We start from the raw sequence: 115,343 nt of genomic DNA, 5'->3' as shown, positions 1-115,343 counted from the left end.
CGGCTTGCCAAGGGGAATGGGCATTCATCAATTATTTTCCAGATAAAACTCAAAACGTTCGCCGACATATTGGCTTTTAACATATTCAAAGGCCGTGCCGTCGTCCAGATAGGAAATCTGGGTCAGGCCCAGAATGGCCTGTCCTCGGGGGATTTCCAGATAATTGGCGATTTTTTCCTTGGCCAGGCGGGCATAAATCGTCTGCTGGGACTTGCCAATCTTGTAACCATGCTCCTGCAGAGTCTGGAAGAAATGGCTGGTAACTTCTTCTTTCTTAAAATTTTTGATGAACTTCTCAGGAATGGAGGCCACTTCATAAACAACTGGCAGGTCATCGGCATAGCGGACCCTCTCCATTCGGATAACATTTTCCGTCTTATGGATGCCCAGCTTTTCCACTTCTTGCTCACTGGGCAGGGTACGGCGGTAGGAAATCAGCTGGCTGGACGGTGTTTTGCCCTGCGACTTCATGATTTCGGTAAAACTGGTGGTACCGCGCATCTTTTCCTGAACGCGTGTGCTGGCCACATAGGTTCCGCTGCCGACTCGCCGTTCCAGTACGCCTTCTTCTACCAAAAGAGTGACGGCCTGACGCAGCGTCATCCGGCTGACCTCAAATCGTTCTGCCAGATCTCTTTCGCTGGGCAGGCGCTCGCCGATTTCCCAGATTCCTTCGTCAATTTCCTTCTTGAGCTGGTCATGGATTTTCATATATGCAGGTAACATCTGGATTCTTCTTTCTTGATTTCCTCATGTTTTTTTCGCTTCACTTTATTTTAGTACCAAATAGTTCAAAAGTCAAACTAAAGTACAAGAAAATCTGCATAAAATCACTATTTCTAGAGAAGAGGTTTTTTCTTATCGAATAAGCCCTCTTATTTTGGACTATTCAATCGCTTTTGGCAGTTTATTAGCTTTTATGACCTTGGAAAAATTCCCTTTTTGTGATAAAATGAGAGGAAAGATACTTCTTTTAAGAAAGGAAAAAGATGACCCCTACAACTGAATTGCAAGATGTCGAAAAAATCATCGTGCTGGACTACGGCAGTCAGTACAATCAGCTGATTTCGCGCCGTATCCGTGAAATCGGTGTTTTTTCTGAGCTCAAAAGCCACAAGATCAGCGCCGCTGAGATTCGTGCCATCCATCCTGTCGGCATTATCCTCTCTGGAGGCCCCAACTCTGTCTATGAGTCAGGTTCCTTTGATATTGATCCGGAAATTTTTGAGCTGGGGATTCCCATTCTGGGGATTTGCTACGGCATGCAGCTGCTGACTCACAAGCTGGGCGGCAAGGTGGTACCGGCAGGCCATGCCGGCAACCGTGAATACGGCCAGTCTACCCTCACTCATACTGCTGATTCTAAGCTTTTTGCCGCTACCCCTGATCAGCAGCTGGTCCTGATGAGCCACGGTGATGCGGTGACGGAGATTCCGGACGGTTTCCTGCGGACCGGTACTTCAGCTGACTGTCCTTTTGCGGCTATTGAAAATGCTGAAAAGAAGATTTACGGTATTCAGTTCCACCCGGAAGTGCGTCATTCTGAGTTCGGCTATGATATTCTGCGCAATTTTGCCCTGACTGTCTGCGGGGCCAAGGGCGATTGGTCCATGGATAATTTCATTGACATGGAAATCAAGAAAATCCGTCAGACGGTAGGAGACAAGAAAGTCCTGCTGGGACTTTCCGGCGGTGTTGATTCTTCCGTGGTCGGCGTGCTGCTGCAGAAAGCCATCGGCGACCAGCTCATCTGTATCTTTGTGGACCACGGACTGCTCCGCAAAGGCGAAGCGAATCAGGTCATGGAGATGCTGGGCGGCAAGTTCGGTCTCAATATTGTCAAAGCGGATGCTGCCAAGCGTTTCCTTGATAAATTAGCCGGCGTTTCGGATCCTGAGCAAAAGCGCAAAATCATCGGCAATGAATTTGTCTATGTCTTTGACGACGAAGCCAGCAAGCTTAAAGATGTGAAGTTTCTGGCTCAGGGCACGCTCTATACGGATGTCATCGAGTCTGGGACCGACACAGCGCAGACCATTAAGTCGCACCATAATGTGGGCGGCCTGCCAGAAGACATGCAGTTCCAGCTGATTGAGCCCCTCAATACGCTCTACAAGGACGAAGTTCGTGCCTTGGGGACAGAGCTTGGCATGCCGGATGAAATCGTCTGGCGACAGCCATTCCCAGGACCAGGTCTTGCTATCCGCGTCATGGGCGAAATCACAGAGGAAAAACTGGAAACGGTCCGCGAATCGGATGCCATTCTCCGCGAAGAAATCGCTAAGGCTGGGCTGGACCGCGACATCTGGCAGTATTTCACCGTCAATACGGGTGTTCGCTCTGTCGGTGTCATGGGGGACGGCCGGACCTACGACTATACCATTGCCATCCGTGCTATCACTTCTATTGACGGCATGACAGCTGACTTTGCCAAAATCCCTTGGGAAGTTCTGCAGAAAATCTCCGTCCGCATTGTCAATGAAGTCGATCACGTCAACCGCATCGTCTACGATATCACCAGCAAACCGCCTGCAACAGTAGAGTGGGAATAAGACGGATTATTCCTGTCAGCCAATACCAATCAAAACAGCAGATTTGAGTCGATTTCCAGTAAAGCCCTTGATTTCAGGGGCTTTACTGTTCTTTCTACTGCAGTTTCTCTCCCTCAAACATTAATATAAAAATATGAGAAAAATAAATGTAAGCGCTTTATCTTTTGCGCTTAAAATGTTATAATAAAAATTGAAAAGTTCTATCTTTATTTTTAAAGTGTGGTATGCTTTCTCAGATAAGTGAGAAAGCGAAAGGAGGAAGCTGTATGGAAAAAGATTCTAAACAGATCAGCTGGCTGATGATTGCCCTGATTGCTTTCAACATTACCTGGAGCTTGGGCAATGTAGTGAATAACTTTGCGCAGCAGGGGATTGTCGTCATTACGTCCTGGATTGTGCTGCTTATTATCTACTTTGTTCCCTATACTCTCATGGTTGGTCAGCTGGGCTCCACCTTCAAAGACAGCGAAGGCGGGGTCAGCGATTGGATAAAACACACTTCAACGAAGCAGCTGGCTTTCTTCGCCGCCTGGACTTACTGGGTGGTGCAGATTCCTTATTTGGCTCAAAAACCGCAGAGTATCCTTATCGCTCTGGGCTGGATTATTCAGGGAAATGGTGAATTTGTCGGCAGTCTGTCCATGCCGGTTTTGGTTGCCCTCTGTCTCTTTACCTTTGTGCTGCTGCTCTATATCTCCACCAAGGGACTGCAGGCATTGAAATTTTTGGGGACTCTGGCCGGCAGCACCATGCTGATCATGTCTGTGCTCTTTATCCTGCTGGCTGCGGGGGTGCCTTTTATCAAGTCGGATCTGCAGCTGGCGACAGCTAATATGGATCAGGTTTCTACCTACATTCCCAAATTTGACTTTTCCTACTTTACGACGATTGCCCTTTTAGTCTTTTCTGTCGGCGGAGCGGAAGCTATTTCGCCTTATGTCAATAAGGTCAAAAATCCTGCCAAGGGCTTTCCCAAAGGAATGATTGCCATGGCTATTATCATCGGAGCTTGCGCTATCTTTGGTTCCTTTGCCATGGCCATGATTTTTGACAGCAACCACATACCGGGTGATTTGATGCGCAATGGTGCTTATCAAGCTTTTGCCGTTCTGGGCCAGCACTGGGGCATAGGGAATTTCTTGGTGACCATTTACGGCCTGACCCAATTTATCGGGCAAGCCTCTACTCTGGCCATCTGTATTGATGCGCCTCTGCAAATCTTTTTGGGCAGTGCTGATGAGGATTTTATCCCCAGCTGGCTGCGCAAGCGGACCAAGTCCGGCATGCTTATCAACGGCTATCTGCTGACGGGGGTTCTGGTTGGCATTATCATCATTCTGCCGCTCTTTGGCCTTAAAGAAATTGACGGCCTGGTCGTTTGGATGACCAATCTCAACGCTATCGTATCACCTCTTTGCTTCCTCTGGGTATTTCTGGCCTATATGTTCCTCTACCGCCATTGGGACAGTTTTAAGAATGCGGAGTATAAGTTTGTCAAACGTCCGCTGCTTGGTTTTCTGGTGGGAGCTTGGGGCTTTGCCTTCACGGCCTTTGCCTGCATTTTAGGCATGGCGCCTCAGGTTGACTTTGCGACCCACCCGACCGAATGGTGGTTCAGTCTAGCCACCAATATTATTACGCCGATTGCACTTCTGGCTCTGGGTCTGCTCCTGCCTTGGGCAGCTCAGCGAGAAAAGAAAAAGCAAGCATAGACAAAAAGGACTTGCACTGGGTTTGATCCAATTTTAAGGATAAACCAAGCAGCGGGTCCTTTTTTCTTTATCATCCAGAAAAAGAGCCGTTTCAGCATTGACTCTGGGATGGGATTCTTATATAATGCCTAGTAATACTCTTCGAAAATCAAATTCAAACAAGGAGCGGACTATGAAGAAGGGACTGAATGCTTTTCATTTAAAACTGCTGGCGATTACAGCTATGTTTATCAATCATCTAGGCCATGTCCTGAATGCTGATGGGGAGAATTTGCCTCTTTATCTGCTGACAGAAGTGATTGGCCGGCTGGCCTTTCCAATCATGGCCTACCTGCTGGTCCAAGGCTTTCAGTATAGCAGAAACAAAGAGAGGTACGCCCTGCGGCTGACAGTGTTTTGGCTGCTGTCCATCCTGCCCTTTCATTACCTCTTTTATCCCGAGCGGCCGATTTTTCCTTTCAATAATATCCTCTGCACTCTGCTGCTTGGTCTGCTGCTGCTCATGCTCTTGGAGCGCGTGTCCAAGCCCCTGCTGCAGCATGTGCTGATTTTTCTATTTGCCTGCCTCAGCTGGGGATGGGATTGGGGCTTTGTCGGCATTTTGCTGATTGCCAGCTTTTATCAGTACCGTCAAAGGCAGGACGGCGTGACTGGTCCAATTGTCAGTCTGACGCTGACCTATGCTGCTCTCTTTCTTTGCTCTTTTCTGCTTTATCAGAAATCCCTTCTGCTCTATGATATGGCTGCCACATTTGGCCTTCTGCTGACCATACCGCTTTTAAAAGCCTATAATGGCCGGCGCGGCTACTGTCCGGCTTGGGTCAAATGGGGCTTCTATGCCTTTTATCCAGGCCATCTCTGCCTCCTACTGCTCCTTCGTTTCCTTATTTTAAAGAGCTGACTGCGTCAAATCTGCCTGATCGAATCCGAGTCACAAAAATTCTTCTAAGAGTTGGGAAACCGCTGAAAAAGCCCAATGATAAGCATTGGAATAAGCAAGAAAACGAATGAATGACAGTGAGAATTTTACAGGCTGCCATCATTCGTTTTCTATTCTTTTTAAATAATTCTCAGCTGCAGTCTTGCAGGTGATGCTGGTATTAGCCGCCCAACAGTCCCTTGAAGAAGTTGACAATGGCATTCCAGATATTACTGAAGAAATTGCCGCCTTCCTGAATCAAGCCGTTAGCATCAAAGTTGAGGTTGATATTGTTGAACGTATCTCCTGCTTTTGACACGATGCTGTCTTTCAAGTCGCTGAGCGTTTTGGTAAAGTCAGCATCTGTGATGATTCCGCTGTTTGAGAGGTTGACCGCAAAGTTGACAATCAGATTGATCTGGTCGCTGGTGACGGACTCTGTCAGTCCGTAGTTTTTCAGGGTTTCCTCTACAATTTTGCGGACATCTTCTTCGGTCAGATTGCTGCTGTTTTTCTTGGCATTGGCAACTGCTGACTTAATGTCGGCCAGTGCGACATTGAGCTTGTCTGCATCATAGCCTTCTTTGCCGGTATTTTCTGCATTGATATTGGAGAGGGCAGACAGTTCTTCCTGAGCCAAGTCCTTGCTTTCCTGAGGGACGGTGGCACCGTTATCCTCCAAAGAGTAGTAAATTCCAGCCAAGGCGCTCTCACCGGTCACAGGGATTGGTGCGGCTACGGTAATCTGCGCGTGCTGTACGCCCAGCGTAACAGCTGCATTGCGGTACATGTCTTCTGTCACCTTGGTGATATTCTGCGGTGTTACAATTTTGACCTCCAGTGCCTGATTGCTGCCCAATTTTTGGATTTTTACAGACGAATAGAGCTGCAGGCTGGAGTCATTGGCCACATTCATGATCTTGGAGTAGACATCCGGCGTCATGGTTTTGAGCGGCTTGGTGTCGCTCGCTGAATTGTAGCCCAGCAGCTGCAGCGTCTGTTCTTTCTGACTGTCATCCAAAGAATAGCCCAGTACATATTCAGGCTGAACATAGGTTTCGTCAATGACTTTCTGAACATTGCTGTCAGCTGATGCTGTCGAGATAGTAAAGAGAGCGGCCAAGAAGGCCCCTGCTGTCAGTAAAGTTTTTTTGAATTTCATATTCTTTCCTCTTTTCCTCCCGCTATAGATCTCCAAGCTCTATAACCTTTTCTATAGCCTGTTTTATCTGAATTTCTCTGCTTTCTGTTTCTTGAGCGCAATCTCCGCTCCATTGGTTTTCTTTCAGAGGACATCAGCTAGACTCTGCAAGGATGGGAGTTAGTCTTATCCTCGCTAATTGCTTAGGATAATAGATACATTTTACAATATTTCTCTCATAAGTTCAAAGAAAAAACAGCTGCCGGATTTCTTTCCAGCAGCTGTTTTACTTGCCCCAAAGGAAGTCAATCAGCAGCTCTTCTACTTCTGGATTTTCCCGCAGCTTGCTGTGCTGAGCCAGCTGGCCGGTCATCTTTTTTTCCTGATAGGATTTGGCATTGTCTGCCAGCAGGTACTTAAGACTGCGGGAGGAGACATTGAGGACCGATCCGTCTGATTCCTTTTTAAAATCGCCGTAAATATTGAGAACATCTACCTGATCCTGCGGATAGATTTCGCGCAGTCCCAGCAGTGTCTGGTAGGTCTGGCTCATGGCACTGGGCTGGCCCGTTTCTTCGTCTGCAATGGTTAGGTTTTCAGGCAGATCCATTCCTTCCAGGCCGTTGACATGATTGGCAATATTGACCTGTTTTTGCAGCTGAGGAAGCTGTTCGTCCTGGCTGTTTTCCAGCATATAAAAGAAAATGGACATGTTCCCCATAGAGTGGCCGACAAAGTTCATTTGCTTGAAGCCATAAGTTTCCTGCAGTTTACGGACAACAGCTGCTGCGTATTGGCCGTCCTGGGCATAGTCAGGATTGCGGTTGTCCTCATAGTTGACCCTGACGATAGGATTGACAGCTCCTTTGGGAATCTCTCCCTGTAAGCTTACTTGGCCGGTCCTGCTGACATTGGCAACGATAATAGTCTGAGTTACACCGGCTTTTCTGGCGGCTTCTGTCATATGCTTGGCTGCATTGGCACTGGATCCATAACCGTGGAAAAAGAGAGTCGGCGTCGTGGACTGGACATAGTTTTTCGTATCCAGCTCCGCCGATTCTCTATGAGTATAAAATGCTGTCAGGCCAACAATTGCTAATATGAGCAGGACGAGCAGCTTGAAACCCAGTTTCTTCTTCATTTTTCTTTCCTTTTTACGATAAATCTACAAAATTATATCATGGATCTATCCGTCTTACAAGTAACTGGATTGAGGCTTTTCTCTAGGAGAAAAAATGAAAATCACTTTTTACTCTTTCGATTTTTCCTGTCTTTTAGCCAGCCCAATCAGTCCCAAAGCAGCTGTTCCTGCAAGCAGGCCTGCAGCTAGGTAGGAAGTTTCTTCTGTACCGGTCTGCGGAAGTGCTCTTGGAGCCGCGCTCTTAGTCAGCGCTGGTGGTGCAGGCTGAGCCGGCTGGCTTGGACGGTCCGGAGCTTCTGCTGGTACAGAAAGCTCTGTCACGGTCGGGGTGTAAGCCGCGGAAATGGTATTCCCGTTGCGGTCTTTGCGAACGACTGTCACGCCTGTCGCTTGGCCGATAAAGTTCGGATTTGGCCTGAAGGTCACCGTGCCGTCAGCTGCGATGGTATAAGTCCCTTCGCCTGATACGACTTTTTCGGTGCTGCCATCTTCAAATGTCGGCGGCACGATTGGGTCCACGTCGCCTTCAAAGATTGGTTTTCCAGTCTGCGGCTGACCTCTGAAGCCTGTACTTCCAGTATCTTCTGTAGCCGTGCTTCCTAAAACAGTCGGAGTATAGGTCGCGGTCACGGCATTGCCATAAATATCCAACCGTTTGACGACAACTCCGCGGGCGGTTCCGACAAAGTCGGCTTCCGGCACGAAGGTCACTGCGCCCAGCATCGCGAACTTGTAAGTTCCCTCACCTGGCACAACCTTTTCGGTGCTGCCGTCGTCAAAAGCCGGAGCCACTGCCTGGTCAATCGCTCCCTCAAAGATTGGTGTGCCGGTTTGCACTTCTCCCTTGCGGCCGACTGATGAAGTGTCTTGGCTGCTGGATGGTGCCACCACTGTCGGCAGATAGCGAGCGGTGACTAGTGTGCCATTGCGATCACGGCGGACAACGGTCACGCCGGTGCCCTGACCGATAAAATCAGCTTCTGGCCTGAAGGTCACCGTGCCGTCAGCTGCGATGGTGTAAGTACCCTGACCCGGAATCGTTATTTCCTTGCTTCCGTCATCGAAGGCCGGCTCGACTGTTTCGTCGATTGGCACCAACGGATTGCCTGCTTGGAAGATAGGTTTGCCCGTCTGCGCAAGGCCTTTGATATTGGTAGATGCCGCATCTTCACCTATCGGAGCCACCTTCTCAACTGTCGGTGTGTAAGTCGCCGTCACGGGCGTACCGTTTTTATCTACACGTTTGACCGTCACTGGATCTGGCCTGCCGACGAACTGTTTGTCTGGCGTGAAAGTGACGGTGCCGTCGGCTGCCAGCTCAAAGATACCGACATTCGGCACTTCCTTGCGGATGCTGCCGTCCTCAAAGGTGGTGGGAATATCATTGTCCAACAGCACATTTGGATCGCCAGATGTGAAAATAGGTGTTCCTTTTTGCGGTTGACCCTGAAGACCTGTAGACTCAGCATTGGTACTGCTTGGCCTTACCTTGGTAAAGTCTGGACTGTAAGTGGCCGTCACTGCCGTACCGTTCTGATCCACACGTCTGACCGTCACTGGATCTGGACGACCGACGAACTGCTTGTCTGGCGTGAAAGTGACGGTGCCGTCGGCTGCGATGGTATAGGTCCCCTGACCCGCAATAGTTTTCTCCTTCGTGCCGTCGTCAAAGCTTGGCTCTACGCTGTCATCGATTGGCGCCAGCAGGTCACCGGCTGTGAAACTTGGCTTTCCTGTCTGCGGAATCCCCTGCGGACCGCTGCTGCTGGCATTAGTGCCTGTAGGAGTGACCGCTGTAACCCTTGCTTTATAAGCAGCTGCAGCCTTACTTCCATTTTCATCTGTCCGAACAAGGATTATTTCAGGTGTTGTGCCTGTGAATTGTTTTTCAGGAGTAAACGTAATATTGCCTTCAACATCGACTTCAAATTGACCGACGTTTGGAACCTTCTTAATTGAGCTATTATTATCAAAAAGCGGAGTGGAGCCGGCCGGGAAGCCCACTTTTTCTGTTTGGCCATTTACTTCAGCTGTGCCTTCTGTGAAGACCACTCTTCCGTGTTGGACTTGGCCTTGCTTCCCGATTGTCTCATCATTTGCAGCGCTGGGCCGAGCTTCTAAGACCTGCGGACTGTAGACCGCGTCAGCAGTAAGGCCGTTTTGATCTGTGACACGAACGGTCGCAGGTTTTGGTGTGCCAAAGAAATCCGGTTCTGGTTGGAAAGTCACCCTTCCATCCTGCTGCAGGCTATAGGTACCAACTTTCTTGCCTTCGTCGTTGGCAACTTCTAAAGTATGGGGATTGACAAGCCGGCCATTGACTAAGAATTTCAGTCCGTCATTGTTAAAGGGAACGCTTATTTTTTGGCCATTGATAGTTGCAGAACCTTCTGCGAAGACCAGACGGCCTGTCTGTGCTTTTCCCTGAATACCGACTGAGCTCGCATCTGCAGCGCTTGGAATCGCCGCTTTGACTTCTGCTTGATAGGTTGCTGCAACAACCGTGCCATTTGTATCGACTCGCTGAACAGTCTCCGCATCTGGACGGCCTGTATAAGCAGGTGATGGTGTAAAGGTTACCAAGCCTTGACTATTGACAGTATAAGTCCCAACCCCAGCAACTGTCTTGGTCTGCTCTCCATTATCAAAAGTAGGAAGAATCGCTGTGTCGATGGGAACCAGGACATGGCCAGCCGCAAAGGTTAGTTGACCAGTTTGGACCGCTCCCTGAATGCCCTCGCTTTCTGCGCCTTGAGCTGTTGGGATGACTGCTCTGACAGTGGCGCGATACTTAACAGTAACAGGTGTGCCATTGGCATCGATATGTGTTAAGGTTAACGCTGGTGTTTGCCCTGTAAACTGCTTATCTGGCGTAAACAGGACCTTGCCTTTGGCATCTGCTTTAAATCTTCCAACATGCTGAATTTCTTTGACAGCCAGGCCGTTGTCAAACAGCGGAGTGGAGCCGGCCGGGAATGGCACGAGGGGATGCCCAGGCGTGAAAGTAACTTGTCCTTCTTGGATCTGTCCTTGGATTCCTTCTGATTCAGCACCGCTTCCTGTCGGCCTGACTGGAGTAAAGTTCGGCCTGTAGGCAGCAGTGACAGGGCTTCCGTTCTTATCATAGCGTTTCACTGTCACTGCGTCTGCTGTGCCGGAAAATGACTTTTCGGGCGTGAAGGTCACGGTTCCATCTGCTGCGATGGTATAGGTGCCTTGATTGGGAATCATCTTCGTTTTTGAGCCATCTTCAAATACTGGCGCTGCAGTTTCGTCAATCGGCACCAGCGGGTCACCGCCCTCAAAGCTCGGCTTGCCTGTCTGCGGAATCCCCTGCGGGCCGCTGCTGCTGGCATCTTTTCCAATCGGTGTCACTTTTTCAACTAGTGGACTGTAGGTGGTCACTGCTGTTTGACCGTTTTTGTCTGCAATGCCCACTTGGACGGGCTTGGCTTGGCCGACAAAGGTCTTTAGCGGCGTAAATGTGATGGTCTGCTTGGCTCTATCAAGCTCATAGGTTCCCTGATCAGCAATCGTTAAGGAAGTGACCTTTTGCTGATTTTCGTCGTAAAGAAAGACGCTGCTCGGGTCCAGTTGGACGGATTTTTGAACGCCGTTAACGGCTGTGCTTCCTTTGGTAAAGTGAATTTCCGTCTCATCACTTCTTTCTTGGTCAAATTTAATGGCGGCTGTCTGCTGCTGTCCTTGGATTCCTTTCGTTTTTGCTTCTGCAGCTGCGGGGACAACGGGCAGCGGGCTATAGTAGACAATCCGCTCCCAAGAAAATTCTTTTTCTAAGGCTTCTTCATTTGGTTCATCCGCTGATACCTCATATTCAAACAGTGCCCCCTCTCCTGTCATCCCTTCTGACTCAATATCTTCACTTGCAAGATAGCCTGGAATTTCAGGCGAAGGATTGTCTGGCCAGGTCTGATCTTCCGACCATTCTGAGTATGTCAGGCCAGCTGCGGGATCGCCGGGATGTGCTTTGGCAAGAACTTGGTCCACTGTCTTGGTCCGAGTGAAAGCGCGTGTCTGATCTATCTGAGCAGGAAGCAGAGATAAATCAGGATTTTGGGCTTTGGGATCGTATTCGTACTTGATATGGCGGGTAGCACGAATAGTTTCGGTCTCTTTTGTCAGCTGATGCTTAAATTTGAAATAGAAATCTTTCGTACTTTTCGGAGCGCCAAATTGCTTTTCCGTAAAACCATCTTCGACCAATTCATAGCCTGCATCTGTCAAGGCCTTGATACGAACAGACGGATTATAAGCGATGTCGCCATTTGGCATACCGGTTACAGTATCCACATCTCCCAGCTGGACAGGTTTGGCAGGGTCATTGACATCAAGATAAGTAAATCGGGCGGTAGTCAGGGCATCTGATATTTGAATGGATACGTTATTTGATTCTGAATAAGCTGACTTCCCATTGGCCATGGCAGATGAGAGATAGGCCTTGGCATTTGGCGCTGCATGATTAGTGATCAGGGCCTCTTCGATTGTAAACTGAACCGTGCTTCCAGCAGTGATTTCCCCTTTTGAATACCAGCGGACAGCACGGATCGCAGACCAGTCTGTCACTTCAGCTGCTGTCAGCCATTCCGATTTCTGAATTTCTGCGGCCGTACCAGCTTGACGGCTGTACTGGACTTCCCAGCCTGCCGGCGGTGTCACTGCTTTGGTCAAATTCACCGTAAATTCGGAGCCGCGGTTTTTTGATTCGAGTTGCTTGTCGCCCTTCATCGGCAAGGAAGAGAGAACATAGACATCAGAAACCGCCTGTTTTGAAGCGTTTTTGTAGGTAACTCGGAAATCAATCTTATCATTGGCAAAGTGCTCTTGAGTATGATAGGCATAGTGCTGCTCACCTGTCTTTCTGACCTCAGAATAAACACCGCTTGCTTCAGATGCCTGAACAATAACCTTGAAATCATAAGACACAGAATTCTTTGCAGTGACAGCAATCCCCTCTATCTCGCCCAAATCATAGCCATTTTGAGCTTGGACATCAGGAAGCTCCTCATCCCAGAAAGCTATCGCTTTATAGGTATAGGTGCCATTGGGAATCGTCTTATTTTCCAGCTTTAAAAGAGTGGCTGGAATCGGCTTATCCGGCGATCCAGTCACTTGAGCGTAATAGAGCGTTTTTCCAGTGCCTTTGTAATTATAGTAAGCCTTAAACTTAGGGTCTCCGCTAAAATTCAGCTGCGGATCCGCCAGATAGGCCAAGTGCAGCACACCGGTCAGGTTTGATAAATTCTGAGTGCCCATCCGCTTGCCTGCAGCAACGGTCACATAGTCTTCCCTGAATCCAGAACCGCCAGTATGGTTGTTAAAAACATCTGTTCTAGCCCTGCCAATCATAGAAACCTGCTGGACGACCCGTGTCAATTCAGTCTTTGCGCTCTTCGATAGAGAGACAGAATTTTCTTTATTACTGAAGGCAGACTCTGTCTTAGATTCTAACTTGGTAATACTTTGGTTTTTATAAAGACTGGACCAATCATTGTAGCGTGTTTTTGTCTGGAAGCCAAAAATGGAGGTGTTAGCAGCGGCTGTCTTCTTCATCGAAATATTTAGGAATCTGTACTCCAGCTCTTTTACATTCTGCTCTTCCGTCAGGCTTAGACTGCGCGTCTTATCATTAAATGTCCCTAATAATTGGCCGCTAGCCTTGTTGTAAACTTCGACAGAGGCATTGGGATTGCTAAATATTGCGTCCCATTGGTGGTTTTCTATTGCATTGACTGTCCGATATGATTCACGCTCATCTTTTATCGTATGCGTCATAGTGAAGTCGTCCAGAGAATAATCTTTTTCGACTTCTGCTTCTGCTGTCAGATTGACATAAGAACGATACTCAGCTTCCCCATGCGAGCGAATTATCTCCGAATCTGTTTGAGCATAGTGTTTGAACTCATAAAACGATTGGGGGCTAGGCTCAGTCTTCAGAACTCTTAAGTCATAAGGGATGGCAGTCTGATTCTGATATTGGCTAGCATCCTCTTTTGTATAAGTGGCAGTAATCTCCAAAGTTTGTCTCTTCCCATGAATGTCTGTTACTTTGCTATCTTTCAGCCGAAAAGAAATGGGGAGATATTTGTTTTGGTTATTATTAATATCTTTCAGAGGATTCTTTTCTCTGGTGATGGTCAGATGGTAGCCGGCAGCGTCTGCAGTCCAGCCAAAGGATTTGGCTTCATCTGTCAGCTCGTAGCCTTCTTTCAAGGCGACATCATAGGTATAGGAAACAATGGGATCAATAATATTGCCTCCTACCTCGTTTATCCCCAAACCATTAATCATCCGACCATCGAATACACCATTGCCATAGTTAAAGTGGTCATTCTTAGCATTGTTTGTTTTTGGATCTTTTACGCCATTGTAGAGATAAAAAGATAAGGCAGATGCACCGTCATCAATCTTCCCGTCATTATCCAAATCATAGCCAATCACTTGGCCGGAAGACATGGCCGTACCACCGACAACGCCATTTTCCAGCACTTTCCAGGTATGCTCAAGTCTGCCCAGTTCTTTGACTTCCTGCCCATTTTTATCATACAGTGCAGCTATTGCCGTCACTTTATGATCCGGTCCGATAGCCTGAACAGCTCCACCCCAGTTTGTTGTGAGGGCATGCATCTGAAAGGTATAAACAAAGCTATAACTGGCACCGCCCTTGAGGTTAGCCGGTTCTATTTTCAGATTTAAATCATTGCCGACTGCTTCTTGACTGTATGTTACGCCGCCTACCGGAGATGGATTTACTTTAATAGCTTTACCATTCTGGAAATGAATCTTGATATGGCCGCCGGAATAGTCTGCCTCATGGCCGCTAATACTGAAAGTTAAGGTTTCGCGCACGCTGTCCACTGCATGGATATCTGTTGTTTTTGAATCTGCTTTTAGCTGCGCATTCACTGCAGAGCCGATGTCTCTCTTGCTGCGGCGCAAGCGTTGAGCTGCTGCTTCAGCCTTGGCCTCAGGCAGCGCAGGCGCCTCTTTTGCATCGGCGGAAGAATCCGCCGATGCAGTCTGACTGTTTTCTGCAGCCGGCTGCTTTTCACGGTTGACAGCATCTTCATCTATGGCTAATGCCGGCTGACTTCTATCAGCTGAAGCTTCTGAAGCGACTTCTTTTTCGGCAGTTGGCTGAGAGTTGAGGCCGGGCTGTAGTTCAGAAACAGCAGGTTCTTGCATTGCCGTGTCACTGACCGCCACAGCTGCAGAATCTGTGCTTCCGCTTTCTTCCTTTCCTGCAAGAAGAGTGCCAGCCTCTGCTGGATCGGCCGAGTGTGCAGGGGCTTCTGCTGGCACCGCTTCACCAGTCGGGCTACTTGAAATCGGCCCATTCTGATCCCAAACAGCTTCGTCCGCCTGAGCGACGGGACTGGCAGCCAGGATGAAACAGCCCAGCAAAACAGAACAAACCCCAACAGTCAGCTTCCGAATGGAAAAGCGACTGAGAGAGTGCTTAAATAAACTATTTTTCATGATAACTCCTATAATAACCGTTGAATTGATTATCTCCTTTTATTATATAATATATTAACAGAGTTTGCCAGTTTATTTGTAGATTTTCTTGTACAGTTTTCGGAAAGTGCCTAAAATTTCAGCTGCAGCTTGGCATGGCGCTAAATATCAAAAAAAGAAGAGGCTGGGACGAAAGTCCTTCAGCCTCTCTTTGTTTTGGTAAAAAACTCTTGACGCGGCAGCTGATTGCTCAAAAGCTCCAGTGGAGCTTTTGAGGTTATAGATAGAGCTTCCGAGAGGGAGCAACAAAGGCACTGCTTTGAGGTTGCGGATAGGACTTGCAAAGCAAGTCTCAACTTTGTTCGTCTTTTAGACTCCAAAAAGCTCCTGCATTGAAGCCTTTTTTTATACAGTATCTTCCCAAAGATCCATCCCTCTGCGGGTGAGGGCGGCGCAGCCATCATGGGCGTCTGTCCCACCGCCTTCTAAAACCAATTCAATAAGCGCATGATGTGCATATTCATGCGGACCTGACGGGAATAATAATAGTTTCCGCCATTGATGTAGAGTTCCGGACCGTGAAAAATGGAGATGAGATTGTAGTATCCATAGGTTTTTCCGGTGACATTGCCCAGACTGGGAGCGACCACTTCTTTGGAATATTTCTTGGCCAGCTCCAGTGTATTTTCGCCGCCGTTTTTGGCCACATAGTCAATGTAAGCCTGACCGAAGTTGTAGGCCTGAACAGCTGTCCAGACATCTACCTTCTTTTGGCTGGCCAGTTCCAGATTGTCCGACAGGGTTTGGATCCCCTGCCGGATACTTTCTTTGTTGTCATTAATAGAGTTGGTTTGGCCGGTTGCGCTCTCGCTGGACTGCATGAGATCGGTATCCTTACCTTTGGTTTCCGTGTAAATCATGGCCAGCACCAGCTCTTCATTGGCTGCTGTATCCTGCTCATCCAGCACTTCTCTGACCAAGCTCTGATATTGCATCACCTGCTTGACATCGTGGTGGACCTGATAGATTTTGTAGCCTACAAAGAGCACCAACAGCAGCGCAATCAGTCTTCTTAAAATTTTAAACATTATTTACTTTGAATATCCTCGATATTTTTGATCAAAATGGAATAGGTGCCATTGTCATTCTGGATAAATTCTACGGATTCGGCGTCCTGATAGATATTGTTAGGAACAATGAGTTCAATTCCATTTGACAGGGAGAGTTTCTGATTTTCAAACTTTTTCTTCTGGCGGCTGCTGTCAATTTCATCAAATTTGACCGGTTCGGGAATGGCTTCCTTGACCTGATCGATAAAGGTCAGTCTGGCTGTCAGATTGCTGTCAAAAAGATCATCTGCCAGCTTTTCAGGCGACAGTTCGTCATTTTCTTCCAGATTTTTGAAAATGCTGGATTTGACCTTGGACTGAAACTGGAAATCGTCAGAATGGAAGCTTTCCGCTATCCGCTGAGCTGTTTTTTCCAGCGTCTTGATCGATTTCTTAGGCGAAATAGTGGGATGGACCTGCAGGAGATTATCAGAAAAATAATGGAGAAAGGCGCCATTGTACTTGATGCGCTTCTCAATCAGGTGATACTTGCGCGACTGCAGATTAATTACCAGCGCTTCATCTGCTCCTGTGCCAAAGCCGGGCAGATTGTTCTGCGTCAGCTTGATTGGATTGTCCGGCTCACCGCCCAAGTGGGTCAGGGTTTCCCGCAGTGAGATGCGCAGGAAAGCAAAATGCTCCACCCCTTCCTTGTCAAACTGCACAAAAATCAAGTCATTGGTTTTCTGATGTTCACTGACAGAAAACTCCTCCTGCCAGAGCTTGGCCACCTTGACGGAAGTTTCCAGCAGGTCATCCGAAAGGTTGGCCAAAAAGATGTTTTCCGCATCGAAAACACCGGTTTTAGCTTCATCAGAGTAGACCCGCTCGATTTTCTTGCGCAGGTATTCTTCGATTTTAGGCGTGATATTGAGCAGCTTGTCCGCCAGCAGCAAGTCTGTGTCTGCTGGGCTGAACTGATGGATAATCGCTTTTTTTACATAAATGTCCATCTTAGTTTAGGCCCTCATACAGCGGGAAGGCGTCTGTCAGTTCTCTGACTTCTGCCCGCACTTGATTGAGCACGGCTTCATTTTCCGCATTTTCCAAGGCCTTGATAATGAGCTCCGCTACCTTGATGCTCTCCGTCACGCCAAATCCGCGGGCCGCAATGGCTGCCGTCCCGATTCGGATGCCGCTGGTCTTAAATGGAGACAGGGTTTCATATGGGATGGAGTTTTTATTGAGGGTAATATTAACCTCATCCAAGAGATTCTGAGCGACTTTCCCATTCTCTACAACCTTAGTAACATCAACCAAGAAGAGATGGTTCTCGGTGCCGTCAGAGATGACGCGGAATTTGTCATGCTGGCGGAAGACCTGAGCCATGGCCTGAGCATTGTCCAAAATCTGCTGAGCATAGACTTTGAAAGCTGGATCCAGCACTTCCTTGAAGGCTACCGCTTTGGCTGCTATGACATGCTCCAGCGGTCCGCCCTGAATGCCTGGGAAGATGGCAGAGTTGATCTTCTTAGCCAAGGCCTCATCATTGGTCAGAATCAGGCCGCCGCGCGGTCCGCGCAGGGTTTTATGAGTCGTGGTCGTCGTAATGTCTGCATAGGGCACCGGGCTGGGATGCAGGCCTGCCGCGACCAGTCCGGCAATATGAGCCATATCCACCATAAGCTTGGCACCGACCGCGTCTGCGATTTCGCGGAATTTTGAAAAATCAATGATATGAGAATAGGCCGACGCCCCTGCTACAATCAGCTTGGGCTGAACTTCCTTGGCCTGAGCCAAAATGGCATCAAAATCCAGCAATTCCGTCTCAGGATCGACGCTATAAGATACGAAGTGATAGGTCTGGCCAGAAAAGCTGACTGCAGCACCGTGTGTCAGGTGGCCGCCGGCTGACAGGTCCATCCCCATGACGGTATCGCCTGGCTCGATGAGGGCCATGTAGGCTGCGCAGTTGGCCTGGCTGCCGGAGTGGGGCTGCACATTGGCAAACTTGGCACCGAAAATCTCCTTGGCCCGCTCAATGGCCAGGCTTTCAATGACGTCTACAACGTCCGTTCCGCCATAGTAACGGCGGCCTGGGTAGCCTTCGGCGTATTTATTGGTCAAAATAGAGCCCTGAGCTGCCATAACGGCCTTGGAAACGACATTTTCCGAAGCAATCAGCTCGATATTGTGCTGCTGGCGCTCTTCTTCTTGGGCAACTGCCTGCCAAAGCTCGGCGTCAAATTCTTTATAATTGTCTTGGTCAAAAATCATGAAGTATCTCCCTTCTGGTGCGGGCCAAGCAGTTTTCAAAACTGTATGGCCTGAATAGTGTTTTGCTTTAAGCTAGCGAGACCAAGGCCTTGCCGTCTCAGCTTCTGCGCTTTCTTCACAGAGAAAAGCTTTTCTAAAAGCAAATGTCCGGAACCTTGTCCAGAATGTCTTCTTTGCTGATGGCTCCCTGACGGAGGATGCGGGCCTTTGGGCCCGACAGGTCCAAAATAGTCGAATCCTGACCAGTCAGAAAGGCGTCGTCTTCCAGACCGGGAACCTCCTGCCCAAAATCCATCATAATCTGCCGGAAGGAAACGCCGCTGGCGCTGCCCGAAAGATTGGCGGATGGACCGATCAGGGGACCGAATTTTGCAATCAAATCCAGCGTAGCTGGATGGCTGGGAATCCGAAAGCCAACGGTTTTCAAGCCAGAGTTAATCCAAATCGGAACCTGATCATTGGCCTCTAAAACAATGGTCAGCGGCCCTGGCAGAAAGGCCTGACAGAGCCTGTCAAGATAGGCAGGCTGGTGTTTGGAAAAGCGGTAAATGTCTTCCAGAAGGGCGACATTGAGATTGAGAGCCTTGTCGCGGGGTCTTCGTTTTAATTCGTAGACCAGCTGGACAGCCTTTGGGTCCAAGGCTTGGGCAAACAGTCCATAGACTGTCTCCGTCGGAAGAACTGCCGCTCCGCCTTCTGCCAGTGTCTGTTCTATCTTATCCATGATCTACCGCCACCATTCTATCCTTGCCAAATTGATCCTGCAGGACCCGGACCCGCTTTTGCGGGAAGGACTTTTCAAAATATTCTCTCACCTTGGCTCCCTGCTTATAGCCAATTTCCAGATAGATTTTTCCTTTTTCTGTCAGATAGGGCTCGGCCTGCTCAGCTATTTTCCGGTAAATGGCGTAGCCATCTTCTTCTGCAAAGAGAGCCATGTGTGGCTCAGAGGACAGCACATTGGGTCCGACTTCTTCTTTGTCAGCGGCTGAGATATAGGGAGGATTGGACACGATGATGTCATAGCGCCCCGCTATCTTCTCGAAGCAGTCCGACTGGATAAAGTCAGCTGCAAGGCCGTAAGTCTGAGCGTTTTCCGCAGCCAAAGCCAGCGCTTCCTCTGAAATATCCGAAGCTGTCAGCCGCCACTGCCTGCGGCGGGCAGCCAGAGCCAGCGCAATCGCCCCGCTGCCGGTGCCTATATCCAGGACCGCCAGAGGAAGGTCGGGATTTTCCGCCAGTATCAGCTCCACCAGCTCCTCTGTCTCCGGTCTGGGAATCAGCACCCGGTCATCCACCTGCAAGGTCAGGCCGCAGAAGTCGCTGCTGCCGATGATGTACTGGGCCGGCCGATGGGCCAGAAGCTGCTTTTGGATGGTCTGCAGCTGCTGCAGCTCTGCTTCTTCTGCTTCCGTCTGCAGCTTGAGGACAAAGTCTGTAAAAGAGAGATGGTTCAGAGCCCGATAAGTAAAAGACAGGCTTTCAGGCTCTGAGCCGGCTGCCCCCAGCTGCCGCTCCATATCGGCCAAGATTTGGGCAAGTTTCATTATTTATTGAGCTCTTCTAATTTCTGAGTTTGGTCATAGAGGACCAGAGCATCCACCACTTCATCCAGCTTGCCGGAGAGAATGATGTCCAGCTTTTGCAGGGTCAGGCCGATGCGGTGGTCGGTTACACGGTTCTGCGGGAAGTTATAAGTACGGATCCGCTCGGAGCGGTCTCCGGTACCGATGGTGGACTTGCGCTCCGCATCCTGTTCATCCTGAGCGATTTGCGCAAAGTGATCCGCCACCCGGGCTCGGATGATCTTCATAGCCTTGTCGCGGTTCTTCTGCTGGGTCCGCTCTTCCTGCATCTCAACCTTGATATTGGTCGGCAGATGGACGATGCGGACAGCGGTTGCGACCTTATTGACATTCTGACCGCCGGCACCGGAAGCATGGTAGATATCCACCCGCAGGTCTTTGGGGTCAATGTCGTACTCAACTTCTTCGATTTCCGGCATGACCAGCACCGTGGCAGTCGAGGTGTGGACCCGGCCCTGACTTTCAGTCACAGGGACCCGCTGGACCCGGTGGGCGCCGGATTCGTATTTCAGCTTGGAATAGACCGACTGTCCCGAGACCATGGCCACCACTTCCTTGAAGCCGCCGACACCGTTCATCGAAGCTTCCATGACCTCAAAGCGCCAGCCCTGTGCTTCGGCATACTTCTGATACATGGTCAGCAAATCACCGGCAAAAAGGGAGGCTTCATCACCGCCTGCAGCTCCGCGGATTTCCAAGATAATATTTTTATCGTCATTTGGATCCTTGGGCAGGAGGAGGATTTTCAGCTTTTCCTCATAGGCTTCTTTATCAGCCTTGGCATCCTTGAGTTCCTGCTTGGCCATTTCCTCCAAGTCTGCGTCACCAGAGGCATCTTTTATCATATCCTCAGCATCTGTGATATTCTGCAGGACACGCTTGTACTCGCGGTAGGCTGCTACTGTGTCGCGGCTGCTGGCTTCTTCCTTGGATAATTCCATAAAGCGCTTGGTATCGCTGACGACATCGGGGTCGCTCAGCAATTCTCCCAATTCCTCATAGCGATCCTCAACCGCCTGTAGCTGTTCATAGATGTTCATTTTTCACTTATCTCCTCTTTATACTTGATTTCTGGGTTAAAATAATGCCTGCGGCAGACCGAGATATAGGTCTCATTGCCGCCAATCTGAATCTGCTCCCCATCGTAAACAGGATGGCCGTCAGCTGTCCTCAGTACCATGGTCGCTTTCTTGGAGCAGAACTGACAGATGGTCTTAATCTCGTCAATCTTGTCCGCCAAAAGCAGGAGGTGCTTGGAGCCTTCAAACAGTTCATTGCGGAAATCATTTTTGAGCCCAAAGGCCATGACTGGTACATCCAGCTCATCCACTACCCGTGCCAAATCATAAACATGATGCCGCCTCAGAAACTGAGCTTCATCGATTAGCAGACAGTAAGGTTTTTCCGGCAGGCCTTTGATGTAGCCGAAAATGTCTGTCTCGTCTTCGATAGCCAGTGCATCCCGCTTCATGCCGATGCGGCTGGAAACCAGGCCAAAACCGTCGCGTGTGTCAAGGGCGGATGTCATAATCACGACACCTTTTCCCTGCTCCTCATAGTTGTGGGCTACCTTTAAAATTTCAATGGTCTTGCCCGAATTCATCGTACCGTATTTATAATATAACTGAGCCATATCGTAATCTGTGCTAATTCATTATCTCCATTTTTACTTCACATTATTTTACCACAATTCACTATTCTTTAAAACCTCATTTGTGATAAAATAATATTATCGAAATAAAAAGGAGACAAGAATCATGCCATTTGTCAAAATTGATCTATTTGAAGGACGCAGCTTGGAGCAAAAGAAAGCCCTGGCCAAAGAAGTGACCGAGGCTGTTGTCCGAAATACCGGCGCACCCCAATCCGCTGTCCATGTCATCATCAATGACATGCCGGAAGGCACTTACTTCCCGCAGGGGGAAATGCGGACGAAATAAGAAAGAAAAGACCGACTGCTCACACCATCAAGCCAGTCGGTCTTTTCATACGCTTAGTATAGGTCTTCAACAGTCTGATCTTCCGGTCAGAATAGCAAGTCATACGGATTTTCCAGCTTGTCTGCCAATCCGGCCAGAAATTCTGCTGCCGGCTGACCGTCCACGACTTGGTGGTCGAAGGTCAGGCTGAGCGGCAGGAAATGCTTTTCACAGATTTGCCCTTCTGCATCCAGAGCCAGTGTCTTTTGCAGGGCGCCAACACCCAAAATCGCTACTTCAGGTGTATTGAGAATCGGTGTGAAATATTCGATGCCGGCTGCACCGAGATTGGTGATGCTGAAGGTTGAGCCGGTGTAAAGCGCAGGATCCAGCCTTCCTTTGCGGGCCTGCTGCGTTTCATTTTTAATAGCTGCTCCCAGATCAGACAGTGTCAGCTTATCAGCCTGACGGATGACCGGCACGACCAAGCCGTCGCTGAGAGCTGTCGCGATACCGATGTGGACTTCCTCCAGCTCCTGATAGTGGCCGTTGAAATACCAGGCATTCAGCTGCGGATGCTCTTTCAGAGTCTTTGCGGCAGCCTTGGTCAGCAGGGTTGTGATGCTGATTTCCCCATTTTCCAGCGGTGAAGAAACCTGAGCCTTCATATCCTGCCTAAAGACCATGAGCCTGCTGATGTCCGCCTTGCGGTGCAGTGTGACCTGAGCAGAAGTCTGCAGGCTGGCCATCATCCGCTCAGCAATCGTCTTGCGCATGCCGGTCAAACCTGCACCATAGTCAGCTGCGGTCTGCACTTCTGCGGCAGAGACGGCTGCCGCTTGACTGGCTGGGACTGCCTGAGGCTGATAGTTTTCCACATCTCGGCGGGTAATCCGCCCATTGCCGCCGCTTCCTGCAATCAGGGAAATATCATAGCCCTTTTCCTTGGCCATCTTGCGGGCCAGCGGTGTGATGAAAATCCGCCCTCCCCGCTCTCTGGCTGCGGCTGTTTTCGGGCTCTCCTCTGAGTTTTTTTCTGGTAAAGCAGCTACAGCTGTGCTGTCTTCTGATTGTCCTTCTTGGACTGCTGCTTCTGCACCTGGCAGGCTTTCGCCCGCTTCGCCAATCCAGGCGATGACCTGCTTGCAGGGGACCGTTTCACCTGACTGGCTGATAATTTTCAGTATAACACCTGCGCTCGGTGCTTCTACCTCACTGGTCAGTTTTTCTGAGCTGATTTCTAAGACAGGCTGACCAGCAGCCACCGTGTCGCCTTCTTTGACCAGCCAGTCATTGATTAGACCTTCTGTCATCGTTAAGCCTAGCTTAGGCATGACAATTTCTGTAGCCATACTTGCCTCCCTTCTATCCCTTCAGGTCGTCAATGAGCTCCGCCGCAACTGTCAGAACCTTGTCAGCATTTGGGATATAGAGCTGTTCCAGATTGACCGCAAATGGTACGGGTACATGAGGAGCGCAGACGCATTTGACCGGACCGTCCAGATAGTCAAAGCACTGGTCTGTTACAGCCGCAGCGATGTCCGTTGCTGTATTGTTGTGCGGATTGGATTCGTCAATGATAATCAGCCGGCCGGTTTTCTTGACGGATTCAAAGACCGTTTCCTGATCCCATGGCGCTACCGTTCTCAGGTCAATGACTTCTGCTGAAATTCCGTCCTTTTCCAAACGGTCAGCCACTTCATAAGCTACATAGAGCATTTTTCCAATCGTGACAATGCTTAAGTCACTGCCCTCGCGCCGGACAGCAGCCTTGCCAATCGGCACTGTATAGTAGTCCTCCGGCACTTCTCCCTTGATACCGTAAAGAGTCTTGTCTTCTGAGTAAATGACGACATTATCATCTTCAATAGCTGCCAACAGCAGACCTTTGGCATCATAAGGGGTAGCCGGAACGACAACCTTAATGCCCGGAATGGAGCCAAAAAGTCCATAGTAAGAGCCTGAGTGCTGAGCAGCTGCTGAGGCACCGGCACCGTGCATGGTCCGCACTGTCATAGGGACCTTGGCCTTGCCGCCAAACATATAGCGCATTTTGGAGCCTTGGCCCAGAAGGGCATCAAAGCAAAAGCCGATAAAGTCATTAAACATCAGCTCCGGCACCGGCCGCAGTCCGGTCAGAGCCATCCCGACCGAGGCGGACATGTAGCCGTGCTCGGAAATCGGAGTATCAATCACCCGCTCCCGGCCGTACTTGGGCATGAGGCCTTTGGTGACGCCCATCACCCCGCCCCAGGCATCCTCGTTCTCTTCCTCCAAGTGCTTGACGGTCACCCCGCCGGCGATGTCCTCACCCAGAAGGATGACGGTATCATCTTTTGCCATCGCCTGATCCAGCGCTTCATTGATCGCTTTCATAAATAACAGTTGTCTAGCCATTTGATTATCCTCCTTCTATCAATCAGTGAATACATCTTCAAGCAGGGATTCAGGACGGGGAATCGGACTGTCTTGGGCAAACTGAATCGCTGCTTCTACATCCTTTCGGGATTCCTCTAAGATAGCTTCCAGCTCTTCTTCAGACAAGAGTTCGTGCTCAATGACATAGTCTCGGAAGACATCCAGAGCGTCTACATCGGCCCAGTCTTTTTCTTCTCCTTCCAAGGCCTTGTATTTTTGCTCATCTCCTTCAAAGTGGCCGTGGTTCCGATAGGTCACCGCCTCAATCAGAGTCGGACCTTCCCCATTGCGGGCCCGTTCGATCGCTTCCTTTGCAACCTGATAGACAGCAAATAAATCCTTGCCGTTTACCCGGATACCAGGCATATTGTAAGCGGCAGCCCTTTCAGCAATCGTGCCTGAAGCAGAAGAATACCATTGGGGCGTTGATTCGGCAAAGAGGTTGTTTTCATTGACAAAGATAACAGGCAGTTTCCAGATGGAGGCCATATTGAGACACTCATGAAAATTCCCTTCATTGGCCGCACCATCACCAAAGAAGCAGACGGCAACACTGTCTGTTTTCAGATATTTATTGCGCATAGCTGCCCCGGTTGCCAAGCCAAAGCCGCCGCCGACCATACCGTTGGCTCCGAGAATGCCCCTGTCCAAATCAGCGATGTGCATGGAGCCGCCTTTCCCTTTGCCAAGACCGGTTTCCTTGCCAAAAATCTCCGCCATCATCCCCTTTAGATCACCGCCCTTGGCGACACAGTGACCATGGCCACGGTGGGTGCTGGTAATGTAGTCCTGGTCTGTCAGATTGGCACAGACCCCTGTCGCCACGGCTTCCTCGCCAGCATAGAGGTGGACAAAGCCGGGAATCTGTCCGGCCGCAAAGAAGCGTCGGGTATTTTCTTCGAAGTTGCGAATATCCCACATCGTTTTATACATGGTTTTAGCTTTTTCCTTGGAAATCTGTTCCACCTCGATTTCGGTGGCATCATGAACCTTCAAATCAACCAGTTCGGATACTGCACCTTGGTTTCTCGTTTTCGATAATTGTTGTGGTAAATCTTTGTAATTCGGCATATTCTTACCTCCTGATCAGTCATGGCGGACGATTCTTTTGGCAACATCCTGCAGCAATTCCGATCTTGTCGGATGGGCAAACACCGCATCAGTCACTTGGTCTAAAGTGGCTTCAGCCTGCCTCAGCAAGATCAGCTCCTGCAGAAGATCGGTGCCCTGCGGACCGACGATGACAGCTCCCAAAAGCAGATGGTACTGCTTTTCCGAAATGAGCTTGACATAGCCTTCTGTTTCAGCTGCAGCAATGGCCCGACCGTTATAGGAAAAAGGCAGCTGCTGGACAAGGACATCATAGCCGGCCTGTTCTGCTTCTTCCTGGCTGAGTCCAAAAGAAGCGATTTCAGGACTGGTATAGAGTGAGCGGGGGACACCTAGGGAATCGACCGGCTCCTCCGCCTGACGGCAAATCGCTCTTACAGCTTTGATCCCCTCTGCGCTGGCGACATGGGCCAGCATGTAGGATTCCAGCAAATCACCGACAGCATAGACATGTTCTTTTGATGTTTCATAATACTGGTCCACCTGAACAAAATTCCGCTCGGTCAAGGCCAGTCCCATACTTTTTGCCAGCTGCAGATTCGGCTTGCGGCCGGCAGCCAGCAGCAGCCTGTCAAAGGCAATCTGCCTGTCTTCAAGCACCACAGCATGAGCTGTCACTTCTTTTATCCGAGCTCCCTGATATATTTTCACCCCCATTTTCCTTAGTTTCTTTTGAATCACCTGCCGGGCTGCTGCTTCTTCTGTCAGGAGGATTTCCGGCGCAACCTCGATGACAGTGACCTCTACTCCCAGAGGAGCCATGGCAAAGGCCAGTTCGATAGCAATCACTCCGCCTCCGATGATGGCTAGTTTTTCTGGCAGAACCTGTACATCAAAGAAGCTATCTGTCGTCAGATAGTCCACCTGCTCCAGACCGGCAATAGGCGGTATAAAAGGATGGCTGCCAGTCGCCAAAATGACATCTTTGGCAGTGACTTCCCTGCCTGCGACAGAAAAGACCCTGTCTTTGACGTATTGTGCTTCTCCTTCTATGTAGTCAATCCCTAAAGACTTAAATGTGGAATGAATCCCGGACTGCAGACTGGCTACAACCTGATTCTTTCGGTCGACCAGCCTGCCAAAATCAATCTTTTCCAGCCGGCTTTCGATACCATAACGGCTGGCTTCCTGCATGGACAGCAGCCAGTGGCTGTGCTGAAGGTAGGATTTTGAAGGGATGCAGCCGACATTCAGACAGGTCCCGCCTATCGATTGCTTTTCGACCACGGCCACTTTCTTGCCCAAACGGGCCGCTTCTTCAGCTGCCACATAGCCGCCTGGACCAGCACCGATAATTAAAATATCATAAACAAGCAAAACGAACCTCCTTTTATAAGATACGAGGGCGTTTAAAAAACGAAGAAAAAATAGGGAATCCGACACAGAAGCAACAGCTTCAAGGAGGAGTCATCTTTTTTTCAAAGTTTTTAGCCCGAGTTCAGTTCCATAAGATACGAGGGCGTATAGAAAACGAAGAAAAAATAGGGAATCCGACACAGAAGCGACAGCTTCAAGGAGGAGTCATCTTTTTTTCAAAGTTTTTAGCCCGAGTTCAGTTCCATAAGATACGAGGGCGTTTAAAAAACGAAGAAAAAATAGGGAATTCGACACAGAAGCAACAGCTTCAAGGAGGAGTCATCTTTTTTTCAAAGTTTTTAGCCCGAGTTCAGTACTTTGAATCCGCCCGGCTTCAAGTCGTAAAAGCCGGGGAATGTACAGCTGCTGCAGAACTTCTTTTGCTTCCAAAAGCTCAGCTCCAATACTGAAATTCCAGCCGGTCTTTGTCTTTCAGCAGTCTGACTCGGACGGTCATCTGAGCCTGCTCTTTCTGTGCGACCAGATAGCGGGCCAGAGGCGTCTCCAGACAGCGCATGACGGTCCTTTGGATAGGGCGGGCGCCGAATTCCGGATGATAGCCCTCCTTGGCCAAAAAGCTATAGACTTCCTCATCCAGCCGGAGGTCAATCAGTTGATGCCTCAGCCGCTCCTGCAGCTGGCCGACCATCATCTTCACAATAGCAACCATGTCAGACAGCTGCAGAGGATTAAAGATAACCGTTTCGTCAATCCGGTTGAGAAATTCCGGACGGAAACTGTGCTGCAGCAAGTCTATGACCTCTTGCTTCCTTTCTGCTGTCAGACCCTGTGAGGTCTGCAGACTTTCCAGAATCTGCTGGGAACCGATATTGCTGGTCATGATTAAAATTGTATTTTTAAAATCAATGGTCCGGCCTTTAGAATCCGTCAGCCGGCCTTCATCTAAGACCTGCAGCAGCGTATTAAAAACATCTGGATGGGCCTTTTCGATTTCGTCCAGCAGGACAATCGAATACAATCTTCGGCGTACTGCTTCCGTCAGCTGACCGCCCTCTTCAAAGCCGACATAGCCCGGAGGCGGTCCCACTAAGCGGGCGACAGCATGCTTCTCCATATATTCTGACATGTCCAAACGGACCATTTCCAGCTCATTTCCAAAAAGCAGTTCTGCCAAGGACTTGGCCAGAGCAGTCTTGCCGACACCGGTCGGACCCAAAAAGAGAAAAGAACCAATCGGGCGTTTGGGATTTTGAATCCCTGCTCTGGAGCGAAGAATCGCTTCGGATACCCTTTGAACAGCTGTATCCTGACCGACAATCTTCTGCCACAGGAGCCTGTCCAGATTCAGCAGGTGCTCCCGCTCATTGTCCATAATGCCTTGGACCTTGATCCCGGTCATGCGCTCGACAATAGCGGCAATATCCTCGCGGCTGACGACCGCTTCTCCTTGGTCTTCCTGTGCAGGCTGGATCTTTTTAACTGCACAGGCTTCATCGATTAGATCCAGTGCCTTATCCGGCAGATAGCGGTCAGACAGGTAGCGGATAGAGAGGCTAACGGCTGCCTGCAGAGCTTCATCGCTCAGGCTGACTCCGTGAAATGCCTGATAATGGTCACGCAGCCCTTGAAGAATGACTAAGGCTTCCTCCTGACTGGGCTCCTCAATACGGATGCGCTGAAATCGGCCTTCCAATGCCTGATCCAGCTCAAAACTTTCCCGATAAGCAGCGAAGGTGGTTGTCCCGATAATATGAATTTGCCCGCCGACCAAGAGCGGCTTCAGGAGATTGCCTGCGTCCAGCGAGCCTTCTGTCCGTCCAGCAGTGACAATCTGATCAATGTCCTCGATGTAGAGAATCACCCGGCCCTTAGCAGCGACCAGCTCGTCCAAAACAGCCTGAAAACGCTCTTCAAATTCACCCCGATACTTGGTTCCTGCGATCAGGCTGGCGAGATTGAGCTTGAAAACTTCCTTGCCCATCAGATTTTCCGGGACATCACCCTCAGCGAGCCTGCGGACAAAGCCTTCCATGACTCTGGCTTTTCCAACCCCCGGAAAGCCGATTAAAATAGCATTGCTCTTTTCCTTTCTGGAGAGGACCCGGATAATATCCTTGATTTCCTCCTTTCGCCCGATAACCTTGCGCTCTGGCTGCTCTGCCAGCCATTGGTTGAAGCTGCTGGCATACTTGCTCAAAGCCTGATAATGACTCTCCTGACCAGCTGCTATTGCTCTTTTGCCCTGCCTTACCTTGTTCAGCCTTTGGCAAACAAGGTCCCTGTCAATCCCAGCTTTCTGGAGAAAAACCGTGATAGGATTTCTCTGCTGGCGAAAAAGGCCGAGAATCAGGTGCTCAACCGTCACAATCTCGTCTCTGAGCTCCACTCTTTCCCGCTCTGCATCCTCCAGAAGATTCCTCAGCCGCTGGCTGTACTGGCGGCCAAAACGGCTGGGGTCTGTCTGTGAAAAAACAGGAATCTTTGCCACTTCTTGATTGATCAGGCTGATAAATTCGTTCATGTCAAAATCCAGGCTGCTGTAAAAGTCCAGCGCAAAACTCTGAGGCTGCGTCAGTACCGTCCAGACATGAGGAATATCAACCTGGTAATTGTGTTTTTGAATCGCTAAGTCTTTTGCCGCATCCAGTACTTCCTGCAAAAGACGAGTATAGTGTTTGGTCATATCCTTCCCTCGCTTTTTTAAGGCAAGAGACATTCATTGCATGAACATCACAGATAAGTACAAACAATCCCTTAGGAAACTAAAGCAGACTCCTATGATTTGTACCAACACTTTTATTGATAATCTTATATTTATTATACCATTTTCACAATCTGCAGACCAGTAAAAATGTAAGCGTTTTTAACTTTTTTAATCTAAATTTAATAAAAGATTGTGAAAAAAATAGCACTGACTTATCTGCTTCTGATAAGTCAGTGCTGCTTCATTTGCTATGTGGTGGTATAGTTTTGTGCATTCTTGTGCGGCTGTCAGCAGATTGGAAAGAGCAGGCGCGGTTCTGCTTGCTACATCGTCTGACTCTGCAATCCTTGACGTTCAGAAAGCCACTTCAGCCTCCATTGATAGAGAATCCCGCTGACCAGGAGACTGGCAATCAAGCCAATCCAATAAGCAAAGGGTCCCAGCTTGGTGAAATGGTCCAGCAAGAGACCGAGAGGCAGAGAGACACCCCAGTAGCCGATGAGACCCAGATAGAAAGGCAGCTGCGTGTCCTTATAGCCGCGCAGAATCCCTTGCAGAGGAGCCGCAAAGGTATCGGCCAGCTGGAAAAAGAGGCTGTAGGTCAGAAAAATGGCAGTCAGCCGGATGAATTCAGGATCTGAGCCATAAAGGGCAGCTACTTTGTAACGGAAAAGATAGAGAAAAAGCAGGGTAAATCCGGCGATGACTAATGCAGTCAGCCGGCCCAGACAGCAGTATTTCCGCACATCTTCCCAGCGTTTCGCGCCAATCTCATAGGAGACGATAATAGCCATCGCTGTCGAAATGCTGACAGGAAAGGCATACATGAGGGTGGAGAAATTCATGGCCGACTGATGGCTGGCAATGATGAGAGACGAAAATTTGGCCATGACCAGTCCGACCGCTGAAAAAATCAGCACTTCCGCAAAAACAGTTCCGCCAATAGGCAGACCCAGACGAAGCCCTTCTTTCAGACCGGCTTTGTCAGGAGACTGTATTTGCCATAGTCGATAAGGTCTGACCTTGGGGTGCTTAACTGCCAGCAGCAGAGAGATTAAAAGCAGCACCCAATAGGCCAAAGAAGTCCCAAGTCCGGCCCCTGCTCCGCCCATTTCCGGCAGGCCAAAAGCCCCATAAATCAAGATATAGTTAAAGCCCGCGTTCAGCGGCAGCAGCAAGAGCATGAGGTACATGGATAGACGGGTTAGACCTAGAGCGTCAAGAAAAGAGCGAATGACACTAAAGAGCAAGAGCGGGATAATGCCCAGCGACAAATACCAAAGATAGTGTGTGGCTACTTCTTCGACCAGACTTTCCAATCCCAAATGTGCCAAGACAAAGGGAGCGCCTGCAAAGACCAGCAGAAAAAGACAGAGAGACAGCCCCAGCGACAGATAGATAAACTGATAAAAGTCCAAAGCAACCTTATCTTCACTCCCCTGTCCCAAATGGTGGCCAAGGATAGGAACCAGGGCGGACACAACACCAGTCAGAAAGGAGAAAAAAGGACTCCAAAGGCTGGTCGCCATAGAAACCCCGGCCAGATGCAGTGTGTCATACTGGCCGGTCATGGTCGTGTCGACAAAAGAAGCCGAATAATTGGCCAGCTGATAAATAAGGACAGGGATAAAAATGGAGAGAAAGAGCCGCAGCCGCTGCTGAAAATGATGGGTTTGGTACATAAAAAATCCTCAGCTTTTTCAAAAGAAAAACAATAAAATCAGACGGAAAGACTCCGTCGGATACTCTACCTTTACTATACTACAAGTCCAGCCTATAGTCAAAAATTATAAGAATTCGATTTTATGCTTCCCCTGAGCAAAGAATAACTTCTCTTTTTTCCTCCCAGATAAGTTTAGCCAGTCAAACAACCAGATCTTCGTTTATTTATAAGAACCCCCAAAATGCCTGCTATGCCCAGCTCATACTCTTCAAACTTCGTTAGTGTCGCCTTGCCGTAATTTTGAGGAGTCTGCCCACCACCTTTATCTGCCACCTCAAGCAGTGCTTTGAACAACTGACACTTCCTTGCGGTCTTTTATTTTCAACCTCAAATAGTCTCTCGAACTATTTGAGCAGCTAGCTCCGACACCGTTTGTATTGAAGCGAACATTCCAATACAAACAATTACTGCAGGAGTTAGAGGAATTCTAGTTTGCTTTTTGATTTTTATTGAGGAGTATTAAAACTGATTAACCCGTATAGCCAAACGCTGGTAGAAAAAGAGCCAGCAGTCGGCGAGAAAGTTAAGCCCCAGCACAATGTAGAGGCCGCGAAGATTTTCCTTGGCATAGACCATGCTGGCGTAAATTAATTCTTGACCGCTCAAATAGCGCTGTAGACGTTCTAATTCTTCTAAATAAATAAGCCTACTCCACAGAACCTTGCCCAGATAAATCAAAAGACCGTACCCAACAACTCTAAAAAACAGATAAATCCATGAGGCCTGAAGAATGTAAGCTTGCCTCTGTAAATGCCAAAGTCTCAGCCATTTCCGCCTATCAAGATGGGGTCCTGCAAGAATAACAATTAGGACAGCCGATGCACCCACAACATCGCTGAAGGGATAAAAGCGCATTCTGAGAGTAGGCTCAAAAGAATCAATACCTGTAATTCCGTAGCTTTTAATCACAAAACTATCCAAGTATTGATAGTTGAAGGCAATCAGTAATGATAAAAACAAGAATAGATAATAAAATTTTTGCCATTTTAAGAATTTTTTGTAGCTGCGACTCCGCCGAATCACCTGCAACTTGAAGTTGGGATCAGCCGGCATATTTTCCGCAATGGGCTCGCCACAGGCCGGGCAGATGACATAGTCGGCCTCGTAGTCAAACAACTGGTGCCGGCATTTTTCTTTTTTCATATCTATTCTCTTTCCTGGATCCTAAAACCGATTAACCCGTATAGCCAAACGCTGGTAGAAAAAGAGCCAGCAGTCCATCAAAAAATAAAGACTTAGAATAATGTAAAGGCCATAAAGACAAACTTTGGAATAAATCTCACTAGCATAGATTAAACTTTCACCACTTAAAAAGAGCCTTAGGGTATCCATTTCAGATAAATAAACCAGCCTTCTCCATACAGTATTTCCAAAATAAATTAAAAGAATATAGACAATCACTCTAAAAAACAGGTAAAACCATGATGCCTGAAGGATATAGGCGTGCTTCTGTAAATGCCAAAGGTTGAGCCACTCCCGCCGGTCAATATGAGGACCAGCAAGGAAAAGCATCAAAAAAGCTTCTACATGCGATAGTTCTTTAAAAGGGTAAAAATGTATTTTAGAAGCAGGATTAAACGAATCAATACCTGTAATCCCATATGCTTTGATGATAAAATGATCTAAATATAGGTAGCTAGAGACAATCAGTAACGCTAAAAACAAGAAAAAGAAATAACCTTTTTTCCATCTTAAAAATCTTTTATACTTCCGACTCCGCCGAATCACCTGCAGCTTGAAGTTGGGATCAGCCAGCATATTTTCCGCAATGGGCTCGCCGCAGGCCGGGCAGATGACATAGTCAGCTTCATAGTCAAACAGCTGGTGCTGGCATTTTGTTTTTTTCAGCTTCATTTTCTCTTCACCTTTCCAAAAACCCGAATATCAACCGCTTGATATTCGGGTTTCTTGTCTTTTACTGGCTAACTTGATAGGACAAGCTCCCTATCACCAGTCAACACCATAGTATCGGAGCATCCGCTTGCTGACCCGCATGCCATTGTACTGAATAAGCGAAATCCAACGGTATTTGTCAATCAAATCTTTGGAGACCATGAAGAAGAGTTCTTGCGACATGACTCCCAGACTTGACAGGACATAGCTGTCTACTCCGATTGTTACAGAGGAAACAGCTTGTAATAGTAGATTTTTTATATTATTTGCATGATAATCTTCATACTTTTCTAATTTAAAACTTTGTTTTAATGCTGTAATAAGTTCCCTTAAATTTGATGAAGAATTGTATAAATCTGCAAAAGTGCTCATTTCCTCTTTTAAATCTATGATATTATTCTTTGCTTGTCTATACAGATAATAAGATCTAGCTGCTGTCTGCAAAGCGTTCAAATCAAGTTCTTCTAAATTGACAGCCTCCTTCAATAAATCAGCGCTATCTTTTAGACTCTTAACTGTATTGATAGTATTATAAATCAGTTCTCCCCTCTGAACCCCTCTTAGATAGGTATCGTAAGTGCGTCTGTCGTCATTGACAATCCAGGAACTGAAGTAGGTTTCGTTAGAATACTCTGGTACGACTTTCTCTAAAACACCTGTCTTGATATCCACAAAGTGAGACAGATACATATAGGCTGTCTCTTTTTCAAGAGTTGTCGCATTAGCATCACGGCCCATGTTTAACTTGGCCATTTCAAAAGCATAGTTCCATTGATTGGCCATATTTTTAGCTTCTTCCTTTTCTTCCATCGATTCTTTATCGATTGTCAGTTGATTTTCCACATCATTGACATACTCTTTTAAATCCCGATAAAATTGGTCGTCTTTTCGGTTTAATGACGTGAAGTCATTGATGGACAAACCAACTTTTTGTAGAGAAGAATCTACCAGATAGAGACTGGACAGCACTGTATCGCTTATCTCACCGTTCTGCGACTGCTCCGCAAAGACAATCTGACTTGGCAAGACACTGCTCAAGGAGAAAAACAGAAGCAAAAGATACATTTGAACTTTTCTTACAATCGGCATGATTATACCCTCCTAATAGTGAAAAACAATGATGATATTTGAAAAACTGCCCCTACAATAACCTCCCTCCTAGCTGCTAATTGTTTTCCAACAATCATCCCTAATATAAATATACACTGAAAGCCTTTTCTTGTCAACGGTATTCTATTATATCAAAGCAGAACAGTAAAAAAACAGGTCTCCCTGTCTTTTCTAATCAAGTTTTGCCAATGTCCTTTTCAATGGCTTGCGGCTCTGCATCAATGGGCATCGCCATTCCAGATAGAGTTTTTGACAATGACATAGTCCACCCGGGTCAGACTCCTGAGATCCCGGCCTCCCGCATAGGAAATCGAGCTCTGCAGGTCCTGCTCCATCTCGGTCAGCGTATCCTGCAGATGGCCCTTGGCCGGCAGGAGAATTTTTTTGCCTTCGACATTTTTATAGGCCCCTTTTTGGTATTCGGAAGCAGAGCCGTAGTATTCCTTAAATTTATCGCCGTCTACTTCGATGGTTTCACCGGGACTTTCGATATGGCCAGCAAAGAGGGAGCCAATCATGACCATGCTGGCACCGAAGCGGATGGACTTGGCAATATCGCCGTGGGTCCGAATGCCGCCGTCTGCAATAATGGGCTTGCGGGCAACTTTGGAGCACCAGCGCAGAGCGGACAGCTGCCAGCCCCCGGTCCCAAAGCCGGTCTTAACCTTGGTAATGCAGACTTTTCCTGGGCCAATCCCCACCTTAGTCGCATCTGCACCGGCATTTTCTAACTCCCGCACAGCCTCTGGCGTACCGACATTGCCGGCGATGACAAAGGTATCAGGCAGCTCTTTCTTAATATGTCCAATCATCTTAATGACACTGTCCGAATGCCCATGAGCGATATCAATGGTGATATAGTCCGGAGCATCGTCTTTGAGACTGCTGACAAAGTCGTATTCATCATCTTTGACACCGACAGAAATGGAAGCAATCAGCCCCAGCTCATGCATGCGCTTGATAAATGGCCTGCGCTTTGCTTCCTCGAAACGGTGCATGATATAAAAATAACCACCCCGTGCCAGCTCTTCCGCCACTTTCTCATCTATGATGGTCTGCATATTGGAGGGTACTACCGGCAGTCGGAAAGTATGCCTGCCAAAGGTGATGCTGGTATCGGCTTCCGCCCGGCTTTTGACAATACACTTAGCCGGAATAAGCTGGATATCCTCATAATCAAAAACCTGAAAATCATTTAGCATAGAGTTCTCCTCATCTTATCTATCTATTGACCTACCTATGCCTAGCGCATCGCTACGTCTTTTCCAGACGTTTCCGTAAAAATTATAACACAAAGTACACTTTTTGTAAATTTTTTTGTGTTTTTTAAGAATAATGTTCGGAAAATCACTTATCTAAAAGATAATCATTGTGCCTGCCGTAGATAAAAGGATTGTCTAATTATCTTTCAAGATCAAAGCAAGACTGAAATACTTTTTATACGGTATCTTATCAAAGATACTCCCCTTTGTGGGTGAGGGCACAGCCATCATGGACGTCTGTCTCCCTCTCTTGCTGCCAGAAGCTTTTTCAGCTCCGCTCTGCTGCCGACAGGCTCGCAAAGAGAGGTCTGCATCTGACAGGGAGAGTCCGGTCCATAGATTTGATAGAGAGCCGGAGCGTGATTTTCAGGATTCAGCCTTTCAAAAACTGCGTCATTTCCGTTTTTTTCTCCGCAGGGCAGCTGGGCTGGAGCAAATCTGACAGGGGATTTTCGATAGCCTGATGACATTCATTAAAGAGCATCTCTTCTCCTTATCTTTGGGGAAGCGGCAGCAGAAAATGGCTTAGAAAGCAAAAAAACACGGTTGCCCGTGCTTCCATCTATTCCTTGTCTTCTTTATGACTGGACCGGTCAGCTTCTTCGGCATTGCTGACAGCTTTCTTAAACTCAGAAAACATCTTGCCGATTGACTGGCCCAGTTCAGGCAGGCGTTTCGGTCCGAAAATCAGCAAAGCACCCAGAACGATGATGATGATTCCCGGCAAGCCGATGTCTTTTAAAATTCCCATTAGCTTTTCCTCTTTCTTTTTCTTTTGTAAATAGCTCTGCTGAGCAGGAGGCTGACTTCATAGAGCAAAATCAGGGGGACCGTCATGGACAGGTCGCTGATAAAATCAGCCGGTGTCAAAATGACAGCCAATACCAGCAAGATGAAGTAGGCGTATCGTCTATATTTTACCAAAAATACAGGATTGAGCAAACCGATAGAGGTCAGAAAGGCCACCAGCACTGGCAGCTCAAAGAGACAGGCAATTGGAATGGCTGTGTGAAAGACAAAGCTCAGGTAGTTCTGAGCCGTCAGCTGCGTCTCAAAGAGTCCTTCACCCAAGGACAGCAAGACCTGCAAAAGAGCCGGCGTGACAAAGTAAAAGCCAAAGGCCAGCCCCAGTACAAAACAGAGAAAGGTGGCGGGGATGTAAACAAAGACAGCCTTGGCTTCCCGATCTTTCAGGGCCGGCCGGATAAATGCCCAAATCTGATAGACCAGAAAGGGCAGAGTCAGCGAAAAAGCAGCCAGGCTGGCCAGACTGACATAAATCCAGAGAATATCATCCGGTCCTAAAACCAGCAGCTTTTGCTCAAAATTGCTGGTCAGCCACTTGTAAATATCAGCCGAAAAGAGCAGGCTGATCAGAAAAACGCATATAAAACAAGCCAAAACGGCAATAAAGCGGCGCCGGAATTCCGTCAGATGCTCGATAACAGTCTGTTCTTTTCTATCCATGGCTTTTCTCATTGTTTTTGACTGTAACCCAGACAATCACCAGCAGAAAGGCAGCCTGACTGATGACTGCTTCCAGACTGGGGTAAATCCCAGCCCAATCAACAGTCGGAAAGCCATTCAGCAAGTGGCTGGGCAGGACATTGGTCAGCTGCAGGGCATGAATGCTGACACCCAGCATCTTAAAGGCCAAGGCATAGATCAGCCAGGTCAGCCAGAAAAAGATGCGGTGCGGCTGAAAGAGACTGGAGGCCTTGGTCATCAGAAAGGCGATGGCGATCAAGACCAGAACAGCCAGCCCAATCCCCAAGAGAAAATCTGTCATCTGAATCCGCGGCAGAATCCCAGCGTAAAAGAGAATGGTTTCCGCCCCTTCGCGGAAAACAGCCAAGAAGCTGAGGGCAAACATGGAAAGAAAGCTGCCAGTCGCCGTCACTGCCTTCATCTGGCTTTCCATAAAGTCATTCCATTTTTTGACAGAGGATTTGCTGTGCAGCCAGATACCGACGACAATCATCATGCCGACAGCGAAAATCCCCACGGCTCCTTCGATGATTTCCCGATTGGAGCCGGAGGCCACAGCCGGAAACAGACTCTGCAGCAGCACGGCGATGAGAGCACTGGCCACAACCCCTAAAGCTGCTCCGGAATAAACCCATTTCAGACCTTTTTTCATCTTAGAGGCCTTGAGGGTCGCCACCAGGGCCATGACAATGAGCAAGGCTTCTACTCCTTCCCGCAGCAGAATCAGCATTGCATCAAAGAAAGTGTAAGAAGCACTGGTATCGATTTGCGACAGCTCGCTGATCAGGCTCTGCAGCTGCTCCTGGTACTTCTTTTCACTGCCTTTCACCATGATGACCGGCGTCTGGCTCTCGACCTTGGTATAAAGAGAAGGATTTTTCGTGCTGACATCGCCCTCGATTGTCGGCCAGATGGTGATAAATTCCTTCATGATTGAGCCGGCTTTTTTGCTGTCTCCGCTTTGAAAATGGCTCAAGGCTTCTTCCAGCATCTTGATCCCGTCCTGCAGGGTCAGATTGCCGGACGTCTCAGCGACTTCCTCTCCTTTGACAAAGCGGTCAATAGCAGCCTTTAAGTCATCAAAGGAAGACTGGATCATATCAAAGTCCGTTGGCTCGGTTTCGATAGAACTGCGCAGAAAGGAAATGGCCGTTTCGACCTTGCCGTAATGGGCAGTGCTGCTGTCTCGCACCACACTCTCATTGGCTGTCCAGGCAGCGTTCATCTTCTTATAGGCCTGACGGGTTGCTTCCAAGTCCTTGCTGCTGATGGCCTCCTGCAGGGTTTGAAATTTAGGCTCCAGCCTGTCAACCAGCTTGCTTTTCTCCGCAGCCAAATCCACCGGATGCTGCTCCTTGTCAAATTTCAGGAGGGCAGCCGAGATTTGAGTCAGTCTTTCTTCTGTCACATCACCGGAAATATCCAGAGCCTTGCTGACTTCCTGACCAGCGGCTGAGTCATGGTTGGCCATCCCCTCAAATTCTGACTTGATTTCTGCCAGCAGCTGCTTGGCGCCGGCCTGATCCTGCTGCTGCACAGCAGTGGTCGCATCTGTGATTTTGATAAAAAGACCGCTGTAAGAGTCCTCTGCCAGAACTGGCTTGGCCATCAGCAGGAGGACAGCCAGCAAGAGCAGCAGACTGTTATTCAAATAATTTTTGACCAATGTATTCTCCTTTTTTCACTCCGCCGAAGCAAGCAAACAGACCGCTGCCGACATGGGTAACGTATTCATTCATCTTGTCCTGGGCACCGAGATTGGTCTGCACCTTGACAAAACTGTCCGGATCTTTTTGAAAAGAAATGAAGAGCAGACCGGTATCAAACTGCCCCGTCGTCTCATCAATGCCGTCCGAGTAAGAATAGGACCGGCGGTAAATCGGTTTGTCAACTTCCTTGGCCAGCCGCACGTGCGAATCTACAGGCAGCAAGTCCAAGTCCACCTCGTCAAATTCATCCTTCTTGCCAAAGGGAGCCCCGCTCTCCTTGTAACGGCCGAAGGTATTCTCCTGCTCCTGCAGATTGGTACGGTCCCAGGTCTCCAGAAACATCTGAATGCGGCGGACAGCCATATAAGAGCCGCCCTTCATCCAGTCCTTGCTGTCTGTCCAGATGACCCTGTCAAAGTCTTTTTCCTTGGTCACGTTGGCCGTGCCGTCCTTAAAGCCAAAGAGATTGCGCGGCGTAGCCATCCGGTCTCCGATCGCCGCAAAGCCGGACTGGCTCCATTTCATGCTAATGGCACTTCTGCCCTTGCGGACCAGATTGCGGACTGCATGAAAGGCTACCTGCTCATCATCTGCACAGGCTTGAATGACAATATCACCGCCGGTGTACTTCTCTTTCAGCTGTTCCTTAGGAAAAGGCGGCAAATCACGGAAGGCTTTGGGCCGCTTGTCCGACAGTCCCATTTTTTTCAAGAAAGAAGCAGAAACCCCAAAAGTCAGGGTCAGGCGGTAAGGGTTGAGGCCGACTGTCTCGCCGGTATCTGTCGGCGGCAGCAGAGCATTGGAGCCGTCTTTTTTGACTAATTCCCCGTCCACCAGCTTCTCGCTGTAAGCGGTCCAGTCCTTGAACATCTGGATAATCGCATCCCTGTCTGTCGTATGCAGATCCAGAATGACAAAGTAGATATTTTTTTGCATCGGTGTGGTGATACCGGCCTGATGCTCACCGTAGAAACTGATTTCCTCATCACCGTCAGCAAATTTCTTGTCTTCATTCGCCTGATTAGCGAAAAAAGCAGATGCACCGGAAACTCCTAGTGCTAAACCAGCGCCGCCGATGCCTGCTTTTTTAAGAAATTCACGACGATCCATTTTTTTATCAAACCATTTTTCGTCGTTTGCCATAAGATTACTTCCCGTCTAGGATCACACCCATTTGTGAAAGAGGTTCACCAAGCTTGGTCACGGCTTCTGCCAGCTCCTTGGTATCTTCCTTGCTTAAGTCTGTGTAGAGCTTATAATGCTCAGAATCTGTCATATGCTTGTCCAGAAGACTGTTGACATTTTTGAACTCTTCTTCCAAGGTTTTGACTAGTTTTTCGTCCTTGTCTTTTATCAGGGGCTTAAAGAGCTCAAAGATTTTTTCGGCCCCTTCGATATTGGCCCGGAAGTCATAGAGGTCCGTGTGGGAGAAGACTTCTTCTTCTCCGGTAATCTTGCTGGTCGCCACTTCATTGAGCAGGTCCACGGCCCCCGTCAGCATGATATCCGGTGTCACTTCGACCGTCGCAATCTTGGCTTTCAGCTCCTTGATGTCATCGACCAGCTGATCAGCATATTTTTCTGTGCCTTGGGTGGTATTTTGCTCCCACATGATTTTCTCAATGCGGTGGAAGCCTGACCAGCCTTCTTCCGTCTTATTTTCATCCACATAGTCGACCAGACGGTAGTCAATCTTCACATCGGATTCACCGAAGCTTTCAGCAATCGGCTCAGAACGCTCATAAGTCATACGAATGAGCGGATACACTTTCTTGGCCTCATCCAGCTTGCCTTCCTTGAGTGTATCGCGGAATTTTTCCGTATCTGTCAGCAGCTGATCAATTTGCCCCTGCACAAAGGTCTTGTAGTCAGCAGTCGCCTTGTCTAAATCTTTCTGATTGACAGCAACCTTGCTGGAAGAAGCTTGACTGCTCGCGTCTGTACTGTTTGAAGAGTTGTTGGCAGCACAGCCAGTCAGTAAAACGGCCGTTGAAAACAGGATAATGCCCAGTTTTTTCATGATGACTCCTTTGATTGCCTCGAAAAGAGGTTATTTCCAGTAAATTATACCAGTTTTTCTCTCATATTTCAAGGAATTGTCAGATAATTTTAATAGTATAACAACTTTATCATACTAGGCTACAGCAACTCTTCTTTCACTCTGCCAATCTCCGCCTTTTTCAGCACCAGATAGATGGTATCTCCCAGATAGAGGCGCGTGCTGCCGTTGACGGTCTGAGTCTTCCCCTTGTGGACATTCATGGTGATCAAGACTCCATCAGGCAGGTCCAGCTCATGCACCTGCCGGCCGGCAATCTTTTCTGAAACAGGAATCTCAATCAAGGTAGTGTCCCCTGTATCCTCGACGCTGTCTGGCAGCATTTTTTCCAGCATAGCCTCATAGACCGGCGCTCCCTTGAGCAGATCCATGACGATATAGGCCGTCAGCGTGACCAGTCCCAGCGGCATGAGGTTGCGGATGTCACCGACCATCTCTGTCACCAGAATCATGGCGGTCAGCGGAGCTTTAGAGATAGCGCCAAAATAGCCGCTCATTCCCAAGATGACGAAAATAGGAAACTGCTCCTGAGAAATCAAGCCCAGCTGCAGGCAGACCGCTCCCATTGCCCCGCCCAAGAGGGAACCCAAGGCTAAAATCGGCAGGAAAATCCCGCCCGGCAGTCCGCTTCCGTAGCTCAGCATGCTCCAGACAAAGCGCAGAGCAAAAAACAAGAGCAAGGTCCCTAGCGTATAGTGACTGGCAGTCAGTGACAGAATCAGCTGATTGCCCCCGCCCAGCAAGTGTGGCAGGAAAAAGCCGATGGGAAGAATCAGGACAAAGGCAAACACTGGATAATAGGTCTCTGAAATCCCAAACAGACGGCCTAAAAATTGATACAGCAGCTGGATATTTAAAATGACCTTCTCATACAGATAGCCAGCCAGCCCTAGTAATAGGCCCATGACTAGGTAAATCCAATACTGTCCCAGCCCCATGGTCGGAATATTATCCGGCATATCCAGCACCGGCGTCAGCCCAAACATAGAAAGCGAGACAAAGTTAGCCACTAGACTGGCTGCCAGAGTAGAGACCCAGAAAAAACGGGAGAAATGATGATAAACTTCCTCCACGACAAATAACAGTCCCGCGATGGGAGCATTAAAGGCCGCAGCCAAACCTGCTGCCGCTCCGCTAGCGATGAGCGCCCGCTCCTCCACAGGACTCAGCCGCAGATAGTTAGAGATTCCTTTTCCGCTCATGGCTCCCAGCTGAATACTTGGCCCTTCCCGTCCCAGCATGAGCCCGCTGGAAATGGCTAAGATTCCCAAGACAAACTTCTTCCAGAGAATGCTCCGCCAAGAAAGCGACATCAGCCCCTTCAGCTCCGCTTCGACCTGAGGAATCCCTGAACCCTTGATGTTTTTCTCCGACCTCGTCCAGCTGGCATGGAGCCAAACGATGATGCCATACAGCACCAATAGGGCCAGCAGCCACAGCAAGGACTGCTGACTTTTCTGATAAACTCCCTGTATTAGATGAAAGGCTTTTTCGATCAAAAAGCGGAAAATACCCACGACCAAGCCCGCAAAAACCCCAACTAAAATCCCGCGCAAAACCTGCGACAGGATAGAGTGGGAAGTAAAATGAAATTCTTTCTTGATCTCCTCCGCCTGGGGAATAGAACCTCTTGCCATTCTGAATCTCCTCGTCTTGACTTTACTACCATTCTAGCACAAAAATGCCCTCATAAACAGCTGCCTGCTAAATTTTATACTCCAATGAAAATCAACTAGCAAATGAGGCAGTGAGCTGCCCATCCTGTCACGGGAAATTCTGCAGAACTTTTTCTGACTCCAGCATTGATTTAGCAGTATTGCAAATAATCGTTTCAATACTGCTGCTATCGGAGCTGACCTGATTTGAAGAGGAGTGTTATAGTCTTTTAGTTTGCTTTTAGTACGAGGCAGCGAGCCGCAGACAATACTGGCGTACGGCAAAGCGAGCTAACAAAGTAATAAAAGATAAACTAAAGGACGATACCATCTCTTTTCAGACCAGATGATTCATTCTCCGCTCTGCCAGCCAGCAAAAAAAGTCCAGAACTTTCGTTCCAGACTTCATTTTTATTTAGCTTTTAAAGCGGCTTGTGTGATGTAGTTGTATGGTTTGTTAAAGTGCGGCAGGAAGAAGAGATCCAGAAGGGCCAATTTATCAATAGTCACTTTCTCCTGAATCGCTAAGGAGAACATGTGAATGCCCATGGACATGTCTTCTCTTGATACCATCTGAGCCCCAAGAACAACGCGCGTGTCCTTATCGTAGACAATCTTAATTGTTACATCATGATGCTCAACTTTTTCAAGGAAGGTTGGTTTTTGAGTGTCTTTAAACTCAACGACCGCTGGACTGTAGCCAAAGCGTTTGGCTTTTTCTTCGGTCAGACCGGTTGAGACCATCTTCAGGCCAAAGATTTCAATACCGTTAGAGCCTTGCACACCGTTGGACTCCAGCTCATGGCCGCAGGCATTGTGAGCCGCCACGATACCAGAGCGCAGCGCATTGGAAGCCAGCGCGATATAGTTGGTGTCATTGATGGAGTTGTCATAGACAGTTGCACAGTCACCGATAGCATAGACATCTTTGACGCTTGTTTCCTGCTTTTTGTCGACCAAGAAAGCACCGTTGCGGAAAGTTTCCAGCTTGCCGGCACCGAGGGCTGTATTGGGACGGAAACCGACTGCCAGAACGACCATATCTACATCATAGCTGGCTTTATCTGTCACGATACGCTCCACCTTGCTGTCGCCTTCAATAGCTTTGACAGTCTGACCAAAAGCCAACTCAACACCATTGTCTTCCAGATTTTGGCGCATCATATCAGACAGCTCAGGGTCATAGTAGCCAGCCAGACAGGTATCAACAACGTCGATCAGGATGACTTCCTTGCCCAGACGCTTGAAGGCTTCAGCCAGCTCAACACCGATATAGCCCGCGCCTACTACTGCTACACGATTGATATTTTTGCTCTTATCCTGCAGTTTTTCAATCACATCGGCAGCATTTTGGTATAATTTCACGAACTGGAGATTTTCCAGCGTTGATTTAAACTCACGGCTGTTTGGATCCAGCTCAGCTCCTTCGATGGGAGGCAGAATCGGCTGTGAACCGGTCGCCAAGATGAGCTTGTCATAAGACTCTACATGCTCCTTGCCATCTACCAAAGCTGTGACAGTCTTAGCATCATAGTCAATGGACTCAACCGGTGCATTCATATAAACCTTAGCGCCCTTGGACTCGAAAGTTTCCTTATCTGCATAGAAAAGTCCGTCTGGCTTGCTGATCTGCTGACCAATCCAGAGAGCCATGCCGCATGCCAAAAATGAAATATTTGAATTTTGGTCAAAAATAACCACTTCATTTTCTGTACCATAGTTGTCCAACATCGTATTAATACACGCTGTACCTGCGTGGTTTGCACCAACTACAACGATTTTACTCATAAATAGTCCTACCTTAATTTTAAAATTTTACTAGAACATTATAACAGACGCTGTGAGCGTTTACAAGTTATTTGCTCACGATGCATCTCAAAGGATAAAGCCGCTTCTGCCGCTCAATAATGCTTATTGGCAGGCGTCTTGTGCTACTGATGGAAGTTTTCTGAAAATTTAATAAAATTAAGATTGTGAAAACGTTGTCTTTTTGTTATAATAAGTAAAGATAAGTAATATTCAATGAAAATTATCGGCAAATCAGAAAGAGGCTGAGACAAAAGTCCTTCAGTTTCCTTTGTTGCAGGTTATTGAAGCAGCGGATACCCTATCCGTCAGGATAAGCCGTTTAGTCCGATAGACTGTTGAAGCTGATAGGGTTGAAGCGATTTTCAAAGAGTATAAAAAATAGAAAGGTCGTGATAGTGTGGACTTTGCTTCTCGCTCAGTTCAGCTGATGGGAAGCGCCATCTCTGTTTCCCTTCTGCACGAGCAGGCGGAGACTCTGTTAGATGAAACAGTCCGGCTGCTTCACCTCTATAAGCATCGTTTCAGTGCCAATGATGACGATTCTGAGCTGATGATGATCAATCACATGGCCGGCATCGAAAGGGTTCCGGTTCATCCCGAGCTCTTTGAGCTGATTGAGATTGGAAAAAAGCACAGTCTTGCAGCAAAAAGCCATTTGAACATCACCATCGGACCGCTTGTCCAGACTTGGCGTATCGGCTTTTCCGATGCCCGTCTGCCCAGCTCCTATGAAATCAGCCAGGCCCTGGCTTTGACTGACCCTGACTTGATTGATTTAGACCCAGAAAGTCACAGCGTTTTTCTGGCCGAAAAAGGCATGAAAATTGATTTAGGTGCCTTGGCTAAAGGTTATATCGCTGACAGGATTAAGGATTACCTGCAGGCACAGGGAGTTACTTCTGCTCTAATCAATCTGGGCGGTAATGTCCTGACACTTGGGGAAAACGAAGTCACTCAGCGTCCTTGGCGGATTGGGATTCAAAACCCCAAATTGCCGCGAGGAAAGCACTCGGCTATTCTGACAGTTACTGATCAGTCTGTGGTCACATCAGGGATTTATGAGCGGACTCTGCAGACTGAGGGAAAAAGCTATCATCATATCCTGGACAGAGAGACAGGCTATCCCGTTGACAGCCCGCTGGCCAGCATTACCATCTTATCCGACAAGTCAGTAGACGGTGAGATCTGGACGACCCGGCTCTTTGGTGAAGCTCCTGCTTCGATTCTGGCTCAGATCGAGGCGCAGGAAGGCATCGAAGCGCTGATCATCACTCAGGATGACCGCATCTTTTGCAGTTCAGGAGTGCTGCCGCACCTGACAGTCGCTTCCTGATACTCAGGATTTTGCCCTGTTCTCATTTTTTAAAACAACTTGCAGCTTATCTTTATATCTTCATTCAGAAAGGACATTTCATGTTAAAACTTATAGCGATTGTTGGAACAAATTCCCAACGTTCTACAAACCGTCAACTTCTTCAGTATATGCAAAAGCATTTTGCGGACAAGGCCGAGATTGAATTGGTCGAAATCAAGGATATACCTGTCTTCAACAAGCCGGCTGACAAGCATGTGCCGGAATTGGTGTCTGAAATTGCCGAAAAAATCGATGCCGCTGACGGTGTCATCATCGGCACTCCCGAATACGACCACTCTATTCCGGCCGTTCTGATGAGCGCGCTCGCCTGGCTTTCCTACGGTATCTATCCGCTGCTCAATAAGCCAGTGATGATTACCGGTGCTTCTTACGGTACCCTCGGTTCTTCCCGTGCCCAGCTTCAGCTCCGTCAAATCCTTAATTCACCTGAGCTGAAGGCCAATGTGATGCCTGGTTCCGAATTCCTGCTTTCTCACTCTCTGCAGGCATTTGACAAGGAAGGCAGCCTGATTGACCTTGATTCCATCGAAAAGCTGGACGCTATTTTTGATGATTTCCGCCTCTTTGTGAAAATCACCCAAAAACTGAGAAGTGCCCAAGCTCTGCTTCATAAAGAAGCTGAGAACTTCGACTGGGAAAATCTGTAAGAATTAGTTAAAGGAGAAATAACATGAAATTTGTAGGACTTGTCGGATCCAACTACGATCAATCATACAACCGCAAGCTGCTGGAGTTCATCAGACGGCATTTTAAGATTAAATTTGAGCTGGAAGTTCTGGAAATTGATGAAGTTCCCATGTTCAACCAAGATGAAAAATGGGACGAATCTTTCCAGCTGCGCCTGCTCTACAATAAGATTACCCGTGCTGACGGCGTCATTATTGCCACGCCGGAGCACAACCACACGATTACGGCCTCTCTCAAGAGCGTTCTTGAGTGGCTTTCCTATGAGGTGCATCCTTTTGAAAACAAGCCGGTCATGATTGTCGGTGCTTCCTACTATGATCAAGGGACCTCTCGGGCCCAAGTTCACCTGCGGAAAATCCTGGATGCGCCGGGTGTCAATGCCTACACCCTGCCGGGCAATGAATTTCTGCTTGGAAAGGCCAAGGAAGCCTTTGACGACCAAGGCAACATCACAAACGAAGGAACCGTGAATTTCCTCGAAACCTGCTTAGATAACTTTATAAAATATGTAGAGGTTGTTTCCAAATTGAAAAAACCAAAACCAATCGAACCAGAAGATCTGGACTGCAAAGGGGCTATCGCTACAACTGTCAGCCAAGTCGATCCAGATGACCCTGAATGGGTCGAAAAAGTCGCTGCTATTACAGGGGCTGTCTCCGGAGATACCTATGTCAAGCTGGACCATGGTATTCTGACGGTCAATCAGATCGATATGTTCCTCAAGGCCATGCCTTTTGAGCTGACCTATGCGGATGATAATAACCAATTCCTTTATTACAATAATGCCCATCAGGATCCAGACACCATGTTTGCCAAACGCGTTCCGCCTCAGTCAGGCAGCCGCATGTCCACAGTCCACAATTCCCTGCCGCCTGCACGGATGAAAAATGTGGAGTGGGTCATCGGAACACTGCGCAATGGTAATCAGGAATACGTCCGGACGATTGTGCCGGGCTCGCCTGAAGGTGTCATCAATACCCATAATTATCAGGCTATGTACTATCCTGACGGCTCTTATGCCGGTATCAATGAAATCGTCTTCAACTTCCAGCCTTGGCTGGACTGGTACCTAGAGACAACCGGTCAGCGCTTAGTCGGAGGCAGCGGTCCTTTTGCTCCTGCCGGCGGCGGGCACGGCTCTGCTGACGCTACTTCTGGTGCTTCCGATGCCGGAGGAGGAGACGGAGGACACGGCGGTGCTGCTGCCGATGCCACATCTGGAGCCAGCGCTTAAATCAAAAAAGAATGGATTCGCAAGGAGTCCATTCTTTTTTGATTCAGTTCACTCCCAGCTTGTGAGAGGTAGGGGATAAAACAAACGCAGTTTGTGACAAAACAGTCTGGGAGACTGTTGAGGCGACAGATGAAGAAAACGGATTTTTCGTCAAAGGAACTTTTGGGAGTTGGAAAGATGTACAGTCTTGACACATTCTGTCTACTCCTGACTAGTCTGCTGATGCTTTTCATTGAGTATAAGTTTTTTTATCAAAATAAAGCGAGACTGAAACAGGTTTGTCCCAGCCTCGTCATCTTTGATTTTCTGTGCCTATTATTTCATTTCTTGAAAGGCGGCTTCTGCATCTGCGTTGCTGATGACGCCCAGCTGGATTTTCCCAATCTTTCCCTGACTGTCAATCAGCACTTCGGTCGGTATACTTCGGATTTGATAGGCTTGAAAGGCAGCTGCCTGCGTATCAAATAAGACAGGCACATATTTATAACCCTGCTCCGCAAACCATTTAGGGAATTCTTCCGTTGATTTTTCTCCTTGAAACTCAGGTGCAACAATACTCAAGATTTCAAAATCCCGGTCCGTTCTGGCAGCCAATTCTTCCAGTTCCGGCATACTTTTGCGGCAGGGCGGACACCATGAAGCCCAGAATTTCAGATAGACCTTCTTGCCCCTGTAGTCAGATAATTTGACTGTTTTTCCGTCCATTGACTGAAGGGTAAAGTCCGGCGCCTCCTCTCCGACAGCAATCGGGCTGAAAGTGCTTTGTGCAGGACTGCTGCTGGATTGGCTGTTTTGACTATTTTGGCTGCTGCCGCTGCTATCGCCGTTGCCCGCCTGTTCGGAACAGGCAGCCAGACTGACAGCTGCCAGCAAAACAGTTAAAAGTCCTATTGTTTTTTTCATGTTAGCCTCCTTTTTATCCAAAAATTCCTGACAGGGCATTAAACTGTCCCAGTATGAGTAAGATTCCCATTAAAATAATCATCGCTCCGCCTATTTTTTTCAGTAAGCCCATGTAGGGTTTGATCTTGGCAAAATAGCGCATGACCAAGCTGGAAGCCAAAGCTAAAAGCAGAAATGGCAGAGCCATGCCTAATGTATAGACCATCGTCAGCAGCGCTCCCTGAACGGCTCCATTTCCGCCTGAAGCCGCCAGTGCCAGCACAGAACTTAAGACCGGCCCAATACAGGGTGTCCAGCCAAAGCTGAAGGTCAGCCCCAACAGAAAGGCAGAAAGAAAGTCATTGCGCTTGCCGCTTTTTTTAAAGGCGATGTTTTTTTGTACCTGCAGCTGCTTAATATTGATGAGCTCCATCTGATGGATTCCCAGTAAAATAATGACCGCTCCCATAGCGTAGCGAAACGTGACATCATATATCATGCTGCCTAAAAAGCCAGCGCCAAATCCTAGAACAAAGAATACTGCCGAGATACCGACAATAAAGCAGAGCGTCTTGACCAAACCATACCAAGCAAAATCCCTGCCAGCAATCTTAACGGTTTTTGGCTCATCTGTATCCAGCAAAACACCTATATAGACAGGGAGAAGCGGAAAGATACAGGGAGAGAAAAAGGACAAGATTCCAGCTAAAAAGACTGAAATGAAGAACAAACCAGATTCCATGATACCCCCTTTTTAAATCAGGTTGAAAATTCCTTCTATCTATTTATAAACCTATTATAAAAAATTTTTGATGATTTTTCACCATTCTGCTATGAAATAATCCCCTTTTATTGTAAAATCTTTCATACTCTTTCTAATCTACCCCCCAAAAACATTTCAGCCCGAATCCCAAAAATTCGAACGCAAGGCAGAGAGGCAGCAGATAAAGAGTCTGACCGAGAATTTTCCTGTAAAGAGATTGGAAGCGGACTAGAGATCTTCCATTTCAAAACTGTCGCTCTTCTGCTTGCCCGGCAGGAAAAGTGAAAGGACAATCCCTAAGACAGCCGGCAGGAGCCAAGGCAGGGAGGCCTGAGCGAAAGGCAGAGCATCAACTGCATCCATCACCATTTTCAGATGAAACTGCCTGCCTAAAATACTGGCAAAAGCAATCAAGGCCACTGCTGCAAGGGTCAGCTGCATCCCCAGTTTAGACAAAGGCAGAAATTTATTAACCATGACAATGACTACGATGGCAATGGTCATCGGGTAAAGGATCTGCAGGACCGGAAGAGAGTATTGGATAATAGCACTGAGGCCAAGATTGGCCACAGCAAAGCCAATCAGGGTGAAAACTGTCGCATAGGCTCTGTAGGAAATATTGGGAAAGGTCTTATTGAAAAATTCTGCAGTGGAAACAATGAGGCCGGCCGTCGTCGTAAAACAGGTCACTGTCACCATGACCGCCAGAAAAATCTGCGCTGTCGGTCCGAAAATTGCCTGTGTTGCCTGCGAAAGCACATAAACGCCCGGATTGCCCTTTGCCATAACTTCTGCCGGCACTGGGAAATGATTGCCCAAAAAACCAAGACCGATATACATAGCACTGAAGCCCAGAGCAACCATGAGGCCAACCACCCAAATGGTAGAGACATATTCCTTTTTGTTGGCAAATCCCAGCTGCTTGAGGGTAGCTACAGCAATGACACTGAAGGCAACCGAAGCCAGGGCATCCAGTGTATTGTAGCCTTCCAGAAAGCCCTGTCCGAAGGCTGAGGCAGCATAGGCCTCTGATGCCTGCTGCGGCGCTGCAGAACCATACTTCAAAGCTCCCAATAGAACCAACAGAATGATTAAAAGCGCAAAGATGGGTGTCAGAATCCTGCCGATTCGGTCCAAAATCTTTGAGGGATTGAGCGAAATGAAGTAAGCCGCTGCAAAATACAGCACAGTAAAAGCTAAGAGACCGACAGCAGTCAGACCTGCGGGCAGTATTGGGGCAATCCCTACCTCATAAGCTGTAGTTGCTGTACGCGGAATAGCAAAGAAAGGCCCGATAGACAGGTATAAGGCCAGCAGATAGACTATGGCAAACCAGGGAGCAATCTTCTGTGAAATCTCCTGCCGGTATCCCTTAGGATTGAGTGTTCCGATAATCAAGGTCAGGACCGCAAGGCCAACCCCTGACAGAACAAATCCCGCAATAGCCGGCCAAAAATGCTGACCGGATAAAACTCCCAATGCCGGCGGAAAAATCAAATTTCCCGCACCAAAAAATATTCCAAACAGTAAAAGGCCGGTTAAGGCGCCTTTTTTGACCATACTAATCTCCTCGCTAATGATTTCATCTTTCGATTTTCAATGACTGTCATATAAAAATCGTCTGCAGACGACGGTGCTTTACCATTATATACGGAAATAGCTGCTGCTGCAAGACTTTTATCTCCTTTGAAACTTGGTGGAGGAAAAGCAGAGTTTTGCGAATTAAATCAAACGAAATGCATAAAAATAAAGTGCCATCTGCTGCTTATCCACAGAAAACAACTCTATTTTTACTGATTTATCCTCCAAATACCGTAATTTGTTTTAAATCGAACTTGTCCGTATCTTCCCTGGCTCTTTCTCGAAAAAGCGCTTTGTGGTATACTGAGAGAAGATTGTTTTCAAAATCAAACTCAGCCCAATGCTGTGCGAAAGGATAGCTATGTTTCTGCATTTATTCTGGCTGTTGCCAGCCCTGCTGTTTTTGCTGCTCTTCTACTTGGAACCCCGCCGGCTCTTTAACGCCTACCTGCTCAGCTTCAGCCTGCTGGCCTTTTTGCTGATAAGCTCAGGCTTTCTTATCGTCGGCCTCCGCCATCTGGGAGAGGCTTCTACCCTGACCGCCATCGCACTTATTGCTCTGCTGATTCCGGTCTGTGTCATCCTATCCTCTGTCTACCTGATATTCAACGGCCGTCAGATGATTACCCGCGAAGGGCGGCGCTTGGCCAACCTCCTCTCGCTGCTCTATGGCCTGACCATCCTCTTTTATCTTGCCAGCTTCTTTCTGCCTCGTGCGCCCATCCTCAATAACCTGCTGATGCTGGCCAATATCCTGCTGCTTTATGGGACGGGCCTCTATCTTTCCTATATTCTCTACGGCTTTTTCTGCAATCTCTTTCCGATTCAGCAGGAGCCTGACTATATCATCGTTCTAGGCTCGGGCTTGATCGGCGATGAGGTGCCTCCGCTTTTGGCCCAGCGTTTGGACAAAGGCAGAGCAGTGTATGAGCAATTCGGGCAGCGGCCCAAGCTGCTCCTGTCTGGCGGCAAGGGATCAGATGAACTGCTTTCTGAAGCTGAAGCGATGGCCAGATACCTGACAGCTGCCGGCTTTCCAGAGCAAGATCTGATACTTGAAAACAAATCCACTACCACTTTTGAAAATCTAATCTTTTCCAAAAAAATCCTGGATGACCGAACCAAGAAACCTTACTCCTGTCTGGTCATTACCAACTCTTTCCATGCCCTGCGTGCTGGAGTTTACATGCGCAAGGTCGGCCTCAGAGGCCGCAGCCTCGGTTCTAAAACAGCCTTTTATTACCTGCCCAGCGCCTGGATTCGGGAAACAGCCGGACTCATGCATATTTACTGGAAATGGCATGTCCTTATCCTAGCCGGCTTCTTGCTCATCTGGACACTGAGACTGCTTGCCGGCAGATAAAGCTTTGAAATCTATCTTTGAAGGAGCCAATGATGTCAAAAATTATTGCAAAACGCGTATCCAACTATGAACTCTTTTTTGATCTGGCCTTTGTTCTTGCTATCAGCCAGCTGACTGCAGCCATTCATGTCGACCATGTCGGCTGGGAGCAGGTCCTGTCTTTCATCGCCACGAACACGGTCATGCTCAGCATCTGGAACAACGAAGCCTATTATTATAACCGATATGGAGATTCCCGAGCCGCAGACATCTATACGGTGATTCTGCTCATGCTGTGGGTCGGAAACCTTGCTTTAAGCTTCACCTTTGATGTCAAGATTTTCCAGCAGGATTCGTCTCCAGTTATCGCTTTTAACACTTTTTTGATTCTTTCTTACCTGACCATTGCCCTGCAGTATTACTTCAAAGGCCGCAAGCTTGGATTTAGCAAGGATATCAAATTGCGCATCGGACTGCTCAGTTTCTATTCTCTTCTTCTCCTGCCTATTGCGACAGGGATTCTGCCCTTCTCCCTCTACCTGCTGCCCCTTTACTTTCTCCCTCTCTTTCAGCCTCTTTTTCTCAGAAACTACTTGATTTGCAATTCCTTTAACTTTCCACATGCCTTGGAGCGCAATCAGCTCTTGACCATCATTACCTTTGGAGAATCTGTCATTGCAGCCATCCGTACCTACCCTCTGGCCCAGCGTCCCTTTGAGGGTGTGGCTCTTTTTCTGGGAATCGGCTTTCTCTTTGCTTTTTATATCGTGCAGACCTTTATCAATATCAATCATCATCAAAAAGCTTCACCGGTTGTTCTCTACTATGCCCATATCGTGATTATCATCAGCTTGATGTTTTTCACAGTGGGAATTGAATTTCTGGCCAATGAGCATCACCATGATTTAGGCCTTGCTTTCTTCATCTTTTCCATCCTGGCTTTCTTTGCCGGGACCCTTTCCACCTCTTACTACAATCACGAACTTTACCGCCTTGATAAAACCGTCCTAATCCAGTATGCAGCTATCCTGCTCCTAGGAACACTGAGTTTTTATTTACTGAGCCAAAGCATCATGCTGCTAGGCTTGGCCTTGGTCGCTATGAGCTTCCTGATGCAGCGGACCAGCATGCGCTACCGCCGCCTGATGCGCGAGCGCCATCGCATTCCCCATCCTGATCCAACTCAGAATCTTCGCGATTTTTCATAATAGAGAGGCTGAAGGACTTTCGTCCCAGCCTCTTTTTTGTCTATCTAGGCTTCCTTCTTGTCCGAAAACTGGCTCATATAGAGGTCATGGTAGAAGCCCTTGTCAGCCAGCAGGGATTCGTGATTGCCCTGCTCGATGATCCGGCCGTCCTTGAGCACCAGGATCTTATCCGCTTCCTGAATGGTGGACAGGCGGTGGGCAATGACAAAGCTAGTCCGCCCCTGCATCAGAGTCTTCATCGCTTTCTGAATCAAGAGTTCCAGCCGCGTATCAACAGATGAAGTCGCTTCATCTAGGATTAGAATTTTAGGATTGGCCAAGAGAGCCCGTGCAATCGTCAGCAGCTGCTTCTGACCCAGTGAGATATTGCTGGATTCCTGGTTCATTTCCATATTGTAGCCGCCAGGCAGGGTGCGGATAAAGTGATCGACATTGGCTGCTTTGGCAGCTTCGACAATTTCTTCATCACTGGCCGCCAGATTGCCAAAACGCAGATTTTCCTTAATGGTCCCCTCATAGAGCCAGGCATCCTGCAGGACCATGCCGAACTGCTGACGGTATTCCTGACGGGAAAGCCGGCGAATGTCATGACCATCTACACTGATAGAGCCCGCAGTGACATCATAGAAGCGCATGAGCAGATTGATGAGGGTGGTCTTGCCGGCACCAGTCGGACCGACGATGGCAACCATCTCACCAGGCTGCACCTCCAGATTGAAATCCCGGATCAGCGGCTTGTCTGTTGTATAGTGGAAATCCACATCCTTAAAGCTGACCTGGCCGGTCAGGTCCTGATGCAGCCGCTCGGTCACATCATTCGCTTCATCCGGCTCATCCAGCACTTGGAAAACCCGGTCTAGGGAAGACTTGGCACTTTGCAGCTGGCCTGCCAGCTGGGTCAGATTTTGAATGGGCTGATTGACCTGCCAGACATACTGGACAAAGGCCTGCATATTTCCAATGGTCAGCTGGCCGGAGATGACCTGCAGACCGCCGACAAGGGCCACAATCAGATAGGTCAGATCCGAAACAGCGTGCAGGACCGGCATCATGAGACCGGAAATGAAGCTGGCCTTGAAGCCGACTTCCTGCAGATTTTGGGTGATGCGGCGGAAATCTGCAGCAGAACTTTCCTCACGCCCATAAAGCTTGAGCACATTAAAGCCGGTCAGATTTTCCTGAACAAAGCCATTCATAGCACCCAGAGCATCCGCCTGCTGCTTAAAATAGGGCTGGGATTTTTTCAGGATGCAGTTGGCGCCCCAGTAGGTCAGAGGAATGCTGACGATGACAATCAGTGCCAGCTGAAAATTGAGATACAGCACCATGCCCATGACGAGGACAATGGTCAAAACAGCATTGACAATCTGCAAAAAAGACTGCTGCAGGGCATTGGATACCGTCTCCACATCGCTGGTAAAACGGCCCAGCATATCTCCGAACTGATGCCGGTCAAAGTAAGAAACCGGAATCTGGTTAATCTTGCAGCTGAGTTCATTGCGCAGATCCCGAACCATCTTCTGCACAGCATTGGTCATGAAATAATTGGAATAATAGGCTCCAATCTCATAAAACAAGGCTCGGACAAAATAGAGCAGCATAATCCAGGCTACATAGCTGGTGTTCAGCTGCGCGCCAGCGACACCATTGGCCATATCCAGCAGATTCTTGGTCAGCTCGGTAATAGCCAAGCCCAGGACAAAGGGCTCCAGCACATTCATCACAACGCTGACGATCTTGAGAAAGACAGCCAGAAAAAGCGACGCCTGATAGACTTTTAAATAGCCCCATAAACGGACAAAACTGTGTTGTTTTTTCATAAGACCTCCTATCCTTCTTCTGTCAGCGATTGATTGTTGAGCTGCGAATGGGCGATTTCCCGATAAATGTCATTGGTCACCATTAACTCCTCGTGCCGGCCGCGGCCCACGATTTCCCCCTTGTCCAGAACGATGATCTGATCTGCATCCATAATAGTTCCTACCCTCTGAGCCACAATCAGCACGGTGGCATGGCCCGTCACTTCCTTGAGCCGGCGGCGCAGGGTCGCATCCGTCTTGTAGTCCAGAGCTGAGAAAGAATCGTCAAAGATATAAATATCCGGCTCCTTGACCACCGCCCGGGCAATGGAAAGCCGCTGCTTCTGACCGCCTGACAGATTGCTGCCACCCTCAGCCAGATAGGCCTCAAAACGCTCCTCCTTGCTTTCGATAAAGTCTCTGGCCTGAGCCACATCGGCCGCCTGACTCAGCTCCTCATGACTGGCGTCTTCCTTGCCGTAGCGGAGATTTTGAGCGATGGTTCCAGTAAACAGCAGTGCTTTCTGAGGAATGAAACCAATCTTTTGGCGCAGAGCCTTTAAGTTGTAAGCCCGCACGTCTACACCATCCACTAAAATTCTGCCCAGCGTCACATCATAGAAACGCGGAATCAGCTGAACCAGCGAAGATTTGCCCGAACCGGTAGAACCGATAAAGGCGATGGTTTCGCCCGGCTTAGCTTGAAAGGAAATGTTATGCAGGACTGGGCTTTCAGTTTCTCCCGGATAGGCGAAGGTCACGTTGTCAAACTCCAGATAGCCCCGGCTGTCCGTTTCGGTTATGCCGTCTTCATTAGAATTGATGGAGATTGGCATGTCCATGACTTCCTGCAGCCGCTCACTGGAAACCGCCGTCCGCGGATACATGGTAAAGAGATTGGACAGAAAGAGAAAAGACAGAAGAGCATGGAAGCTGTACTCGATAAAGGCCACCAAATCCCCGATTTTCAGCTGGCCGCTGCCCAGCGGTTCCAGTGCATACCAGACGATAGCCACAATCATAGCAATAATAATCTGCACAAAAAGCGGCTCAGTTAGGCCCGTCAGCTTAAAGAGCTTGTTGGAATTAGCAGCATAGACTTCATTTTGCGAGGCGAAGCGTTCTTCCTGAAACTCCTCCCGCGCGAAAGCCCGGATAACCCGCAGTCCTGTCAGATTTTCTCTGGCATACTGGTTGATCTTGTCCAGCGTCTTCTGCTGCTTTTCAGACAGCGGCCGTGTCTTAACCGCTACATAGCAGACGACAATAGCCAAAAAAGGAACCGATGCTGCGACAATCCAAGCCAGCGACGGACTGGTCAGGAAAATCATGAGAATGGAAGACAGCATCATAAGAGGGGTCACCACTCCCATCTTCAGGCTCTGCTCAGCAAACTGCATGAGAACAAAGGCATCACTGGTAATCCGTGTCACCAGAGAGGACACACCAATCTGCTCATACTCATGATGAGAATACTCCTGCAGCTTATCATAGAGATCATTGCGCATATCCCTCACCATGCTGGTCGTGAGCTTGCCTGCCGCATATGAAAGAACGATACGGCCAAGAACGCCGGCCACAATGACCAGCAGCATGATGAAGGTCCAGTAATAAAGCCTTCCGGTATCGCCTTGATTAATCCCTTCATCAATCATCCGGGCCAGTACCGTGGGCAGACCCAGATTGACCACAACAAAGAAAATTGCTCCTAAAAAGTCCAGTATCAGCCACTTGGGATACTTTTTCAAATAAGACCAAATGTATAGCATCGTCTCTCCTTTACTTTTTCACACTTTTTGAAAATCACACTATCGTTATTTATAGTCTTTTAGTTTGCTTTTAGTAGTGAGAGTGAGACAGACTCCCATGATGGCTGCGTCCTCACCCACAGAGGGATGTACCTTTTGGAAGGTACCGTATAAAAAATCGGTAAGACGGAGTCTTCGATTTTTTCAGCAAGTCTTCCTTTCTAGTTGCTGACCTGAAACAGCCTAACCCCAGGCTTTTTCACTCCAACCTCCGCTCAGCAGGGGTTGATAGAACCAAAGCGCCGAATGAACTGTGCAGGAGAGATTCTAGTCGACTAAAGTCAGAATCTCTCTCAACCACTGCGTCTTGCAAACTAACGGCAAAAATATAGAAAGTTGGGTACTGTTGTCCCAGCTTCATTAGACAGAAAAGAGCGCGCAACCGCACGCCTTTATAAAATATTATAACAGATATGTTACAAAAAAGCAAAGTAAACCTACTGTATGTATGTGCCTAATCTTAACCTTAAAATGGTGAAATGATTCATGGCTGCAGACAGGGATTCTAACCATCGCGCCGTTTGATCTCAAAATCAAAAGCGCCCTCTTTCTGTATCAGACGAAAAATATCCCGATAAGCTGCCTCATCAAAGGCAGGTCCGCGATAGAGAATCTCAAAGCTCAGACCCTCATATTCCAAGAAAGCATCCGCCGAACGAAAACCATTCTGCCGGTAAAAGTCCATGCGCGCCAAGCGCTGATCCAGATTGTCGCAGGGCTCATCCACCCTTTCCACTTCCAGCACCATGGTCTTTTGGTAAAAATCAATCAACTTATCAATAATCTGACCGCCGTAGCCATGACTGCGCAAATGAGAGGCCACTGCAAAGAAGCTGATATAAAACATGCTGGCATTATGCACGGCAAAAGCAAAACCGACAAATTCGCCCCCATCATAAAAGGCGAAAAAATTAGAAGTATCACCGTTGCCGTAGCGGAGCAGCTCCGCCAAAGGCACCCGTTCTTCCTCAGGAAAAGCCTCCTCATTCAGCTGCTCCACCTTATCCAAATCCGGAAAATCTGCTGTAATAATCTGACTGGTTAAAGACATCATTCCTCGCTTTCTGCGGACCATGCCCCGGCCCGCTGCTAAAGTTACCCTATTATATCACATTGAGAGGGGTTCGGGGACATTCCAAACGAAAGAAACAGCCTAGCACCATGGGAGCTAGGCATGTAATTTCTTATCCGCAATGGCGTCGGTCAGGGTCTGGGAAAAATTCAGTCCCATTTCCCGGCCCAGCTTATCCGCCCAGCGGGGAATGGTCAGGGTCTTCTTGACAGGCTCCTGCTGGCCCAGATATGCTGCCACATCCACATTGACAAATGAAATAAAAGACTTGTCCGGATCAAAATCCAACGTGATTTCAGCATCATCCTTAAAAGGATTGTTCTCAGTCAAAGACAGGCTCTTGAGATTGGACGGCACAGGAAGCTCCTGATTCTTTTCAATCAAATCCGCCACCATCAAGCCCAGGTAATCCGAAGCCATAAAGATGGCATCAGAAATATCCCTGCCTTGGGTCCCCACCCCGCCAATATCCGGAAACCAGACAAAGTAAGGCGCCACATCTTCACCCTCAGAATCATCATAATAAAACAAAGCTGGATAGGTTATGAGCATATTCAGTCTCCTGTGATAACTTTGATAAATCACTATAAGTTGTTTCAAACCTGCTAAACTCTTTAATAGGCCCAATCATAAGTAATTGGACTGTATTTCAATGAAATATGTTGGAATCAACTGAACAGCAATCCCTTCATCTTCATCTTCACTATCATCAAATAAAACTGCCAATTTACCATCTCTGCTGATTAAAATCTGTGTGACAGAAAATCTTTCTTTAGCCTCTACACCGTATTTTGCAAGCAATAAATTTTCAAGCTTCACAAGATATTCGTTTTTCTTCTTCTTAAACTCTACAAAAGTTTTTTCTTGCGAGTCAGTTACTCCGTCTGATTCTCTGAACGCCTCTGCCGTAACAAGCACGTTTTGGCTTCTTGAGAATATACTAATTTCCAACTTTGTATCAAAACCTAAATTGAAAGCCATTTCTCCAAAAATACTATTATTCATTGTTTTCCCCTCCTTCTTTACCCAAAGCTTTTATTCTAGCAATTCCTCCGCTATGCGGTATACCACCATGAATTATACTAGGAACTAAATCCATAGTTTTCATATCGCTTCTTTCATGCCAAGTCAGTTTATTTTCCTTTCTGAACTGTCTAATCTCTTCTGGGGAACAATTCCGCTGCTTAGCTAACTGTATGTCTGCTTGTGCAAAGTTTTTGGCTCTGTTTTCACTAAATGAATCAATTTCTACAGTTCCTTTACTCACTTTAGAAAAATCAGGTTCACAATTTCTAAAAACTATCCCATCAAAGTTGTACTCTTGTTTTATATCTCCCCAATTTTTTTGTTCAGGATTTGTTTGAAGATTTGGATTAATAGATTCATCATCTGGTATCCATTTTGAATTACCTGGTTCACCTTCCCATTCACCATTTGCTGAAGGTATATTTTTTACTACTTTTTCACTATCAGTGTTTGAATCAATGTCCTTGATTCTATTCTCTGAAGCTTTTGATAATAGATTCTTTGTGAAGTCTCTTGCTTCTTCTAAGGTAATCCCCGTTTCTGGTGTAATTTTCTTGAAATTATCAGTTTCTTTTTCCTTTACATTCAATGAGTCAGTAAAATTAGTATTCATAGTTCAGAATACACCTCCTTCAACCTTGTAACTTTCCACAAATTTTTTAAAAATATTTTCATACTCTTTATCACGTCGTGACTGTTCGTTAATTATAAGTAACAAAATTAAATTAATTTGTTCAGAATTATAGCCTTTAATGGAAGGTTCAAGGTTATTTACAACCGATTCCGACCACTTGAAAACATCATCCAAATCTTTTGAATTCTCAATTGCTTGTTTAGCCGCAAGTAATTCATACAATAATTCTCCTAAAATAGTATCATTATTATCTAAGGAAGAATTATAATGCAAAAATAAATATTTCAATCTGGATTTCAAATTAGAGTGTAAAAGCTGTTTTTTTATGACAGCAAAGCATTCAGTACTTTCAATCCTCAAAATCCATTTATTTAATATCCAGTCAACTAGCACTCTAGTTATTTCGTTAGTATTCAATGACTCATTTTGAAAATATTTTGTTTGGTTTCTAGAAAATATTCCTAACGAATCAACTTTCTCCACCTTACACAGAACTGGCTGAATCCACTCGTTCTGGTAGACCGCTGCTACACCCTTTGGCAATTTGGCCAGTTCCAAAATTTGGTCATCATTTAGATTGGCCGCTCGTCCGACCAGTTCCCGATCTGACAGGTCGGGTAGGCGCATGATGATTTTGGTGTTGGTGTTACGGATAACAGATAAATCCAGAAGTCCCGGAGCTTGGTCAGCAATGATAAATCCTTCGCCGTAGGTTCTCATTTCTGCGATGGAATTGGCCAGCATTTCAACGCTTTTTCCTAGAAGATTGCCGGATTCTGACGACTGCTCAGTTGAAGTCCTCTTTAATAAATTATGGGCCTCTTCCAAAACTGTTAAATGGCGAAGTTCTGTATTCATTTCTGCCTGAGTCATCCGATATTCCTGCAATTTCAAGACCAAAATCCCCATAATCAGCGATTTAGTCTCTGTTGATCCTACACGGCTCAGGTCGATAATAACATTTGAATCAAACAGCTCCTGATTAGACAATTCCTTCTGAGAAAAAATCAATCCGTTAATCCCATTTGTCAACGATTCTATCCGTGTCAGAAGGGCTCCTTTGTAAGCTCCCTTGTTTTCATTATCGTATTCACTGGAATCAATAATTTCTTTTATATTATCAGCTACATCCTGAAAGTTTGGATAGAGATTGCCGTAAGGATTTGTTGATGCAATTAAGTCCCAGCCGCAATCTTCATAAGATTTTTCGACAGCTTTCTTAAGAACGGCTGGCATAGCGGCGTACATAGGCCAGCAGACATTGAAAATCTCAATCAGCCGGTCAAGATGTTCCAACAAATGGATTTCTTTTGAAAAACTAAAGGGATTTAACTGCAACAGCGGTGTTAGGCTAGGATTGGTCCCATAGACGGAAACATCCTCATCGTTACCAAAGACATGCTTATACTCTCCTTTAGCTGGCTCCACCACAAGGAATTTCACCTCATTCTCACGAGCCTCATTTAGCAGCTGATAAATGGTATTGCTTTTACCAGAGCCGGTACTACCAGTGATAAAGGCATGTGAAGTCAGGGAATTTTGTGACAGATCCACTGAGATATTTTCCTCATGATTCATATGGAAAATATGACCTAAGTGCAGCTTTTCATCCTGTGTCTCATTCAAATCATAGGAAACAATATTTCTGCCAAACTCAGTACACTCCAGAATTGGAAGTCCAGGAATGGACTTTTGCGGAAAATTCAAGGAATAAGCCAACTCTTGTCCAGATAAAGGAACAGTCGGAGTAACCAAAGCAGGATAAACACAGTAGCTTGAATCATTAAGCAAAATATTTGGATTCAGCCCAAACAGAGGATGGCGCAAATCGCGCAAATAACTGACAATTTCTCGGGCATTGCTGCTGCTTTCTCCCATATCGCCCCGCCAAAGATTAACAGATGACCTGCTCATATAGGATTCTTCCCCCTGAGTCAAAGCCAGATAGGTGTGGGCAACATTATTGGCAATATTCTGATCTTCGCTAACTACATAGGCAGCAAATTCCCACATGCCCAGAGCCGTTCCTTTTTCGAACCGCTTCATCTGCTCATCCAGTACAGATAGAGCATGGTGAATCGTATGGTTCATAAAATTCTGGGTGATTCCCTCATTTTTGCCAACCGTTGCTGTGACATTTGAGGCGCGGGCAAAGTTAGCACCGATATTGGAACCAAAATTCACTGCCCGAGAGGCGCCCACAGTTTTTCCCAGTGTCTCAGAAATAGCCTTGCTGGCAGTTTTAGTCAGGGCTTTCCCAACCGTTTTTGCAGTGCTCTTACCAATCGTATCAGAAACCGAAGTACCTCTGTTCCAACTATGACTATATTCCGCATGAGCACCTACACTAGCACCAACATTTACGCTTGCAACATTAGGAGCTCCAAGAGTAACCCCAGCGTTTTCACTGTAATTCGCTCCGCCTCCGACAGTATCAGACGAACCTTTACTCTCTCCGCTAGTATGACTGCTATTGGTTCCATCGGTCTGCCCTGTCGAATCCGTCGTCGAATCTCCGCTGGACTCTGTTGTTCCCGAAGACTGGTTGACCGCCTGATTATGGCCATGCTGGATGCCTGCGCTGGCTCCGACATTGACCCCAAAAGTAGCCATAGAAGTCGTCGAATCTGAAGACGTAAAAGTATAATTCGTCTGCCATCTTTCAAATGGAGCTAAGGCTGAATAAAGCTCAGACAGCCGCAATTTACGGTTTTCAATATCCTGAATTGGACTAGCTAAAAGGATTAAAGTGTAATCTTGACTCGGATTTTCCGGCACGATTCCGTCAATCAGTTTTTCAATCGTTTGACTGATGAATTTTTCAGATTTTGCAGCCGGAAGATTGGATACAGTGGCGACAGAGTAAGGTTTGTGATTGTTTAAAGCCGGGATACGACCTCTTCCGATTTCGTCTCTCACTGTGGACCCTGGGAAGTTTCCTTTGATAGCTTCCAGCAATCTTTTTCTATAATTCTCAATATTCACATTGTCAGTTGCGTTTTGAGTGTTTATGACAGCTAAGTAAACTTGGGTGTCATTTTCAGTCCGATGAAATACCAAGCCAATATTGCAGTGTTCATTAGAAAGAACTTCGTAAACATTCACTAACTTTTCAAGACTGTTTTCCTTCTTGTCTGTCACCCATTTAGTAATATTGAAATAACGGATATTATAAGATGGATTAAATACATCATCAAATTCAGCAGCATTTTCCAGAGGAATATACAGCTCCTTTATCTGCTCTAAATAAGAATTGAAAATCTCAACGCCGCAAGAAGCCAGCAACCTGCTTGTTAATTCTTCATCGCTGATATCTGGCTGATCTGCAAGATATTTCTCCTTTTGCTCCTCAACCGCTTTTAACTGTTCTGGGCTTAAAGCTGACAGCTTAGCTATTTTGTCAGCTGCCTTTGCTCCAGCTCTGTTTATCAATTTTTTGATTCCCATAACTACTCCCTCAAATAAAACAAAACTTTATTTCCAAGTTGTCATCCGTTTGATTTCATTTACATAAGCTTCAATTTGTGCCTGCTGCTCCTCAAGACTGTATATCTCTTTCATAACTTTTTGAATCTTTTGATCTTTTTCTTTCAGCTCAGGGCTGAATTCAACAATGTTATTTTTAACAAGACTTACCAAATCCTGAACCCAATTTTTAAACTTCGATTGGTGTTCAGACTTAATTGTTTCGCTAAACTCAACTAACTTAGCCTTAAATTCCCTATTATAGGTACTAGTCAGTCCGGCAATATTGATTTTGTTTGACTTTAAACGATAGTCGCCGATTCGGAAGATGTAACTCAATTCATCCCGGTTAAATTTCCCTAAATCAAGCTGAGCGAAATCAATGATTTCATAGGAAATGATGATATCCGAAATCTCCTTTCTCTTCTCTGGCTGAAGATTCAAATCACCAGTAATGATTTCCTCCAAGGTTTGCCGAATTTCGGATGTAGCATTAATAAAAAATTGTTTTGAGATCTGATTGAAACTTTCTTTAGCAGCAATCAATTCACTGCTAAAGCGCTCTTTCATCCCATTCAGCAATTCGGCTGAGGCATCCTGCTCCAATTTTCTCCGTCTAGCTTCGCCTGCTTTATAGTCATTTAGTGAGCTCTCTACATGCCCCAGAATTTTTGTTAGAACATCTGTATTTTCATCCTCGCGTCCAAAGCCGTCGGCAAGACGAGGCTCATCTTCGGCAATTTCAGCAGATAGCCGGTCATAGAAAGCCTTGTACAAAGATTCTGCCTCTTCCTTTTTTAGATGCTGAGTCAGATGTTGTAAAAAATTAGACATTTCATTTGGATAGCGAACAATAAGGTCTTCTTCTTCCTTATCAATACAAGAGTCGATTATTTCCAGAATAGATATTTTTTGAGATTCAAGCTTATCTTGTAAATCTTTCCTATGATTGCTTAAGTCTTTGTTTTTCTCCTCAATCTCCTGATTGGTTTTGATGATTAATTTATCCAGAGTATCCCTAGCTTGCTGGCATTTATCATAATGCGAATACTTATTTACAAAAATTTTAATAGTGTCTTCAATAGTTGATAACCCACTGTTAGCATAGATTAGATTGGAGTGGCATTCTGCACTTTTAATCATTGAAGGAATCATTTGCTTGGGAATGATATTAAACTCAAATAACCTTTTATAGTAAGGATTGTTTGAGTTTGAGTATTTTTCCCTGTAAGTATCAAACTGCTCAGAATAAAACTCTCCTTTTAACTGCCCATCCAGCTTAGACCCCAGCCCAAGAATGGAAGAAACATAGAAGATTCCCTGTGCATATAGCTCTCGCGGAATAGACTGATTCATGATTTTTCGTTTGAATGATTCTTTTTGAAATCGTCTCAAGCTCAAATCGGCCGCTTCTGCCTTGTTTACTGCAATCATTGTAAAACGGCTGTCCAGTCCGGCAACTTCCTTTAATTTTTCTTTCAAATTGTCATTGTCGGTGCTGTCCATAGAGCTGCTGTCCGTTACGAAAATCGGAAGGCCGTTAGACATTCCTTTCATAGCCTTATCCAAAACATCAGAGTGCTGCAGATTCGTTGAAGAGTTGGAGCCTGGTGTGTCAAATATTGCAATTTTATAATTGACGGTATCAAGAGTACTGGCGCTAAAGGGCACTTCAATCTCAATCAAATCTCCTAATTCACCTTCATCTGAGAAATCGTTAATTTCTTCCAGTACTAAACGAACCTTTTCAATAATTGTTTCAGTTTTTTCTGAATCTAAAATTTCCTCAATATTCTCCCTTAATTCCTCATCCTCTGATAAATTATATACCACTAATTTATCGTCTCTGAATTGAATTTTGACCTCTTCATTATGAAGAGTAAAATTGATATTTGCTCTATCTTTGTGAGGGATAGAAGAAATTTTATATACTTTCGCTGTGACTGGTGTTTCAGCACTCGGAAGCAATTCACATCCAATCAAGGAATTGATGAAAGTTGATTTACCAGCACTATATGTTCCCAGCACGCAGACAGGGACTGTATCGTTTGAAGCGTCAGAAAATCGCTTTAGTTGCTGCTGAATCTCACCATTGTCGTCTTCAATGTTTTTGGTAATTAAAGGATCTAGTTTCTTGAAAATCCGATTAATCTCAGGCAGAATATCCCTAGCATTTTCTAAGTAATTGCCAGACTTCTCAACTTCAATATTAGAAAAATTTCCACCTGCTGCCAGACTCTCCAATTCCTGAAACTCATCATCGCTGCCTGAAAAATAGAGAATCAGCTTTTCATCTGGATTGGAGTATTCTGTACTTATCTGTTGGACAATGTCATGAACTTTAAAAGGAAAAAAGCCTGATTTGTATTCATTGCTGATCAACTTACTATTGGAATTGCTGTCTTCATCAATAGGTATCCAGGAATCAGACTGATTGCTCCAACGCTCAAAAGAAACAACCTTTTCATAAGGATTGCTGATAATTTTTATTTTATTCATAATATCTCCTCAAAATATATTAACCTGACTAGATTATATCACAACATGGTAACTTTTTGGTAGCGTTTTTATAGATTGCTGCAATTTTTTTGTTTCCTTATATTCAAAAAAGCCAAGTTTCATGACTTGACTAATCAATTCAAAATTAATCAACATGAACAAGACTTTTTCTAATCGCCTGACAGAAAAGGGAGGGATGTTCATAACTTCATCACATCTCCCTCTAACACTTTTTGGACAACAGACCTGATACTTTTCATTTAGTAAGGAAGCGGTAAAATTGATTGCTTAGGGGTCAACCGTCTAAGGCGAACTGACCCAAGCTGAAGTTTCCAAACAAGTCTATTTGATAAAGAATTGACAAAACAACGCTGCCATTCGCTCAGCCAACTGAAAGCAGTCATTTTTGATTTTCAAAAATGGAGGTTCTGAAATCATCGGTTTGATGGAGATAGGCCTTAAAGACTGCTTTTTTGAGTTTGTGCACAGCACTGTCATATTCTGGATTATAGCCGCTCCAATCATATCGATTGTCTGCTGCATCCTTGCGGACTGCTTCATCCATCAATGCCTGCAGCTCTTCTGCCCTACTTATCGTTTTAGTAGCAAAACTAGTCCATGGTTTTGTCGGATCATCAAAGGTTACTTTATTCAGTGCGGCAAACTTATTTTTGCGCTCTTCATACATAGCCTTCTTGAAGTCAGCCCAATGTTTAAATTGACCATTGAATACCTTTTCCAACACCAGATCATCTGTTACGAGTCCTCTCGTTTTTCCGTAAATTCTGATCGTTTTGCCGCTTTGTTTTGCATCTTTTTCATACTGGTTAGAGATATAGGGAACCATTCCCTCTTTAAAGCCTTTAGCGGCCAACAGCTCATAGGCTATCCGGCGTCCCATCAGATCACCGGGAGTCCCTTTTTCGCTGCTTAGGGCAGAATAAATCGGAGAGAACAGTTTAACAGTATGATAGCCATTTCTTTCTACATCGCCATTTTTGTATTCACGCGCCGAAAGAACATTATGGTCAATGAGACTCTCAAATGAGTTTAATTTCTTGGCATCTTCCATTGTAAGATTTTTTACTACATTGGTTGCGTAGACATCATTTCCATCAGCAGCCCTGACATATTTATTCTCGATTTTTCTCAGGGCGCTGACCTTCTGTCCATCTGATAAGTGGTTAATGACAGACATCCCCTCCAGATATTCCAGCATGTAAATGACGTCAAACATATTATGGACATAATTTTTCAGGTCATCTGCATTTTTGAATCTTTCAGTTGGGTCAAGGACCTGCAAACGCGTTTTCTCAGTCACATCATTCTGATCGTATTTCAGAATGGAGTTGATTGCGATGATTGCATCATCTGGATAATCTGGAGCTTGCAGTAAGCCTTTTGCGAAGAACTCTGGACCAAGCCCGCTTCTTCTTCCATACCCGCCTAAATAAATCTCATTATCAGAATCATGCGTCATTTCATGAGTATAGGTAATGGCGCCATCTTTGTCCAGCATGCGGTAGCTCATATAATAGACACTGTCTCCAGTAGCATAAGCACCATGCTGATTGTGCACAACCTTGTTTCCAACCGGTCCAAAAAAGTGCTTCATGGCCGGCTTCGGACTGTCCAAACGAGCCTCAACTGCAGCATTGCCAACCGTAGTATCATCTCCCAGCCGATAGGCGTCATAGAGCAGAATATTTCGATACAGTTTTTCACGCCCCTGCTCGTCTAATATTCTATACCAGTAATCATAATGATCTCGCTGGCGTTTGGCAGTTTCCTGAGCCTTTTCTTCAACAAACCGATTGAGCTCCTCTCCTGCCCGATAGTCCCTGTTTCTGTATCGGTCATAGGCACCAAAACCAAGACTGGAAATAGTAGAAAGCACAAATACAGACCTTTCTGGCAGGGTCAGCAGAGGCAGGACCATATTTTGGTATTTCCAAGTCTCACTGGTAATCCTATCATAAACCCCGATAGAATACTTGCTGCCGGCTTGCTCTTGTTTTGCTTTCACCTCTGGTATAGTCGACTTTTCTTCAACGATATAAGCCTTGGTCTGTTCCTTAAACCATTCGTTGTTTGTTTTGTTTGGCAAAAATACCTTTCGATAAGCTTCAAGTGTGCTGAACAAATCTTTGGCAGCGTGACTGGCTGCAAGGCTGCTGCGATACGTTTCTACATTGTTTTTCGCCAGAAGGCTGTCAAACCCTGATTTGCCTAACTCGATAATCGTATCCAGCGGCGAGACATTGCCCTTGCCAAAGAAATCCATATGGTAGATGAGGAAGTCTTTGACAGAAATGTCGCCGTAGTTAAAGCTATACCAACGCTCCAAATAGGTCAAGCCCAGAAGCAGGGCTTCCTTGTTGCGTTTGATTTTATCTATGACATAACCAGCAATCGCTTGATGATCATCTGCAAGGACTGCGTCAGCTGATAATAGTTTTTTCAGTGTACTTTCCAGATTTTCCTTTGTCTTGCTAAACTGCTCATCTAAGTATAATTCTGTCAATTTAACTTCCGAAGAAATACCCAGTGTGTTTCTAACAGCTTCTGACTGATAATCGACCGCCATCAATTCAGGCAAAACAGCATCAATAATCGTAGAATAGCTAGACAAGAGCTGATTTGGAGTATAAAGGAGACCTGTATCGCCCACACTATATTCTGCCAGCTTGGCAAAGTCAGACTGATAGCTAATATCCAGCTTTTCAGATGTATGGTCCTTATAGTGCAGCAACAGCTTATTTGCCGCTTCTTTCTGTGAAGCAATATCTGTAATCACTTCATGATTCTTCATCATAACCGCAGATAACAGTTCTTTTTCATACAAAGCGCTGTTTTCTTTTACCAGATTGCCGTATTTGACAATGGTGGCCTTATTATAAAACGGCAGCAATTTTTCCATGTTCTGATATACCAGATTCCGGCTGGCTTGGTAATTTGCGACTTTCGAAAAATCACTTATTTTGTTACTGCTGCTTACTAAAGGTTCAACAGCTGGTAGGAAGAGAGCATTGATTTCAGACTTCTTGCTTGCGATTTGAGAAGCATCAATGATGGTTCCTCTTTCTTCGAGGGATTCCTTGGTTACAAGCTCATCATTTTCTAGAGCAACATTGTAGACTCTGCTGTCTTTGCTGCTGAATGCGCCGGTCACTCTCATTCCTTTGTAGTGATAGCCGCTGATGGCATTCCCATTCATCACATTCACATCGCTCAGCACATTGGTCAATCTTCCGGAATGATTTTCATCATTGGATTCTCTATCCCACAAGGAACCTGCAACACCGCCAACTCTTCCAAAAGGCTTGCCATTATCAATATCCCCTTCAGCATAGCTGTTGCTGATCAGTGCATCTTTTTCTACCAAACCTGCGATACCGCCGACAGTTTGATTTGAACTCTTCGCATTTGACGAAATGGCAATAATCGCTTTTGATTGATCGATTGCTGCATTGATTCCGGTCAATTGGCCGACTAATCCACCGATCGCGTAAGCAGCATTTGTATCATAGGAGTTGGCCATTCTTCCCTTGAAACTGCTATTGGCAATCTTAGAATGTTCAGCCTTCCAAACCAGGCCGCCAATGCCGCGTTCACCAGTCAGGACACCATCTACATGGACATGGTTAATCCTTGTCTCATGATTGGCTTCATTTGCAATCGCTCCTATATCATTTTTTCCTGAAATATTCACATCTTTAAGAGCTAGATTTTCTACTGCAGCACCGCTCAAAATGTTAAACAGAGGTTTTTTCAAGTTATAAATAGCAAAATTTTTCCCATCTTTGCTGCCAAATAACTTGCCGGTAAATGTACCGGTGATATAGCTGGCAGCACTGTTTTCTAATTCAAATTCATCAGCATTCAAACTAGCCCCTAAATAATAGGTCCCGCTGAGGTCATTATTGATGGCTTCCACTAGATTGCTAAATGAAGTAAAGTCTGTTATTTCTTTTTTTGCCTTTTTTGCTAGATAAAAAGTAAAGTTGTCCTCGTACTTGCCATCTACGTCCTGTTGTAATTTTTCAGCACTTGCTGTAATTTTATAAACTGGCCGGCCATCTTTTGTACTATCAACGATTGAAGCAATTGGCAAGAATACATCTTTAAATTTAGAAGATTTGACTTTAACAAAATAATGATTTTGATTGCTTGGAATGGCCTCAAGAGAAACGTGCTGTTTATATTTTCCATCGGTTAGACTATACAGCTCTAGGTCGGATACATCTCTTAATTCTATCGTTTTCTCCGGCTCTTGTTCCTGCTGTTTGGCTTCTTCTGGTTGTTCAGCAGGCGTTTCAGCTGCTGCTGGCTGTTCTATATTTCCAGTATACTCCGGTAACGGAGCAGCTTGCTCGGGTTCAACTATCGCACCAGCTTGTGTGCCCGTATACTCCGGTAACGGAGCGACCTGCTCTGGCTCGACGACTGCACCGGATTGAACGCCTGTGTACTCAGGTAACGGCGTAACTTGTTCAGGTTCGACGACTGCGCCAGCCTGTGTTCCTGCATATTCAGACAGTGGCGCGACTTGCTCAGGTTCGACGACTGCACCGGATTGAACGCCTGTGTACTCAGGTAACGGAGCAACTTGCTCCGGTTCGACTATTGCGCCAGCTTGTGTTCCTGTATATTCAGACAGTGGCGCGACTTGTTCAGGTTCGACGACTGCGCCTGCTTGTGTTCCTGTATATTCAGACAGTGGCGCGACTTGCTCAGGCTCGACGACTGCGCCTGCTTGTGTTCCTGTATATTCAGACAGTGGCGCGACTTGTTCAGGTTCCACTATTGCACCAGCCTGAACGCCAGTGTACTCAGGTAGCGGAGCAGCTTGTTCAGGGGCAACCAAATTAGAAGATGCTGGTTTTTCACTGCCTGATTCTGCCTTTTTCGTTCCCTTTTCCACTATTTGAGGAATCGCCTCCTCTATTTCAGTAGAAACAATCTCTCTTAAGATTTCTTCATTATCTACAGTGAAAATTCTAACAAGTTCGATTTTCCGACCGGTTTTACCTTCCTGTTTCACTCTCACGATTCCTTCAGTCAAATCCGGATTTTCTTGCGTTTCTTCAGGATAGGGCAGTGTTGTTTCAATGCTTTCTTCTTTGTATACTAGTTCCGGTTTCTTTACACGGCCAGATAAGACCTCATCTTGAGGTTCCAGTGTATTGACACCGGCTGTTTGATGGTTCAGTACAGCATCATCAAACGCAACAGAAGCATCTGCTTTCTTTTTTTGGTTCAAGCTTTCTTGATTCACATTGGCATTCAGTTGATGATCGGCCCTATCGCCTAATAATTTCTTAATCGACTCTTCTTTGATATAGCCAACATAGGTATAGCCCGGGATTTCTCGCGGCAGAGGCAGACTTTCCCCAGCCGCTACTTGATATGCTGCATTATAGTGCAGCAAAATTCCGTTTTCTAATGCATGGGCGGATAATATCCAGCCTCCTCCGATGCCGGCTCCCACCAAAATGGTGAGCAGTAACTTGTTTTTAACCTTTCTTTTTGAAACAACAAAAACAAGCAAGCCAACCGTCGCCAACACACCGCCCGTAAGCAGCAGATTTGCATTGCTATTGATGCCAGTATTCGGCAAAGCTCCTGCTGGAGCAGCTGCATTCAATCTGTAAACAAGATAGTAGGTGTTTTCATTGTTTTCCGCAATTTTTGGAACTTCGTTGACAATGAAGTTTTTTTCTGCTGGAGTTAGTTCAGCATCTGTCACATATTTATAGTGAAGATCGAATCTTTCTTGCGCCTGAACAACCTCACTCCCAACTACAGAAACAAAAAACAAACTGGAAATAGCAGCCGAAACAAGTCCGACAGCCAACTTTCTAAACGAGAAACGATTTTGTTTCTCCCCCATCAACTTTTTCATAAACAATCCCTTTCAAATTATTCAAAAACTGAATAACAAATCCTTTATAGTCTTTTAATTTACTTTTAGTAGTGAAACTGTCCGGAGGACAGTTTCGGCCTGTCATTTTGAAATGAGAAAATGATAGGCTGCGAGCCGCTCAAAACCTCCAGTGGAGGTTTTGAGGTGGCAGATAAAGCTTCCGCTAGGAAGTGTCAAAAAGCTCCAGTGGAGATTTTGAAGCGGTGGATAAAGCTTCCGTGAGGAAGTGCCAGCAGCTCAAAGTAATAAAAAATAAACTAAATGACGATTAGCAGAGAATCAATAAAGACCAGTCGCTGTATCCATTCATCTGCATCCCTAATAAAACATCCTAAGTAACAGTCTCATATCCTCTTTATCTTATCCATAATATCTCCTAAATCGTTTATAATCTATCTTCATTATATCATAACATCATATTTTTTCTAGTATTTTCCAAATAAAAAATAGATTTTGATAAAAGTAAAAAACCAAGCCTCACGACTTGGTTCTTCATGTTATAGTTGGAAACTCTATTATTTAAGAGTAACTGAAGCGCCTGCTTCTTCCAGTTTAGCTTTGAGTTCTTCAGCTTCTGCTGCTGCAACGCCTTCTTTGATAACGTTTGGAGCGCCGTCAACCAGTTCTTTTGCTTCTTTGAGGCCAAGACCAGTGATTTCGCGGACAGCTTTGATAACGCCGACCTTCTTGTCGCCAGCTGCAGTCAATTCAACGTCAAATGAATCTTTCGCTTCAGCAGCTTCTCCGCCGCCAGCTGCAACCGCTGCTACAGGAGCAGCTGCAGTTACACCAAATTCTTCTTCGATAGCTTTTACAAGGTCGTTCAATTCAAGGATTGAAGCTTCTTTAATTTCAGCAATAATGTTTTCAATGTTCAATGCCATTGTGATTTCCTCCAAATAAGTTTTATAATTTTAATTTTTTCTAGCTTATGCTAGGCTGCACAGCTGATTAAGCTGCGTCTTCTTTGCTTTCTGCCACAGCTTTGACAGCGTAGGCAACGTTGCGAACGGGCGCTTGAAGTACAGAAAGGAGCATAGAAAGAAGTCCTTCGCGGTTTGGAAGAGTTGCAAGTGCAACGATTTCTTCTTTTGATGCGACAGCGCCTTCGATAGCGCCACCTTTGATTTCAAGTGCGTCAGCGTTTTTAGCAAAGTCGTTCAGGATTTTCGCTGGTGCAATCACATCTTCGTTAGAAAATGCCACAGCAGACGGTCCGACAAATACTGATGCAAGATCTTCAAGTCCAGCTTTTTCAGCTGCACGGCGCAAGATTGAGTTTTTAATCACTTTGTACTCAACTTCGCTTCCGCGAAGCTCACGACGAAGAACGGTATCTTGCTCAACAGTCAAACCACGAGCGTCCACAACGACGATTGATGCGGCTGCTTTCATTTTCTCAGCAACTGCGTCAACTAGTTCCGCTTTTTTAGCAATAATAGCTTCACTCATATAGTGTTTCACCTCCGTAATTATTTTGCTTGGGGAATTTTCCAAAAGAAAAACGCGCCCAAACCTAGACACGAAAGTACAATACGCTTCTTTTTACATGATACGTTTTGTCCTCGGTAGGATGCTTATGAGTCGAGCTCCCCTACTGTCTTAGGCAGTTTTTTCAAACCATTGATAATTATAGCAAAAGAGAAAAAAGATTGCAAGCCTTTTGCGCAATCTTTTTGAATTTAGCGGTTTCACCGTTCAAGCTCAGGACAGTATTGTCTCAATTCTCGGATGTTACTGCTGATACGAAGATTGTGTTTCACCATTTCATAGACCATAGAACCTAGTCCTAGGGTAAACATCCCAATTAAAAATAAAAACATCAAAAGATTGGCTAATGGCTATGGCAGCCAAAATGAAAAATTAAACGGTAGCAGAACAGTAAAAAAGAACAGATCAAATTAAAAGCGGCAATATATAACATAGGGGCAAACGACATTATAATCCTAGCTTTTCCAGCATTCCTCTGGAATTACTTTCCTTGCAAAACCCATGACGCTTCCTCTTTAGTATTTTTTATCATATATTATACCGGACTTCGTTTATATACTCTCTTGCGATTCAATAATCCCATCCTCAATAGTATATGCCAACCTTGCAACATACGCTGTTAATTCGCTACTCATTATCATTCACCTCTCTGTATTCATTTATTATAGTTTCTGATTTTAGGGAACGCGAAGTAGACATATTAATTTGAACATATTTTCTATCGTCACTAATATTTCTGGTAAAAGAAAGAACAAAATTTTCATTTTGATTTCTCCAAGATGAATCCAAGTGATTTTTTGCTGCTAATCCCTCATCCAAATAATATGCCAAATGATAGGCAGGAATTTCAGGGTTATATCGACTATTAATTAATTTATAGCTAGACAATATTTTTTCAGAAAAAACATTGGATTGAAAGAGAAAAGTGATGTTTTTCGCTTCCTCCTCCATAACATAATCTGAATCTAAGCTCTCCCACCCTTGGGCAGAATATTGAATATTGTGTTTGTATACAATCTCACTGGTTATATCATCTTCAAAAACCTGTCCAGCTTTTTTTTCAATAAATCCTTTAATGGATTTATCAATAGGATTTCCTGAAACATTTATAGAATATTGAACATCTTTCCCAGTCTCATCAAAATTTGAAACTGTATAAATAATTTCAAATCCTTTCGGATAAAATTTAAACAAGTCCGAAACATTTGCAGTAGAATAAACTTTTTCTAAATCCGCAAACTGACTTTCCACATGAGCACGACTATTTTTATCACAACCTGATAAATTCGTCATAATCATTAAACCTCCTAAAATTATAATGAATATTTTTAAAATTTTCTTCATAACCTTCTCCTCTTCCTTATCCATCATCCCATTATTTGAAAAACTGTGGTTTATCCTTGTGATTTTCTCCCATTGCTTCCTCCTTACTACAGCATGATTTTATTATAATCATTAACCTCCTAGAAAAACAATTAACACTTTTAAATTTTTTTCATAATCTTACTCCATATCACCTAATTCTGCTGTAAATTTCGTCTCATCTCCGTCTATATTTAACTTCCCTTATAAGAAACAGACTCCTTTAAAACCAAAGTATTTTACTTTAACCAACAAGAAATTTTTAAACAAAATCAGTATAAACATCGTTATCTAATACAAAATAACTTTTTATTTCTATATAGTAATTGATGTGGAACTCTTCTCCTAAAACTCCATAACCTTTATATAAATCTCCTTTTTTATAACATATTAACCTATCCCCTATTATAGATTACTTTGATTGTTTTGTAAATCAATCTTGAAGATAAATACGATCTTTCAATTATATTATAATTTTATAGTTCGTGTTTAGAGAGTTTTACCAATGTCAAATAAAAAAACTAGAGGAATTTCATCACATTCCTCTAGCTATTAGATTAGCTGCCAACAAACTGCTCTGTAAAGAGATTAGTCCCTGTATTGACTGCCGGGTTAGCAGCTGATACCGTACTTTCACTTGATAGAGCGGATGCTTCCTGTACCAAGAGCTGAGCTTGGATCGCTGCTTGTACTGCTGCCGCACTCGCTTGAGTCAAGAGATTCGCACGGCTTGCTGCATCAGCCGAAGCATCAAAGTTGCCTGACAAAGCAGATAAAGTCTGAGCTTGAACAGCTATAGACCAATAGATGAAGCCGCAGAATTCATCCATAGGAACCTATTTGTTTTAATGAATAGAATCAAAAAAGGATCCGAAAATCCTTTTTTGTCAGTCTACATAATCATTTTCGTTTTTATTAAACCAAGCGTATGGCAGGCCGATGAGGAGACCGCCTCCGATGAGATTGCCGATAAAGGTGACACCCCAGTGACGCAAGATATTGCCGATGTCAAAGTTCTGAATCTGCGCAGCTGCTGAGCTGAACTTGACGATAGCAAAGGAAGCAAAGTTAGCCGCCAAGTGTTCGTTGGTCAGAAAGACAAACATGTAAATAGCCGAAAGCACCAGCATGAGCTTAGCTGTACCGTCCTTAACCAGAACGAATGAGAGAATGGCAATGTTGACAAAGATATTGGCCAGCACTCCCTCTAGCAAAATCAGCTCATTGGAACGAGCCAGCTTCATCTGCACCACGCCGGCGATAAAGCTTTCCTTACTGAGTCCTGCATAGGCTGCTGAATTGGCAAAGAGCCAGCCAGCTATCAGAGCGCCGATAAGGTTGAAAAATGTACAATAAAGCAAAATCAGCAGGGCCTTTTTCCAGTCAATCTTCTTTAGAAAAGTGCCAGCGGTCAGAAACATCATATTAGAAGTCACCAGCTCAGCATTTAGAAAGACAATGTAAGCCAAGCCCCAAGCAAAGATAAAAGGAAAGAGAAAGCGGCCGCTTCCTGGAACAATCTTATTTGTCAGGTCTGCTGCAATGGCTCCGGCCCCTGTACTAAAGGTCAGGAAAGCACCAGCAAAGATGGAACGGACAGCATACTTGGTCTTGCTCTTATCAAACAGGGCTTCTTTCTTGCGACAAGCTGCTTCGATTTTGGGAATAAATGTCGATTCTGGCATAAAAATCTCCTATCAAATGAAACTATGTATAGTATATCACAAAGTTTCATTTTCGGAAAGCGTTTTCTGCAATCTTTTTTCCTAAAAAGAGCAGGGGATTAACTATCCCTGCTCCTGAAATAGGCTGCCAGCTGCGCAATATCTTCCGGCCGTGTCCGACAGCAGCCGCCTAAAAGTCTTGCCCCCTGCTGCTGCCAAATCCGACTGTTTTCTACCAGCGTCCTGCCCTGTTCAGGGTCATCGTGCCAAGTCTGTGTCACTCCGTCATAGATTTCACCGGAGTTGGGATAGGTCAGGAGAGGCTTGCTGCAGACCTGCCGCAGCCTGTCCAGCAGGGGAGAGATAAGGTGCGGTGCTGTACAGTTAAAGCCGACAGCTAGGATTTGCGGGCTGGCCTGAGCCCAAGCGCCGACTTCTTCGATTCGGCTGCCATCTGAAATCGCCTCCTCTGACTGAGCCGTAAAGGACAGGTAAGCTTCTGCCTGCGGAAACTCTGTCGCCAGCAAATCGAGCAGGGCAGCTGCTTCTGCTCCATTGGGAATAGTCTCAACAGCCAGCAGGTCGCTCCCTGCTTCCAGCAAAGCTTGGATGCGGGGCCGGTGAAAATCCTGAAATTCCTCCTTGGTCAGCTGATAGGCACCCGTGTACTCTGAACCATCAGACAGATAGGCTGCATAGGGGCCTACTGAGCCAGCGACCAAGGGATAAGGACGCCGAGTCTTATCTTGCTCAGGCAGTTCCTGCCAGACTTGCTCAATAGCGTCCCGTGCCAGTTTGACCGTTTCTTTGAGGAGGTTATAGCTGGCTTCTGCAGTCAGCCCGGCCTCAGTAAAGGCTGGGATACTGGCCTGGTAGCTAGAGGTAGTAATGATGTCACTGCCGGCCCGCACATAAGTCTCATGCAGTTTCTGAATGACCTGAGGATTGTCCAACAGATACTTAGCCGACCAGAGCTTGCCGGAAACATCATATCCTCGGCTTTCCAGCTCGGTTCCCAAGGCACCGTCTAAAATAATCACTTCATTTTCTGTCAGTAAATCGTTAAATTTCCCCATAACGGCCTCCTAAAACTTGCGATGACGGATATAATAGTAAAGATAGCAGAGAATGACAAAGGGAACTCCAAAATACAGTCCGGCCCGCTGTGACGGATCCCAGGCAATCCCGATGACGGACAAGGCCAACAGGAAAATGGTCAGATAAGGCAAAAGAGGGCTGAAAGGCGTTTTAAAAGCTAAATCCTCTTCCTTGTGCTCCTTTAGCCACTCCCTGCGAAAGCGGATCTGCGCAATGGGGATGGACAGCCAGACGACAACCACGGCAAAGCCAGCAATGGAAACCAAAGCCAAAAACACTGTATCTGCTGCGTAAAAGCTGGAAAAGAGAGCCAGTACCGCTCCCAGCATGGACAGGAGAAGAGCCCGCATCGGCACACCATGCTGATTGATTTTGACCACTTTCTGGCTGATCATGCCTTCATTGGCCAAGGACCAAAGCATCCTGCTGGAAGCATACAGGCCGGAATTGCCCGCAGACAGAATGGCAGTCAGAATGACAAAATTCATGATATCTGCTGCAAAAGGCAGACCGATTTTATCAAAAACCGCTACAAAGGGGGCCTGCGTAACTCCGGCTTCCTTGACCGGCAAAAGAGCAGCCAGAACGATAATCGTCAGGACAAAGAAAATAACCAGCCGGCCAATGGTCGTTTTGATGGCCTGGGGCACCGCCTCCGTCGGATTGTCCGTTTCACCGGCTGCAATCCCGATCAGCTCTGTCCCCGAAAACGCATAATTAACAGCCAGCATGATAGACAGCAGGGCTGTCCAATCACGAGGAAAAGCCCCGTGAGCCGTCAGATTTCTGAAGTAAGGTGCTGACTGATCGCCCTGCATGGGAATGAGCCCAAAAATGGCGGCTGTTCCCAGTACGATAAAGACAATAATCGTGATTACCTTGATGCTGGAAAAGTAAAACTCCGCTTCTGCAAAAAGTCTGACACTGAGAGCATTGATCCCAAAGATGACTGAAGCAAAAATCGTTGCAAATATCCAAGGCGGAACAGCTGGGAACCAGCGCTGCATGAGCATGCCTGCTCCCAGAAACTCCGTCCCCAGTGCCACCGTCCAGCAGATCCAGTAAAGCCAGGCGACAGCAAAGCCCGTTCCGGGACTGATAAACTTAGTTGCATACGTATGAAATGAGCCAGTTACCGGCATAGCAACCGCCAGCTCTCCCAGTGACAGCATGACTAGATAGACCACCACAGCTCCCACCAAATAGGACAGCACTGCTCCCAGCGGTCCGGCCTGAGCAATTGTATAGCCTGAACTGAGAAAAAGTCCCGTCCCAATCACTCCGCCTAAGGACAGCATGAAAAGATGGCGGCTGGTCATTTTGCGGTGAAACTGCCCTTCATTTTCAAAGTTGTGATTCTGAGAATGTTCCTGCTTAAAATCTTTTGCTTCCATAAAACTTCCTTTATTTTTTGCTATCTATCTATTGTAGCATAAGAGAGGCTTCTCTATCATATATATTTTTTATGCAAGCGATAAAGAAAAACTATGGACGCATAAAAAAAGAGGGCATCCCTCTTTTTTTTAAAATCTATTAGCCCAAGCTGTATCAATATCTAAGACATCCTGAGTTGTGTACTGCTGGCGGTATGGGTTATAGACCATATAATCCGCTCCAGACTGAAAGCTGGGAGAGTCAAAGCGAGTTAAATCGTATTTCTCAATGATGTAGTTCAGCTTGGAATTATAGCTGCTGTCCGTCGCATAAACACCGGTCAAGGCTGCGGTTGCATCCTGATAGCTGGAAGTATTGCTCTTCCAAGCTCCAGCAAAATGACCCTGCTTGAGGACAGTGACATAGTCCTGCAGAGACTCTACATAGCTAGGATAAGAGCGGAAGCTGTCGTTGATGGTGTAGGCATTGCCTTGGCCGTCGTCTTCCCAAGTCTGCATCGTCGCAGACTGGCCGTCATATTGGCCTTTAATACCAAAGAGGTTATAATGCGGGTCATCCGACAGGCCTGACTGACCAGAACCGCTTTCCAAAATAGCCTGTGCAATCATGACAGAAGCATACAAGTCATTGTCTTGTCCCAGCTGGCGAGCCGGCTCACCGATTTGAGAGATAAAATAATCCGTCTGATTCATCGGCTGCTGGTCGCTGTTATTGGCACTGGCAGAGTTGGTCTGATGAGCCAAAACAAAACCAACAGCGACTGTTGCTGCCATTGCAAACAAAGTCGAAAGAAGTCTTTTTCCTTTTTTTGAGATTCTCTTTTTCACAGTGCTTCTCCTAGTTCCATTTAGTTCTACCATTGTAACACACTAAATAGTGAAATACTACTACCAATTAATTACAAGTATGTAACATTTTTCGACTTATTTCAAAAAATCCAGCTCAAAAAGTGAGTTGGATTTAATTCGTATACTTAGATTTTGGCTAAAATAGCATCCCAGGCGGCATCCAGACCATCCTTGCTGACAGAGGAAAAGAGGACAAAATCGTCATTTTTATCAAAATCCAGCTTTTTCTTGATGGCCGCTTCATGCTTATTCCACTTGCCGCGCGGAATCTTATCAGCCTTAGTTGCTACCAATATGACCGGGATGTCATAGTATTTGAGAAATTCATACATCTGCACATCATCTGCACTGGGATCATGGCGGAGGTCAACCAGACTGACAACAGCTCTGAGATTATCCCGGCTGGTCAGGTATTCCTCTATCATGCGTCCCCACTTGGCCCGCTCCGTCTTGGAAACCTTGGCATATCCATAGCCGGGAACATCGACAAAACGCAGCTTGTCGTCGATATTAAAAAAGTTGAGCAGCTGGGTTTTGCCGGGTTTGCCGGACGTTCGGGCCAAATTTTTCCGATTGAGCAGGGTATTGATAAAGCTGGACTTGCCGACATTGGAGCGGCCAGCCAGCGCAATCTCAGGAATATCGTCCTGAGGGTAGTGAGACTGATTAGCTGCACTCAGCAGAATATCGGCATTGTGTGTATTGATTTCCATAAGCACCTCGTTAGGCCGTTTCCAAAACCGGCTTATCCGTTCCATCCACTGCTTCTTTGGTAATGCGGACCAGCTTGACATTTTCCTGACTCGGCACTTCAAACATGACATCCATCATGGTTTCTTCGATAATGGAGCGCAGACCGCGAGCTCCGGTCTTGCGTTCAATGGCTTTATTGGCAATTTCCTGCAGGGCATCTTCGTCAAACTCCAGCTTGACATCATCATAAGAAAGCAGGGCCTGGTACTGCTTGACCAGCGCATTTTTAGGCTCGCTCAGAATCCGTACCAAATCATCCACCGTCAGCTGCTCCAGGGCGGCAAAGACCGGCAGGCGGCCGATTAGTTCCGGGATAATCCCGAATTTTTGAATATCTTCTGCGATGATTTCCTGCATGTAGGAGCCGCCTTCATCAATGGCGCGGTTATTCTGGCCGAAACCGATGATTTTCTCACCCAGCCGCTGCTTGACGATTTCCTCAATACCATCAAAAGCACCGCCGACGATAAAGAGGATGTTCTTGGTATCAACCTGAATCATCTCCTGCTGCGGATGCTTGCGTCCGCCCTGAGGCGGTACACTGGCTACAGTGCCTTCGATGATTTTCAGCAGAGCCTGCTGCACCCCTTCACCGGAGACATCACGGGTAATCGACACGTTTTCGCTTTTCTTTGCGATTTTGTCGATTTCATCCACATAGATGATGCCGCGTTCAGCGCGTTCAATGTTAAAGTCAGCCGCCTGCAGCAGTTTGAGCAGAATATTTTCCACATCTTCTCCGACATAGCCAGCTTCAGTCAAAGCAGTGGCATCCGCAATGGCAAAAGGCACATTGAGGCTGCGGGCCAGTGTCTGAGCCAGAAAAGTCTTTCCGGATCCAGTCGGGCCAATCATGAGAATATTTGACTTTTGCAGTTCCACATCTTCTTCTTCACGACTGTCGTGGTAGTTGATACGCTTGTAGTGGTTGTAAACCGCTACTGCTAAAGCACGCTTAGCCCGATCCTGACCGATGACATAGTGATTCAAGATAGTGAGCAGTTCCTGTGGCTTCGGCACTTCAGACAGGTCAGCCAGCACTTCCTCGGCCAGTTCCTCACGGATAATCTCCTGAGCCAGCTCGACACATTCATTGCAGATAAAAGCATTGTTGCCGGCGATAATCTTCTGCACCTCATCTTGGCTCTTTCCGCAGAAAGAACAGTAGACCATCATATCATTGTTGCGACTTGTAGGCATTTGTTACTCCAATTCTAAATTTCTAATTCTATTTTATTTATTCTTGCAGACATTAAAAAAGCGTCATGTAAAAAGCATGAATGGAATTGACCAGATTTGTAAAAGCATTCAGCAAAAATAAAGCTGCCAGCCCAAACCGCTTTTTCCGAAAGGTCTGAATGGCGCAAATCACGCAGATAACGCTTAAAAAGGCCGTAAAAAAACCAAAAATACTCCGCTCCATTTTTACGAATCCTTTCTTTGATAGTGCTTCACCGTAAAATTATAGGCATTTTTCTCATCCTTAGGATAAAACCGGCTGCTGCTCTCTTGATAAGGCGACCAGTCGAAGCCGGCAGGGAAATACGTATCCCCCTCCAGCTCAGCCTCAATCTGAGTTTGAATTAATTCGTCCAGATATGGCTCAAAAAGGGCCAGCACCTGAGCTCCGCCGATGATATAGAGGTTTTTGTCTTGCTTTTCATACCAAGCCAAAACATCCTCTGCTGTATTAAAAATAAAGACCTTTTCATCATCAATCTGATAATCTTTGTCCCTCGTCAGAATCAGACTGATGCGGTTGGGCAAGACACGCCGCTTCATCCCCTCAAAGGTAACCCGGCCCATCAGAATGGCATGGCCGGTGGTTGTTTCTTTAAAATGCTGCAGCTCAGCGGGCAAGTGCCAAGGCATCACCTGATCTTTTCCTATCAGTCCTCTCTCGGCCTGCGCCCAAATGGCGATAATCTTCTTTGTCATTCCGTCATCCTTTGCATTAGTACTTCTATTCTATCAAATTTTACAGAAAAAGGCTTAATTAAAGCATGACTTACGGCTGCTTTGCTTTAAAAAATTACAAAATTACAAAAAGACCAAGTTTGAAGCTCAGCCTTTCTGCCTGGCAGATACTCAAAGAAGGTGGCTGCGCCCTCACGGAAGCTGTCCCACCGCTTGCAGCCGCAAAGTCAGTACCGCTGACACTTCCTAGCGGAAGCTCCATCCACCGCCTCAAAGCAGTGCTCTTTTGCTGCTTCTTTCCGGAAGGAAGCTCTGTCTGCATCTGTCTGCCTTCTTACCTTCGATTTTCTTTGAGTATCAAAACCGCCGCTGGAGCTTTTGGGAATCTGAAAGACAAACAGATTAAATAGCTAAGTCAAATTTCAGCTGTGGTTTGACCGGATGATAGTCCAGCAGTTCAAAGTCTTCTGCCTTTATGTCAAAGAAATCTGTACCATCAGGTACATGCAGTACCAGACGAGGCTGGCAGTCAGACGGCTCTCGGCGGAGCAATTCCTCTGCCTGTTCAAACTGATTGTCATAGATATGGAGATTATTGATAAAGTAGAAGAATTTCCCAACCTTCCAGCCAAAATGCTTGGCAATCATCATCTGCAGGGCCACATACTGCATGGCATTGATATGGTGGGCCACCAGCATATCATTGGAGCGCTGAGTCAGGGTGGCATCCAGATAAATTTCGCCATCCACGCGACGCACGTCAAACATGGTTTGGAAGGCACATGGGAGCAATCCTTCCGTCTCATCAAAAGCTTCATAATCCCAGAGTGAGATGATATTGCGGCGGTTCCAAGGATTGGCCTCCAGCTGCTTCAGAATCTTTCGGATGATGTCATGCTTCCTGACAACTGCACCGTAGCGCAGACCAATGGTGCGAGTATGGCCGACTTCCCAGTCATTCCAATAGTGGACATTGTACTTCTCTTCCAATAGATCCAAATCATTGGACTGGTCCTGATAAATCCAGAGCATTTCCTTGATTGCCGACTTAATGGCAATGGGCCGCAGGGTCGTGATGGGAAACTCTCCCTTGCTCAGATCGTATTCAGCAAAAGAGCCCGTGATATACTTAGAATTAGCCACATTTCCATCTTTATAGCGGGGACGGGCATTCTCCGAAAAGACCCCCTCTTCCATGATTTTTTTAATATTCTCTTTGAAAATCATATCTGCTAGCGTCATGATGTCTCCTTTGATCTTACAAAACTCTCTCTAGTATAGCAAAATTTCCAAAAAAATTCTCCTACAGACTTCTCTGCAGGAGAACAAATACACAAAACGTCTGGCATTATTGCAGAACCAAGGAAGCTGCCCCGATCACACCGGCGTCATTTCCAAGAGTCGCCAGAGCGAGCTTGGTCGAGGTCCGAACCTGCGGGAAGCTATTCTCTTCATAAACCTTGCGGATGCCGTCCAGCAAAAAGTCGCCTGCCGCTGAAACCCCGCCGCCGATCACAATGGTGGATGGATTGAGGATAGAGCCAATATTGGCGCAGGCAATCCCTAGATAGCGGGAGAAATTGCGGTAAACAATCAAGGCCAGCTCGTCGCCTTCCTTGGCTAAGTCAAAGACAGTCTTTGCCGTCACTTCTTCGCCATCGTCGATGAGTTCCTTCAGCTTGGCTTCGCCGGCATATTCATCCGCATAGCGGCGAGTCAGATTGACGATGCCGGTCGCAGAGGCCACTGTTTCCAGACAGCCCTGCTTGCCGCAGGTACACTGAATAGGCTGGTCGAAGTCTACTGTGATATGGCCTAACTCTCCAGCTGCTCCAGCTACACCATGAAGAAGTTTCCCTTCAGCAACAATTCCGCCGCCCACGCCTGTTCCCAGCGTCATAAAGACCACATCCGGCTGATTGTCTCCGGCTCCCATCCAGCGCTCACCCAAGGCTGCTACATTGGCGTCGTTATCAATGAAGAAAGAAATACCCGTCGCTTTTTCAATCTTTTCTTTGACAGGCTGCAGCGTTTTCCAGTTGAGATTGTAAGCGCCGATAACTGTGCCTTGCTCACGGTCAACAACACCTGGAGAGCCCATGCCGATGCCGATAAAACTCTCTGCAGTCAGTCCCAGCAGCTCCAAGCGATGCTGAATGGAGGCAATCATATCATCTACGATATGACTGCCTTCGTCTAAAATATTGGTCTTGATAGACCATTTCTCCTGAATCTCTCCCTCCGGCGTCAAAATCGCAAACTTGATAGATGTCCCGCCAAGGTCAATTCCGATGATTTTTTTCGACATGATGTTCTCCTATGTGTTTTATTTATCATCATTATATCAGATTTTTTCAGTAAGGAAAAGGTTTGCATAAAGAAAAGTAAAAATCAAATCCATCTTTATTCCCAAAGTAAACTCACAAGTCTTTTGTATAATAATATCTTTCACCAGTATAGGGGTATTCTTTCAGAGCGAACACTTCTCTATAGCCGTGCTTTTTATAAAAATCCGGCGCTTGAAACTGATACGTATCTACAAATGAATATTTGCATTTCCTTTCTCTGGCTTCCTTTTCCGCCCTGTTCAGCATTTCTGAGCCTATGCCATGCCCTCGTAATTCCTCGCTCACATACAAATACTCAATCTCCAGCCAATTACCAAAAGTTTCGGCCGCCATACCGGCCAGCAGATTTCCTTGTTCGTCTTCTACATAGATGTTAAGAGGCTCACTTTTGGAGGGCTCCCTCTTAGATCGATTGTAGGATCTGATTAAATTTCCCAATTCTTGCGTCTTCTTTGAGTTGGTATTTTCCAATCTTAGTTTCATAGATACCTCCGTTCCATCTCTAAAGGTTTTAGATTTACAGTTTATGAAACTGTTCGGACTATACCTTCACCTTAAATATCCTTCTGACTTGCTTGCCATTGATTATGGTAATCCATCATCGTTTCATAAATATATTTTGGTTTCTCTTTTTTCAATAACATAAGAGTAATTTCTAACGGTTCAGGAATACCAAACTTATACCTTTTGCTCTTTCTAGAAGCAAGCCTACTTCTCTTCAAAACTGCAGGATCCACTGAATGAAAACAAATCGTCAAAATATGACTCTTATTGAATAATTGATATTTTGCATAATGTCGAATACGTTCAATTCTATAGTCTATACTCTGGATTTCTCCCCAACTATGAAACGAAACTTCTCTAAAAAGAAGGGGTTTAAAGTAAAATCCCTGTTCAGTCAGACGTAGAAAACGTTTATCTCTAAACAAACAAATCCATACTAAAATAGAGAGAAAATCAAAAACAATTGTACCTATCACTAAAAACATTTTTTCAATCACAGAAATATTGGAGTCGAATAATAGGTATCCGTTTTTAGATGGTAATACAAGAACTGTAGTCATAAAGACAGCAAGAGCGCTCGCCGATATAGCTAAAATGAATATCTTCAACCAGCTCTGCCTAAACACTACTTCTTTCATCCATCTAGCCCACTCAGGTATTCATAGCGCTCGTATTTTTCCAGCAGTTTTTCGTTCTGCTGGTCCAGTTCTTGCTGGAGTTCGGACAGGCGGGTAAAGTCAGAGCTGTTCTCCTGCATGGCTGCTTCAATCTCTGAAATCCGCTCCTCCAGTGCCTCAATATCCCCCTCAATGGACTCCCACTCCTGCTTTTCAAAGTAGCTCATGCGCTTCTTCTCCTCGCGCACCTTAGCCGTTTTTTCCTTTTGAGGCTTTTGGGAAATAGCAGAGCTTTGAGTCATAAAGGCTTTCTCATCCAGATAGTCCGTGTAATTGCCAAAGAATTCCCTGACAGTGCCGTCCTCAAAGGCCAGAATCTTACTGGCAACCTTATCCAGAAAATAGCGGTCATGGCTGACCGTGATGACTGGACCCGCAAAGTTCTGCAGAAAGTTTTCCAAAACAGTCAGGGTCGCAATATCCAAATCATTGGTCGGCTCATCCAAAAGGAGGACATTGGGCTTTTGCAAGAGCAGCTTGAGCAGATAGAGCCGCTTCTTCTCACCGCCGGACAGCTTTTCAATCAACGTGCCGTGCATGGAGCGCGGAAAGAGAAACTGCTCCAGAAGCTCAGCGACAGAAGTCGTACCTGCATCCGTCTTGACTTCCTCTGCCACTTCCTGCAGATAGCTGATAACCCGCTTGGACTCATCCAACCCTTCAATCTGCTGGGAAAAGTAAGCCACTCGAACCGTTTCTCCGATGAGGAGCTGACCGGTCTGCGGCTGGAGTTTTCCGGCAATCAGATTGAGCAGGGTGGACTTGCCGACCCCATTATCACCGACAATGCCCAGCCGGTCCTTGTTTTGAAGGATCAGACTGAAATGAGCAAGAATCGGCCGGGTTTCATATGCAAATGTCACATCTTGAAACTCGATGACTTTCTTGCCGATACGGCTGGCCTCAACATTTATTTCCAAGCTGCTGTCGCTTGCCTGGCCGGCCAAATCTTTCTTGAGGTCATGGAAACGATGGATTCGGGCCTGCTGTTTGGTAGCACGGGCCTGAGGCTGCCTTCGCATCCAGGACAGCTCCTGCTTGTACAGCTGCTTCTTTTTGTGAAGCAGAGCTGCATCCCGCTCGTCCTGCTCCGCCTTGAGCCGGACATAGTCTTGGTAATTGCCTTGGTACTCAATCAAAGAGCCGCCGTCCAGCTCGAAAATCCGAGTTGAAATATGATCCAGAAAGTAACGGTCATGGGTGATAAAGAGAACGGTTTTTTTAGAATTTTTCAGAAATTTGGTCAGCCACTCAATCGTATCAATATCTAAATGGTTGGTCGGCTCGTCTAAAAGAAGCAGATCAGCATCTCCCAAGAGGACCTGAGCCAGCTGGACCCGCCGGCGGAGTCCGCCTGAAAGCTGACCGACCTTCAGGGACAGGTCTTGCAGCCCCAGCTGAGAGAGAACAGTCTTGACCTGACTCTCGATTTCCCAAGCATGAAGGGAATCCATCTCCGCCATGACCGCTTCTAGTCTTGACTGCTGACCTTCATCATAAGCAGTCAAGAGCAGCTCATACTCCCGTATCAGCTGCATTTCCCGCAGGCTGCTGGACAGTACCGTATCAAGAACCGTCCTGTCCTCGTCAAAATCAGGCTCCTGGGTCAGATAGGCAATCTTGTAGTCAGACTTAGCCGAAAAAGGAGCGGCATCACCGTCAAAGCCCGCCCTGCCGGAAAGAACATCCAAAAGAGTGGTCTTGCCAGTACCGTTGACCCCAATCAGTCCGATGCGGTCCAGATCATGGATGATAAAAGAAATATTGCGAAAAACTGTCTTGTCGCCGACTGTCTTACTCAGCTGCTCAACAATAAAATCATTCATAGCCCAGCTCCTTGATAAACTCTATAATGTCATCTCTGTCATTGGCCAAAATTCCGTCAACAATCGCCGTTTCGACCTGATTCAGCACCTGACCCAAAGCCGGCCCCGGCTGAAAACCATAGTCTTCAATCAAAAGCCGGCCGCTCACCGCCATCTCATGCTTACCATGAATCGCCAAGGAGCTGTGCGTCGTTCGAATAAGCTCGAAATCAACCGGCAGGCCGGCTGCCTGCCGCAGATGCTCGGCCTGCAGCAGCAAGTCTGATTCATAGCGATAGCAGTCCCGTCTCGTCAGCTCTCTTGTCCGGCGGATAGCAGCAATTTCTGCCAAAGCTGCTACTTTCTTGGCGAATTCCTTCGAAGTCTTCCAGTCTTTGAGAAAAGAGCGAATATCGTGAACATCCAAAGCTGTTACCAAGGCTGCCCAAGCCTGCTCAGAACTGCTGAAAGCAAAGTCCGGCTGCAAGTCAAAAAGCTGTGTCAGCTGCTGGGCCCTGCCCTTCATATCCGGCAGAAAGTCTGATGCCCCGCTGGATAGGAGCGCAGCAAGTCCCTTACGCCAGTAAACCCCCATGAGCAATTTATCAAATTCCACAAAAAGCCGCTCAACTGATATTTTTTCCAGCAAAGGAGCGCAGTCTCTCATAGCCCGCAAGGTGTCCGCTTCTAAGTCAAACCCCAAACTGGCCTGAAAGCGAAAGCCCCGCATAATCCGCAGCGCATCCTCATTGAAACGCTCAGCAGCCTGGCCGACTGCTCGTAAGAGCCGCTGCTCTAAGTCTGCCAGTCCCTGAAAAAGATCAATGACCTGCCCTTTTTCGTCCAGTGCTAAGGCATTGATGGTAAAGTCCCGGCGTTTGAGGTCCTCTTCCAGCGAGCGCACAAAAGAGACCTTGCTGGGCCGCCGGTAGTCCACATAGACATCCTCTGTCCGAAAGGTGGTGACTTCGTATTCGCCATTATTTTCCAAGACCAGAACTGTCCCATGCTCGATGCCCACATCAATGGTCCGGGGGAAGATTTTTTTGATCTCCTCTGGATAGGCCGAGCTGGCAATATCGACATCGTGAATCGGCCGTTCTAAAAGGGCATCGCGGACTGATCCACCGACAAAATAAGCCTCAAAACCGGCTTCCTTAATCTTCTTTAATACTGGTAAAGCCTCCTGAAATTCAGAAGGCATATTGTCGAGTCTCATAGTAAATGTTCCAATCCATAGACAAGTTCTGAGCGCTTGACTACTTCCTTGATTCCCAGATTGACTCCGGTCATAAAGGAAACCCGGTCATAAGAATCATGGCGGAGGGTCAGCCCTTCTCCCTGGCTTCCGAAAATCACTTCCTGATGAGCGACCAGGCCAGGCAGCCGCACTGAGTGAATCCGCATCCCGTCAAACTCCGCCCCGCGGGCACCTGCAATCGTTTCTTCTTCGTCAGCTACACCCTGCTGCTTGCTGGTCCGGACTTGGCTGATTAGCTCAGCTGTTTTGACAGCCGTCCCGCTGGGAGCATCCTTTTTCTGGTCGTGGTGCAGTTCGATAATCTCTACATCAGGGAAATACTTGGCTGCCTGAGCTGCAAACTGCATGAGCAGAACAGCGCCCAAAGCGAAGTTAGGTGCAATCAAACCGCCCAGCTCCTTTTTTCGGGAAAGCTCTGTCAGCTCCTCAATCTGCTCCGGAGTAAATCCAGTCGTTCCGACAACCGGAGCAAAACCGCTGGATAGGGCAAAGTCCGTATTCTCATAAGCTGCCTTCGGCGTTGTAAAGTCTACCCAGACGTGGGCATCCAGATCGGCCATGTCTTCCTTGCGGTTAAATACCGGAACTCCAGCGATTTCTTTTTCATCCGTAAAGGGATCCAGCAGGCCGACCAGGGTCAGTTCAGGATCCTCGCTCACCATTTTATAGGCCGCCTGACCCATTTTCCCTTTAAAACCAGCAATAATCACATTGATACTCATGTCTTCCTCCTTACAAGGTTTAGCTCAGGCTGTTCAAGCCATCAAATAACGGGAATGTAGACCAGCGCTACACTTCCTTGGCCGAGGTGTGTCCCGATGACACTGCCAAAGGTTGCAATGGGAATGTCGCCAGCAATCCCGCTGTCCAGCAGGATTTGCCGCAGCTCCTCTGCCTTTTCGGCTGCATGGGCATGGATGACAATGATCTGATAGTTCCCGCCGGCGGTTGCTTCCTCTACTACTTCAATCATGCGCTTGACCGCCTTTTTCTCGGTCCGAATCTTCTCAAATACTTCAATGACGCCCTGATCATTAAAATAGAGAACAGGCTTGATGCTGAGCAGATTGCCCAGAATAGCTGCACCGTTGGACAGGCGGCCTCCCTTGACCAGATGGTTCAAATCATCCACCAAAATAAAGGCGCCGGTTCCCTCAATCTGCCGGTTCACCCCATCAGCAATCTCCTCAAATGAGCGGCCCTCTTCTGCCCAAGTCAGGGCAGATTCAACCATGATGCCCAGCGGAGCGCTGGTGATTTTTGAATCCGGAAAAGCAATGGTCAAATCAGAAAAATCATCTTTCAGATACTGAATATTCTGGTAAAAACCCGAAATACCGCTGGATAGAAAGAGACCCAAAACATGAGTATAGTCTTTGCCGTCCAGAATGGTTAAAATATCTTCCAGCTCTGCAATACTGGGCTGGCTGGTCTTGGGCAGTTCTTTTGCGGCAGCCATTTTTTCGTAAAATTCACTGGCTGTTAAATTTTGTCCTTCAAGATAAGTTTCTCCCTCAATGACAACCGGAATATCCAAAACAAAGAGATTGTCCTTTTCCAGGAGATGGGCCGGCAAGTAAGCCGACGAATCGGTAATGACAGCTAATTTCATCATCAGAACTCCAAATTAATGCCCGGCAGATCCAGAGCAATTTCTGTTACTTCATAAGTCAAACGATTGAGCATGGTCAGGCAGGGACGGGCCAGCTCCTCTACTTCTTCGTGATCAAACTCACTGGGCTCTTGGACCAGACGACCATGGATATGATTAGCCTGCGAAATAGTCCCGCTGATAACAAAATTTTCAAAAACAATCATAAAGGTCAGGATGACAATCAAGGAAGTGGTTTGGTTTTCTGCGTCTCGCTTGACCAGCTGGAAGTTGACATCTACCTTAGTTTCAGGCGTTCCATTTTCTTTTTCCCATTCAAAATTGCGGGCATCGAAATGGTACTGACTTACAAATTCTTGTTCACGTTGTAAATGCATTACTGTTCTCCTAAAAATATGCGATAGTCCATTATATCATAATTCCCAGTGACTTTCCATAGCCATATCCCGAGATTCAGCAAGTCTGCAGACTGTAAAAATGGACAGATTGGCTCTTTTTGACCGTGCATAGATTTTCTGCCCTCTTCGTATCGATCGCTTTGAGGCGGCGAATGAAGCTTCCGTAAGGAAGAGACAGTTCTACTGGCGTGAAGCCAATGCCAGCTTCGCTTTCCTTATCTGCTGCTTTGAAAAGCGGTGGGACAGACTCCCGTGATGGCCGCGCCCTCACCCACAAAGGAGAGTATCTTTGATAAGATACCGTATAAGCCTCTTCGAAAATCTCTGCAGACTAGGTCAGCATCGCCTTACAGTACTCAAGTACGGTTTCGGCTAGCTTTCTAATTTGCTGATGATTTTCATTGAGTATCAAAAAAGAACCTCACAGCTGAGATTCTTTTTGATTAGTAAGATATTATTTTTCCAAGGGTTTGCGCAAGTAACCAAAGAGAACACCGCTGACCACTGCTCCGATAGCCACAAAGAGCAAGTACAAGAGCGGGTTGGAGGTAAGGGCGATAACGAAGATACCGCCGTGCGGTGCCATCAGCTTCAGTCCGGCAAAGCCGACCAGAGCCCCTGTCAAAGCAGAGCCAGCGATAAAGCTTGGAATAGCACGGGCAGGGTCTGCAGCACCGAATGGAATAGCCCCTTCTGTAATAAAGGAAAGCCCCATAATAATATTTGTCAGACCGGAATCGCGTTCTTCTTCGGTGAATTTATTCTTGAAAAGCAGGGTTGCAACGAAAACTGCAAGCGGAGGCACCATACCGGCTGCCATCACCGCTGCCATCACTGTTGAACCGCCGTTCATCATGGCATCTGCTGTCAGAGTTCCTGTACCAAAGACATAGGCCGCCTTATTAACCGGTCCGCCCATATCTACGGCCATCATCCCGCCGACCAGCAGCCCCAGCAGAACGGCAGATGTACCGCTCAAGCTGGACAGGAAGTTGTTGAGTCCTGTATTGATGGCTGCCATTGGGATATTGACAGCAAGCATCAAGAATCCTGTGAAGAATACCCCCAGCAGCGGCAGGAGCAGGATGGAGCGAATTCCTTCCAGCGAACGCGGAAGTCCAGCCAAGAGCTTGCGAAGGACGAGAATGACACCGCCGGCCAAGAAACCGCCGACCAAGGCTCCCAGGAAACCAGAGGAAACCCCTGCAAGAGCAAGTGTTTTTTCACCGCCGGAACCAAAAGCAATCCCGCCAAAAGAAGCACCGCTGCTGGCAATAGCACCTGCAACAAAACCTGATACCAGACCCGGCTTTTCAGCGATGGAGTAGGCAATATATCCTGCCAGAACTGGAAGCATAAAGCCAAAGGCTGCTCCTCCGATAGTCTTGAACTGAGCTGCCAGTTCATTGTAGCTTCCCAGCTGAGCCAAGGCTTCCTTGGTATTTGGCACACCGATGATTTGGTCAATCAGGAAAGCAAGGGCAATCATGATCCCGCCGCCGATAACGAATGGCAGCATCTGGGAAACCCCGCTCATCAGGTGCTTATAGAAGGCACCGCCCAAGCTTTTCTTCTCTGTGCTTGCTTCTGCCGCACCGCCGCCATTCGCTGCCTTGTAGACTTCAGCATTGCCAGAAAGAGCTAGATTAATCAGTTCTTCGGTCTTGCGGATACCATCAGCTACCGGACGGTTAATCAGCGGTTTGCCGTCAAAACGGTCCATTTCAACTGCCTTGTCCGCTGCAATGATAACTGCTTTAGCTTTTTGGATGTCCTCAGCCGTCAGCTTGTTGCCGATGCCGCTGGCTCCATTGGTTTCGACCTTGATGCCGACCCCCATTTCAGCAGCAGCTTTCTGCAGCGCCTCCTGAGCCATATATGTGTGGGCAATCCCGGTTGTACAAGCGGTTACCGCAACCAGAAAATCACCGTCTTCTGCCGCTGGCTCCACTACTGCTGGTTCTTCTGCTTTTTCTGAAGCTACATCAAAGAGAGCAATCACCTCATCTGGCGAGGTCACTTGGCGCAGCTTGTCCGCAAAACCGTCTTTCATCAGATATTGGGACAGCTCAGCCAAGGCTGCCAAGTGCGTATCATTGGCACCTTCCGGAGCAGCAATCATAAAGAACAGGTCAGTCGGCTGGCCGTCGAGACTCTCATAGTCAACACCTTTGTTGGATTTGGCAAAGAGGACGGTCGCTTCTTTGACAGCAGCATTCTTGCTGTGAGGCATGGCAATGCCATCACCCAGACCAGTTGAAGTCAGGGCTTCGCGAGCCAGAATCCCTTCTTTAAAAGCTTCAAAATCTGTCACATAGCCGTGGTCAGCCAGGCTTTGAATCATTTCTTCAATAACTGCCTTTTTCTCAGTCGCCTGAAGGTCCAGCAGCATAACATCTTTTCTCAGTAAGTCCTGAATTTTCATCGTTTTTCTACCTCTACTTTTCCATAAGTTTCTTTGATATCGTCAGCGGTCGCTAAATCATCTGAGAAGGTGGTCGCTGTTCCGCAGGCAACGCCCCATTTAAAGGCTTCCACTGCATCGCCCGAGCGGACAAATTCTCCGGTAAAACCAGCTACCATAGAATCACCGGCTCCGACAGAGTTTTTGACTGTGCCTTTGATCGGCTTGGCAAAAACGGCACCTTCTTTGGTCACCAGCAGAGCGCCATCTCCGGCCATGGAGATGATAACATGCTGCGCTCCCTTGTCCAGCAGCTGCCGGGCATAACGTTCGATGTCTTCCAGATTTTCCAGCTTGACTCCGAAAATATCACCCAGTTCATGGTTGTTGGGCTTGACCAAGAGCGGCTCAAACTCCAGCGAGTCCAGCAGGGTCTGACCCTCAAAATCACAGACGACCTGAGCGCCTGTTTCTCTGGTCAGGCCAATCAGTTCCTTGTAGACCACATTGCCCAGATTTTTAGGGCTGCTGCCGGCAAAGACCACCGTATCATCCGAGGTCAGGGAAGCAAGGAAAGCCTTGAGCTCAGCCAGCTTATCCGCTGAAATTTCCGGACCCGGTCCGTTGATTTCAGTCTCAGCATCTGCTTTGATTTTGACATTGATACGAGTGTCGGCCTCTACCTCGACAAAATGGCTGGCTATCCCTTCGCTTTCAAGAGTGTCTGTGATGAATTTTCCGGTAAAGCCGCCGATAAAGCCAGTCGCAGCATTTTCGATTCCCAAACGTTTGAGAACCCGGCTGACATTGATGCCCTTACCGCCGGCAAACTTATCGTCGCTGTCCATCCGGTTGACACTGCCTACGAGGACCTTGTCCAGGCGGACAATATAGTCAATCGAAGGATTGAGTGTAACGGTATAAATCATGCTTCAATCACCTCCGTTTTTTCCTTTATTTTCTGAAGCACTTCGGATTCAGTTTGATTGGTAATAATACTTGCTTTTGCAAGAGGTGCAACTTTGACAAAAGAGGTCTGACCCAGCTTAGAAGCATCCGCTAAAACATAGGTCTGCTTGGCATTTTCCAAAATTGCTCGCTTGACAGCTCCCTCCTCCATATCCGGAGTTGTAAAAAAGGAATCATCAATGCCATTCATGCCGATAAAAGCCTTATCAAAATTAAGCTGTCCGATCTGATTCAGCGCCACACCGCCGATACTGGCGTCTGTCGAACGCTTGACCTTGCCGCCGATAATCACTGTAGGAATCGTGCGGTCAACCAGCTTGGTCGCATGATGAATGGAATTGGTCACCACTGTAATCCGGGGATCATGCAGCTCGTTGACCAAGAGTTCATTGGTGGTGCCGGCATCAATGAAAATCACATCGTGCTCCTGAATCAGAGCAGCTGCTGCCTGGGCAATAGCTGTCTTTTCCTGAATGCTTCTGATAGATTTCTCCTGATTGCTTTCTTCTTCCTGCAGGAAATGAAAACTCTCTGCTCCGCCATGAACCCGCCGCAGCTTATGCTCCTGTTCCAGTTCATCTAAATCTCTTCTGACGGTTGATTCTGAAGTGTTCAAAGCTTGGACTAGATGGTCAAGGGAGACAAACTTTTCCCTGGTGACAGTCTCTAGAATCACCTGCTTTCTTTCCGACTTCAGCATAAAACACCTCCTTTGCAATCGATTACAGTTATATTATACAGGAATTGAAAGTAAAGTCAAGCACTTTCTTTCAAAATCTATCACTTTTTATCATTTTCCTATCAAATCAATGCTATCCCTGATAAATATCAGCAGCAAGCTGCAGTTCAGTCAGTTGGCGCTGTTGCTCTTTCTAATTCAAACCTATACGCGGCTGTAGACAAAGGAGCTGGGGGCACGCTTTGTAGCTTCCATTGTTTGACTGAGCAGGAACATAAAAAAGAATGAGGAGGGCGATTGCAGGATGCGAACAGCTCATCATTCGTTTTATATTTGTTGTTAGTGCGCCGGCTGACTCTCTCCCAACCCTGCACCTTGATGTCAGAAGCTTGCTGACCTTATAGCTTTTCTCGGCCAGCCTTGTTAAATGTTTAAAGAATGCTGCTTTTTCAGCAGTCTCAGCCAAGGAGCTGTGATTTCAAAATAGAAAAAGCGTGAAAAAACAATCCAGTAAAAAATCAGAATCTGGACGAAATATAAACAAGCAGGATAGGCAGAAGGGTTGCCAGAACGGTCAGAACAGTCAATACCCAAAACCAGACAGACTTGAAGGCCTGGCGATAGGTGCCCGGCAGAGAGCGGTTAGCCTGAATATAGGCTCTGAATTTCGGCCATTTTAAAATCAGGACCAAGAGGAAAACGGTGCTGCCAGCGATTAAAAGAGAGTTGTAAACAAAAGTGACAATGGGCTCTGGAGCTCTTTTGGAAATAAAATCCACGCCTTCTGCTATGACCAGATTATTGATGATATGAAAAATGATAGACCAGATAATCGAGTACTCAAATGCGATATAGGCAAGTCCCAAACCAGTCAAAGCGGCAAAATAAAGCTGGAATAGATTTTCATGAAAAAGACCAAAAATAATCGAAGTCAGAATAATTGCAAAAATTTTGCCGTGCTTTTCCAAAGCCCGCAGTCCCGCTCCCCTGAAGATTATTTCCTCCGTAATCGGAGCCATCAACGATGAATAAAGCAGCATGCTCAGCGTTTGGGAACCGCTGCCTCCTGATAGAATCTCCGAAATGTCAAGATTGAAAAGCAGCATGATAGACTGCATCAGCTGATTGACCAAAGCTGTAAATAATTGGGCGAACAGCAGAAAGCAAATCATGACAAAGAAAACCTTGGGCGTCATCTTTTGGCCTTTTTGGCGGAGGTCATGGGTAAAGAGCTGCTTCCCCCGAGAAATGGTAAAAACAAGCACTCCCAGACAGGCTGCCAATATATAAGCCGTCCCGTCCTTGGCTATAAATTCTGCCGCCATCTGCTCAAAGGCTGCCCTATCCGTCACTCCCCGCTGAGCCGCAAGAACGATAACCGCAACCAGCGTATAGAAAAAAATAACTGCCAGCATGACCCAAGTATAAGTAAAACAAGTGGCCGCAAAGCGCCCCAAATCCTTTCTGGGGGTCGGATTCGGCTGAGGCTGCGGATAAGGTTGAAAGGAAGGCTGAGGCTGCTGTTGATTGTAATACATAATATCTCCTATAGTAAAATTCAAGCGCTGCTTTCACTGCCTGCAAGCTTTTTTCTGCTCAGAGCATAAAAAGTCACAAAGAAAGCTTCATACAAAAGGGCAAAAAGAATAAAGGCGTGCAGAAAGAAATCTTCCGGCAGAATCCAGATCACCGGATCCTTGGCCGGGTCAAACAGCCAAGTGCTGTCTCCGACAAAGAGCAGCTGATGAAAGAGTGTAAAAAAGCTGTTAAAACCAATCAGAAAGGCCACTGCTGTTAAGATTAGCGGCAATAGACTGAGAAGCAGAAAGGCTCGTCTGTAAAGGGCTAAAAGGCCTTTTCTGACTACATTTCGGATAAAGAGGACAAAGGCCGGCAGGGTCAGCAGAAAGACAGCCTGCGCCAGATGAAAGAGGTATTTGACTGCCTGAAAATGGTGCAGGCCAGCTGCAGATGAGCGAAAGTCTGGCATGGCCAGCTGCCGACTGAAAGGATTGGTCAGGTAATTCATCAAGATATTGAAATTATACTGAATAGTCTCCGCTTTCAAATAAACCTTGGCCGGCAAGTCAAAATAAGCAATCTCCAGCGGGTACAGCAGCCAAGCCAGATAAATGGTCAGGACAACGGCTGCCGCCAGCAGAAAAAGAAGGCTGGCAGAAAATCTTAACCGATCACGCATCAAAATCCCACTCCGCTAAACTAGCCAGAACATGCGTCGGCTGAATGGGCAGGTCTGCTACTTCTTCTGGCTTGGTAAAACCTGTCGTGACCAAGAGGGTTGGGATGCCGTTGTCAATTCCCGCCCGGATGTCCGTCAGGTAATTATCGCCGACCATGACGACCGCTTCACGCGCCAGCCCCAAATGTTCGATGGCCTTTTCCATGATAATGGCATTGGGCTTGCCGATAAAGGTCGGCTGAACCCGTGTCGCGGCCTGCAGCAGAGCATTAATCGCACCAGCACCCGGCAACAGCCCGCGCTCCGTCGGAATATTGAGATCGGGATTGGTCCCGACAAAATGAGCCCCCCGCTGAATGGCCAGTGTTGCAATCGACAGCTTTTCATAGTCCACTTCCCAGTCCAGACCGACCACAACATAGTCAGGATTCTCTGTATCTTCTGTATAGCCCGCTTCTTCGATAGCGTGCTTGAGCCCAACATCGCCGATAACATAGACTTTCTTTCCCAAGGCCTTGTCATCGAGGTAGTCAATGGTGGCCAGCGTTGCAGTATAGATGGTCGAAAGCGGCGTTTCAATGTTAAAACTCTCTGCCAGCATGGTCTGAACCGTTTCCGGTGTGCGCGTGGTATTGTTGGTCACAAAAAGATAGGGGATATCCCGCTTCTGCAGCTCATGCACAAAGGCCTCGCCGGCCGGAATCCGGCTCCTGCCCTTATAAATCGTGCCGTCTAAATCAATCAAATAGCCTTTATAAGTCATTTTCTGTCTTTCTAATTTTCTTTTTTCAGCTTCTGCCAGGTCACCAGGGCCTGTGCGTTGACTTGGCCGTCACTGGCAATCTGGTGATTGCTCTTCAGACCGTCCAAGTCATAACTGGAGGCAATCATGCCGCCGGGACGGACTTCCCGGACATACTTGAGATGGATTTTTTTAGGGATATGCTGGGTGAGGAAGTCTGCTCCCATGACCTCAAAAATCCAGTCCAGATACTTGCTGTTATTGACATGGCCGTTCATATCCAAATCGTAAAAACGGACATGGTAGTCTTTGCTTGTCGCATGCTCCAAGTCGGGATATTTGGGTCCGCGCATCAGCTTTTTGGAAAATGCAGACTGGTAAGGTGCAACAATTTCCGGTTCCACTGGATGAACCTTGCGGCTGTCCCGATCCATGAGGACAAAGGTGCCCAGCATCTGGATAATTGCCTGACCAGACTCATCAAAAATGGTAAAGCGCCGGTAGCAAAAGAGCCGATTATAGGTCAGCGCTTCTGTTTCAATGGTGATTTCCTCGGCAAAGTGCGGGAGCCGAACCACATCAATGTCATAGTCAGTGATAATCCAGACCAGATTATAGCGCTCCAGCATGTCCTTGTCACTGATCCCTAGGTCAATGGACTGCATGCCCGACACCTGCAGGGACAGCAAAATCACGTCCGGCAGCTTGAGGTGGCCGTTCATATCTGCCATATCAAAGGGGATTTTCATTTTCATTTGGTAAGTTAAGCCCATTTTTTACTCCAATATAAATTTCTCAGCAACCGTATCCCCCAGAAACAGCCCTTTCTTGGTCATACGGACAATATCCTTGTCAGGAACCAGCAGTCCCTGCTCCGTCAGCTCTGCCACAACAGCACCATACTGCTGGTCAAAGGGCTGACCGAACTTTTCTTGGAAACGCTTCTTGGAAACACCGGATTTCTTCCTCAGTCCCAGAAACATCTCTTCTTCCATCTTTTCTTTCAGCGTCAGCACTTCTTCTGTCACCCGGGCCTTGCCGGCTTCTACGGCCTGCAGGTAATGGCGGATAGGACCATGATTCTTATAGCGGATGCCATCGACATAGCCTGAGGCTCCTGCTCCCAACCCAAAATACTCTGCATTGTCCCAGTACATGAGATTGTGGCGGCTTTCAAAGCCGGGCTTGGAAAAGTTGGAAATCTCATAATGCTCAAAACCGGCCTTTTCCAGCTCTGCGATAATGTATTCAAACATTTCCGCCTCCAGATCCTCCTTTGGCAGGGGAAGCCTGCCCCGCCGCATCCGATTCATAAAGACGGTGTGGTTCTCTAAAATCAGGCTGTAGAGGCTCATATGGGGAATGTCCAGAGCAATCGCCTTGGCCACATTTTCCCGCACATCCTCCATGGTCTGCTTGGGCAGGGCATAAATCAGGTCAATGGAAATATTGTCAAAACCAGCCTCCTTGAGGCGGTCGATATTTTCATAAATATCTTTTTCCAGATGGCTGCGCCCAATCTGCTTGAGCATGCGGTCATTAAAAGTCTGCACGCCCAGAGACACTCGGTTGACAGCCGAGTTCTTGAGCACGGCTATCTTGTCCGAATCCAGATCACCGGGATTGGCCTCGATGGTCAGCTCTTCCAAACAATCCAAATCCAGCTGCTCCACCAGCCTATCCAGCAACCATTCCAACTGAGCAGCCGACAGAGCTGTCGGGGTACCGCCGCCGATATAGAGAGTACGGAGTTTCTGGATGTCATAAGAACGGTACTCCTCGATCAAGTGCTCTAAATAGCTGTCTACCGGCTGATTCTTGATAAATACCTTGGAAAAATCACAATAATAACAAATCTGAGTGCAAAAAGGGATGTGCACATAAGCAGAGGTCGGTCTGGTTTGCATAGTATTTATTATATCACAGATTTGAATGGAAAGCTTATTTGAATACCAAACAAACTAAAAAAGAGAGGGATTTGACAGACACCATTCATTTTACTGTCTCCACCCCCTCTCTTTTCTAAAAGTCCAGCTCCTTCATTTCTTCCCCAGCTCCTGCGTCCGCTGATAGGCGGCCTGGACAGCCTGAATGACCGTACCCCGGAAGGCGTGGCTTTCCAGACTGGCTACTCCTGCTATGGTTGAACCACCGGGACTGCAGACCTGATCCTTGAGCTGGGCCGGATGCTGCTGACTCGCCTGTGCCAGTTTGGCTGTGCCCAAAAGGGTTTGGACAGCCAGCTGCTGAGCGGTCTCCCGGGCCAATCCTGTCTGAACACCAGCGTCAGCCAAAGCTTCCATAAAGAGATAGACAAAAGCCGGACCGCAGCCAGCCAAAGCTGTCGCAGCATCCAGCTGCTTTTCCTCTAGCTTGATCAGCAGACCGGCAGCAGACAGCATCTCCAGCAATAAATCCTCATCCGCTTGACCCGCTAACTCGGACAAGGCATAGGTGATAACACCCTCGCCAACAGCCACAGGCGTATTGGGCATGATCCGAATCCAGCGATGCTGCTTAGGAGTCAGCTTTTCCAAGGTCGCCAAAGGCAGACCGGCCGCCATGGAAATCAACAGGAGAGACTCTCTCTCCTTTAAAACAGTCTCATAATCCGCCAGCAAGGCTGCATACTGAGCCGGCTTGACGCCCAGAAAAACCATGTCTGCCTGAGCAAACACTTGGGCATTGCTGGCTGGCTGGCCGCCAGCTTCTGCTGCCAGCTTCTCAGCCTTTTCCTGACTGCGGTTGGCCAGCAGCATCCCATCTCTGTATCTGTCATCTTGAGCGACCAAGCGGGCCAAGCTGCCGCCCATATTGCCCAAACCGATAAATCCAATCTTCATTATTATTCCCTCACCTGACCTGTTCCTTGAATAACATACTTATAAGAAGTCAGCTCTCTCAGTCCCATCGGACCTCTAGCATGCAGTTTCTGAGTGGAAATACCCATTTCACAGCCCAGACCGAATTGGCCGCCGTCGGTAAAGCGGGTAGAGGCATTGACATAGACCGCTGCGCTGTCCACTTGTTCAGTGAAGTAAGCAGCAGCTGCAGCATTTTCTGTCACAATGGCATCCGAATGATGGGTACTGTGGGCTTCGATATGCTCGACCGCATCCTCCAGCGAAGAAACTAGCTTGACCGCTAAGACATAGTCCAAAAATTCGGTATCAAAATCTTCTGGTTTAGCTTGTGTTCCTGAGATATACTGAGCTGCTTTCTCATCCAGACGCAGTTGGACTGGCGCAAGCCCTGCAGCCTCACGGTCCGTCACCAAGACTTTCTGCAAAGACGGCAAGAAGTCGACTGCGAGGGCTTCGTGAACCAGCAATACCTCCATTGCATTGCAGACAGAAGGACGGCTGGTCTTGGCATTTTCAACAATTGACAGCGCCTTGGTCTGGTCCGCATCCTTGTCGACATAGACATGAACGATGCCTGTACCTGTCTCAATGACGGGCACAGTCGCATTTTCCACAACCGCCTGAATCAGTCCCGCGCCACCTCGGGGAATGAGCAGATCCAGATAGCCCTTGGCCTTCATCAGGGCATAGCTGGAGTCACGGCTGGTATCTTCAATTAACTGAATGACTTCCGGATTGATAGCTGTTTCCGCCAGCCCTTTCTTGAGCGCTGTGACGATGGCATGTGCGGATTTGTAGGCATCCTTTCCGCTGCGCAAGACGGCTGCATTTCCGCTTTTAAGAGCCAAGACAGCCGCATCAGAGGTGACATTGGGCCGGCTTTCGTAGATAATGCCAATCACACCCATGGCCACCCGTTTTTTGGTGATTTCCAGCCCATTTTCCAGCTGGCTGGTCTCCAAGACTTCCCCGATGGGGTCTGGCAGCTTCGCCACCTCACGGATCCCCTCTGCCATGGCCTTAATTCGTCCTTCATCCAGATAAAGCCGGTCCAGCATGACATCTGAAATCTTCCCCTTAGCTGCTGCCATGTCCTGAGCATTGGCTGTCAAGATGTCCGCCCGAGCCTGCCAAATCTGGTCAGCCATAGCCAGCAAGGCTCGGTTTTTCAGCTCAGTGCTGGCTGTGTTGATGGATTTTTTGACGGCCTTGGCCGTTTCAAACTGTTCTTGTGTCGTTACCATTTCTCACCTCTAAAATTCTGTAAAGAGCAGCTGGATTTCAGGTGTGATAGAAATCCAATCATCGCGATGAATGAGCACCCCCCTGGCCTTTTGCGATTGGAGCATGTCTTTCACAGCTGAATAGCCAAATTGCACACGCCCCTTGCCCAGAGATTCTCCCGTTTCCTTATCATAGACAGTGACAATGTCATGGTAGGAAAAATGCCCCTCAATTTCGACAACACCTGATAAAAGCAGGCTCTTGCCATTTTCAGATAATGCGGCAGCGGCACCTCGGTCCACATATATTGCCCCCTGACTTCTGGCATAAAAAGCCAGCCACTGCTTCTGCGTTTTCAGCCCCTTCTTTTGGGCAATGAAATAGGAGCCGTCTTCCTGCTGGTTTGCCGCCTCTAGCAGGGCATCTTCCTTTAATGAGGAGCAAATATAAACCGGCACGCCTGATTCCGTCGCAATTGTAGCGGCTTTAATCTTGGTCAGCATGCCGCCCGTTCCATTGTTGGAACCTGCTCCGCCAGCCATCTCAATGATATTCGGTGTAATATTCTCAATGACATGCAACCGTTCAGCCTCAGGGTTGACAGCTGGATTGGCCGTATAGACACCATCCACATCCGTCAGCAGGACCAGCAGATCCGCCTGTACCATAGCTGCCACTTGGGCGCTGAGAGTATCATTATCGCCAACCTTCAATTCTTCTATGGAGACCGTGTCATTTTCATTGATGATGGGAATAGCTCCGCGGTTGAGCAGGACCGACAGGGCCTGATGGGCATTCTGATAGCGGCGCTTGTCGGCAAAATCATCCTGAGTCAGCAGGATCTGGGCGGAGACAATTTTCTTGAGCAGCAGATTAGCCGTGTACTCCTCCAGAAGCAGGCCCTGCCCCACCGCAGCCGAAGCCTGCTTGTCGGCGATTTTCGCAGGCCGTTTTTTAAAGCCCAAGGCCCCAAAACCCGCTGCAATGGCTCCGGATGAAACTAAAATCAGCTCATGCCCCGCCTCATGCAGGACAGCCAGCTGGTGGGTGATGGACCGTACCTTGGCCCGCGACAGACTGCCGTCTGGATTGGTCAGTGAGCTGGTTCCCACCTTAAATACAATACGCTTTGCTTTCATAGACAACTCTTTCTTGCTTATGCTCAATGAAAATCATCAGCCAACCAGGCAGGAGCAGACAGGCTGGCAGCAGCTGCTCATTCAGTCACGAGAAATCCCGCAGGACTTTCTCTAACTCCTGCACTATTTAGCAGTATGGAAAATAATCGTTTCAATACTGCCCGTGTCGGAGCTAGCCGGATGGAGCTTCTACTAGGAAGTGTCCAAAAGCTCCGGCGGAGGCTTTGAGGCGGCAGATAAAGCTTCCGAGAGGAAGGCCTCAAACGTACGGCAAGGCGACGCTGACATGGTTTGAAGAGATTTTCGAAGAGGATTAGATTGTCCTATTATACCACGAATCACCGAAAATCAAAACGACCGCGATTGGGGCGGTCGAGACGGCAGTCAACTTCGCTGCCTATTTCTACTCCACTATCAGCCGATGAAAATAGCCGACAGACCACTCATCTGGATTGGGCAGGGGCTGGATTTGCTCCGAGGATTGAGATAGTGTCTGACGTAAGCCCTGGCCGCTTCTTCCATCATCTTTTCATAAGATAAGCCCTTTCTCTGCTTCAAAGCCATGTAGCGCTCTTCCTGCAAATACCGGCTCTGAAAATGCTATTGCTTGGTCCCATCCACAAAAGCCAGCAGATCTGCTTGTCCAATTTCCTCAAGACTAAGCGGATTTACTGACCGCCTTTCCGCAGCTTTTCCAAGGTTTCTTGGAAAATAGCTGGCGCTTCAGCCGTAAATTCCAAGACCTCTCCTGTCCGAGGGTGGGTGAAGCCCAGAGTCCGCGCATGCAGAAACTGGCCATGACCTTTCAGGGTCTTTCGCGGTCCATAGACTGGATCTCCGGCCACCGGATGACCGATATAGGCCATGTGAACGCGAATTTGATGAGTCCGGCCTGTCTCCAGCTGGAGTTCAACCAAGCTATAGTCACCAAAGCGTTCCAAGACCTGAAAACGTGTCAGAGCCGGTTTGCCCTTGGCTGTCACGGCCTGCTTCTTGCGGTCCTTGTCACTGCGGCCAATCGGCGCCTCAATCACGCCACGGTCATTGGGCAGATTGCCATGGACGATAGCCCAGTATTTGCGCAGTGATTTCTTGTCTTTCAGCTCCTCCGCCAGAGCCAGATGGGCTCGGTCATTTTTGGCAATCATCAAGAGCCCCGAGGTATCCTTGTCAATCCGATGGACAATGCCGGGACGCAGCACACCGTTGATAGCAGACAGATCCTTGATATGGCAGAGCAGGGCATTGACCAGGGTGCCGCTGGTGTGGCCGGCACTCGGATGGACCACCATGCCCTGAGCTTTATTGACCACCGCCACATCCTCATCTTGGTAGACAATGTCCAGAGGCAAGTCCTCGGCTTGGTACTCTACCACCTCCGGCTCCGGCAATTCATAACGGATGACATCGCCCTCTTTGACAGCATACTTGGCCTTCTTGGTCTGACCGTTGACTAAAATCTGACCGTTCTTTATCTGTTCATTGGCCAGATTGCGGGAGAGCTCCGTCAGGTCAGCCACCGCCTTGTCTAAGCGCTGCCCCGCCGCAGCTGCCTCAATTCTTACTTCCATCTTTCTCTTCCTTTATCATCAGCAGCAGTAAAATGGCAACGCCAAAAGTCAGGTACATATCCGCTACATTAAAAACAGCGAAATGGATAAATTCCAGCTGAAACATATCAACTACAAAACCTTGGCGCAAACGGTCGATAAAATTCCCCAAACCGCCGGCAATCACCAAGGTCAGCCCAGCCAGCAGCCACTTGGAGGCATGGAGGTGCTTGATGAGGTAGTAAACAGCTCCGCCGATGACCAAAAATGTCACCAAAGTAAAGAGCCATTGCTGATTTTCCAGCATAGAAAAGGCAGCTCCGGTGTTTTGCAGATAGGTCAGACTGACCAGCTGCGGGATGAAGTCCCTGACCTGACCCAGCTTAAAATCACTGACAATATAAAATTTGACCAGCTGGTCCAAAAGAACCAGGGTCAAGACTGAAAGGGGAATGGTAATGTTTCTTTTCATACTTATTTTTTCTGTGCAAAATATTCTTTCATAACGGACACAAAGGCTTCGCCTACCTGAGAAAGCTCTACCTCTTCCCGTTTGACGTAGACCATGCGGTTGTCCAGATTGTCACGGAGCTTGATAACCGTAATGCCATTAACACTGTCGCTGTCCAAAAAGCCTGACCCGGTCGCATAGGCATCCGTCCGCTCCAAAATACCATTGAGCGTTGCCCGATCCGTCACATTAAACATCAGCGAGCTGTCGCTGGTATCCACAAAGTTCTCAGAGTAATAGAGATACTCGTCCTTTTCCTGAGTGAAGCGCACCGTCGGCAGATCCGCCAAATCCGCCATGACCAGCTCCTCTTTAGCCGTCAGGGGATGCTTTTCCCGCAGGTAAATGTGGGTTTGGAAGGGAATGAGCTCAATGACCTCCAGCCCCAGCTTATCCACCCGCTGCATAATGCCCTTGCTGTTCTGATTATTGAGGTAAATAATCCCGATTTCGCTGTGCCCCTGAGCCACCTCATCCAAGATCTGCACCGTGGTTGACTCAAATATCCGGAAATTCTTGTACTCAGGATATTTCTGCGAAAACTCTGTCATCAAAGGCGGCAGAAAGTCATAGTGCTGGCTGGCGATGGAAAATTCGTCCTTTTCCTCTTCCGGATTGGCATATTGATTTTGAAAGACATCAAAGCCCTTGACCAAATCCTGCGCTTTTTCGTAAAATTCCATGCCCCGGCGGGTCAGAAAGGTCCCGCTGCTGGTCCGGCGGAAAATCTTGAAACCGAGTTCTTTTTCCAAATCCCGGACAGAGATCGAGAGGCTGGGCTGGCTGACATACATTTTTTCCGCCGCTTCACGGAAGGTCCCGCTGTTGGCAATAGCGACCACATAACGCAATTGTTGAATATTCATACTATTTTCCTTCTTTACATATCGTCTCATTATACCATAAACCCAGACAGAACGAAAGAAAGCAGTTGTAATCGGCTGCTTCTATGTAACAAATCCCCAACCAGACAGACAGCTTCAGAGTCCCGCAAAACTCCTCCCTACTTCTCTGTCAGATAGACAACCTCTGTCTTCTCTGTGAAGCCCAGTTTTTTATAAAGTTTCAAGGCGCCAGTATTCTGCTTTTCGACGACAATTTGAAATTCCTGTCCATTGCGCTCGGCCAGGTCCTGCATACTGGCAAGCAGCAGATGACTGCCCAGACCTTGCCCTTGAAAATCTTGCGCCACTGCCAAACCAAAGAAATAATTGGTCCCAAAATCCGTATCAACCGATACTGAAGCCACAAGACGACCTTCTTTTTTCAGGATATAGAGCAGACCGGAGGCACTGCTAACAGCTTCTCTGGCGTATTTCAGAGCCACATCCAGCGGCGTCTCAAAAACCCGGGACTGAAAGGCTGCGATTTCTTCTGCCAAATCCAGACTTCCCAGCAAAACCTCGACCCCCTCCCTCTTCTCTATAGCAAAACTCCCTGCAGCTTGGGCCAGCCAGATTTCTGCTTCATCTGCTAAATAGCTGAATCTCTGGGCAAAGGCTGGATGAGCCTCCAAAAAAGCCAACTCCGCCACATACTCAATCTCGCTCAAACCATACTCATCCGCCATCTTAGAAAAATCCTTCAAGAGCTGATTGGCTATGCCCTGACGCCGATAGGCCGGCAGGACATAGAGAGAAACTTCTGCCTCCCCCGGCTCATCCGCATAGACGGACAGAAAGCCGACCGCTTGGCCGTCCATCTCCGCCAAGAAAAAAGCCGGCATTGTCGGATCTGCATTGTAATTATTGTCCAGATAGGGCAGACGGCAGCCGCCATCTGTTTGATTGCAGATTTGAACCAGCTCGAACAACTCCTGTTTTTCTTTATCAGGCAGCTTCGTATAAATATTCACTTTCATTTCTTTACTTCCTTGCATTTTTGTTTTCAGACTCATCAAAAATCTCTTGGTCCTCAAAGAAAGTCAAACTAGGTCAGCGTCCTGTCTGCAGCCCAGTTGTTAGTTTGCTGATGATGGTTATTGACTATTATTTTACCATAAATCCTCTGTCAGACAAAGATGTCTAAGAAAAGGGACTGGAGAAATTTCCAGCCCCTGAGTCACTATGACTTCTTCCTTATTTTTCAACATGGTCAGCCAGCTCTTCCTGAGCTTTCTGATTTGTTTTGGTAGTTTCTTCTTTCCATTTCTTTTTAGCTTCTTCGTAGTCTTTGGTCGTCACGACATCCGACTGAAGCTTGGTCAGCTTGAAGTTATAGCTTGAACCCTTGATACCGACCGCCGAATAGGTCCTGCTGAAAGGCACAATCTTAGTCACAGACGGTGCTGCACCCTGAGAGACTGTCGGCATAATCAGCCCATTGTCCAGCAGCCACGCCTCTGCCTCTGCATATTTTTCGTAGCGATTCTGAACATTGCTGGTTTCAGCATTCGCTTCCTCCAGCATCTTGGTGTAAGCATCCAGACCTAACTCTTTGAGCTTGGCATTATCCTGTCCCGGATCAAAACCAAAGCTTTTCAGATTGGCGCCGCTCTTGATATTCAGCACATCCAGATAAGTCGATGGATCCTGATAGTCTCCAATCCAGCCGCCTTCTGCCAGGTCATAGTCCTTCTGCGCTGCGGAATTGGCAAAATAAGTAATATTATTGTAATCATCTGAGCTCATCTTCTGCAAGTCAATGACAACATTCTCTGCACCCAGAGTTGACTCAATAGACTGCTTCAGAGAACTTGCCCACTGAACACCGATGGTGCTTGATTGATCGACCGGCATATCCAGATGAATCGGAAACTCAACACCCTCAGCCTGCAGAGCTTCTTTGGCCTGAGCAAATTTAGCCTTAGCCTTGTCAGGATTGTAGTAAGCATCCTGAGCATCCGACAGGTCCACTCCCTGCCATTCTGTTCCGTAGTTGACCAGCTTTTCTGAGACGACCTGACCAAAGTCCTTGTCGCCGATTTGAACGAAGGTCGGAGGCACCAGAGAGTTTCTCAGGATCTTAGTTGCTCCGTCTTCGCCATTCCCTTGCGCTCCATAAGTAGTGCGGTTAAAGGCAAAGTTGACAGCCTGACGGAAATCTTTATTCATAACAGCCTTATTAACAGCAGACTTTTGAGCATCTGTCGTTTTGCTGGTATGATTATAGGATTGACGATTATAATTGAAATTATAGTAATAAGAAGTCGAATCCTGCGGGCTGTAGACAATATTGTCACCATACTGCTTCTTAACAGAAGCAAAGCCAGAGCTGTTTGGATAGAGGCGGGCAGTGCTGTAGACACCGTCGCTAAAGCTGCGAACCAGTGCTTCTTGGTCCGTACCATCATAATAAGTCAGCTTGATACTGTCCAGACTGACACTGTCCTTATCGTAGTAATTTTCGTTTTTGACGAATTCCATGACTGATTTGGAGGTCAGCGATTTGAGCAGGTATGGACCGTTATAGAGAATGCTGGAAGGCTTGACAGAACCAAAGTTGCTTCCTTCTGATTTCAGGAATTCTTCATTTGCCGGAAAGAGAATGGAGCTGGTTGTCTTGGAATTCCAGTAAGGCTCTGGGCGTGCCAGCGTATACTGAACAGTGTGGTCATCAAGAGCCTTGACCCCGACATTGTCAAAGTTTTTATCTTCCCCTTTGATGTAGGCGTCCAGACCTTTGACAGAATCCTGCACCAGATACAGGGCTTCAGAGCTTGCATCTGCCGCATATTTCAGTCCGGTCACAAAATCCTGTGCCTTGACATCCGCATATTCTTCACCATCGGATGTGTACCATTTGGCATCATCACGCAGTTTGTAAGTATAGGTCAGACCATCCTCAGAAACCGTCCATGACTTCGCAATGGAAGGAACCAAGTTGCCATACTGGTCATTTTCCAGCAACCCATCCACCAGATTGGTGATGACATCGCTGGTTGTCGCACGATTGGCTGTTAGATAGTTCAGGCTGTCAGGGTCTGAACTATAGACATAGGTATATTGATTTGTGCTAGTCGAAGACTGGCCGCAGGCTGCTAGCAGCAGTCCTGCACTCAGCGCAACTCCAGTGACTGTCAGCCATTTTGATGCTTTCATGGATAAACCTCCTTTGATGTTACATTTTATAACATGAACTATTATACCAAAAAAAGTATAAAAAGTAAATAGAAAACAGATAATCGTTTAGCAAAATATATGTGCTGAGGTTAATCTCTTGCTTCTGTACAGACAGTATGATATAATGGTACAAAGTAATAGTTAGTAATAAAAGGAGGTTAAATATTGCATCGCTTGCTGTTTTGAGTCACAACCGTCTGTTTGATGACGATTAAAACTTGAAACCCACTTTTTATCGCCTTTTAGTTTTCTTTTAATAGCGAAGACCCTGAAACAGCCTAATCTCAGGCCGTTTCACTCGCCCGGACTGTTGAAGCTAACAAAGTAATAAAGGATAAACTAAATGACGATAAATCAGAAAGGATACTTGCCATGTTTCACAAAGCTTACTCTGAACCGTCTAAACATAAGAAGCACTGGGGAGCAATCGCTCTCGCTTCTGCTGCCGCTCTGGCCGCTGTCTTGCTGGCCTCTGGCACTGTCCAGGCCGAAGATACTCCAAACCGATCCGGCAATCGCGAAATAGGCATTTACGACCCTGATGTCCCTGACATTGAGGACGATGATAGCATCTTTGATGAAGTTCAGCCGGCACCTCAGCCTCAGGAACCAAGTCAAAATGCCTATACCGGCCCCTATTATATCATGGATGAGTCGGGTCAGCGCATCCGAAACAAAATCGTTCTTTACGAAGGGCAGTACTATGGAACCAATAGATATGGAGTGGCTTACAAAGTTACAGATGACCCTGCAGAACAAATCCCCACTGATTTGAAGAACTCTTTCTATACCAGCCCGACAGGAAACGTCTATTATTTCGATGAAAAAGGACAGCGAGTGACCACTTTCTTTGCTGTCGACGGCAAGCAGTACTTCTTTGATGATTATGGCCGGCTTGTCAGAAATCGCTTTGTTCCTTTCTGGGAATTCTACTTCTACATCGGGGAGGACGGAACACCTTATCAGGACGGACTCTACAAGATTGGCAAAAATTATTACAAATTTGATAAAATGGGAATCCTTGCACAGAATACTGTTATCGACTACAAGGGCAAGCAATATTCTGTTAACCGGTTCGGTGTCGTCAACATAAAGGACGAGGAAGTGACGCCGTAATAAAAAACACCAGAAATGACGAGCAAAGTTCTTCATTTCTGGTGTTTTAGTTTGCCTGAAATCTTTCCATAGGAAAGACCAGTTTTCATAGCAGCGGCTGCTTATTCTTCTTTTGATTTTCCTGCACTAATGCTTAGACCCAATCAGCTACAAGCAGACCAAGTCCTAGAATGCTATAGAGCACCTTCTCGCTGCTTCCTGTTTGAGGAAGGGACTGCAGCCGCTAGAGGCTGCGGGTTTCCCAAAATCAGTGTCTGCGTCTGCCAAGGGTGAGACGATCAAGGAGGCAAGCACCAAGGATTAGAATCCCTCCGAGCGGCCAGAGCGCTTTTGTGCTGTCGCCTGTACGTGGCAGCTGGTTACCAGAAAGCAGCTGCGGAATCGTTTTTTCTTCTGAGACAGAAAGCCGAGAAGAGGCAAGCGGTGCTGGTGGCTGCTGTCCCCCTTGAGGATAGCCAGCAGTTTCCTGTCTAGCAGCTGTTACCTGCATCTTTACAGAATTATAGTAGCCGCTGCCCATCGAAAATACTCTTTCTTGGCTGTCAATGACTCTGACTGTTGAGATAGGGCTGAACTGCCCTGCTGCCAATGCTTTCAGTTCAATCATTATCGGCTGGCTGTCACCGGCAGTTCTGCGGATGATAACGGTATCCCCGTCAACTGTATAGCTATCACTCGGAAGCGGGCTGAAATGCTGGGCATCCACCGTCAATACCAGTTGGTAAGTTTGTTTGTCCAAACCATTCAGATTCCCTGCCGTCAGCCTTGCTGTAAAAGAATCACCGGCTTTAACGGTATTGGGTACATGCAGCTTGATATTTTTTACTGGGTCGCTATAGAGCAGACCGTGACCAATAGGATAGGCAATCTCTGTCCCAGACATCAGACCGTCCTTGATAGCCGGCACATCCACAGGCAGCTTCCCGATATGCTCCTGGCCGTTGAAAATAACTTCAACACCAGCAGGAATATTAGGACCGAAGGCATTGTCCGGTCTCAGCCCTTCTGTTGGGTCCATTCCTTTATTGCCATAAACAGCTACAATAGCCTTGGCCTTAGGATAATTGGCTGCATCATAGGGTTTGGAAATGCTCATAATAACAGCATTCTTTGCTGCGGCGTTGGCATAGTCCACTACTTCCGTTGGCACCTTGGTCAGCCAAACATCGCTGGCTAATTGAGCCTGGCGGCCAATCTCTGAAACCACAATGATATGACTGGCCTGATCAATTTTCCCTTTCAGCTCATCAAGGCTTGTACTGCTGCTGTAGCGGGCTGTTTCGAAACTCACGCCTTCTGGAATCACGCCGTCAGCTTTTAGGCGCTTCACTCCCAGCTCTAAGCCCGGCAACTCATTATCATAGGCCCCCAGCAGCAAGATTCGGTCACCGGATTTGACCTTAAAAGGCAGAACGGTCTCATCATTTTTGACCACCGTCACAGCTCTGGCTGCGATTTTTCTCTCTCCTTCCCGATTCCAATCGGAACCAACACTGGATAAGGCCTTGGCCTCTGTCCTGTCAGCGAGATTGAAATCCAGTACACCGCGCTTCTCCTTCAGGCTCAGGATACGGGCGGTCGATTCATCCAGCCTGCTTTCTGGAAGCTCCCCTTTTTGAACCGCCTTTTCAATCTCATCAATGATGTTATCAATCTTGGCCAAGTCAGATCGGCTGCGCAAGACAGTCGGCATCAGCACAATATCTACCCCGGCCTTCATGGCCATGACAGCAGCTTCTGACTCACCGAAATTCTGGGCAATGGCATCCATTCCCATAGCATCCGAGACAACCACCCCTTTGTAGCCAAACTTCTTTCTCACGATGCCGGTAATGATATCATCAGATAAGGTCGCCGGTATATAAATGGTTTCTCCGCTTTGTTTGGAAATAACTGCATCTTTTTCAATCTGCGGGTATTGGATATGGGCCGTCATGAGCATATCAGCACCCTTGTCAATAGCCGCCTTAAAGGGCAGCAGTTCTAACTTTTCCAATTCGGCGTAGGATTTGTCAACCAAAGGCAGACCTGTGTGGGAATCTACCGCTGTATCGCCGTGGCCGGGAAAGTGCTTGGCTGCAACTGCTACATTGTAATCCTGGATTCCTTTCATCATAGCCGCTCCCAGACGGGCTACCACCTGCGGATCAGAAGAAAAAGAGCGAAGGCCGATAATGGGATTCTGAGGGTTGTTATTGGTATCAAAAACCGGCGCAAAATCCACATTCAGACCCAGAGCTGATAGCTCACGGCCGATGATTTGTCCTGCTTCTTTAGCCAGTTCTGGATCGCGTGTAGCTCCGACTGCCATATTGCCCGGAAGAGCCGTTCCGCTGCCCAGCCGATAGACAATGCCGCCTTCCTGATCGATAGCCAGCAGCAGAGGCAGGCTGCCGTTCTGTGCTTTATTGCTGATTGCTGCCTCCTGCAAGGCCTGAGTCAGAGTCAAAGTCTGTGCGGTTCCCTTAACATTTTCAGCAAAAAGAATAACACCGCCGAAGTCGTATTTGTCAATGGCTTCTGCCACTTCCTTATTCAGCTCCGTCATATCAGTCTGGCCCGCTTCCCCGCTTTGCTGCCACTTGCGGAAATCCGGCATCAGCATTTGAGTAATTTTCTGCCTAATCGTCATCTCAGAAAGAAGAGATCGGACTTTTTCCGAAATTTTCTGGCTTTGTTCAGGTTCTTGAAGTTTATCATCCAAACTTTGCTGATTAGCGGCTTCACTGCTTTTCGATCCGGTATCCCTATCAGAAAGGGTCAGAGCAGACTGAGCTTGCGAAACAGCCTCGGCCGCTGCGGCAGACTGAGCGGCAGGCTGACTCAGTGAAACAGCTGGCGCACTTCCAGCATCAGTCTGAACCGCTGTTTCAGAAGCAGCTGGCTCAGCAGAGGCCTTGCTCCATTCTGCAGAAACAAGAGCAGCATCTGGCTGAGATTCTCCTTGCGGCACAGCTGCAGCAGATTCGGCTGCTGCGATTTCTGCACTGGCAAAAGCTACAGTCGATAAAAGAGCCGCAGATAGCAATAATCTGTATTTTTTCATAAGAAAAACTCCTTTTGCTTGTATTTTATATCTATAATAATATCATAAAAGACAGACTCTGTAAACGATTACATTCCTTGCTCTTTCTTGACCATATATGGTCGTTTAGTTTACCTTTAGCGGAGAATGGTCTATCGGACCACTTCAATCTATCCTATTTGAAAATGAATGAGTGATAGGCTGCGTTGGCTTGGTTTGAAGACTCTAAGGATTTTTTCAGTCATTGCTTAGCCATGCCTTTTCCTCAAAAAAAATTCCCACGCTCAACATCCGAGCATGGGAATATTCTCTGCATTATTTCGCGATTGGGTAAACAGAAACTTGTTTCTTATCGCGTCCTTTGCGCTCAAAGCGTACTACGCCTTCAACCTTTGCAAACAAGGTATCATCACCGCCGCGTCCGACATTAACACCTGGGTGGATGTGGGTACCGCGTTGACGGTAAAGGATAGAGCCGCCGGTAACAGTTTGGCCGTCAGCTGCTTTAGCACCAAGACGTTTCGCTTGTGAGTCACGTCCGTTAGAAGTGGAACCTCCACCTTTTTTGTGGGCGAACAGCTGCAAGTTAGCAAGATTCATTTTCAACATAATGTTTTTCCTCCGTGTTAGTTTTCTGTGATAACTCTTGTTTGGACGAACTCAGACGAGTCCTCCGATAAGTTTGCCATTCCCAAGAAAAATGATTCAAAGAAAAGCTGAGTCATTTCTCTTTGGTGCGGCGGTAAGTCCTGAGGGATTTCAACCTTCAGATAACCGCCTTCTATTTCGTTTAATTCTAAGTCTGGTTCATAGCCTGCGAATTTCTCAACTGAATTGACAAAGTTAATGGCCAGCGTCGAAACGGACGCACAAACAACATCAAAACCGTATTCGCCACTCGCGGCGTGACCAGTGATTTCTGCACGCCTCAGTTCGCCGTCCTCGGCTCTTTCAAAGACTGCCTGTATCATTTGCTCTCCTTAAAATTAAGCGTTGATAGCGTTGATGACAACTTTTGTATAAGGTTGACGGTGACCTTGTTTGCGGTGGCTGCCTTTTTTAGGTTTGTACTTGAAAGTTACGACTTTCTTTTGCTTACCTTGCTTTTCAACAGTTCCGACAACAGTCGCTCCGGCAACAAGCGGAGTTCCGACAACAGTGTTTTCACCACCAACAAGAACAACTTCGTCAAAAGTAACATCCTGACCAGCTTCAGCGTTCAATTTTTCAACGTAGATAGCCTGACCAACTTCAACTTTAACTTGTTTTCCGCCAGTTTTAATGATTGCGTATGTGCTCATTATGCACCTCCTATGGATTTTTGCGGGTTTCCCCAGAATTTGTGAAGACTCGCCTAGCATCGTGGGACGAACCACTTAGGGCTCAAATCTGAGCGGACGATGTTCGAGCGGTTGCACAGGAATGTGCATAGTCAACTCTATAAGTATAGCACTTCTGCTGCTTTTTGGCAAGGATTTTCAACCGATGAAAACGGATTTTCAGACTTCTCTTGGAGATTTTAGCGAATAAAAACAATTTTTCCTTCTTTATTAACTTCTCCATTCAATATCATCGATTTTTTATTTTCTTCTCTTAAATTTCGAACAAGAGCTTTGTTAGAGTTTGAAATGTTAACGATTCGTTTTTCGCTGTTTACATATACTGTCATGGTAACTCTTGAGAAGTTAGACTTTCTGCCACTATCGGCTTCAATATTTGTTACTAAAATAGTTTCCCCGCTGGTTTCTTGATTTGTAAAATAATGATAGCGCCAAACACCATTTGCAATACGATACCCTTCGTAATAAGGAAATGCAACGAATATCATAGGCAGCCCAATAATCAACGTCAAACAGCCCTTTATGCGCCCCTGCAAAAAGAGACGATCCCAAAATCTTAGAAAGGCATATTTTCAAGCCCCTGTCTCCTTTCTATCTTTAAAGAATCCTAAAAAGAATAATGAATAAATTCCGACGGCAATAAGAAAATGAATAAATAGTCCTAGTAAATAAGTCCATGACGGTGCTCCGCCTATCAAAACATTATCTTGACCGTCTCTCCATGAGAAAGCCTCAATCAATCCTCTCCAAAAATAATCCCAATCACTCATCATATTTCCTTCTAGTATTCCTTTTACGTAAGATTCCTTGCTGTTCTTATCTTTTTTTACAGCCAATTAAATCTCAACATTCTTCGATTTTGTCTTCAGCATCTTTATCTGCCAACTACTGGGTTGAAAAAATGGTTCAACTATTTTCAAAAATATCGTCTGATCTGTTCCTTATAGTTCTGATAGGATTTTCCAAATTTTATCATGCACCATCTCTCTTCAGCAAGAATAATCCAATGAGCTGACAGCTGAAAAATCATGAGTAACACAAAGAAAATGATTGACT

General features: G+C 46.9%; 94 protein-coding genes, 2 pseudogenes and 2 other annotated features (1 of these 98 running past the window's edge). Of the genes and pseudogenes, 10 read left to right on the top strand and 86 right to left on the bottom strand.

The window, feature by feature from the left end; genetic code table 11:
* Nucleotides 1-27 precede the first annotated feature (27 nt).
* A complete protein-coding gene (locus DHL47_RS00925) occupies nt 28-726 on the bottom strand; it encodes a GntR family transcriptional regulator (RefSeq protein ID WP_128837637.1) in 699 nt (232 codons plus the stop codon).
* A 263-nt stretch (nt 727-989) separates the two neighbouring features.
* On the opposite strand from DHL47_RS00925, the gene guaA reads away from it, so the two are divergent.
* The 3 genes from guaA (at nt 990) to DHL47_RS00910 (ending at nt 5,165) form a co-directional block, all read left to right on the top strand.
* Complete coding sequence (guaA, locus tag DHL47_RS00920; RefSeq protein ID WP_209550578.1) at nt 990-2,552, top strand: glutamine-hydrolyzing GMP synthase; 1,563 nt, start codon at nt 990-992, stop codon at nt 2,550-2,552.
* Between the two features lie 266 nt (nt 2,553-2,818).
* Nucleotides 2,819-4,264 carry an APC family permease gene (locus DHL47_RS00915; protein WP_209550577.1) on the top strand — a complete coding sequence of 482 codons (1,446 nt, stop codon included), beginning with the start codon at nt 2,819-2,821 and terminating at the stop codon, nt 4,262-4,264.
* A gap of 172 nt (nt 4,265-4,436) precedes the next feature.
* Nucleotides 4,437-5,165, top strand: coding sequence for a TraX family protein (locus DHL47_RS00910; protein ID WP_209550576.1), 729 nt, complete (start codon nt 4,437-4,439; stop codon nt 5,163-5,165).
* Between the two features lie 199 nt (nt 5,166-5,364).
* On the opposite strand, the gene DHL47_RS00905 is transcribed toward DHL47_RS00910, so the two are convergent.
* From DHL47_RS00905 to DHL47_RS00860, 10 genes are all read right to left on the bottom strand, one after another.
* Nucleotides 5,365-6,345, bottom strand: coding sequence for a DUF1002 domain-containing protein (locus tag DHL47_RS00905; protein ID WP_128837633.1), 981 nt, complete (start codon nt 6,343-6,345; stop codon nt 5,365-5,367).
* Between the two features lie 265 nt (nt 6,346-6,610).
* Nucleotides 6,611-7,465, bottom strand: coding sequence for an alpha/beta hydrolase (locus DHL47_RS00900; protein ID WP_209550575.1), 855 nt, complete (start codon nt 7,463-7,465; stop codon nt 6,611-6,613).
* 108 nt (nt 7,466-7,573) lie between these two features.
* Nucleotides 7,574-14,962, bottom strand: coding sequence for a YSIRK-type signal peptide-containing protein (locus DHL47_RS00895; protein ID WP_209550574.1), 7,389 nt, complete (start codon nt 14,960-14,962; stop codon nt 7,574-7,576).
* A 464-nt stretch (nt 14,963-15,426) separates the two neighbouring features.
* Entirely contained in the window at nt 15,427-16,029 is a 603-nt protein-coding gene (locus DHL47_RS00890) for a lysozyme family protein (RefSeq protein WP_128837631.1), read from the bottom strand.
* Complete coding sequence (locus DHL47_RS00885; protein WP_209550573.1) at nt 16,029-17,003, bottom strand: nucleoid-associated protein; 975 nt, start codon at nt 17,001-17,003, stop codon at nt 16,029-16,031. Before DHL47_RS00885 ends, DHL47_RS00890 begins: the two co-directional genes overlap by 1 nt.
* Nucleotide 17,004: 1 nt before the next feature.
* Nucleotides 17,005-18,267, bottom strand: a complete 1,263-nt coding sequence (gene glyA, locus DHL47_RS00880) for a serine hydroxymethyltransferase (RefSeq protein WP_209550572.1) — start codon at nt 18,265-18,267, stop codon at nt 17,005-17,007.
* A gap of 133 nt (nt 18,268-18,400) precedes the next feature.
* Nucleotides 18,401-18,991 (bottom strand): L-threonylcarbamoyladenylate synthase, encoded by a 591-nt coding sequence (locus DHL47_RS00875; protein WP_209550571.1) that lies wholly within the window; start codon nt 18,989-18,991, stop codon nt 18,401-18,403.
* The gene (gene prmC / locus DHL47_RS00870) at nt 18,984-19,814 is read right to left on the bottom strand and encodes a peptide chain release factor N(5)-glutamine methyltransferase (protein WP_209550570.1); all 831 of its coding nucleotides are present in this window, start codon (nt 19,812-19,814) and stop codon (nt 18,984-18,986) included. The genes DHL47_RS00875 and prmC overlap by 8 nt, the downstream gene beginning before the upstream one ends.
* Complete coding sequence (prfA, locus tag DHL47_RS00865) at nt 19,814-20,893, bottom strand: peptide chain release factor 1 (protein ID WP_209550569.1); 1,080 nt, start codon at nt 20,891-20,893, stop codon at nt 19,814-19,816. Before prfA ends, prmC begins: the two co-directional genes overlap by 1 nt.
* Nucleotides 20,890-21,486 (bottom strand): thymidine kinase, encoded by a 597-nt coding sequence (locus DHL47_RS00860; RefSeq protein WP_209550568.1) that lies wholly within the window; start codon nt 21,484-21,486, stop codon nt 20,890-20,892. Before DHL47_RS00860 ends, prfA begins: the two co-directional genes overlap by 4 nt.
* Before the next feature lie 109 nt (nt 21,487-21,595).
* Between DHL47_RS00860 and DHL47_RS00855 the strand changes: the two are divergent.
* Nucleotides 21,596-21,793: pseudogene (locus DHL47_RS00855) on the top strand (4-oxalocrotonate tautomerase); the annotation flags it as partial.
* Nucleotides 21,794-21,879: 86 nt separating this feature from the next.
* Here the strand turns inward: DHL47_RS00855 and DHL47_RS00850 are convergent.
* The 18 genes from DHL47_RS00850 to nox all read right to left on the bottom strand — a co-directional run bounded on the left by DHL47_RS00850 (nt 21,880) and on the right by nox (nt 44,008).
* On the bottom strand, nt 21,880-23,124 hold the full coding sequence (locus DHL47_RS00850; RefSeq protein WP_209550566.1) for a dihydrolipoamide acetyltransferase family protein: 1,245 nt from the start codon (nt 23,122-23,124) through the stop codon (nt 21,880-21,882).
* Nucleotides 23,125-23,137: 13 nt separating this feature from the next.
* Nucleotides 23,138-24,169, bottom strand: coding sequence for an alpha-ketoacid dehydrogenase subunit beta (locus DHL47_RS00845; RefSeq protein ID WP_209550565.1), 1,032 nt, complete (start codon nt 24,167-24,169; stop codon nt 23,138-23,140).
* A gap of 18 nt (nt 24,170-24,187) precedes the next feature.
* Entirely contained in the window at nt 24,188-25,261 is a 1,074-nt protein-coding gene (locus DHL47_RS00840; RefSeq protein WP_209550564.1) for a thiamine pyrophosphate-dependent dehydrogenase E1 component subunit alpha, read from the bottom strand.
* A 15-nt stretch (nt 25,262-25,276) separates the two neighbouring features.
* Nucleotides 25,277-26,617: a dihydrolipoyl dehydrogenase gene (gene lpdA, locus DHL47_RS00835; RefSeq protein ID WP_209550563.1), complete on the bottom strand. Its 1,341-nt coding sequence runs from the start codon at nt 26,615-26,617 to the stop codon at nt 25,277-25,279.
* Between the two features lie 433 nt (nt 26,618-27,050).
* Nucleotides 27,051-29,300 (bottom strand): ATP-dependent Clp protease ATP-binding subunit, encoded by a 2,250-nt coding sequence (locus DHL47_RS00830; protein ID WP_209550562.1) that lies wholly within the window; start codon nt 29,298-29,300, stop codon nt 27,051-27,053.
* 344 nt (nt 29,301-29,644) lie between these two features.
* Nucleotides 29,645-31,003, bottom strand: a complete 1,359-nt coding sequence (locus DHL47_RS00825; RefSeq protein WP_209550561.1) for an MATE family efflux transporter — start codon at nt 31,001-31,003, stop codon at nt 29,645-29,647.
* A gap of 173 nt (nt 31,004-31,176) precedes the next feature.
* Nucleotides 31,177-31,338 (bottom strand): hypothetical protein, encoded by a 162-nt coding sequence (locus tag DHL47_RS00820; protein ID WP_209550560.1) that lies wholly within the window; start codon nt 31,336-31,338, stop codon nt 31,177-31,179.
* A gap of 165 nt (nt 31,339-31,503) precedes the next feature.
* On the bottom strand, nt 31,504-32,187 hold the full coding sequence (locus DHL47_RS00815) for a hypothetical protein (protein WP_245335498.1): 684 nt from the start codon (nt 32,185-32,187) through the stop codon (nt 31,504-31,506).
* Nucleotides 32,188-32,208: 21 nt separating this feature from the next.
* Entirely contained in the window at nt 32,209-32,898 is a 690-nt protein-coding gene (locus tag DHL47_RS00810; protein ID WP_209550559.1) for a hypothetical protein, read from the bottom strand.
* Nucleotides 32,899-32,991: 93 nt separating this feature from the next.
* Nucleotides 32,992-34,026 (bottom strand): hypothetical protein, encoded by a 1,035-nt coding sequence (locus DHL47_RS00805; RefSeq protein WP_209550558.1) that lies wholly within the window; start codon nt 34,024-34,026, stop codon nt 32,992-32,994.
* 239 nt (nt 34,027-34,265) lie between these two features.
* The gene (guaC, locus tag DHL47_RS00800; RefSeq protein ID WP_209550557.1) at nt 34,266-35,249 is read right to left on the bottom strand and encodes a GMP reductase; all 984 of its coding nucleotides are present in this window, start codon (nt 35,247-35,249) and stop codon (nt 34,266-34,268) included.
* Between the two features lie 622 nt (nt 35,250-35,871).
* Nucleotides 35,872-36,060, bottom strand: a complete 189-nt coding sequence (locus DHL47_RS00795; protein ID WP_128837677.1) for a twin-arginine translocase TatA/TatE family subunit — start codon at nt 36,058-36,060, stop codon at nt 35,872-35,874.
* The gene (tatC, locus tag DHL47_RS00790) at nt 36,060-36,776 is read right to left on the bottom strand and encodes a twin-arginine translocase subunit TatC (protein WP_209550556.1); all 717 of its coding nucleotides are present in this window, start codon (nt 36,774-36,776) and stop codon (nt 36,060-36,062) included. Before tatC ends, DHL47_RS00795 begins: the two co-directional genes overlap by 1 nt.
* Nucleotides 36,769-38,463 (bottom strand): FTR1 family iron permease, encoded by a 1,695-nt coding sequence (locus DHL47_RS00785; RefSeq protein WP_209550555.1) that lies wholly within the window; start codon nt 38,461-38,463, stop codon nt 36,769-36,771. The genes tatC and DHL47_RS00785 overlap by 8 nt, the downstream gene beginning before the upstream one ends.
* Nucleotides 38,441-39,649 carry an iron uptake transporter deferrochelatase/peroxidase subunit gene (gene efeB, locus DHL47_RS00780; protein ID WP_209550554.1) on the bottom strand — a complete coding sequence of 403 codons (1,209 nt, stop codon included), beginning with the start codon at nt 39,647-39,649 and terminating at the stop codon, nt 38,441-38,443. The genes DHL47_RS00785 and efeB overlap by 23 nt, the downstream gene beginning before the upstream one ends.
* A gap of 4 nt (nt 39,650-39,653) precedes the next feature.
* A complete protein-coding gene (efeO, locus tag DHL47_RS00775; protein ID WP_209550553.1) occupies nt 39,654-40,526 on the bottom strand; it encodes an iron uptake system protein EfeO in 873 nt (290 codons plus the stop codon).
* Nucleotides 40,527-40,645: 119 nt separating this feature from the next.
* Complete coding sequence (locus DHL47_RS00770; protein WP_209550552.1) at nt 40,646-42,202, bottom strand: ClC family H(+)/Cl(-) exchange transporter; 1,557 nt, start codon at nt 42,200-42,202, stop codon at nt 40,646-40,648.
* A 429-nt stretch (nt 42,203-42,631) separates the two neighbouring features.
* The gene (gene nox / locus DHL47_RS00765) at nt 42,632-44,008 is read right to left on the bottom strand and encodes a H2O-forming NADH oxidase (RefSeq protein WP_209550551.1); all 1,377 of its coding nucleotides are present in this window, start codon (nt 44,006-44,008) and stop codon (nt 42,632-42,634) included.
* Nucleotides 44,009-44,426: 418 nt separating this feature from the next.
* Here nox and DHL47_RS00760 point away from each other — a divergent pair, with 418 nt between their 5' ends.
* The 3 genes from DHL47_RS00760 (at nt 44,427) to DHL47_RS00750 (ending at nt 47,325) form a co-directional block, all read left to right on the top strand.
* Nucleotides 44,427-45,362 (top strand): FAD:protein FMN transferase, encoded by a 936-nt coding sequence (locus DHL47_RS00760; RefSeq protein ID WP_209550550.1) that lies wholly within the window; start codon nt 44,427-44,429, stop codon nt 45,360-45,362.
* An 80-nt stretch (nt 45,363-45,442) separates the two neighbouring features.
* Nucleotides 45,443-46,051 (top strand): NADPH-dependent FMN reductase, encoded by a 609-nt coding sequence (locus DHL47_RS00755; RefSeq protein WP_128837128.1) that lies wholly within the window; start codon nt 45,443-45,445, stop codon nt 46,049-46,051.
* Between the two features lie 23 nt (nt 46,052-46,074).
* Complete coding sequence (locus DHL47_RS00750; RefSeq protein WP_209550549.1) at nt 46,075-47,325, top strand: NAD(P)H-dependent oxidoreductase; 1,251 nt, start codon at nt 46,075-46,077, stop codon at nt 47,323-47,325.
* Nucleotides 47,326-47,640: 315 nt separating this feature from the next.
* On the opposite strand, the gene DHL47_RS00745 is transcribed toward DHL47_RS00750, so the two are convergent.
* The 3 genes from DHL47_RS00745 to brnQ form a co-directional block, all read right to left on the bottom strand.
* Entirely contained in the window at nt 47,641-48,228 is a 588-nt protein-coding gene (locus DHL47_RS00745) for a TlpA family protein disulfide reductase (RefSeq protein WP_209550548.1), read from the bottom strand.
* Nucleotides 48,229-48,241: 13 nt separating this feature from the next.
* Entirely contained in the window at nt 48,242-48,949 is a 708-nt protein-coding gene (ccdA2, locus tag DHL47_RS00740) for a thiol-disulfide oxidoreductase-associated membrane protein CcdA2 (protein WP_209550547.1), read from the bottom strand.
* 249 nt (nt 48,950-49,198) lie between these two features.
* Entirely contained in the window at nt 49,199-50,530 is a 1,332-nt protein-coding gene (gene brnQ / locus DHL47_RS00735) for a branched-chain amino acid transport system II carrier protein (protein WP_209550546.1), read from the bottom strand.
* A 382-nt stretch (nt 50,531-50,912) separates the two neighbouring features.
* Between brnQ and DHL47_RS00730 the strand changes: the two genes are divergently transcribed.
* Together DHL47_RS00730 and DHL47_RS00725 are read left to right on the top strand one after the other, a co-directional pair.
* A complete protein-coding gene (locus tag DHL47_RS00730; protein ID WP_209550545.1) occupies nt 50,913-51,914 on the top strand; it encodes a YdcF family protein in 1,002 nt (333 codons plus the stop codon).
* 32 nt (nt 51,915-51,946) lie between these two features.
* Nucleotides 51,947-53,101 (top strand): low temperature requirement protein A, encoded by a 1,155-nt coding sequence (locus DHL47_RS00725; protein ID WP_209550544.1) that lies wholly within the window; start codon nt 51,947-51,949, stop codon nt 53,099-53,101.
* 44 nt (nt 53,102-53,145) lie between these two features.
* Here DHL47_RS00725 and DHL47_RS00720 read toward each other — a convergent pair whose 3' ends face one another.
* From DHL47_RS00720 to DHL47_RS00495, 46 genes are all read right to left on the bottom strand, one after another.
* On the bottom strand, nt 53,146-54,921 hold the full coding sequence (locus tag DHL47_RS00720) for an ABC transporter ATP-binding protein (protein ID WP_209550543.1): 1,776 nt from the start codon (nt 54,919-54,921) through the stop codon (nt 53,146-53,148).
* Nucleotides 54,922-54,929: 8 nt separating this feature from the next.
* Nucleotides 54,930-56,669 (bottom strand): ABC transporter ATP-binding protein, encoded by a 1,740-nt coding sequence (locus tag DHL47_RS00715; protein ID WP_209550542.1) that lies wholly within the window; start codon nt 56,667-56,669, stop codon nt 54,930-54,932.
* A gap of 544 nt (nt 56,670-57,213) precedes the next feature.
* Nucleotides 57,214-57,759 (bottom strand): GNAT family N-acetyltransferase, encoded by a 546-nt coding sequence (locus DHL47_RS00710; protein WP_209550599.1) that lies wholly within the window; start codon nt 57,757-57,759, stop codon nt 57,214-57,216.
* Nucleotides 57,760-57,876: 117 nt separating this feature from the next.
* The gene (locus DHL47_RS00705) at nt 57,877-58,332 is read right to left on the bottom strand and encodes a type II toxin-antitoxin system HicB family antitoxin (RefSeq protein ID WP_209550541.1); all 456 of its coding nucleotides are present in this window, start codon (nt 58,330-58,332) and stop codon (nt 57,877-57,879) included.
* A 75-nt stretch (nt 58,333-58,407) separates the two neighbouring features.
* A complete protein-coding gene (locus DHL47_RS00700) occupies nt 58,408-58,785 on the bottom strand; it encodes a hypothetical protein (protein WP_209550540.1) in 378 nt (125 codons plus the stop codon).
* On the bottom strand, nt 58,778-59,419 hold the full coding sequence (locus tag DHL47_RS00695) for an HNH endonuclease (RefSeq protein ID WP_209550539.1): 642 nt from the start codon (nt 59,417-59,419) through the stop codon (nt 58,778-58,780). The genes DHL47_RS00700 and DHL47_RS00695 overlap by 8 nt, the downstream gene beginning before the upstream one ends.
* A 3-nt stretch (nt 59,420-59,422) precedes the next feature.
* A complete protein-coding gene (locus tag DHL47_RS00690) occupies nt 59,423-62,887 on the bottom strand; it encodes an ATP-binding protein (protein WP_209550538.1) in 3,465 nt (1,154 codons plus the stop codon).
* A gap of 27 nt (nt 62,888-62,914) precedes the next feature.
* Nucleotides 62,915-65,404 (bottom strand): dynamin family protein, encoded by a 2,490-nt coding sequence (locus DHL47_RS00685; protein ID WP_209550537.1) that lies wholly within the window; start codon nt 65,402-65,404, stop codon nt 62,915-62,917.
* Nucleotides 65,405-65,804: 400 nt separating this feature from the next.
* Complete coding sequence (locus DHL47_RS00680) at nt 65,805-71,309, bottom strand: ZmpA/ZmpB/ZmpC family metallo-endopeptidase (protein WP_209550536.1); 5,505 nt, start codon at nt 71,307-71,309, stop codon at nt 65,805-65,807.
* A 536-nt stretch (nt 71,310-71,845) separates the two neighbouring features.
* Complete coding sequence (gene rplL / locus DHL47_RS00675) at nt 71,846-72,214, bottom strand: 50S ribosomal protein L7/L12 (protein ID WP_128837136.1); 369 nt, start codon at nt 72,212-72,214, stop codon at nt 71,846-71,848.
* A gap of 67 nt (nt 72,215-72,281) precedes the next feature.
* On the bottom strand, nt 72,282-72,782 hold the full coding sequence (gene rplJ, locus DHL47_RS00670; RefSeq protein ID WP_128837137.1) for a 50S ribosomal protein L10: 501 nt from the start codon (nt 72,780-72,782) through the stop codon (nt 72,282-72,284).
* Nucleotides 72,783-72,819: 37 nt separating this feature from the next.
* Nucleotides 72,820-72,955: a sequence feature (ribosomal protein L10 leader region), on the bottom strand.
* A 493-nt stretch (nt 72,956-73,448) separates the two neighbouring features.
* Nucleotides 73,449-74,165, bottom strand: a complete 717-nt coding sequence (locus DHL47_RS00665) for a hypothetical protein (RefSeq protein WP_241209396.1) — start codon at nt 74,163-74,165, stop codon at nt 73,449-73,451.
* 575 nt (nt 74,166-74,740) lie between these two features.
* Nucleotides 74,741-75,013: a hypothetical protein gene (locus tag DHL47_RS00660; RefSeq protein ID WP_209550535.1), complete on the bottom strand. Its 273-nt coding sequence runs from the start codon at nt 75,011-75,013 to the stop codon at nt 74,741-74,743.
* Between the two features lie 57 nt (nt 75,014-75,070).
* On the bottom strand, nt 75,071-75,868 hold the full coding sequence (locus DHL47_RS00655) for a formate/nitrite transporter family protein (protein ID WP_128837140.1): 798 nt from the start codon (nt 75,866-75,868) through the stop codon (nt 75,071-75,073).
* A 98-nt stretch (nt 75,869-75,966) separates the two neighbouring features.
* On the bottom strand, nt 75,967-76,923 hold the full coding sequence (gene mmuM, locus DHL47_RS00650) for a homocysteine S-methyltransferase (protein ID WP_209550534.1): 957 nt from the start codon (nt 76,921-76,923) through the stop codon (nt 75,967-75,969).
* Between the two features lie 9 nt (nt 76,924-76,932).
* Complete coding sequence (locus DHL47_RS00645) at nt 76,933-78,339, bottom strand: amino acid permease (protein WP_128837142.1); 1,407 nt, start codon at nt 78,337-78,339, stop codon at nt 76,933-76,935.
* 129 nt (nt 78,340-78,468) lie between these two features.
* A complete protein-coding gene (locus DHL47_RS00640; protein ID WP_128837143.1) occupies nt 78,469-79,167 on the bottom strand; it encodes a glucosaminidase domain-containing protein in 699 nt (232 codons plus the stop codon).
* A gap of 146 nt (nt 79,168-79,313) precedes the next feature.
* On the bottom strand, nt 79,314-79,901 hold the full coding sequence (yihA, locus tag DHL47_RS00635) for a ribosome biogenesis GTP-binding protein YihA/YsxC (RefSeq protein WP_209550533.1): 588 nt from the start codon (nt 79,899-79,901) through the stop codon (nt 79,314-79,316).
* Between the two features lie 10 nt (nt 79,902-79,911).
* On the bottom strand, nt 79,912-81,141 hold the full coding sequence (gene clpX, locus DHL47_RS00630; RefSeq protein WP_128837144.1) for an ATP-dependent Clp protease ATP-binding subunit ClpX: 1,230 nt from the start codon (nt 81,139-81,141) through the stop codon (nt 79,912-79,914).
* 225 nt (nt 81,142-81,366) lie between these two features.
* Nucleotides 81,367-81,879 carry a dihydrofolate reductase gene (locus tag DHL47_RS00625; RefSeq protein WP_128837146.1) on the bottom strand — a complete coding sequence of 171 codons (513 nt, stop codon included), beginning with the start codon at nt 81,877-81,879 and terminating at the stop codon, nt 81,367-81,369.
* A 381-nt stretch (nt 81,880-82,260) separates the two neighbouring features.
* A complete protein-coding gene (locus DHL47_RS00620; protein WP_209550532.1) occupies nt 82,261-83,100 on the bottom strand; it encodes a thymidylate synthase in 840 nt (279 codons plus the stop codon).
* Nucleotides 83,101-83,206: 106 nt separating this feature from the next.
* Nucleotides 83,207-84,166: an ROK family glucokinase gene (locus tag DHL47_RS00615; RefSeq protein WP_128837149.1), complete on the bottom strand. Its 960-nt coding sequence runs from the start codon at nt 84,164-84,166 to the stop codon at nt 83,207-83,209.
* Nucleotides 84,167-84,278: 112 nt separating this feature from the next.
* On the bottom strand, nt 84,279-84,689 hold the full coding sequence (locus DHL47_RS00610; RefSeq protein WP_128837151.1) for a GNAT family N-acetyltransferase: 411 nt from the start codon (nt 84,687-84,689) through the stop codon (nt 84,279-84,281).
* A gap of 71 nt (nt 84,690-84,760) precedes the next feature.
* Nucleotides 84,761-85,348 carry a hypothetical protein gene (locus DHL47_RS00605; RefSeq protein WP_128837152.1) on the bottom strand — a complete coding sequence of 196 codons (588 nt, stop codon included), beginning with the start codon at nt 85,346-85,348 and terminating at the stop codon, nt 84,761-84,763.
* The gene (locus DHL47_RS00600) at nt 85,345-87,213 is read right to left on the bottom strand and encodes an ABC-F family ATP-binding cassette domain-containing protein (protein WP_209550531.1); all 1,869 of its coding nucleotides are present in this window, start codon (nt 87,211-87,213) and stop codon (nt 85,345-85,347) included. The genes DHL47_RS00605 and DHL47_RS00600 overlap by 4 nt, the downstream gene beginning before the upstream one ends.
* Nucleotides 87,206-88,411 (bottom strand): CCA tRNA nucleotidyltransferase, encoded by a 1,206-nt coding sequence (locus DHL47_RS00595; protein WP_209550530.1) that lies wholly within the window; start codon nt 88,409-88,411, stop codon nt 87,206-87,208. Before DHL47_RS00595 ends, DHL47_RS00600 begins: the two co-directional genes overlap by 8 nt.
* On the bottom strand, nt 88,408-89,175 hold the full coding sequence (gene dapB / locus DHL47_RS00590) for a 4-hydroxy-tetrahydrodipicolinate reductase (RefSeq protein ID WP_209550529.1): 768 nt from the start codon (nt 89,173-89,175) through the stop codon (nt 88,408-88,410). The genes DHL47_RS00595 and dapB overlap by 4 nt, the downstream gene beginning before the upstream one ends.
* A 41-nt stretch (nt 89,176-89,216) precedes the next feature.
* Nucleotides 89,217-90,065, bottom strand: a complete 849-nt coding sequence (locus DHL47_RS00585; protein ID WP_128837311.1) for a DegV family protein — start codon at nt 90,063-90,065, stop codon at nt 89,217-89,219.
* 2 nt (nt 90,066-90,067) lie between these two features.
* The gene (locus tag DHL47_RS00580) at nt 90,068-90,442 is read right to left on the bottom strand and encodes a DUF1149 family protein (protein ID WP_128837155.1); all 375 of its coding nucleotides are present in this window, start codon (nt 90,440-90,442) and stop codon (nt 90,068-90,070) included.
* 475 nt (nt 90,443-90,917) lie between these two features.
* Nucleotides 90,918-92,888 carry a PTS fructose transporter subunit IIABC gene (locus tag DHL47_RS00575; RefSeq protein ID WP_209550528.1) on the bottom strand — a complete coding sequence of 657 codons (1,971 nt, stop codon included), beginning with the start codon at nt 92,886-92,888 and terminating at the stop codon, nt 90,918-90,920.
* The gene (gene pfkB, locus DHL47_RS00570) at nt 92,885-93,796 is read right to left on the bottom strand and encodes a 1-phosphofructokinase (RefSeq protein ID WP_209550527.1); all 912 of its coding nucleotides are present in this window, start codon (nt 93,794-93,796) and stop codon (nt 92,885-92,887) included. Before pfkB ends, DHL47_RS00575 begins: the two co-directional genes overlap by 4 nt.
* Nucleotides 93,793-94,536, bottom strand: coding sequence for a DeoR/GlpR family DNA-binding transcription regulator (locus DHL47_RS00565; protein ID WP_128837157.1), 744 nt, complete (start codon nt 94,534-94,536; stop codon nt 93,793-93,795). Before DHL47_RS00565 ends, pfkB begins: the two co-directional genes overlap by 4 nt.
* A gap of 497 nt (nt 94,537-95,033) precedes the next feature.
* The gene (locus DHL47_RS00560; RefSeq protein ID WP_128837158.1) at nt 95,034-96,053 is read right to left on the bottom strand and encodes a CPBP family intramembrane glutamic endopeptidase; all 1,020 of its coding nucleotides are present in this window, start codon (nt 96,051-96,053) and stop codon (nt 95,034-95,036) included.
* A 20-nt stretch (nt 96,054-96,073) separates the two neighbouring features.
* Nucleotides 96,074-96,715: a TIGR01906 family membrane protein gene (locus tag DHL47_RS00555; RefSeq protein ID WP_209550526.1), complete on the bottom strand. Its 642-nt coding sequence runs from the start codon at nt 96,713-96,715 to the stop codon at nt 96,074-96,076.
* On the bottom strand, nt 96,708-97,478 hold the full coding sequence (locus DHL47_RS00550; protein WP_209550525.1) for a TIGR01457 family HAD-type hydrolase: 771 nt from the start codon (nt 97,476-97,478) through the stop codon (nt 96,708-96,710). Before DHL47_RS00550 ends, DHL47_RS00555 begins: the two co-directional genes overlap by 8 nt.
* An 11-nt stretch (nt 97,479-97,489) precedes the next feature.
* A complete protein-coding gene (locus tag DHL47_RS00545; RefSeq protein WP_209550524.1) occupies nt 97,490-98,230 on the bottom strand; it encodes an acyl-[acyl-carrier-protein] thioesterase in 741 nt (246 codons plus the stop codon).
* Between the two features lie 3 nt (nt 98,231-98,233).
* Complete coding sequence (gene hemW / locus DHL47_RS00540; RefSeq protein ID WP_209550523.1) at nt 98,234-99,364, bottom strand: radical SAM family heme chaperone HemW; 1,131 nt, start codon at nt 99,362-99,364, stop codon at nt 98,234-98,236.
* Between the two features lie 132 nt (nt 99,365-99,496).
* The gene (proC, locus tag DHL47_RS00535) at nt 99,497-100,300 is read right to left on the bottom strand and encodes a pyrroline-5-carboxylate reductase (protein ID WP_209550522.1); all 804 of its coding nucleotides are present in this window, start codon (nt 100,298-100,300) and stop codon (nt 99,497-99,499) included.
* Between the two features lie 2 nt (nt 100,301-100,302).
* On the bottom strand, nt 100,303-101,565 hold the full coding sequence (locus DHL47_RS00530) for a glutamate-5-semialdehyde dehydrogenase (RefSeq protein WP_209550521.1): 1,263 nt from the start codon (nt 101,563-101,565) through the stop codon (nt 100,303-100,305).
* A 9-nt stretch (nt 101,566-101,574) separates the two neighbouring features.
* On the bottom strand, nt 101,575-102,684 hold the full coding sequence (proB, locus tag DHL47_RS00525) for a glutamate 5-kinase (RefSeq protein WP_128837164.1): 1,110 nt from the start codon (nt 102,682-102,684) through the stop codon (nt 101,575-101,577).
* Between the two features lie 414 nt (nt 102,685-103,098).
* Entirely contained in the window at nt 103,099-103,248 is a 150-nt protein-coding gene (locus DHL47_RS00520) for a hypothetical protein (RefSeq protein ID WP_209550520.1), read from the bottom strand.
* 104 nt (nt 103,249-103,352) lie between these two features.
* Nucleotides 103,353-104,255 carry an RluA family pseudouridine synthase gene (locus DHL47_RS00515; RefSeq protein WP_209550519.1) on the bottom strand — a complete coding sequence of 301 codons (903 nt, stop codon included), beginning with the start codon at nt 104,253-104,255 and terminating at the stop codon, nt 103,353-103,355.
* A complete protein-coding gene (gene lspA, locus DHL47_RS00510; RefSeq protein ID WP_209550518.1) occupies nt 104,239-104,706 on the bottom strand; it encodes a signal peptidase II in 468 nt (155 codons plus the stop codon). Before lspA ends, DHL47_RS00515 begins: the two co-directional genes overlap by 17 nt.
* Nucleotides 104,707-104,708: 2 nt before the next feature.
* The gene (locus DHL47_RS00505) at nt 104,709-105,611 is read right to left on the bottom strand and encodes a LysR family transcriptional regulator (RefSeq protein ID WP_209550517.1); all 903 of its coding nucleotides are present in this window, start codon (nt 105,609-105,611) and stop codon (nt 104,709-104,711) included.
* Between the two features lie 137 nt (nt 105,612-105,748).
* Nucleotides 105,749-106,606, bottom strand: coding sequence for a GNAT family N-acetyltransferase (locus DHL47_RS00500; RefSeq protein ID WP_209550516.1), 858 nt, complete (start codon nt 106,604-106,606; stop codon nt 105,749-105,751).
* 217 nt (nt 106,607-106,823) lie between these two features.
* Nucleotides 106,824-108,785 carry a peptide ABC transporter substrate-binding protein gene (locus DHL47_RS00495; protein WP_209550515.1) on the bottom strand — a complete coding sequence of 654 codons (1,962 nt, stop codon included), beginning with the start codon at nt 108,783-108,785 and terminating at the stop codon, nt 106,824-106,826.
* Between the two features lie 393 nt (nt 108,786-109,178).
* Here DHL47_RS00495 and DHL47_RS00490 point away from each other — a divergent pair, with 393 nt between their 5' ends.
* On the top strand, nt 109,179-109,922 hold the full coding sequence (locus DHL47_RS00490; protein ID WP_128837168.1) for a hypothetical protein: 744 nt from the start codon (nt 109,179-109,181) through the stop codon (nt 109,920-109,922).
* 101 nt (nt 109,923-110,023) lie between these two features.
* Here DHL47_RS00490 and DHL47_RS13605 read toward each other — a convergent pair.
* From DHL47_RS13605 to DHL47_RS00455, 8 genes and pseudogenes are all read right to left on the bottom strand, one after another.
* A pseudogene (locus DHL47_RS13605) lies at nt 110,024-110,139 on the bottom strand (LPXTG cell wall anchor domain-containing protein); the annotation flags it as partial.
* Nucleotides 110,140-110,169: 30 nt separating this feature from the next.
* A complete protein-coding gene (locus tag DHL47_RS00480; RefSeq protein WP_209550514.1) occupies nt 110,170-112,968 on the bottom strand; it encodes a glycoside hydrolase family 3 protein in 2,799 nt (932 codons plus the stop codon).
* Nucleotides 112,969-113,262: 294 nt separating this feature from the next.
* Nucleotides 113,263-113,556 (bottom strand): 50S ribosomal protein L27, encoded by a 294-nt coding sequence (gene rpmA / locus DHL47_RS00475; RefSeq protein ID WP_128837169.1) that lies wholly within the window; start codon nt 113,554-113,556, stop codon nt 113,263-113,265.
* A 17-nt stretch (nt 113,557-113,573) separates the two neighbouring features.
* Complete coding sequence (locus DHL47_RS00470) at nt 113,574-113,918, bottom strand: ribosomal-processing cysteine protease Prp (RefSeq protein ID WP_128837170.1); 345 nt, start codon at nt 113,916-113,918, stop codon at nt 113,574-113,576.
* A 15-nt stretch (nt 113,919-113,933) separates the two neighbouring features.
* Nucleotides 113,934-114,248, bottom strand: a complete 315-nt coding sequence (rplU, locus tag DHL47_RS00465) for a 50S ribosomal protein L21 (RefSeq protein WP_128837171.1) — start codon at nt 114,246-114,248, stop codon at nt 113,934-113,936.
* Nucleotides 114,249-114,283: 35 nt separating this feature from the next.
* Nucleotides 114,284-114,371: a sequence feature (ribosomal protein L21 leader region), on the bottom strand.
* A gap of 95 nt (nt 114,372-114,466) precedes the next feature.
* Nucleotides 114,467-114,799: a hypothetical protein gene (locus DHL47_RS13275; RefSeq protein ID WP_245335496.1), complete on the bottom strand. Its 333-nt coding sequence runs from the start codon at nt 114,797-114,799 to the stop codon at nt 114,467-114,469.
* A 60-nt stretch (nt 114,800-114,859) separates the two neighbouring features.
* The gene (locus DHL47_RS13270) at nt 114,860-115,123 is read right to left on the bottom strand and encodes a hypothetical protein (RefSeq protein WP_245335495.1); all 264 of its coding nucleotides are present in this window, start codon (nt 115,121-115,123) and stop codon (nt 114,860-114,862) included.
* An 80-nt stretch (nt 115,124-115,203) separates the two neighbouring features.
* A protein-coding gene (locus DHL47_RS00455; protein ID WP_209550513.1) for a methyltransferase family protein crosses the window boundary here: on the bottom strand, nt 115,204-115,343 show its 3' portion. It continues 382 nt past the right edge of the window; the window shows 140 of its 522 coding nt (coding positions 383-522); its start codon lies off the right edge, out of view — the gene reads right to left on this strand; the stop codon is at nt 115,204-115,206.

The sequence above is a fragment of the Streptococcus panodentis genome (assembly GCF_017884005.1).
Lineage (GTDB): Bacteria > Bacillota > Bacilli > Lactobacillales > Streptococcaceae > Streptococcus > Streptococcus panodentis.
The sequence above is the reverse complement of the archived record's forward strand: the minus strand, read 5'-3'. Positions and strand labels throughout refer to the sequence as shown.

Excerpts from the sequence above, each read along its gene's own strand:
- DHL47_RS00925 (WP_128837637.1), bottom strand. The coding sequence starts at position 726 with ATGTTACCTGCATATATGAAAATCCATGACCAGCTCAAGAAGGAAATT.
- guaA (WP_209550578.1), top strand. The coding sequence starts at position 990 with ATGACCCCTACAACTGAATTGCAAGATGTCGAAAAAATCATCGTGCTG.
- DHL47_RS00915 (WP_209550577.1), top strand. The coding sequence starts at position 2,819 with ATGGAAAAAGATTCTAAACAGATCAGCTGGCTGATGATTGCCCTGATT.
- DHL47_RS00910 (WP_209550576.1), top strand. The coding sequence starts at position 4,437 with ATGAAGAAGGGACTGAATGCTTTTCATTTAAAACTGCTGGCGATTACA.
- DHL47_RS00905 (WP_128837633.1), bottom strand. The coding sequence starts at position 6,345 with ATGAAATTCAAAAAAACTTTACTGACAGCAGGGGCCTTCTTGGCCGCT.
- DHL47_RS00900 (WP_209550575.1), bottom strand. The coding sequence starts at position 7,465 with ATGAAGAAGAAACTGGGTTTCAAGCTGCTCGTCCTGCTCATATTAGCA.
- DHL47_RS00895 (WP_209550574.1), bottom strand. The coding sequence starts at position 14,962 with ATGAAAAATAGTTTATTTAAGCACTCTCTCAGTCGCTTTTCCATTCGG.
- DHL47_RS00890 (WP_128837631.1), bottom strand. The coding sequence starts at position 16,029 with ATGTTTAAAATTTTAAGAAGACTGATTGCGCTGCTGTTGGTGCTCTTT.
- DHL47_RS00885 (WP_209550573.1), bottom strand. The coding sequence starts at position 17,003 with ATGGACATTTATGTAAAAAAAGCGATTATCCATCAGTTCAGCCCAGCA.
- glyA (WP_209550572.1), bottom strand. The coding sequence starts at position 18,267 with ATGATTTTTGACCAAGACAATTATAAAGAATTTGACGCCGAGCTTTGG.
- DHL47_RS00875 (WP_209550571.1), bottom strand. The coding sequence starts at position 18,991 with ATGGATAAGATAGAACAGACACTGGCAGAAGGCGGAGCGGCAGTTCTT.
- prmC (WP_209550570.1), bottom strand. The coding sequence starts at position 19,814 with ATGAAACTTGCCCAAATCTTGGCCGATATGGAGCGGCAGCTGGGGGCA.
- prfA (WP_209550569.1), bottom strand. The coding sequence starts at position 20,893 with ATGAACATCTATGAACAGCTACAGGCGGTTGAGGATCGCTATGAGGAA.
- DHL47_RS00860 (WP_209550568.1), bottom strand. The coding sequence starts at position 21,486 with ATGGCTCAGTTATATTATAAATACGGTACGATGAATTCGGGCAAGACC.
- DHL47_RS00850 (WP_209550566.1), bottom strand. The coding sequence starts at position 23,124 with ATGGCTACAGAAATTGTCATGCCTAAGCTAGGCTTAACGATGACAGAA.
- DHL47_RS00845 (WP_209550565.1), bottom strand. The coding sequence starts at position 24,169 with ATGGCTAGACAACTGTTATTTATGAAAGCGATCAATGAAGCGCTGGAT.
- DHL47_RS00840 (WP_209550564.1), bottom strand. The coding sequence starts at position 25,261 with ATGCCGAATTACAAAGATTTACCACAACAATTATCGAAAACGAGAAAC.
- DHL47_RS00830 (WP_209550562.1), bottom strand. The coding sequence starts at position 29,300 with ATGACCAAACACTATACTCGTCTTTTGCAGGAAGTACTGGATGCGGCA.
- DHL47_RS00825 (WP_209550561.1), bottom strand. The coding sequence starts at position 31,003 with ATGTACCAAACCCATCATTTTCAGCAGCGGCTGCGGCTCTTTCTCTCC.
- DHL47_RS00815 (WP_245335498.1), bottom strand. The coding sequence starts at position 32,187 with ATGAAAAAAGAAAAATGCCGGCACCAGTTGTTTGACTACGAGGCCGAC.
- DHL47_RS00810 (WP_209550559.1), bottom strand. The coding sequence starts at position 32,898 with ATGAAGCTGAAAAAAACAAAATGCCAGCACCAGCTGTTTGACTATGAA.
- DHL47_RS00805 (WP_209550558.1), bottom strand. The coding sequence starts at position 34,026 with ATGCCGATTGTAAGAAAAGTTCAAATGTATCTTTTGCTTCTGTTTTTC.
- guaC (WP_209550557.1), bottom strand. The coding sequence starts at position 35,249 with ATGCTAAATGATTTTCAGGTTTTTGATTATGAGGATATCCAGCTTATT.
- DHL47_RS00795 (WP_128837677.1), bottom strand. The coding sequence starts at position 36,060 with ATGGGAATTTTAAAAGACATCGGCTTGCCGGGAATCATCATCATCGTT.
- tatC (WP_209550556.1), bottom strand. The coding sequence starts at position 36,776 with ATGGATAGAAAAGAACAGACTGTTATCGAGCATCTGACGGAATTCCGG.
- efeB (WP_209550554.1), bottom strand. The coding sequence starts at position 39,649 with ATGGCAAACGACGAAAAATGGTTTGATAAAAAAATGGATCGTCGTGAA.
- efeO (WP_209550553.1), bottom strand. The coding sequence starts at position 40,526 with ATGAAAAAACTGGGCATTATCCTGTTTTCAACGGCCGTTTTACTGACT.
- DHL47_RS00770 (WP_209550552.1), bottom strand. The coding sequence starts at position 42,202 with ATGGCAAGAGGTTCTATTCCCCAGGCGGAGGAGATCAAGAAAGAATTT.
- nox (WP_209550551.1), bottom strand. The coding sequence starts at position 44,008 with ATGAGTAAAATCGTTGTAGTTGGTGCAAACCACGCAGGTACAGCGTGT.
- DHL47_RS00755 (WP_128837128.1), top strand. The coding sequence starts at position 45,443 with ATGTTAAAACTTATAGCGATTGTTGGAACAAATTCCCAACGTTCTACA.
- DHL47_RS00750 (WP_209550549.1), top strand. The coding sequence starts at position 46,075 with ATGAAATTTGTAGGACTTGTCGGATCCAACTACGATCAATCATACAAC.
- DHL47_RS00745 (WP_209550548.1), bottom strand. The coding sequence starts at position 48,228 with ATGAAAAAAACAATAGGACTTTTAACTGTTTTGCTGGCAGCTGTCAGT.
- ccdA2 (WP_209550547.1), bottom strand. The coding sequence starts at position 48,949 with ATGGAATCTGGTTTGTTCTTCATTTCAGTCTTTTTAGCTGGAATCTTG.
- brnQ (WP_209550546.1), bottom strand. The coding sequence starts at position 50,530 with ATGGTCAAAAAAGGCGCCTTAACCGGCCTTTTACTGTTTGGAATATTT.
- DHL47_RS00730 (WP_209550545.1), top strand. The coding sequence starts at position 50,913 with ATGTTTCTGCATTTATTCTGGCTGTTGCCAGCCCTGCTGTTTTTGCTG.
- DHL47_RS00725 (WP_209550544.1), top strand. The coding sequence starts at position 51,947 with ATGTCAAAAATTATTGCAAAACGCGTATCCAACTATGAACTCTTTTTT.
- DHL47_RS00720 (WP_209550543.1), bottom strand. The coding sequence starts at position 54,921 with ATGAAAAAACAACACAGTTTTGTCCGTTTATGGGGCTATTTAAAAGTC.
- DHL47_RS00715 (WP_209550542.1), bottom strand. The coding sequence starts at position 56,669 with ATGCTATACATTTGGTCTTATTTGAAAAAGTATCCCAAGTGGCTGATA.
- DHL47_RS00710 (WP_209550599.1), bottom strand. The coding sequence starts at position 57,759 with ATGTCTTTAACCAGTCAGATTATTACAGCAGATTTTCCGGATTTGGAT.
- DHL47_RS00705 (WP_209550541.1), bottom strand. The coding sequence starts at position 58,332 with ATGCTCATAACCTATCCAGCTTTGTTTTATTATGATGATTCTGAGGGT.
- DHL47_RS00700 (WP_209550540.1), bottom strand. The coding sequence starts at position 58,785 with ATGAATAATAGTATTTTTGGAGAAATGGCTTTCAATTTAGGTTTTGAT.
- DHL47_RS00695 (WP_209550539.1), bottom strand. The coding sequence starts at position 59,419 with ATGAATACTAATTTTACTGACTCATTGAATGTAAAGGAAAAAGAAACT.
- DHL47_RS00690 (WP_209550538.1), bottom strand. The coding sequence starts at position 62,887 with ATGGGAATCAAAAAATTGATAAACAGAGCTGGAGCAAAGGCAGCTGAC.
- DHL47_RS00685 (WP_209550537.1), bottom strand. The coding sequence starts at position 65,404 with ATGAATAAAATAAAAATTATCAGCAATCCTTATGAAAAGGTTGTTTCT.
- DHL47_RS00680 (WP_209550536.1), bottom strand. The coding sequence starts at position 71,309 with ATGAAAAAGTTGATGGGGGAGAAACAAAATCGTTTCTCGTTTAGAAAG.
- rplL (WP_128837136.1), bottom strand. The coding sequence starts at position 72,214 with ATGGCATTGAACATTGAAAACATTATTGCTGAAATTAAAGAAGCTTCA.
- rplJ (WP_128837137.1), bottom strand. The coding sequence starts at position 72,782 with ATGAGTGAAGCTATTATTGCTAAAAAAGCGGAACTAGTTGACGCAGTT.
- DHL47_RS00665 (WP_241209396.1), bottom strand. The coding sequence starts at position 74,165 with ATGAAGAAAATTTTAAAAATATTCATTATAATTTTAGGAGGTTTAATG.
- DHL47_RS00660 (WP_209550535.1), bottom strand. The coding sequence starts at position 75,013 with ATGGATGAATTCTGCGGCTTCATCTATTGGTCTATAGCTGTTCAAGCT.
- DHL47_RS00655 (WP_128837140.1), bottom strand. The coding sequence starts at position 75,868 with ATGCCAGAATCGACATTTATTCCCAAAATCGAAGCAGCTTGTCGCAAG.
- mmuM (WP_209550534.1), bottom strand. The coding sequence starts at position 76,923 with ATGGGGAAATTTAACGATTTACTGACAGAAAATGAAGTGATTATTTTA.
- DHL47_RS00645 (WP_128837142.1), bottom strand. The coding sequence starts at position 78,339 with ATGGAAGCAAAAGATTTTAAGCAGGAACATTCTCAGAATCACAACTTT.
- yihA (WP_209550533.1), bottom strand. The coding sequence starts at position 79,901 with ATGGAAATCAATACACACAATGCCGATATTCTGCTGAGTGCAGCTAAT.
- clpX (WP_128837144.1), bottom strand. The coding sequence starts at position 81,141 with ATGCCTACAAGTCGCAACAATGATATGATGGTCTACTGTTCTTTCTGC.
- DHL47_RS00625 (WP_128837146.1), bottom strand. The coding sequence starts at position 81,879 with ATGACAAAGAAGATTATCGCCATTTGGGCGCAGGCCGAGAGAGGACTG.
- DHL47_RS00620 (WP_209550532.1), bottom strand. The coding sequence starts at position 83,100 with ATGACGCTAGCAGATATGATTTTCAAAGAGAATATTAAAAAAATCATG.
- DHL47_RS00615 (WP_128837149.1), bottom strand. The coding sequence starts at position 84,166 with ATGTCGAAAAAAATCATCGGAATTGACCTTGGCGGGACATCTATCAAG.
- DHL47_RS00610 (WP_128837151.1), bottom strand. The coding sequence starts at position 84,689 with ATGAAACTAAGATTGGAAAATACCAACTCAAAGAAGACGCAAGAATTG.
- DHL47_RS00605 (WP_128837152.1), bottom strand. The coding sequence starts at position 85,348 with ATGAAAGAAGTAGTGTTTAGGCAGAGCTGGTTGAAGATATTCATTTTA.
- DHL47_RS00600 (WP_209550531.1), bottom strand. The coding sequence starts at position 87,213 with ATGAATGATTTTATTGTTGAGCAGCTGAGTAAGACAGTCGGCGACAAG.
- DHL47_RS00595 (WP_209550530.1), bottom strand. The coding sequence starts at position 88,411 with ATGAGACTCGACAATATGCCTTCTGAATTTCAGGAGGCTTTACCAGTA.
- dapB (WP_209550529.1), bottom strand. The coding sequence starts at position 89,175 with ATGAGTATCAATGTGATTATTGCTGGTTTTAAAGGGAAAATGGGTCAG.
- DHL47_RS00585 (WP_128837311.1), bottom strand. The coding sequence starts at position 90,065 with ATGAAATTAGCTGTCATTACCGATTCGTCGGCTTACTTGCCGGCCCAT.
- DHL47_RS00580 (WP_128837155.1), bottom strand. The coding sequence starts at position 90,442 with ATGCATTTACAACGTGAACAAGAATTTGTAAGTCAGTACCATTTCGAT.
- DHL47_RS00575 (WP_209550528.1), bottom strand. The coding sequence starts at position 92,888 with ATGAAAATTCAGGACTTACTGAGAAAAGATGTTATGCTGCTGGACCTT.
- pfkB (WP_209550527.1), bottom strand. The coding sequence starts at position 93,796 with ATGATTTATACCGTTACACTCAATCCTTCGATTGACTATATTGTCCGC.
- DHL47_RS00565 (WP_128837157.1), bottom strand. The coding sequence starts at position 94,536 with ATGCTGAAGTCGGAAAGAAAGCAGGTGATTCTAGAGACTGTCACCAGG.
- DHL47_RS00560 (WP_128837158.1), bottom strand. The coding sequence starts at position 96,053 with ATGTATTACAATCAACAGCAGCCTCAGCCTTCCTTTCAACCTTATCCG.
- DHL47_RS00555 (WP_209550526.1), bottom strand. The coding sequence starts at position 96,715 with ATGCGTGATCGGTTAAGATTTTCTGCCAGCCTTCTTTTTCTGCTGGCG.
- DHL47_RS00550 (WP_209550525.1), bottom strand. The coding sequence starts at position 97,478 with ATGACTTATAAAGGCTATTTGATTGATTTAGACGGCACGATTTATAAG.
- DHL47_RS00545 (WP_209550524.1), bottom strand. The coding sequence starts at position 98,230 with ATGGGCTTAACTTACCAAATGAAAATGAAAATCCCCTTTGATATGGCA.
- hemW (WP_209550523.1), bottom strand. The coding sequence starts at position 99,364 with ATGCAAACCAGACCGACCTCTGCTTATGTGCACATCCCTTTTTGCACT.
- proC (WP_209550522.1), bottom strand. The coding sequence starts at position 100,300 with ATGAAGATTGGATTTATCGGTTTGGGCAATATGGGCGGCAGCTTGGCC.
- DHL47_RS00530 (WP_209550521.1), bottom strand. The coding sequence starts at position 101,565 with ATGGTAACGACACAAGAACAGTTTGAAACGGCCAAGGCCGTCAAAAAA.
- proB (WP_128837164.1), bottom strand. The coding sequence starts at position 102,684 with ATGAAAGCAAAGCGTATTGTATTTAAGGTGGGAACCAGCTCACTGACC.
- DHL47_RS00520 (WP_209550520.1), bottom strand. The coding sequence starts at position 103,248 with ATGGCTTTGAAGCAGAGAAAGGGCTTATCTTATGAAAAGATGATGGAA.
- DHL47_RS00515 (WP_209550519.1), bottom strand. The coding sequence starts at position 104,255 with ATGGAAGTAAGAATTGAGGCAGCTGCGGCGGGGCAGCGCTTAGACAAG.
- lspA (WP_209550518.1), bottom strand. The coding sequence starts at position 104,706 with ATGAAAAGAAACATTACCATTCCCCTTTCAGTCTTGACCCTGGTTCTT.
- DHL47_RS00505 (WP_209550517.1), bottom strand. The coding sequence starts at position 105,611 with ATGAATATTCAACAATTGCGTTATGTGGTCGCTATTGCCAACAGCGGG.
- DHL47_RS00500 (WP_209550516.1), bottom strand. The coding sequence starts at position 106,606 with ATGAAAGTGAATATTTATACGAAGCTGCCTGATAAAGAAAAACAGGAG.
- DHL47_RS00495 (WP_209550515.1), bottom strand. The coding sequence starts at position 108,785 with ATGAAAGCATCAAAATGGCTGACAGTCACTGGAGTTGCGCTGAGTGCA.
- DHL47_RS00490 (WP_128837168.1), top strand. The coding sequence starts at position 109,179 with ATGTTTCACAAAGCTTACTCTGAACCGTCTAAACATAAGAAGCACTGG.
- DHL47_RS00480 (WP_209550514.1), bottom strand. The coding sequence starts at position 112,968 with ATGAAAAAATACAGATTATTGCTATCTGCGGCTCTTTTATCGACTGTA.
- rpmA (WP_128837169.1), bottom strand. The coding sequence starts at position 113,556 with ATGTTGAAAATGAATCTTGCTAACTTGCAGCTGTTCGCCCACAAAAAA.
- DHL47_RS00470 (WP_128837170.1), bottom strand. The coding sequence starts at position 113,918 with ATGATACAGGCAGTCTTTGAAAGAGCCGAGGACGGCGAACTGAGGCGT.
- rplU (WP_128837171.1), bottom strand. The coding sequence starts at position 114,248 with ATGAGCACATACGCAATCATTAAAACTGGCGGAAAACAAGTTAAAGTT.